Genomic DNA, 115,343 nt, shown 5'->3' with positions numbered 1-115,343 from the left:
AAATAAAAGCTCCATAAAAATTTGTTAAATGGACATAGCGATAATTTTTATACTGTTTTAATATTTTTTTTATTTGAATTTTGATACAACAAGGATCTCTTTTTAGTAAAAATATCCTTAAACATCTTTCACAAATAAATTTAAAAAATGCTTTTTCTAATAAATATGCGTTATATCTATTCTCCATTAATATTTTATCATTAAAACAATTTTTTAAAACATAAAACATACTCATTGAAGAATAATATTCTTTAGCTTCTTTAATATTTATATTAAAACTATCATAAATACTTTGCATATATCTTGGAATATGAATTTGTAGTTCACTATCACTTAAATTAATTGTACTATTAGATCTTATTCTATAAGTATGCATCGATGATGGAAAAATATAAATATATTTACATTTGGCAAATAATAACATGCCGAAGTGATGATCTTGATGAATAATATAATCAATAAATTTAAGCTTAATGTTTTTTAAATAAATAAAATCAATCATACCCGACCAAGTGAAATAAAAATTATAAATTTTCTTGTTTATACTATACTCCAACCAAACTTTAGACTTTATAACCCCCTCATGTAAATCATATAATTTTAACAAACTACTCCATTGTTTCTTAAATCCTTCTTCAAATATACTACAACTGTCAAACCAAACCACCTCAACCCCATCCATTCTAGGAACACATTCTTCTATGCAATTTAATTCCCAATAATCATCAGAATCTAAAAAGATAATATAATCAATATCAGGGGCTTTAAAATTTAAAAGCTCATCTTTGTTTTTAAAGAAATTTGAACTTTTATATATTTTATAAATATTATAAGGATTATCTTCATTGTCTAGTTTAAATTCTACTAAAGAGTTTTCTTTTAATTCTTGGGTAATGTTTTTAAAATCATATTCTTTACTAAAGAATTCTATGCCAACATTTCTTGCTGTACTTTGTCCCCCATTTTCCTTATCAAAAAGTATAAATCTTTCATCTTTTAAAGTATATTCTTTGGCTATATTAAGCGAGTTTTCATCTGTACTACCATCATTTACAAGTACAACTTGTAAATTTTTATAAGTTTGATTGACAACACTATCTAAACATTCTCTTAAATATTTTTCTACATTATAGATTGGGATAACTACACCTACAGTTTTCACAGTAATTTCCTAAATATCGGTATAAAATACATCTGCTGAAAAAACTTTATCTTTAATCTCTTTAAGCTTATCATCAAAACGATTGGCTATGATCAAATCAACTTTAGCTCCAAAAACATTAAAATCATTCTCTACTTTAATATTTAAAAATTTTTTCTCCTTAACCAAAGGTTCGTATATTATTAATTCAATATTACTATTATATTCTTGTAAATATTTTATAATATCTATAATCACAGAATTTCTAAAATTATCAGAATTTTGCTTCATAATTAATCTATAAATACCTAAAATGTTTGGTTTTTTTTCTAAAATAAGCTGGGTTATAAATTTTTTTCTTATCTCATTAGTTTCAACTATAGCTTTAATTAAACTATTAGGAATATTATAAAAATTTGCAAGCAACTGTTTTGTATCTTTAGGTAAACAATATCCACCATATCCAAAACTAGGGTTATTGTAATATTTTCCAATTCTATCATCAGCACTAATACCCTTAATTATATCCGCTGAATTTAAATTATGTTTTCTTGCATACGAATCAACTTCATTAAAAAATCCCACTCTCATTGCTAAGTAAGCATTAGAAAAAAGCTTAACGCTTTCTGCCTCATCCGAATCCATATAAAAAATATCAACATTTTTTTTCTCTATATTTTTTAAAAACAAATCTCCAATAGTTTTACCCAAAACACTTTTATCACCAATAATAATTCTACTGGGATATAGACTATCATATAAAGCACTTCCCTCCCGTAAAAATTCTGGAGAAAAAACAATATTAGACATATTAAATTTTTGTTTTATGGTTTTTGTATATCCTATAGGCACAGTGCTTTTAATAATAACATTGATCTTAGAATTTATATTTTTTATATCTTTTAAAACATTCTCTATACTTCTTGTATCAAAAAAATTAAGCTGTTCATCATAATCAGTTGGAGTAGCAATAACTGCAAAATCTGCATTAAAATAAGCCTCTTTGATATTTGAAGTAGCATGTAATTTACTTATATTTTGCACAAAGAACTTTTCAATTAATTTATCTTTAATAGGAGACTTATGATTATTAATACTTTGGATTTTATTTTCATCAATATCTAACAATACAACCTCATTTTCATTATTTTTTGAAAAGAGTATAGCATTTGCAAGCCCAACATAACCAATTCCAACAATGACTATTTTCATATTTTACCTTTCATTATTTTATAATTAAAATCCTCAAAAAATCCCTTAGGATTAAAAAACAATTTTCTTGCCAAGCGATAAAATTTAGTATGTGAAATCATAGCACCAAGATACTCTAAACCTAAAATTTTCATCAAAAATGAAAAAGGTCTTATACTCTTAAGCTCATGCAAATAAGGTTTATAAACAAAAGATCTTAAAGGATAAAAGCTTTTATCATGTTTTTGTGCCATCAGCATTTTTTCTTTATCAATGATGATTTGATAAAAAATCCCATCATGCTCAAAACTATAAAGCTCGTTAATCAAATAATAAAGCATTTTATACAAATCATACTTATCATCATTGTTTTGGCTTAAAAAATCCAAGATAACTTTTTTTTCATCCTCCTTTAAAGTTAAGAAATATTCTTTCACTTGATAAAGTTTTTGCTCGCTTAAATTTAAATCTTGTTTATAACCTAAATCTAATTTTTTTGCAAAAAACCAAGAATGAGGTAAAATTCCTTTTTGAAAATAAAAAATATCACAATAATCTATACCATTAAATTGTAGTTTTATACTTGCATCCAAAAATATTTTAGTGATTTTTTCTTGTTGTAAAAAATCCAACAAAAGTTCATATTTTAACTCTTTAGCTATAAAAAAATCACTTATATTTTTATAGATAATTTCTCCCACATAAACACTAATATCCTTAAAATCATAATTTTGATCTTTAAAAAGCATTAAAACTTTTTCACCTTTGGCTTTAAAAACTTGCAAAGGCTTTAAATCGTGTTTTTTGATGTTTTTTAAATGCTTATAAAAAAGCTGATGGTTCTTATCTTTATTTTGCATATAAGCGTTTTGATTGGGTTCTATATGATAAAAATGATATATATAAATTCCATAAAAACAAGCCTCATAACCAAGCAATGAAAACCAAGATCTAAAACCTTTAAAGTTAAAAAAATTCCAATTTCTAGCATCATAACTTAAATTAGTAGGCATTTTTTCAAAACTCACACAAGCTTTTAAAATTCTAGCAAAAAGATCAAAATCTTCATAACCATGTCCGATAAAATTTTCATCATTTCCGCCCAATCTTAAAAACTGATGTTTATTTATCACAATACTTGAAGTAGAACTTGGGGCAAAAAATTTTACCCAAGTATTTTTTGCTGTAAATAAATCCTCTTGTATCAAAATATCCCAAAATTTATCATCGTATTGCTTTAATTTTTCATTAGCTTCTTTATTAAGATACACTACGGGTAAAACTATCAAAGCATTGATATTTTGAGAAATATTTTTAATTTGAATTAGTTTTAAAATTTTTTCAAAATTATCCAAAGAAATATAACAATCCACATCCAAAAACAAAAGAACATTTGAATGCGCATAACTTGCTCCTAAATTCCTACATCTTCCTTGAGAAAAAGCTTTTTGATCCATATCTTTAAGATAAATATGATGGTTTGCTTGGATAAAATTTTTAAGCTCGTGATCTTTAGATGAATATCCTTCAACGAAAATAAATTCTATATTCTCATCGCTTTGAAAAAATTTAGCTTTTTGAAGAACTCTTTCTTCTATATAAGGACGTTCTTTACTTAATCCAAAAGGAATAATAACAGATAAAAGAGGCATTAAACATTTCCTATGACATAAAGCTGGATAATACCTACAACTTTTTCTTCTTTTCCTACTATAATTTCTTTGATTTTATGTTTTAACATGATCCCTTCTGCTTCACTTGCCATAGCATCAGCATCGACTACTTTAGGATTTATACTCATGATTTCTTTGGCCTTAAAATCAAACCTTGGTTTATCGCTTGCTTTTAAAGCACGACGCAAATCCCCGTCAGTGATAATACCCACTAATTTTTCATTTTCAAGCACCACACAAAGTCCTAGTTTTCCACTAGTCATCACATCAACAAGATCGTTAAATTCGGTATCAGGATGCACTATAGGAAGGTTACTTGAAACCATAAGATCTTTTACCTTGGTTAAAAGCTTACGTCCCAAACTTCCCCCTGGATGAAAAAGGGCAAAATCATCAGGCTTGAAATTTCTTACCTTCATCAAAGCAGCCGCTAAAGCATCCCCCATAACTAAAGTTGCTGTTGTCGAAGACATAGGAGCAAGCTGCAAAGGACAAGCTTCCTTTTCCACGGCTATATTTAAAAATATATCGCCTTGCTTTACAAGGGTAGAATTTTTTTTACCACACATTACTATAAGTGGAATTTCACGCTTTTTTATAGCAGGAATGATTTTTAAAATTTCTTCAGTTTCTCCTGAATTTGAAATAGCAATTAAAACATCTTCGGAAGTTAACATTCCAAGATCTCCATGCAAAGCCTCTCCTGGATGGATAAAAAAGCTTGGTGTTCCTGTGCTTGCTAAAGTAGCTGCTATCTTAGCGCCTATATGACCTGATTTACCCATACCACTAACTATGCAACGCCCTTTGGTATTTAACATCAAATTTACAGCTTGATTAAAATTTTCATCTAAATTTGTAGCCAAATCCAAAATAGCTTGCGCTTCTTTTTCAAAAACTTCTTTGGCTATTTCAAGAGTATTCATTATTTAAACCTTAAAGATTAAGCACAACATTGGTTGCGATAGCAATTTGATAAAGAATTTGAGTCAACATTGAAAAAATTTGTAAATTCTCACTATCCACTTTTGGCAATACCAACACAGAATCGCCTCGTTTCATATCTATACCACTATGATATTTTTCAGCTTTTCCATTGCTTCGTATCACCAAAACTTTTGAAGTATCCGCTCTTTCTCCATAACCTCCTGCAAGATTGATATAATATCTTAAATCTTTGCCCTTATCATACACAAAAGCTCCAGGTAAAGAAACCTCACCTTGAACTATGATGAGATTATTCTTACTTGGTACATTAATAGTATCACCATCTTCTAAAATAACCGAATTATAAGACTTTGGATTATCAATGACAATTTGACCCTTAGGCTCTACTTGCTTAGCTCTTTGGATAAATTCTAAAATCGTTTTTGCTTGTTGAGCTCTTATAGCTGCACCTTGAGCTGTAACAGAATCACTAGTTAAAGCTAGAGTTTCAAGCTCTTTAAGCTGAGCATTGATAAGTTCTTTTTGAGTTCTAGCTACACTTTTTCTAAACACTTGTAAAGCTTGCATGTTTGATTGTGGATTAGCTTTAATTAATTTAGAAATATCTTCTAAAGTCGTTCCTTTACCCACAACTAAAGTTTTTAAACCATTATGCTCGCCATTTACACTTATAGTTATATTTTCAGAAACATACTCAGGGTGAAATTCTACCTCATCTCCCGTTCTAAGTAAAACTTTTGAAAATTGCATTTTATTATAAGCACTGACATCAAGTTTATGATCTTCACCATAACTTTTTACGATAGCATTAGTTACGATAGGTTTAGCACCTGATACTCTAGCTAAGTCAGCTAAAGTTTTAATATCATTTGAAAGTTCAAAACGAAAAGGTCTTTGCACATCACCGTTAACAAAAGCGTAATTTTGAACATTTCCTACTAAAATAACATCTCCACTTCTAAAAGGAAAAAGATCCATTTGCCCCTTTAGTAAAAAATCATATAAATCAATATTTTTTATCACGCTGTTATTACGCAAAATTTGAATATCTCTAAAACTTCCATATTCTAAATTTATACCCCCTGCTTTATCAAGATACTGGATCACTGAATCCGAACTAAGTCCTTGATAAAGTCCTGGAGCATTAACGTTTCCTGTTACAAAAACACTGACATTTTGATAAGCATTCATATCTGCATAAACAAAAACATTGCTTTTATAGATTTTATTAACACGTGCTTTTATAACACTTACAAGGGCGCTATTTTTCACACCTAGTAAATTTACAGCTCCTACTTTAGGGATAAAAATATTTCCTTGAGAATCCACCACTAAAACTTGCGAAAACTCAACAGCTCCCCAAATTTTAAGACTGATTTGATCACCAACTGCAATCTTATAATCTGGGTTATAAACTCTTTGATTGTAATTTTTAAAATTTCCATTAAAAAGATGAGCGCCAAATACTAAAATTTGATGAATTTTTGTAAGATTATTTTCTTTATTTGCTATATCATAATTTGAGCTTAAATTTTGATCTATGCTAGTTGTAGCAGAACCTTGATCCTCTGCTGAAATGATTTGTGAAACATCCACAGCTCCAAAACATAAAATACAACTAAAAAGTAAAATTAATATTTTTTTCATTTTAATACTTATGCTCCTCTATTATCATTTTAATAAATTTAACAATCCCAAAAATCAAAGATAATACAATAAATGCTGTTAAAATATCATAAATTCTTTCAGGATATTTTGCGCTTTCTGGAATATCTGGACTTTGGATGATGACAAGTTGTTTTATTTTTCTTAATGCTTCTATTCTAGCACTTTCATAAGCTTTTAAAGCTGCTTCATAAGCTTTTTGCGCAAAAGTAGCTTCTATAGTTAAATCCTGAAATTTAGCAGCCAAATCGTTAAGCTTTTGAGAAGAATTGTTAGCTGAAATTTTAGATTTTTCCCTTAAAAGCTGTTTTTTAATCGCTTCAATTTCTGCTTTAAGTGCTACTACTTCAGGTGCTGCATCATTCATATAGCTTTGTAAAGTTAAAAGTTTAGCTTCTTTTTGAGCTAAATTAGCCTCAATTTGCGCAACTAAACTTGCTTTAGTTTCAGCTTGTTTTAAAGGATCAAAAACTCCATATTTATTTTGAAAAGCAATCAAATCATTTTGTGCTTTTTGATATCGTTCTTTGTATTTTTGTACTTCATTTTCAGCAAAAGCCATTTGTTCTCTAGCTGCTTTATGAGAGATTTCATTGATAAATTTTTCGCTTTCTTGCATAATAGTTTGAGCAATCAAATGAGCTGATTTAGGTGTAAAACCCTCTACTTCTACCTGTAAAAGCTTAGTGGTTTCATCTGTATACACCTTAACTCTTGCTTGGTAGTATTTAAGATAAGATTCTATCGAACTTGAATCCCAAATTTTAAAAGGCAAATCTATATGTTGTTCTTGATAAAGACTTTTAAGTTTGATTTTTTCATCCAAAATCTTTAGCATATCACTTGATTCTATATAACCTTTTAGATAATTTAAATCTTCGCTTGCCGTAGAAGTACTACTAAGCAAAGACAAAATTCCACTTGTTTGAGCGCTTTCTCCACTTGTTGATCTAACATCTAAAATCATCGTACTTACATATCTTGGCGCTGCAATTAATGTATAATAAATTACAACAAAAATCATTATAAACCAAACAATTTTAAAAGAATCAAATATGCTTAAATCTTTGATTTTTTCTAATAAAGTTTTATTTTCTTCCATTAAGCTTTTCCTTGATATACAGCTATTCCTTCATCTACATCATCATAAACCGTAATTTGTCCATTTTTCATATAAATTATTTTATCACACCATTCTTTAATTTCAGCTACATTATGAGATACCATAATCACTTTTGATTTGCTTAATCTTTCTCTATATAATTTCACACTTTTTTCCCTAAAAGCAGGATCTCCAACAGCTCCAGCCTCATCGATCAAATAATAATCAAAATCAAAAGCCATACTAAGTCCAAAAGCTATCCTAGCACTCATTCCCGAAGAATAAGTCTTCATAGGCTCATCAAAAAATTTCCCAAGTTCTGCAAAATCTTCCACAAATTTTACTTTTTCTTGGAGTTCTTTTCCTTTATAACCATATACTCTAGCTACAAATTTAGCATTATCTCTAGCTGTTAAAGAACCTTGAAAAGCCCCATTTAAACCCAATGGCCAAGATAATTTTTTATTAGTAATTATCTTACCACTATCAGGAAGTTCTGCCCCGCTTAAAAGACGCATAAGAGTAGATTTACCCGCTCCATTATACCCCATCAAACCTATGCTACAATTTTCAGGAAACTCAAAAGTAAAATTCTTAAAAACATAATGCCTTCCACCACTAAATAAAGGATAAGATTTAGTTAAATTAATTAGCTTTATCATTCTTTTTTTGCCGCCGTTAGAGCTTGTCTATTATAGTAGTAAATAAAAAGCGCTATAAATAAAACAAGTAAAATCCAAAATATAGCATAAAAATAACTATATTCATCTTGCAAAGGATAATTCTCAAAAAAATTAAATCTTAAAAGCTCCATTATGTGAAGTAAAGGATTATAATAAAATATATCAAGTAAAGGACGAGGAGTTAGCCAAGTAGGAAATATAATTCCCGAAGTCCAATAAAACACTATGCTAAAATAAGCTAATAAAGTTCTTAAAGGTTCTACAAAGTGCCAAACAATAGCAAAACAAATCCCCAAAGCAAAAGCTGAACATATAAGCAAAAAAATACAAAATAAAACGCCAAGCAAATGAATAGGAAATATATCAAGTCTAAAGAACCACCCTGCAAAAAAAAGCACAATGATAAAAATCACAAAATAAATACAAAACTCGAGCAAAGTTCTAGCAATAAATACATGTATAGGTTTTACAGGTTTATAAGCAAACAAAGATAAATTTGCCCCTATTCCATTCATAAGTTGAGTAACTATACTTCTAAACATAAAAAAAGGCATAATGCCTGAAATCAAAAACATAAAAATAGAAATTCCTTCAGGCATAACTTGATGATGATATTCCCTAATAACAGTTCCTATAATAGTCACCAAAAGCACAACACTCATAGGCTCTCCAACTACCCATATATATCCAAGATACCTATTTTTTCCAAATCTAGTTTTTAACTCTCTAAAAAATAAAGCGTGAATTACATTTAACATTTATTTTCTATACCTAACAATTTACATAAACTATAATCATAACTCATTTTTTTAAACAAAATCATAAAAATTTATTTTTTACAAAACTCAAGTTTTTTACTAAGTCCTAAAGCATTGTTAGTAAATTTAAGCCAAAAAAGCTCTAAGGCATAAATTTTTGCACTTTTATCAAGTTTAGCAAAGGGGAATTTAGAAAAATAAATTTTCATTTGCTCCTTGCTTGCCATTTTAAACTCGGCCTTAGCTTGCACACCTTTTAAAAAGGCTATTTTACTTTCTTTGGCTATATTAAGTGCTATACTTGAATTTTCACTGGCTAATCTTATATGCTTAGCATCTTCATGAGAAGCGATAATAAAAGCTAAATTCTTCTCATCAAAAACATAAAAAGCATTAGCTGTATAAACACCTTTTTCATCAATCATAGCCCAAGATAAAAGCTGCTCATTTTTTATAAATTCTAAAATTCTTTCATCCATATTGTAAAAATTATACTAAAATATTTTTAAAAATAACCGATTATAATTTTATAAACTATAAATATAAGGGGAAGAAATGCAAATTGATGCTAGCAAAAACCAAAGTTTTTCGATGGATTATACAACAAAAAGTGGCAAACATTTAGCCTTATCTATGTATGACAATCAAAGCGTAAGTTATGCAAATAATGAAGAAGGCAAGGCTCTTAATCTTAAGCGTCAGTATGGCTTTAGCTTTACTTTTGAGGGCTCTAAGCTCACACAAAATGATCTTGATGAGATTAAAAATGCTATGAAAGAAGTTGAACCTATGATCAAAGACTTTTTAGCAAATTCTAAAGTCGGAGAGTTAAAACCAAAAGAAATTATAGAATCAGCTATGCAAATGGCAAATGTTCTACCAACACCAAATGATGAAAACCATCAAAATGCTATTATGAATAATTTTACAAATAAACTCAGTGATTTACTAAAACAAAATCAAACAGATGATAAAGATATCAACACTTCTATGCTTGAAGATAGCAAAAAACTTCTTGATGAAGTTTTAGAACAAATGAAAAAACAACTTGAAAAACAACAAGAAAAAGCCAAGGAAAATCAAGATAAGACAGATGATAGTTTAAATCTTTACGCTTAAATCATATAATATTAAAAATTATCAAGGAGTTTTTAAATGACAAATATCGAAATTTTAGAAAATATGCTCAAACTCCAACAAAAACTCAACGATGAAACAAACGGCTTAAATTGGGAAAATGGCTACACCAAAGAAGGAAAACTGATCAGTTGGAGACGCTGTATTTATATGGAATGTGCAGAACTTATAGACTCTTTTGCATGGAAACATTGGAAAAACATTTCAAGTCCGACAAATTGGGAAAATGTGCGTATAGAAATTGTTGATATTTGGCATTTTATCTTAAGTCTTTTACTTGAAGAATATCGCGATAAAAACGGTAAAGATTTCAAAGCTATAGCTACAGAAGTCAATGCTGTAAGCGTGTTTCAAGATTTTTGCAAAGAAGAAGAACATCCTAATGAGAGTGATATTTATGGTATTTTAAATGATATAGAGCTTATTATCCACAAATGCAGTGGCTTTGGATTTAATCTTGGAGAATTGCTTTCAACCTATTTTACCCTAGCTATTAAATGCGGGCTAAATCTTGAAATTCTTTATAAAACCTACATAGGTAAAAATGTTTTAAATATTTTTAGACAAAACAATGGTTACAAAGACGGCAGCTATAAAAAAACTTGGAATGGCAAAGAAGACAATGAAGTTTTAGCTCAAATTTTAGAACAAGAGCTTGATTTTGATACTATTTATAAAAAACTAGAAGAATGCTATAAAAAGGCATAATTTGGATATTTTAAAACTTGCGATCAAAGATTTTTTAAGTCTTAAATTTTTAAAATTTGCCTTAATTCCTTTGATTTTTAGCCTTGTACTGATGCTTTTTTTAGGAGTACTTGGCTTTTCGGCCTTGCTGGATTATTTTAATTCTTTATTTAGCGTTGGAGAGGATTCGTTTTGGGCGTGGTTTTATGCCCTTCATTTTGTGCAAATTTTAATCACCATCATAAGTTTTTTATTTTCAGGTTTTATTGTTGTTTTTGCTTCGGTTTTTTTAGCCCTTTTTATCACTTCTTTTCTCACCCCTTTTATTGCTAAAGAAATCAACCAAAAATATTACCATTATGATAATACAAACGAAGTTTCAACCCTAAAAGTAATCTTTGAAATTTTTAAAATTTTTATAAAATTTATAGTAATTTTTTTACTTTGTACCTTGGCTTTATTTTTACCTTTTATTAATATTTTTGTATATTATCTTGCTTTTTATTATCTCTTTCACAAACTTTTAATGATTGATGTTACAAGCACGATTTTAGATAAAGAAAGTTTTAAAAATTTTCATTCTGATTTTTCGCCTTTAGAGTTTAAATTTAGCACTCTTTGTTTTTATCTACTCTCATCAGTGCCACTTTTAGGACTTTTTTTGCAAGTGTTTTTTGTGATTTTTCTCACACATTTAGGCTATCAAAGAATTTTAAAACTAGAGCTTAAGGCTTGAAATATCGATTTTATGATTATATAAATAAGCTCTTAAAAGTCTTGGAATTTTAGCTATTCTACACTCTTCTTTGAAATTTTTAGGTAATTTTTGACAAGTTTCGTACTCAAAAACAATAGCTTGTTCGTTTTTATATACAAGTGCTATTTTGCCACCTAAAACACAATCACCCTTTAAAAGCTCCTTTCTTTGTGCCGTGCTTAAAAGTAAACCTTTCATTTTCACCGCTCTAGCGATCAAGCTTTCATTTTTAGGGCAAATAAGAAGCCCTTGAATTTCTTTGATATTTTCAAAATTATAAAGTTTTTTCCTATCTTCACTAAGATAAGAAAAGCTTCTTTTTAAACCCTGATGAAATTCACTCACAAAGGCATTAGAGAAATTTTTTCTTATATAATTTCTAAAATATTTTTCATTTTCATTACTTTCATCATGGAAATAAAAAATATCTTTTTCTTTTAAAAAAGATGAAATTTCATCTTTACTTATAAAGAGCAAAGGGCGTAACAGTATATAATTTGAGCGTTTTTCACACTCTTGCATACCTAAAATTTCAGCCAAACCTACCCCCCGTGAAAGTTGCATCAAAAACCACTCAAACTGATCGTTTAAATGATGGGCTAAGATAAGATGATCATAATCTTGCTCAAGACAAATTTTTTCAAAAAAATCATAGCGAAAATCTCTAGCTTTTTTTTCAAAATTACTTTGAAATTTAGGAGCGTGTTTTATGAAAATTTTTTTATGAAATTTTAAAGCAAGCTCTTTGGCTTTTAACTCTTCTAAATCACTATTTTTTCTAGTTTTATAATTTATCATCACAAGATCAAAGTCGATCTTTTCTTGTATTAGAAGATAAAAAAGCGCACTAGAATCACTTCCATAAGAAAAAGCGAGTAAATTTTTACCCCTTTTTAAAAGGGCTAAAATTTCATCTTTAATTTGCATTTACTTTTCTTAAAGTCTTAGCAAGGAGCTTTTTATCAAGGTTTTGTAAAATTTCACATTCATAAATTTGCCCCATTTCTAAATTTCCACATTCACTTTCATTGATAAGGATTTCCCCATCAATCTCCCTATCCCATCTTAAATCTTTAGCTGCGATGAAAAACTCTCCCTCGCTACTTTCTCCCGTGCAAACCACCAAACGCTTTTGCCCTACCTCTTTTTCAAAACTTTTTTCTATCACTTCATCAACAATTTTTTCTATGATTTTAAGCCTTTTATTGATCACTTTAAAAGGCACTTGCTCCATATCAAAAGCAGCCGTATCTTCTTCCTTGGAATACGCAAAAACGCTTATTCTATCAAAACCAAAATCTTTAACAAACTCACAAAGCTCTTCAAAATCCGCCTCACTCTCACCTGGATGTCCTATGATAAAGCCCGTGCGTAAAAAACTATTTGGCGCACTTTTCATTAAATTTAACATTTCTTTAAGTCTTGTACTATTTGCCCCACGTTTCATGATTTTAAGCATATTATCACTTATGTGCTGCAAAGGCATATCAAAATAATTTACAAAAATTTCAGAAGCTATAATGCGTTTGATCAAAGCTTCACTCGCACTCGTAGGATAAAGATATAAAATTCTAGCCGCTCTTATGCCTTTGATTTTTTCTACCTCATCGATTAAGCGTATAAGCCCATCTTTTTCACCCTTATCAAACAAATAAGAACTCGTATCTTGTGCAATAAAAGAAAAATCCTTATAACCTCTAGCTACCAAATCTTTAAGCTCAGCTATAATGCTACTTATTTCACGAGATTTTAACTTGCCTTTAAAACTTGGGATGGCACAAAAAGAGCATTTTTGATTACAACCTTCGGCGATTTTTATAAAAGCATGAGAATTTGAACCTGTGATAATGCGTTTGGAATTTTCACTCTGCAAATAAGTCGAATTTGAAAATAAATTTGTTTTTTTGAGTATCATTTCATCGATTCTTTCATAATCACCCACACCTGTGAAAAGATCAACCTCAGGAAGTTCTTTCATAAGTTCTTCGCGGTAACGCTGCATCAAACAACCCGTAACCACCAAAAGAGAATCTTTTTTTCTTTGTTCGTGCAAATCCAAAATCGCATTAATGCTTTCTTTTTTTGCACTATCGATAAAACCACAGGTATTTACGATTAAAACATCGGCTTTGCTTGGTTCATCGCAAAGCTCATAAGCACTAAGGCGTCCTAGCATGATCTCACTATCGACTAAATTTTTATTACAACCTAAAGACATAAGATAAAGTTTTGACATTTTTCTCACTTTTTTATATTTTTTGATAAAATACTTTTTTAGAAATCATAGCAAAATAATAATTAGGAAAAATTTATGAATAAAAAATGTAGTTTTATTAGGTGAAAGTCATTTTGTATTTAAAAATGGAATAACTCAAGGAATTTTAGATGCAGGATATAACTGTTTCAATTTATCTTTAAGCGGGATTCCTAGTTTGCAAAATTTATATGAATTAACTAGAAATAAAAAACTTTTGGAAAATGCGGATTTAATTATTACAGGATCAAATACACATGATATTGCACAATATAATTCTTTGGATTTATTTCCAAAAAGTTATCAAGTAATTAACTGGCTTTATAAAGAACTTTATTTTTTAAATAAAAAAATAATCTGCTTTATTGCTCCAACACCTCAAGAATTTTTAAACAAAGACCGTTTAATTAATGTACATATGCTCCATATAAAATTAGCAATTAAATACGGATTTAATGTAATTAACATGAATGAAAGACATTTGAAATCTTCATATGCCTTAATATAAAGAGATGAAGCTCACGACTTTGATTTTATAATGAGAGAACTTGGGAAAAATATAGTAAATAATATTGAAAATTTTTCTTTTCCAAAAAAAAATAAATATTATAAATGATAATCCAAAATTTTATTTTTATCCGATTGAAAAAGCAATAAATTTAAATTTATCTAAATTTAATTTCAAGCAAAGTTGGCTATGTCGTGAAAAAGTTTATTGCTTAGGTAATAACTTTTGATAAAGATGCTTTTAATCTCAATTTGCTGGGGGTACATTTCTGGAATGAACCAGGCTTTTGTGAAATTCAAATCAAAAATTCAAAGGTTAATAATTTTAGAAAAAGTCTAGACTATAGTTTTGCATATTTTTGTGATATACATGAGAGAGAATTTAAAATTGATAACAATACTGAAATTTTTAATGAAGAAATGAATAGTTTTAATCTCATCTCTTTCTTCCTAGCTTCCCCTGAAGGGAATTACCATACAGAAGAAATAGATTTTGAAGCTTTAGCTAATGAAAATATAGAAATACCAGAAAAATATAACTTTAATCATTTAATCCCTCCTGTGGAATTGTATAAAGAAATTATAGATGAATATTGTTCCATAATGGATCCAGTTAAACTAGCTCCTTTGCAAAACCAAATTTCAATTTTAACTCAAGAAAAACAAGATTTACAAAATAAATTTCAAAACGAACTTAATTCTTTACCTATAAAAAAACAACGTTTAGAATTAGCCAATCTAGAACAAGATTTAATTATTAAAAAATTAGAAAGTAAAAAACTTGCTAAATCTTTGGGTATAAAAATGAGCATAATAAATCCTAAAATTACTTTTATTCAAGCTAATTCAGCTAAAGCTCGTATACAAAACCACTTATCTTATAAACTAGGACAAACTTTGATAGAAAATTCAAAAAGTATATTAGGATATATAAGAATGCCTTATGTGTTATCATATATAAAAGATAAACATAAATTTGAACAAAAAGCCTATGAAGAAAAAATAAAAGAAAATCCAAATTTAGCTTTACCTCCTTTAGAAACTTATCCTGATTATAATGAAGCTTTAAAAGAAAAAGAATGTTTTACTTATAAACTAGGCGAAGCTTTAATGCAGGCTAATAAAAATTGGTATGGGGGGGGGTATATCAAATTTATATTCAAAGATGTGCCTAGGTTGAAGAGGGAATTTCGGAATAGGTCAAATAAGAAATTTTCTTAAACATTCACAAAAGTAGCAATAGATTTTTTAATGTAAAATTTGCTAAAATAATACCTTAAAAATGAAGAAAGAAAATTTTTATGGATAATTACGAATTTAGCGAACTTTTAAAAACTTTAAAAAACAAAGTCGGCAACATAGCCTCCATCATCAAGCCTGAAAATATCCAAACAAGGCTTAAAGAAATCGAAGAACTTGAAAATTCTCCTTCTTTTTGGAGTGATGTCAAACAAGCAGGGATCATAGGCAAAGAAAAAACCAAAATCACCAATCTACTTAAAAACTATGAAAATGCTTTTAACGCTCTAAATGACGCAAGCGAACTTTTCGATCTAGCCAATAGTGAAAACGATACAGAAACGCTTGAAGCTTTATTTAACGACGCACCAAAACTTGAAGATACCATCACAAGTCTTGAAATTTCCATGCTTTTAAGTGGGGAAAATGATGGTAAAAATGCCATTGTTTCTATTCACCCAGGTGCAGGTGGAACGGAAAGTAATGACTGGGCAAGCATACTTTATAGAATGTATTTAAGATTTTGCGAAAGAGAAGGTTTTAAAGTCGAAACTTTAGACTTTCAAGAAGGCGAAGAAGCAGGACTTAAAGATGTGAGCTTTTTGGTTAAAGGCGAAAATGCTTATGGTTATTTGAAGGCTGAAAATGGTATCCATCGTTTGGTGAGAACTTCTCCTTTTGATAGTGCAGGACGCCGTCATACAAGCTTTTCAAGTGTTATGGTAAGCCCTGAACTTGATGATGATATAGAAATTGAAATCGAAGAAAAAGACATAAGAATAGATTATTACAGAGCAAGTGGTGCAGGCGGACAACATGTTAATAAAACAGAATCAGCCGTGAGAATCACACATTTTCCAACTGGTATAGTTGTACAATGCCAAAATGACAGAAGTCAGCACAAAAACAAAGCCACTGCTTTTAAAATGCTAAAATCTCGCCTTTATGAGCTTGAACTCATGAAACAACAAGATAGTGCTAATGCTGGAGAAAAAAGCGAGATAGGCTGGGGACATCAAATCCGCTCTTATGTACTTTTCCCTTATCAGCAAGTCAAAGACAATCGCAGCGGAGAAGCTTTTTCTCAAGTGGATAATATCCTTGATGGGGATATCAAAAAAATGATAGAAGGTGTTTTGATTGCTTTGAAAGCGGAGTAGTTATTTCCATAATTTTACACTTCTGTAATCATAAAAGAAAATATTTTTATCAGTGCTAAATGGCTTAATTTCTGATCTTTTTTCACAATCAGATATACCTAAAAAAAATATTTTTTATATTATGATTACTATTGATTGCCTCTCTAATATGTTCATCATTTTCTTTAAGCTTGGTTCCAAAAATAACTAAATTATCGCATTCAATGGTTTTTAATTGTTCTAAACAAAATTGAAGATACTTATTTTTTAAAATTTGCTCTAATTTTTTATTAGAATCTCCACCTAAAACACACACAGGGTAGTTTTTATTATCAATTTGTTCAATAATCTGTTCCAAGATAGCTTTATCTTTATTACGTATCTTTATAAGCTTATTATCGATTTCAAATAAATGGAGTGCTCCGTGAAGAAAAAAGAAATTTTTATCACAATAGTCTTCTTGAAATATTAAGCTTGAATCTTTTTTAAGAAAACCATCGCAGTATTTCTTTCTTTTATCATCTTTTGCTTGTTTATTATACTCCATTATTAACCAGTATAAAAGCAAATCATAATTAAGAGTAAAAATATTACCATAAGGCTCTATAAATTCAATAGCTGTAGAAGATTTTTCATCTAAAAATTTAGGATGTTTTTCTCTAATAATTTTAATAAATTCTTCTTTTAATTTAATTTTATATTCTTCTACAATACTTGATTTATCATTAAAATCAAAATCTTTGACTAATCTCCAAATGCTTCATAATTTCTTCAATATCATGAGAATTTGTTAATTCAAGTTTAGAAAAAAGATTATTTATAATATTGTCATTTTTATTCATATTATTTATCAAATTTTCAAAAGAAAAATTAGCTTCATAAGCTATACTAAATCCATTGCCTAAAAGTAAAACGTTATTTTTTTGAGACAACATTGTCATTTTTCTCTTTATATCTTCATATGTTAATAATTGATTTTTATCATTCATTTTAAAAAAAATCCTTTCGTAGTATTCTTCAGTGATATATTTACTTATTGTTTTAATCATTTCGTGGATTCAATGCAAAATTTCTTCCAAAACCACAGTAGCGTAAGAGCCTTTTTGTAAGAAAAACTCCATACAAAAATGAGCTTTTTCTTCGTCATAACGCCATTTTAACTCTTCTAAATATCCCCACATAAAGCGTCTTGAACCTTGCATTTTAGCCTTAAATTCCAAAGCATCTTTAAAAATTTCATTTTCTAAATTTAAGGCCAAACCTTCTCCTGTTTCATAAGCCTTAACACCGATTAAAAGTCCCATAGTGCTTATATCTCTTGCTCTAAAACGCCCAAGCTCAACGCTTAAATCTTCGCATAAAAAACATTTTCCAAAAGGATAATGCCCTAAAACCTCGCCTTTTAAAAGCTTAAAAAATTGCTCTTGTTTTTTAAGTTCCTTAGCTTCTTCTTTAGAAATTTTATAAATTTGAGCCAATTCTTTTTCGCTAAAATCATTTGCAAAATGTGATAATTCCACTCTTTTGCTCAAATAGCGATTAAAAAGCTCACTTTGAAAAGCCGAGATTAAAAACTCTTTCATTTTGACATTTTTCATCTTTTTGCCACGCAAAATTTCAAGCCCTTCTTTGTAATTATCCCCAAATTTTCCAAAACGCTGATAACCAAAATAATTCGCAAAACCTTGTTTATCCAAATTCATCAAAGCTTGCTCTAATTTTAAAGCATCGCTTGGCATTACTTTTTTTAAGCGTATGAAAAAGGAATTTCCTTTTAGATGCCCTATTCTTAGCTTGTTTTCATGGATAAAAGTCTCTAAAATTTTAAGTTTAGGATGAGAAAAATTTGATAAAAAACTCTCAAATTTTTTAGGCATAGAAAGGTATTGAAAGGTTGATCCTTGCTTGTCTTTAAGCCCTGCATAACCAAAATCTCTTATTTTAACCCCGCTTGTTTCGCTTAAAATTTTTAAAGCTTCATTTGTGGTTAAATCTTTTTTATTGATATGCAAAATAAGATGTTCACCCTTACCGCTAAATTCATACAAAGGCCTTTCACGCACTACAAAATCATCGCTATTTTTACTAAAATACGCATTAATAGGACTGTGTTTTAAACTATACAAAGGCTTAAAAATGGTGTTCTCTTCCTCTAAATTCATATTTTCCTTTCACTGCTTTTCCAAAGATATTTAATTTCACGCCGTGTTTTTTGGCTATTGTTTTTATATTTTGACGCTCTTTTTCATCAAAAGCAAACAAAATTTCATATTCTTCTCCGCTATAAAGCGTATAATCATCAAGTTTTTTAAACCAAGAAATACCGCATTTATTTAAGGCTAAAAGTCTTGATAAATCCTTGCTTAAACCATCTGAAATATCCATAGCACAAGAAATTAAAGGTGCGATTTCATAAAAAAAACTAGCTCTTAATTTTGGCTTTATAAATACATGGTTTGGTTTTAAAGTGCCCCCATTTTGTAAAATTTCAAGCCCTTTTAAACTTCGTCCTAATTTTCCCGTATAAGCAAGTAAATGTCCCTTTTTTAAACCTTTTCTAAAAACAGCTTTATCGTTAATCTTTGAAATGATAGTAAGACTAATGTCTATTTTATCATTGCTTATAGTATCACCGCCTATGATTTTTATATTAAATTTTCTAGCTGTTTTTAAAAAACCTTTTTGCAAGGCTTTGATCTCATTTTCGCTTAAATTTTTTGGTAAAGCAAGTCCTAAAAGTGCGTATTTTGGTACAGCATTCATTGAAATAGCATCTGAGATATTAACAAGCATTGCTTTTGTAGCAATTTGCTCTAAGCTAAACCACTCTCTTTTAAAATGCACATTTTCAAAAAACAAATCCTTACTAAAACACCAATCATCAATAATAGCTCCATCATCACCATTTTTTTCATTTAAAAAAGCTTTGATAATAAAATCTTCTTTGTTCATAATGCGTGATTTTATAAAATTTCCTTTTAAATTCTAGTGAATTTTAGAAAAATTTTATATAATATAAAAATATTTAAGGAAAAACCATGAAAAAATTAGAATTAAGAATTTTTAGATTTGATAAAACTAAGGATTATGAGGCTTATTATAAACCTTATATTTATGATAATTATGAAAATTTTGCAAGTTTTTATGATCTGCTTTTGCAAGTTCAAAATGATGATATTTATTTTGATTTTGATAAAGATGAAGATACTTACATAGTTGTAAATAAGCAAATCATACCACTTTTTACACCTTTAGAAAAAATAGCAAAAGAATTTGATTTTAGTCTTTGTATCGAGCCTTTAAACACAAAAAGAGCCATTAAAGATCTTATCATCGATAAAAATGATTTTTTAGACAAATACAAATATCTTGAAAAATTTGGTGATGAAGAGGATAAAAAACTTTATGCAAAATATGATTATTTATATTATGCAAGTGAAATTTTAGACTATCTTCCTGAATATATGGGCGATGGAGTGTTTTATTTGGCTTCAAAAATGATAGAAAAATATCCTGAAAAAAAGATAGAAATTTTAAAAACTCTAGCAGATAAAGAAAAGGGTATTTTTTATCATCTTGAAAGCAAAAATGAAATTTTAGAAACAACGATCAAAAACCTACAAAATGAAATTTTAAATTTAGGGCTTTTTGATAAAAATATTTTACACTTTGATTTACCTAAAACCAATGCTTTTGATAATGAGATCAAAGAACTTAAAGAAATTAAACATAATTTTAAAGATTTCAATATAGCTTTTTATGGTTTTAATGCTTGCGATACTTTAAAATCCAAACTTAAGGCTAAATTTATTTCCTATGAAAACAGTATAAAAAATAATGGCTTTAGCTTGCTTAATCTAAATCCTACGCTAAGCTATAAAATAGCCGCAGATATTGTTTTGGACGCTTATGATAGCGGGGCTGATTTTATGGTAGTAAAAGAAGAAAAAGATTTTTATCTTTTTGATACTTGTGCTAAAAAACTTATGCAAACAAGTGGAAGGGAATTTGAAGACTTTTATATTTTGAGCCGTTTTGAGTTTTTAGCCCTTATCGAAGGCATACAAGCTCCATCATTAAAAAATCACACTTTAAAGGTTAGTTTGATATGAAAATCTCTTTAGAATGCAAAGATCTCATCATAGAAAAAACTTTAGAACTTTTTTTAAAAGATCATTTGGTAATGAAAAAAAATTGTGATTTCATCATTAGCGATGAAAAAATTCATACCGCAAAACCCTTATTTATCATCTCTAAAAACTCTCCATTTTTAAGCATACCATTTAGCAAAGAAGCCTTGTTTGAGTCTTTAAATGAATTTGATAATGCCTTAAAAGCAGCAGCTTTGCAACTTGCACTTGAACAAAAAAGACTGCTTGAAGAAAAAATTGACGCTATTGCTTTGGAATTTAAAAAAGATTATGAAAATAAAATCGATCTTGCCATAAAAGATCTTAAAAACAAACTCGTAAAAGCACTTAATGATGAATGATGAATTTATAAGCGTTAAAGACTTTTTTAATCACAATGAAAAAAGAAAAAAATTTCTTCAAAAACAAGAAATTAAACCTCCCAAAGAAAAAACAAAAAAAACCAAAGAAACAAAGCTTTATACAAATATAGAAAGTGGTAAATACAAAGGGAAAAAACTACTTTTACCTAGTCTTACAACAACAAGAAGTACTAAAAGCATAGTCAAAAGTTGTGTTTTTAATGTAATAAGAGAAGATTTAAGAAGTAAAATTTTCATTGAAGCCTTTGGAGGAAGTGCTTTAATGGCGGCTGAAGCACTAAGTAATCATGCTTTAAAAGCTTATGCTATAGAACTTGATGCAAAAGCTTATAAAATTGCTTTAGAAAATGCTAAAAATATAGATCCAAATTTAGAAGTGATCCATGCAAATACTTTTGAAATTTTACCTAAACTCATAGAAAATTCAAAAAATGAAATCATCTTATATCTTGACCCACCTTTTGATATCAGAGAAGGTTTTAGTGATATTTATGAAAAAATTTATCATTTTTTAGAAAATTTAGATTTAAAGACTTTAAATTTAATCATTTTTGAATACCACTCAACCATAAAAACTCCCGAAAAAATCCAAAATTTTCAAAAAGTTAAAGAAAAGAAATTTGGATCAACTAGCTTAAGTTTTTACTCTTCTTAACTCACTTGGAACACTTTTTGCTTGATCTATCATCAACAATAGATTAAAGGAAGAATCCATGAGAGTTTTAACGATATTTTTACTCTTTATGACAAGCATTTTTGCAGTGCAAATCAAGGATGTAGCAAATACTGTAGGTGTAAGAGATAACCAACTTATAGGTTATGGACTTGTTGTAGGGCTTAATGGAAGCGGCGATGGAACAAGCTCTAAATTTACACTACAATCCATCTCAAACCTTTTGCAAGGTATGAATATCAAAGTAGATCCTAATGATATCAAATCAAAAAATACCGCAGCTGTTATGGTTACAGCCAAACTTCCAGCCTTTGCAAAAAGCGGAGATAAACTTGATATTACCGTTTCATCTATGGGTGATGCAAAATCTTTACAAGGTGGAACACTTTTACTGACTGCACTTCGTGGGATTGATGGTGAAATTTATGCTATAGCACAAGGCTCTATCTCAACAGGAGGTTTAACACCTAGACCAGGAGGAGCAGGTTCTCACTCAACTGCTGCAACTGTAATGGGCGGAGCTAATGTAGAAAGAGAAATTCCACAAAATTTTAGCCAAAACAATGATCTAACCTTAAGTTTAAAAGTAGCGGATTTTAAAACCGCAAACGATATAGAAAGAGTTTTAAATACTGTCTTTGGCGAAGAAGTAGCTAAAGCCATCGACTCTCGCACAGTAAAACTCAAAAAACCTGAAGATCTTTCAAATGTTGATTTTATGGCAAGAGTTTTAGAACAAGATATAGCTTATAAACCACAAAGCAAAGTTATCATCGATGAAAGAACAGGAACAGTGATTGCTGGAGTTGATGTGGAGGTAGAACCTGTTTTAATCACTCATAAAGATATCACTATAAAAATAGATCCAAACAATAACGCAGTAGCTAATCAAAATGAAATCGATATGAAAGATGGTGGTTTTGTAGATCCAAGTTCAAATACCTTAAGAATCAACAATGCAAAAAGCACAGTTGCAAATATAGCTAGAATGCTTAACAAACTTGGAGCAACCCCAAATGACATTATCACTATTATGGAAAATTTAAAGCGCGCAGGTGCAATTAACGCGGATTTGGAGATCATCTAATGAAAGTGGATAATTTTTTAAATACTTATAGTATGAATAGCGCTTTACTTGATCGTGCAGCCAAAGCAAGAAGTTTAGAATCAAGCATCAAAATAAATGACAATGATATAGTTACAAAGAGCAAAGAAGATGAAGCCTTAAAAGAACAAACGGATGCTTTTGAGGCATTTTTTTTAAAGCAAGTTTTAGATGTATCTTTAAAAAGTCAAAATTCACTCTTTGGAAAAGATGCCAGCGATGAAATATACTCTTCCATGTATAATGATACCATGAGTAAAGCTTTAAGTGGAGGTATGGGTTTTTCAAAATTATTATACGATTTTTTAAAAGAAAGGGGTTAAGTTTTTTAAATTTAGGTCGATATGGTTTGTAGAGGATTATAACTAAGATCAAGGAGGCAGAAATGATCAATCCTATACAACAAAGTTATGTGGCAAATACCGCATTAAATACAAATAGAATAGATAAAGAAACTAAAACAAACGATACTCAAAAAACGGAAAATGATAAAGCGAGTAAAATCGCAGAGCAGATTAAAAATGGTACTTATAAAATCGATACAAAAGCTACGGCTGCTGCGATTGCTGACTCTTTAATCTAAAAACTTTCATTCTCCTTTTTTTGAGAGAGAAAAGGAGAAAATATGCTTAAACAAAGACTTGATGAAGTAAATGCTATCTTAGCAAAACTTATTGCTTTAACCGAAGAAGATATAGAAAATATCAAAGTGGCTAAACATGAGAGTGTAACGCCAAGTGTAGAAGAAAAAAACAAACTTATCGCCGAATTTATTACAGCTAAAAAACAACTTGATGTTGCCTTGGTTGAGCTAAATAATAGCTCTACAAAAGGGCTTAGTGAACTCTTAGATGATGAAGATAAACAAAAACTAGATCTACTTAAAAAAAATCTTCAAAACCTTCATAGTAAAAACAAAGAGTATGCTAAATTTGTTCTTATTGTCAAAGATTTTCTTGATAGCTTAGTAAATAAAATGTTTGATATCAATGATGGAACAAATAATGCTTATGGAGATAAAAAGACAAATCCAGAGTCAATTTTCAAGATCAATGTATAAGGATTTATAATGGGTATTTTTGGAACATTATACACAGGTGTTACAGGCTTAAAGGCAAGCGAAGTTCAAATCGCAACAACTGGAAACAATATCTCAAATGCTAATGCAACTTTTTATACACGCCAAAGAGTAGTGCAAACTACAAATGGGTATATTACCACAGGTGGAGTTCAAGTAGGCACAGGAACTGCTATAGAAAGTATAGTGCGTTTGCATGATGAGTATTCTTACTATAAATTAAAAGGTGCATCAAACCAACTAGAATACACTAAATATATGGCTTCAACCTTACAAGAAATCGCTCAGCGTTTTCCAGACTTACAAAATACTGGAATTTTGAAAGATTTAGAAAATTATAACAAAGCTTGGAATGATTTTGCATCTAACCCCAATGAAAATGCCACAAAAATAGCCCTTGTAAAAGCTTCTCAAACCTTAACAGAAAGCGTTAATAACACTTTTGCAACCTTAGATAAAATCCAAAAAAAAGTGAATGATGATATTAAAAATACGGTTGATGAGATTAATAAAATCGGCGAAGAAATTGCTACTATAAATAAACAAATTTATGGGCAAGAAGCCTTACCAACAGAACACGCAAATGAGCTTAGGGATAGAAGAGATGAACTTGAACTCACTCTTTCAAAGCTAGTTAGTGCAGTTGCAAGCAAAAATGAAATCAATCAAGACAATCGCCTTGATACAACCATCACTGATCCAGGACATCAATACAATCTAAGTATAGAAGGTTTTAGTATAGTAGATGGGATAAATTTTCATCCTTTAAAGCTTGATTATGATGATAAAAATAAATCTTATAGCATTTATTATGAAACTCCTGATGAAAAAGTTCGCGATCTTACTGCAAAGATTAGCGGTGGACAGCTTGGTGCTCAACTTGACTTACGCGGTAGAAACTATAGCAAAAGCGAAGGAAAATATGAAGATGGAATTATCCAAGGTTATATGGATTCTTTAGATACTTTTGCTAAGACCATGATCAATGAAACTAACAATCTTTATGCAAGTTCTGCGAAAAGTTCTGTTACTTCTGATTATCTATCTGGACTTAAGGGAGATATTCCTTTAGTTAATTACGACAGAACCATACAACCAGGAAGTTTTGATATAGTCATTTATGATGATAAAGGCGATAAAAAACTTACCAAAACCATCACCATAGATGTAAATACAACCATGAATGATATCATGCGTCAAATCAATGCTAATACAGATGATAATGACAATAAAAATTCAAACGATGATGTTGATGATCATATCAATGCAAGTTTCAGCTACGATGCAAAAACTGGAGATGGTTTATTTCAAATCAATGCAAAATCAGGTTTTAAGGTAGCCATTGAAGATAAGGGCACAAATTTCGCAGGTGCGTTTAGCATAGGTGGTTTTTTCAGTGGAACTGATGCAAGTGACATGAAAGTAAAAGATTCTATCTTAAATGATCCAAGTACAGTAAGAGCAAGCTCAAATGGGGTTGATAGCGGCAATGACATGGCAAATAAAATCATCCAACTTCAATATAAAAAAGTTAATTTTTATAATAAAGATGGCACCATCGATAATCTTACCATGGAAGAATATTACCGCAAACTTACAGGTAAAATAGCCTCAGATGGTGAAAATAACAATGTTGTAAATTCAAGCAATGAAACTCTTTATAATTCTGTTTATAGCGAGTACCAATCTAAAAGTGGTGTAAATACAAATGAAGAATTAGCCGCTCTTATACAATATCAATCAAGTTACGGTGCTGCAGCAAAAATCGTCTCAACCGTAGATCAAATGCTTGATACCTTACTAGGGCTTAAATCTTAAGCTCTAGCAATATCAAGTGAAAAATTTTATCCATCTTAAAGCTAAGCTTGATTTTTTAGCCAATCAAAAAAATACCGATCATTCTCTTTTTGAAACTCCAGATCCTTTGCAAATTGCTAAAATTCACAATGATGAATTTATTGCCTTAATTTGTGCTTTATTTGCCTATGGAAATGCTAAAAATATAGTAAATTTTCTAAAGAAACTTGATTTTTCTTTATTAAACCTTCAAGAAAAACAAATAAAAAAAGAACTTAAAAATTTAAAATACCGCTTCCAAAATGAGAAAGATATACAAGAAATTTTTATCACTCTTTCAAGACTTAAAAATGAAATTTCACTCTACGAACTGTTTTATCAAGCCTATCAAAAAAGAGAAAATACCACAGATGCCATCTTAGCTTTTATGCAAAAAATCAAAACCTTAAATTCATATTCAAGTTATGGGTATGATTTTTTCTTTGGAAAAATTTGGCAAAACACCCCTACTTCACCTCTTAAACGCTATAATATGTATCTAAGATGGATGGTTAGAAAAGATGAACTTGATCTTGGACTTTTTACCAAAATTCACACCAAAGATCTTTTAATTCCACTTGATACACATACACATAAAATTTCCTTGACTTTAGGACTTCTAAAGCGTAAAATATATGATTATAAAAGTGTTTTAGAACTCACGCAAAATTTAAAAAAATTAGATGCAAATGATCCCATAAAATATGACTTTGCACTCTATCGTTTAGGGCAAAGTAAGGAAATTGACAAATTTAAGGAGTGAAAAATGGGCTTTGAGCACTTAGATACAATTTATTATTTCATACTTTTTTTTGTAGCTCTTTTTGCTGGTTTTATAGATTCTATTGTAGGTGGAGGAGGGCTTATTACTCTACCAGCACTCATAGCCTGTGGAATCCCTGCGCATTTATCCTTAGCAACAAACAAACTCCAAAGCGTCTTTGGTTCTTTTACGGCTACTTTAACTTATTTTAAATCCACCACTCTACCTCATCTTGCTTGGGGTGTTTTTTTTACAGCCTTAGGAGCAGCTATAGGAAGTTATAGCGTTCTTTTTGTAAAAGATGAACAATTAAAGCTTATTATCTTAATCTTTTTAACTCTTACTTTCTTATATACAGCCTTACGTCCTAACTTAGGCAAACACGAAAGTGAACCTAAAATAAAAAATATCAAAATTTTTCATTTAATTTGTGGCTTAACTTTAGGATTTTATGATGGATTTTTAGGGCCTGGAACAGGTTCATTTTGGATTTTTGCTTGTGTGATGCTACTAGGTTTTAATATGAGAAAAGCAAGCATTAATACTAAAATTTTAAATTTTACAAGCAATATTATTGCCCTTGCTATATTTTTATGGCAATACGAACTTTTATGGGCTGTAGGCTTGCTTATGGGCGTAGGACAAGTTTTAGGAGCTTATTTAGGCTCAAAACTTGTATTAAAAACTAATGGAAAGTTTATAAAAACTTTATTTTTAATCGTTGTAGGAGCTACTATCATTAAAGTAGCTTGGGATTATTTTAGTTAAAATTGACCCCTGAGCTAAGCTCCCACATAGGTAAAAATATACCTAAAGCCAAAAACAAAACTAAAAGCGCCACAAATAAAGTCATCATAGGCTCTAAAAAAACCAAAAATCTATCCATTAAATTTTCACTTTTTTGTTGATAATATTTGGCAATTTCTTCACTTAACACTTCAAGTCTTCCACTTTTCATCGCAACGCTAAGCATAGAAAATACCAAAGAATCAAAAATATCAATCTTTTTAAAAGCCTGACTTAACTCAAGACCAGAATCTATAAAACTAAAAAGTTTTTTATACTGAAAAATTAAAAATTTATTTTCAAGCCCTATAATAGCTAAATCAAAAGCTTTAGATATTGAAATTCCATTTTTTAAAAGCAAAGAAAAAACCATAAAAAAATAATAATTTTGATTATAAATAATCAAACGAGAAATCAAAGGTATTTTTAAAAATAAAAAATCGCAAGAAAAAGCAAAAGAATGAAAATTTTTATAAGCTAAAATAAGCATAACAATAAAAATAACAAACAAAAATATGCAAAAAATTCCATAGTCATCTAAAAAATTATAAATTTCTAACATTACATGCGTGATAAAAGGCAAACTCGTGCCTAAATTTTCAAATAAATCTTTAAAATTAGGCACTACAAAAAGCATTAAAAACAAAAATGCTCCGATAATACTTAAAAAAACCAAAGTAGGATATCTAAAAGCCTTTTTTAATTGTTTTTGACTCTCTAAGCTTTTTTCTCGAAGTTTAGAAATTTGACTAAACACTTCACTGATTTTTCCTGTCTTTTCAGCCGTTTTTATCAAGGCTAACTCCGCACGATTTAATCCAAAATTAGCATTTTCAAAAGCTTGATTTAGATTTTGAGCTAAAATTAAATTGTCTAATATTTTTTTCATAATCTTGCAAGAATGCATAAAATATAATTCTCTAATCGCTTCTTGAACACTTAATCCAACTTCACACAACAAAGCCAGCTCTTTAAAAAAGAGTATAAAATTTTCATCTTTTAATCTCTGAAAATTAGATTTTTGAATTTCTTTTATATCAATGATTTTCCAATTCTTTGATAAGGCTTTTGCTTGTGCTGTATTTAAATTTTCAGCTTTTATAGTTTTTGTATAATTTTGATTGTTTTTAAGAAATTCTACTTCATAAAATTTCATCTTACAACCCTTAAAAGCTCATCTATACTTGTAAGACCTTCTTTGGCTTTTTTTAAACCTTGTTCAAACATAGTTTGAAAACCATATTTTTTTGCAAGCTCCATTAAAATCGTTTTATCTTGATTTTCCCTAATTGCACAAGCTAAATCTTCATTGATCTCTAAGCACTCAGCGATTAATTCTCTGCCAAAAAATCCACTATGATGACAACGCTCACATCCTTTTGGTTCAAAAAATTCACCTTCAAATTCAATATAATGTTTTTTGCTTTTTTGCTTACACCAAGGACAAAGTTTTCTAACCAAACGCTGCGCTATAACAAGACTCAAAGCTGATGCTATCAAGTAACTTTTTGCTTGCATATCCAAAAGCCTATCAATGGTACTAAGAGCATCATTAGTATGCAAGGTGCTTAAAAGCAAATGACCTGTTAAAGAAGCTTTAAGTGCAATATCTAAACTTTCTTCATCGCGAATTTCTCCTATCATGATAATATCAGGATCTTGCCTTAAAATTGCTCTTAAAACACTATTAAACTCGACTCCAACTTTTGAATTGAGCAAAATTTGCTGCACTAAAGGAATTTTATACTCTATAGGATCTTCTGCGGAGATAATCTTTTTTTCAATACTTTTCAACTCATTTAAACACGCGTATAAAGTTGTGCTTTTACCACTACCTGTAGGGCCGGTTAATAAAATCATTCCATTGGGACGATGTAAAATCTTTTTTAAAATTTCTAAATTTTTATTTCCAAGATTTAGTTTATACAAATCCAAAATTTCTTTATCATGTTTTAAAATTCTTATAACAACACTTTCGCCATAAATCAAAGGCAAACATGAAACACGAAAATCATATCTTTCATTTTCAAAATCTAATTCAAAACTTCCATCTTGCGTTTTTCTTGATTCAGCTAAATTCAAACAAGCTAAAAATTTGACATGAAAAACCAAAGCTTCATAAATATCCTTCTCAAAAATAGCAAATTCACGCAAAATTCCATCAACCCTAAACCTAATCAAAGCGTCATCATTCCTTGCTTCTATATGAATATCACTCGCATGAAAAGATAAAATTTCATGTAATAAAAAATCAAAAATTTGACTGATGCAACTTTGATCATCTCTTTTTTGATTTTCTTGCCATTCAAGTCTAAGCTTAATGCTTAATCTTTTAATCTCCTCTTGAATGCGAATTTGATTTAAAATTTTAGCTATCTTTAATTCATCGGCAATTGCAGTGTCGATTTTTTCACAAATCATAAAAGTCTTAACTTGCTCTAAAAGCTCTAAAGAACAAGGTTTGGATCTAATAATCATAAAGCCGTCATTGTTTTTAATAAGCAGAAATTTAAATTTTAAAAGTAAAGAAAAAGGTATACCTTCATAAATAAAATCATTATCTTCATCTAAATCAACAAAATGTAAATTACAAAAATTTGCTAATTTTTTAAAAAAATCCCAAGAAGTGATATTAAATTTAGTGCAAATTTCATCAAGACTTATTTCATTATCAATATAAGCTTGAAAAATTTTATCCATTCTACTTTCCATCTAATTCCATTAAACCATAATAATTTATATAAGCATCTAAAGCACTTTGAGCTTCTTTTTCTTCACCTAAAGCTCTTTTAGCCTGAGCAAAAATCAGCCAAGAATCTTGTTTTTGCTTGTCAAGTTCATTGGCTTTTAAAGCCCAAAATATTGTCTTTTGATAAGCTTTAATATCAAAATACTTCTTAGCTAAATTTAAAGCCTTTTCATAGCTTGGATTTTGATAAAAAGATTTTTTTAAATCAGAAATATTTAAAATTTTAGAATCAATTTCTATCTTACTAATATGTGTATTTTCCTGCACCGCTTTAACTTCTTCTAGTTCTTTATATAACTTTTCCCTAGAAATCTTATTTTTTTCTTGTAAAATTTGCGCTTGAAGAATCTTTTGCTCTAAATGCTTTTTATGTTCAATAGCTTGCAAATAAATATTTTTTTGCTTATTATATTTTTGCATTAGCACAAAAAAACAAAATGCTATAACTGATATTAAAATAACTAACAATAAATATTTTAAATATTTTTTAAGTAAAAAGTATTTATACCTAAGCTCAAGCTCTTTAATTCTTTCTTGCATATCTTACCTTAATAAGCCATTCTCTAAAGCACTAAGCTTTAAAATATACTCTTGACTTTTATTTTTATCAAAAAAACTATTTATCTCATAAAAACTTTTTAAAGTTTTATCAATATATCTTAAATTTCCTTGAGAAATTTTTTGTAAAAACTTAAGACATTTATTTGAAAAATTCATTCCGAATTTCAATTTAATATAATCATCAAGCTCTAAAAGACTAATATTTTTCAATTCAAAACAAGCACTTAAACGACTTTTAAAATGCTCTTTTTTAAGTATATTTAACTTTTTATGAGAACTTAAAACAAAACTTATAGAATCACTATAAATCCTAATGCTTTCTAGCATTGCATAATCATACATTCCTACTTCATCAAGAATGATTAAACTCTGACCTTGTGAAATCAAAAACTCAATTTTTTCTTTTAAGAAACTCTGATCTTTAAAATTTTCATTAATAAAATCAACATTATATTTTTTTGCCAATCTTTGCAACAATACACTTTTACCGCTACCACTTTTTCCCCATAAAAAAATAAAAGCTTTTTGGCTTTCTAAAATTTGATTGATTTGATGAAAAATTTCTTCTCTAAATGGAATAATTTTACTCATAATGCTTAAATCCTAGATCTTTAAGACTTGGAGCGTTTACACTATCTACTATACTTGGAGTGATAATAAAAACAATTTCGGTTGCTTTAGAATTTAAAACTTCTCCTTTAAACAAAGAACCTAGGATTGGAATTTTTGATAGAAAATTGATAGAATTTTTCTCATTAGATTTATCGTGAGAAATCAATCCACCTAAAATTAAAGTTTGATTATTCTCTACTTGCACAACACTAGAAAGCTTTTTTTGTATGGTATCAGGAGCAATAGTTCTTGGTTCTTTTTGTCGTTTATTATCTTCTGGATACTTAAAATCACTTAAGCTTGGATTAATCCTAAGCATTATTTTTCCATCATCAGAAATTTCAGGCAAGATATTGAGTAAAATGCCTACAAAAATAGAATAATTGTTATAACTTTCACTAACAGTAGTCCCATTTTCAGTGCCTTTAGAACTTTCTTTAACTTGATAATTTATAGTATCGCCTACAGAAATAATGGCTTGTTGGTTATTTAAAGCCATAAGCTTTGGATTAGAAAGCACGCTAGTTTTTCCATTTTGAGAAAGAAAGTTAATAATAGAATCAAAATTTAAATTCGCCCTTAAACCCAAATTCTTAACAAAACCTTGCCCATTTTGAAACTGAATAAAAGAATTTTCATTATTTACTTGCGAATTTAAACCTATATTAAAATTTTGCCAATTAATCCCACTAGAATGGCTTTCATTTAAACTCACAGCAAGTATGCTAACATCGATAATAACTTGTTTTTTAAGACGATTTTCTAGTTTTTGCAAATAATTTTTCACACTTTTTAACTGAGAATTTGTTCCAGTTACTATAATAAGACCTGCATTGGGATTTATAATGGGAGTTTTAGCCTCATAATCTTCATGAGAATTTTTTAATAATACAATAATCTCTTTTTCTATATTTTGCCAAAAATCAAATTTTTCCATACTTTTAATCATATTGTCTTCTGCGTCATCAAAACTACCGCTATATTCACTTTGCCTTGGTTTAGCGTCTACAGACGCTTTAGTTATGCTTTGTCCTTCTCTGATAGAAGTGATATAACTTATCTTAAAAATCTTCGTATTAATGCCTGAAATTCTTAAAATTTTACCATCAAAATCATAGCTAAGATCATGCTCTTTGATAAAAAAATTAAAAATTTCGTCCAAACTCATTTGATGAATATTGACAGAGTTTTGCAATGTCTCTAATTTTTCTTTGGCAATTTTATCTTTAACAATAATACTAAAAGAACAATATTTTGCAAGCTCATCAAGACTTTCTTGTATGCTTAATTTTTCATTAATACTGATATCAAAAAGACGCTTTTGACAATCTAAAGCATAAAGATAATGGCAAAAAAGAATGTTAATTAATATTAATCTTATCATTTTTATTTATTTGGATTGCAATTTCTAAATTATCATATTGGAATTTAATCTCTTTAGTATTTATTTCATGTATTATAGCATCATCAATCATATCACCTTTTTTATACCATCGATCATAAATTTTTACTTTATCAAGCATAATTGCAGTAATTTTAATATGTCTTAATTTTTCAAAAGTAGGATTCACAAATGGGTTTTGAAGAGTATTAAAATTTATGCGATTTTCTTTATCTATAAGTTTAAAATACTCTTCAAAATTATCTTGTGCAAACAAAGTGCTAAAACACAATGTTGCACTAAAAATATATTTTATCAGCTTTCAACCTCATTGCTATAATCAGCCATAGCGATACGCTTAAGCTGTCTATAGCGACGTTGAGCATCTTTTTTATTGCGTTCAAAAAGCTCAGCAGCATGTTCAGGATTTGCTTTTTTAAGTGAATTATAACGCACTTCATTCATTAAAAATTGCTCATATAAATCCCAATCAGGCTCTTTTCCTGTTAGAGTTAAAGGATTTTTTCCTTGTTCTTCTAAACGAGGATCAAAAGTATAAAGTGGCCAATAACCACATTTTGTAGCAAGTTCACCTTGCTCTCCTGAGTAACCCAGCCCACCTTTAATACCATGAGCTATACAAGGAGAATAACAAATCACCAAAGATGGTCCATCATAGGCCTCAGCTGCAGTGATAGCTTTGATAAGATGAGTATAATTTGCCGTTGAATTTACTTGTGCTACAAAAATATAACCATAAGTCATAGCAATTTGACCCAAGTCTTTTTTCTGTATAGGTTTGCCTGCTGCTGCAAACTGTGCTACAGCTCCTGTTCTAGAAGATTTTGAACTTTGACCGCCTGTATTAGAATAAACTTCTGTATCAAGCACTAAAATATTTACATTTTCTCCACTTGCTAAAACATGATCAAGTCCGCCATAGCCTATATCATAAGCCCAACCATCACCACCAAAAATCCAGTGAGATTTTTTACTTAAATACTGTTTAAGCTCCAATATATCTTGCACCGCTTTAATATTTTTATTTTGCTCTAAAATAGGGATCATTTTATCTTTAATTTCCACAGACATAGCACCATTGTCTTTATTTGCAATCCAATCTTTAAAAAGGGCTGATAAAGCATTTGGAACTTCTTGCATACTTTCATTCATGATATGTTCAATGCGGTGTCTTGTGTTTTCAGTTGCAATTTTCATACCCAAACCAAACTCAGCATTGTCTTCAAAAAGTGAATTTCCCCAAGCAGGACCGTGTCCATTTTTCACACTTTTTCTATAAGGAGTTGATGGAGCTGAACCCCCATAAATAGAACTACAACCTGTCGCATTAGCCACAATCATTCTTTCACCGAACAATCTTGTAATTAAAGTAATATAAGGAGTTTCTCCACATCCAGGACATGCCCCATGGAATTCAAATAAAGGTTGGGCAAATTGCGCTCCTTTTGTGGTTTCTTTATTTAAAATATCATCTTTATAAGTAATTTCTTTAAATAAATAATCCGCATTTTCTTGCTCACCAAAATCCATCTCTTCTTGAAGTGGTACCATAACCAAAGATTTTTCTTTAGTAGGACACTCATGAACACAAAGCTCACAGCCTGTACAATCAAGTGGAGAAACTTGGATTTTAAAGCTTAATTTTTCTCCTTTGGTTCCTTTAGCTTCTAAAGCATGATCTTTTACTCCACGAGGTGCATTTGCCATTTCTTCATCATTAATCAAAAATGGTCTGATAACAGCATGTGGACAAACTGAAGCGCATTGATTACATTGAATACAATTTGCCTCTATCCATCTTGGTACCATAACCCCAACACCGCGTTTTTCGTATTCGGTTGTGCCGTGTTCAAAACTTCCATCTTCATAACCTAAAAAGGCTGAAACAGGTAAATCATCACCCTTAGCTGCGTTCATAGGTTTTACGATTTTTTCAACAAATTCAGTGCCTTTATAGGCATTGGTTTGTTCTTTTTCTTTAAGCTCTAAATTTTTCCAATTTGGATCCACTTCAACTTTTACAAGTCCATCAGCCCCCACATCAATAGCTTTGTAATTCATTTCTACAATAGCATCGCCTTTTTTACTATAAGATTTATACGCAAGCTCTTTCATGTATTTTTGTGCGTCTTCATAAGGAATGATTTTTGCAAGTTTGAAAAAGGCTGATTGCATAATGGTATTTGTACGATTTCCCAAACCTATATCACGAGCTAGTTTGGTTGCATTGATGATATAAAAATTTACTTCTTTTTCAGCTAAAGTTTTCTTTACTGCATCTGGAAGTTGTCTTATGGTTTCTTCAGCATTCCAAATACTATTTAAAAGGAAAGTTCCTCCTTTGCGAATTCCTGCTAAAACATCATAAATTTCCAAATAAGCCGCTACCGAACAAGCGATAAAATGCGGAGTTGAAACAAGATAAGTTGAACGGATAGGTTTTTTAGAAAATCTCAAATGGCTTCTTGTATAACCCCCTGATTTTTTAGAATCATAAGCAAAATAAGCTTGAGCATAAAAATCCGTTTTATCTCCGATGATTTTAATCGAGTTTTTATTTGCGCCCACAGTTCCATCAGCACCAAGTCCGTAAAATAAACATTCAATCGTACTTTCATCTCCAAGTGAAATTTTCTCTCCTGTACTCAGTGAAGTATGAGTTACATCATCAACTATACCTACAGTAAAGCCATCTTTTGGATTATCAAGTTTAAGATTTTCAAATACTGCTATCATTTGAGCAGGATCAACATCCTTTGAAGAAAGTCCGTATCTTCCACCTACTATAACAGGAGCATTTTCTCTTCCATAGAAAGCTGATTTTACATCAAGATAAAGTGGCTCCCCAAGACTTCCTGGTTCTTTGGTTCTATCTAAAACTGCGATTTTTTTCACTGATTTTGGCATAACATCAAAGAAATATTTTAAACTAAATGGGCGATAAAGATAAACTTTTAAAATCCCTACTTTTTCACCCTTAGCATTAAGATAGTCCACTACCTCTTCAAGTGCTTGAGTTGCAGAACCCATAGCAACAATCACACGCTCTGGTTCTTTGTGTCCATAATAAGTAAATGGTTTATATTCTCTACCTGTGATTTTTGAAATTTCTTGCATATATTCATTAACAACATCAGGCAAAGCATCATAAAAACGATTGCTTACTTCTCTAGTTTGAAAATAAATATCATCATTTTGTGCCGTTCCGCGTGTTTTTGGATTTTCTGGATTTAAAGCATTATTTCTAAATTCAAGCAAAGCTTCTCTATCCAATAATCTATCAAAATGCGCATAATCCATCACTTCAATTTTTTGAATTTCATGGCTTGTTCTAAAACCATCAAAAAAATGTAAAAATGGCACTCTTCCCTTAATCGCAGCTAAATGTGCTACACCAGCTAAGTCCATGGTTTCTTGCACAGAATGCGAACAAAGCATAGCAAAACCAATTTGTCTTGCTGCATAAATATCTTGATGATCACCAAAGATAGACAAAGCTTGAGCAGCCAAAGAACGCGCTGCTACGTGGATTACACAGGGGAGTAATTGACCTGCTATTTTATACATATTTGGAATTTTAAGGAGTAATCCTTGAGAAGCTGTATAAGTTGTAGTCAAAGCCCCAGCCTGTAAAGATCCATGCACACTACCTGCAGCTCCTGCTTCACTTTGCATTTCTACGATTTTTACAGGAACTCCAAAAAGATTTTTTTTGCCTGCAGCTGCCCACATATCGGTGTAATCAGCCATAGGAGAACTAGGTGTAATAGGATAAATTCCAGCAACTTCAGTAAAAGCATACGCAGCGTATGCAGCAGCCTCATTTCCGTCCATAGTTTTCATAATTTTACCCATTGAGACCTTCCTTTATATTGATAATTTTTATAATTTTTTAGCTATCAATTTACTATAAATTCTCTTAAAAGGCGTTTAACGAAAACTTGAAATTAGTTTAATCTAGCTATATAATTAACAGCCTCATATGCATTTAAAAATACCATAGAATAGGCTTTTAATTCATTTTCATTGCCATAGCCACAAGCTAAGGCCAAAGGAGTGATATTAGCAGAAATTGCAGCTTGAATATCTAGTATTGTATCGCCTATCATATAGGCATTTTCTTGAGTTTTATTGAGTCTTTTTAAGGCTAAAATTATAGGTTCGGAACTTGGCTTTGGATTTGTGACATCTTCAAGAGTAATTAAAGTTTTAAAGAATTTTTTAACTCCCAAATAATCAAGTAAAATCGGAGTAAATTTACCTCCTTTTGTTGTAACTATACCAAGATCTGCAATTTCGCTTCCAAGTTCTAATGCTTCTTTTGCTTTAGGCAAAAGAGTAGTTTGTTCTAAATAAATTTGTGCATAAATTTCACGATAAGCTAATACAAATTCTTTACTTAAATTTACTTTATCTGGATAAAGCATTCTAAACATTTGCTCTAAAGGATAACCTATGAGATTTTTGATTTCTTCATTATTTTTAGAAGTTAATCCAAGGGCTTTAAAAGCTCCTTGGAAAGAATTTAAAATAGCATCAGTAGAATCAATTAAAGTACCATCTAAATCAAATAAAATAGTTTTATTCATTATCTTAAAATAAATTTAGCATCCACTCTTCTATTATCCGCTCTACCTTCTTTAGTGTCATTGCTTGAGCGAGGATTATCTTGACCATAACCTACTGTTTTGATGCGATTTTTTTCTACACCATATTTTTCAAGTTCATTAGCAACACTTTTAGCACGTCTTTCAGAAAGCTTTTGATTATAAGCTCTTGAACCGATATTATCTGTATGTCCTTCAAGAATAGTATCATATCTTTCATTTTCATCTAAAACTTTTGCAATTTCTTTGATTTTTTCTTGAAAAGTTGGATTTATAGTAGTTTTATCAAAACCAAAATGACCTTCCAAAGAAATAGTTTTTTCGCAACCATTTTCATCTAACAAAGCACCTTCTCTTGGTTCAACAGGACATTTTGCTTGTGGAGTTGCACGAGTATCAGCAACTTCTTCTACAGCTTTTTCCTTTTTGCCACCAAAACCAAAACTAATACCTAAAGTTGAAACCCAATTATGGTTTGCATGATTGAAATTAATTTGATCTCTAGTTTCAAGTCTTAAAGCCAAAGAATCACTAAGACGGAATTTTACACCCGCGCCATAATGTCCAAATCCACCGCTTTTATTATCATAAGCAGCATTTGAAAAATCCTCATATCCTCCACCTGCTAAACCATAGAAATAAAATTTCTCACCTACATCAATACCTTTAATAGCACTCAAATAAGTTCTTGTAATATCTGTAGTTTTATTTGTATTTGTATATTTAACATCAGAATAATGCTCTAACCCAAATTCTAATTGATCAAGCCAAAAATCGTCAAAATGATAACCAAGTCTAATCCCTGGTGCATAACGATTATCCATATCTAAATTACCCTCAAAGTAATTATAGTTTAAAGTTGGAGTGATTTCAAATTTTACATTGTTATCAGCACCGAATAAAACACTTGCCAAACCTAAACATAAGAATATTTTTTTCATAGAAAAAACCTTTCATTGTGTTATAAAATAAAAATTTAAATTTTGCAATTATATCATAAATGATAGAAAAAAGGATGAGTTTTATAAAAAATTGTAGAAAGGTGGGAAAATCCCACCAAAAAATATTAACGTTTAGAGAATTGTGGGCTTCTTCTTGCTTTGCGACGTCCGTATTTTTTACGCTCAACAGTTCTACTATCTCTAGTAAGAAGTCCTTTAGGTTTTAATAAAGCTCTAAAATCAGCATCCATAGCTGCTAAAGCTCTTGAAATTCCATGTCTTAAAGCTTCAGCTTGAGCGCTATAGCCCCCGCCTAAAGTAGTTGCTTTAATATCCATTGAAGTTTCTTGTTTAGTCACAAGTAAAGGTTGAACCACTTTAAGCTTAATTGCCTCGTGCCCACCAAGCCAAGTGTTTAAATCAACACCATTAACACTAATTTTACCACTACCTGGTTTTACCCATACCTTTGCGATAGCAGTTTTTCTCTTACCTGTTGCGTATGTTGTTGCCATGATTATTTTCCTTCTTTAGCAATTTGTGCAGTGTGTGGGTGCTCACTACCCGCATAGATTTTTAATTTTTTAAGCATAGCTCTGCCCAAATTTGTTTTAGGAAGCATACCTCTAACTGCTAATTTATATAATTTTGCAGGATTTTTTTCAAGTAAATCACCAAATTTTTCGCTTTTTACACTTCCAAAATATCCTGAATGTCTATGATAAAGCTTATCTTCTGCTTTATTAGCACCTGTAAATACAGCTTTTGAAGCATTGATGATAATTACATAATCACCACAATCAACATTTGGAGTAAAGCAAGGCTTGTTTTTACCTCTCAAAATTGTTGCTACTTCAGTTAAAAGACGACCAAAGCGTTTGCCTTCTGCGTCTAAAACAATCCATTCTCGTTTTACTTCGTTTGGCTTTGTTATCTTTGTCATAATTTTTACCTTTGCCAAAAATTTAAAATGTGATTGTATAAAAAATAATATTAATTTTTACTTAATTTAAGTAAAAATAAAGTTTATATTTCCAAAATTTGAATTTCATTTTCCAAACAATAAACTATAAAAGCACGCACTTTATCTTTTTTCAAAATTTCACTAATGGCGATCTTATAAGTTCTTACCTGCTCTTTATGTTTATCTTGCATAGCAAGACCTGTTTTATAATCAATTATGAAAGCTTCTTCATCTTTTAAGGCAAGCAAGTCTAATTGTTTAATTTCTCCATTAAAACTCAAAGCTTGTTCTTTTAAAAGCTTTCCATCACCAATCAAATTTTGAAATTGAGTATTTTTAAGCAAAATTTCAATTCTTTTAAAAAGCTTTTCAAAATCACTCTCATCCAAAAAATGTCTAAATTTGCTCTTGCATCTTTGAGTAAGTATTTGAAAATTTTCACCCTTAGGAAGTTTTAAATTTTGCATAAAAAAGTGAAAAGCATTTCCAAAATATAGTTCTTTACTATCAAGCTTTTCTTCGCTTTGAATTTCTTGCGAGGTAATTTTTTCAAATTTTTGCAAAGTTTGAATACTTTCTTTTTTAACACTTAAAATTTGTTCTTTGCTTTCTAAAAAACCTCTCTCTTGAGAGTGTATATTTAAAAATCCTCCCTTAAAATAACTTGGATAATTTCCATTTACACTTTCTTCATTTCTTTTTACGATGATCAAACTTTCCTTAGCTCTTGTAAAAGCCACATAGAGTTTATTGATATCATCTTCATAATTTGCTCTTGTAATATTTTCTTTAAAAAGGGTGTAAATAGGCTCTTTAGTAAGCTCTCGAATTTTATCTTTAATATGGAGTTGCCAACCTTGATTGATATCATATTCAAGCATGATATCTTCATTGTTTGAATTGTTTTTAGATAAGCTATCAAGCAAAATCACATGATCAAATTCCAAACCCTTAGATTTATGCACACTCATAATGCTAATACCCATATTTTGTTCGCTTACTATTTTCAAAGCGCAAGGCTCAAATAAAAGTTTTAAAAAATTTTCCTTAGTTTTAGCATATTCGATAAATTGTATTAAAGCGATATCATTTAAATCAAGTGTTAATTCCTTTATTAAAAAAAGTACATTTTCCATAGTATTTTTTGAAAAATCAAGGGTGATTTTTCTCGGCTCAAAACCTAAAAGTTCTTTTAAAAATACCAAGTAAAATTCATCGCCAAAAATACAATATTTAGCATATTCTAAAACAAGTCTTACGCTTGCTTTATTTTCAAGTAAAACATTACTTTGAGTAAATGCAGGAATTTTTTGCTCTCTTAAAAAATCCAAAACCATATCTGCGTCGCTATTTTTCCAACACAAAATACAAATATCATCATAAGAAATATTTTTAGATCTTAAAAAATTAATTTGCTTAAATAAAGTTTCTAAAGTCTTTTCCTTGATTTCTTGGGCTTGGTTTTTAACCTTTTGTTCTTTAGATTCCACAATACGCACAAAACCGCCTTTTTTACCTTCTAAGGCAAATTGTTCTTTATAATCTTTGATTTTTTCTTTAAAAGTTTCATTAACAAAATCAACCAAAAGCTCTTTAGAACGATAATTAGTATTTAAACTATCACTTTTAATTTGACTAAATTCTTGTTTTAACAAATCAAATAATTCTTTTTTTCCTTTACGAAAGCGATAAATACTTTGTTTTTTATCTCCTACATAAAAAAAAGTGCGATTTTTCTTAACCCCTTCTCCTGAAACAAGCTCAGCGATCAAAGGGCGTAAAATTTGATATTGGATCACGCTTGTATCTTGAAATTCATCAATAAGCAAATGCGAAATAAAACCATCTAAACGAAAATAAATCATATCCTTAAATTCACTGGTTATTAACTCATAAACTTTTTTACTCACATCTTGGAAATTTAAGGTATTTTTATCTTTATGAAATATATTTTTAGCTTCACTATAATGATTTAAAAGATTCATTAAATTAGCAATTTTATAATTTTCAAGCTCTATAGCATAAGTATTTAAAGCATTTATAAGCTCCATTCTTTTTGCGCTAAAATACAAGTTAGTGCTTTCTAAATCTTGCAAATATTTTGTACTTTCAAATTTTGTCATAAAGCTTGATTGCATAAACACGGATAAATCTAAAACTTCGCTTTTAAAATTGTCACACAAATTTTTATAATTTTTTACATGAGTAAGACCCAAACAATAACTTCTTAACTCACTATAAGCTTTATTGATATAAGCTTTAGATGGATTTGGAATTTTAGGACGATTTTGAAAATAAGCATTCTCATAAAATTTTTCAAGCTCGTTAAAAAAATTTTCTTTCTCATCAACTAAATTAATATAATAAGCCAAATCTTTTAATTCATCTTTTTTAAGAAGTTTTAAAAAAATCTCTCTTACATCAAGCTTCTCTTCACTCATTGTAAAATCACTACTTAAGCCCAAATTTAAAGCAAAAACACGCAAAATTTTTCCGAAAAGAGCATCAAAAGTACTGATTTTTAACTCTGTTCTTAAAAATTCTTCTTTTTTAGCATCTCTTAAAGAAATAAGCTCTTCTTTATCTTTACCTAAAAGCTTGCAAAGTTCATTACATTCACTGGTTTTATTTTCTTTTTCTAAATTTAAAAAAGTCTCAATAATTCTTTTTTGCATTTCATTAGCAGCTTTTTTGGTAAAAGTCAAAGCTAAAATTTCATTAATCCTAGCCCCTTTTAAAATAAGCGCTACAAAACGCACACTCAAAGCAAAGGTTTTTCCACTTCCCGCACTCGCTTCTAATGCCAAAAAAGACTCAAATTGACTCATTTTAATTCCTTTTTATAAATGAGTTTATAAGGACAGTACTCATCTTGTTCATTTTCAAACTCTATTTCTTCCTTGCTCATAAGAACTAAGTCTTTAAGTCTTTCTCTTAGCTCATCTAAACTTTTAGCTTTTTGATGCAATATTTGCATACTATTTAAATCATAAAAACCCACGCTTGCATTTTCATCATATAAAGCTTGGTAAAAAGCAAGTTGATAAGAATTGCTTGGTACTTTTCCACTTTTATAATCAATGATCAAATTACCTTCTTTTGAACTATCGATACGATCTATAGTGCCCTTAAGTTTTATACTATCTACTCCAAGCTTTAAAATATTGTTTAACTCAAGCTCTGTATGTGCGACATAAAAGCCTTTTGAAAAATGCTCTTTTTCATTTTTAGCAAATTGTATAAATTTTAATTTAAATACTTCAAGTTCAAGTTCGCTAATATTGTATTTTTGATATTCTTTATCCAATAAATTTGTAAAAACTTTTATATCAAAATCATTATTTGCATAATTTTTATAATAAATTTCAAGCATTTTATGGATGAAATTTCCTTGATTTTTCGCTTTGCTTTCCTCGCTTAAAACCCTAGGTTCTACTAAATTTAAAATATAACGATAATAATAAGTTCTTTTTTGATTTTCCAATAAATTAAAACGACTAAAAGAAAGCGGAAACTCGAAAGGATTATGCTTTAAAATAGGAGCTTTTATAGGAGTTAGATTAGGTTTTATACCCTCATAGTCTAATTTTAAAGCATTAAGATAAGCTTTTTGATGGATATGAGTTTCATAAAAAAAGTCAAAATCAAGTTCATCTAAAAAACGTGATTTGCTTTTTTCTTCATTTTCCACAAAGCAAATACTTACTTCTAAAGCATTTTTCATCAAGCTTTCATAATAAAATCTTTGTAAATTTTCTCTTCTATCATAGCTAATCAATCCTGCTTTTTTACGCACTTCATTGTTTAAAAAAAGCTCATTAACACTTCTTTTAGGAATAAACTCTTCATTAAAATCAACCAAAATCACCCCATCAAAACAAAGCCCACGACTTTCTAAAAGTCCCATTACCGTAACCTTACCTCCACCTACATCACTAAGGGAAAGTTGCGAAATTTGCATGAAAAAAATATGGATCAACTCTTTAAGAGTTAAAGACTGATTTTTCAATAAATCTTTAATAAAATAAAGTTCTTTTCGTATCAAATAAATAAGCTCTTGTTTTTCATTTTCTAAAAATAAAGCAAATAATTTTTCAAAATATTCAAAATCACATTTCTCATCAAAATACTTTTTAAACTCTATAAAATCAAGCTTTAAAGAATGTAAAAGCGTATTATGATAATCAAAAATCATCTGCGTGTCTTCAAAATAATCCTCTTGATTTTTATAAACAAAAGAAGCACTACTAGCACTTTCATAAAGTGCTTGAAATTTTTGATAAAACAAACTTTCTTTAATACTAATCCCACTTGCAAAATTAAGCATATTGTCTTTATCAAAAAGTCTTAAAAACTCACAAAAACTTTCATCTGGAGTTATAACTACAATATTTTCAGGCTTTAAACCTTTGCGTACAAAATGTGAAATTTCATCCATAACAAAGGCGCATTGTAAAGCCCTTAATTCAAAAGATTTGAGTTTAATTTTTGAATTTTTTGTTTTAAAAATTTCTTCTTTTAAAATCTCTTGTTTTGAAAGATTGATTTCATAATGAGTGTTTATTTTTAAATCAAATGTTTTTAAAAAATCAAGTTTTAAAAGATATTCAAGATTAAATTTACTTGTTTTAAAACTTAAAACCACTTCTTTAATCTGAGAAATTTCACTTAATAAATTTTCTTCAAATTTACTCAAAAAACCTTGCAAATCATAAACTATAGCTTCATACTCATCTAAAAAATCTTTATTAAGAGTGTAATTTTTAGGCAAAGAAAGATCATCATAAAAAGAATTCTTTTCAAGCAAAGCAAGATAATTCTTATATACCTCATCTAAAATTTCCAAATGTTCATTATAGGTAGCATAATAATCATTGTTTTTAAGATCTTCTATGCTTTTTTTTTCTAAACTCAGTTCTTTAAAAAAAGAAAAAAGATATTCGTTATTTTTCAAAAAAGCAAAAAATTCTACCGAAATTCCTAGTTTTTTTTCTAAATCCTTACTTTTTAGACAAGCTTCTTGCATTAAAAGCAAACTTTCATAAGAACTTGCTTTATGAAAATTGCTCAAACAAACTTTATCTAAAAATTCACCTATATGAATAGCACTATCTAATAAAGCATTTTGCTGTTTTTTTTGATTATAATATTCTCTAATTTGCCTTGAAGAGCTAAAAATTCTTAATTTCATTGAGCATTTAATTCGTAGCTAAAAAAACCCACTGTTTCTTGATTTGCATAAAACTTTAGCTTAAGCTCCCATCTACCTTTATCTAATTTAGGTAAAGCGATACTTAAAATTCCATTTTTAACTTGTCCTTCTAACTTTTGATCAAAATTTTTAGTGAATGGTCTTGTAAGAAGAACTTGAACTTTTAAATCATTAGAATTTATATTTTGTAATGCAGAAATTTTAAAATTTGCAACATAGGAATTTTGATCCACTTCATAACTAGGAATTTTTCTTTTACCTATAAAAGTGATTTTATCATTTTGAAAATTTACTTTAAAAAATTTATCAAAATTTACTTGTTGTTTTTGTATTTGATTGTAATTATTTTCAACATTTTGATAAGAGTCAAAATAAAAATCATCCTCATACACAGGATGGTGACTTGCTATAAAAATCGTTACAATACAAGCAATAATTATAGCCAAAAGTGAAAGCAAAATACCATAAGGCCAAAAACTTTTTTTAGTTTCTAACATTTTTTTTCCTCTTTATTCTTCTTTGTGCATAGTATAACAATGCAAAGCAAATAAATCCATAGATAAGTATTCTTAAGATATTGATAGTATCACGATTTGCATTGCCTATAGAATGTTCTAATTGTAATCCCAAGGATTTTGCCACACGATCTACAATATCTGCATAACCATTAAGTATAGCAGCATTATAAATATCACCTTTATTTGTAGCTAATATCGGCAAAATAGATCCTGTTCCAGGATAAGGACTAAGCACAGCTTCTTTATCAATCAAAGCTAAAGCACCTTTTGAGCCCACTATATCAACTTTGTGAGAATTTTTTGACAAAAGAAGCAATATATAAGATTGAGGAAGTTCTTTTTGTTTATTTAATAAAGTTTCAATTTCAGTTTTATCACCAACCATAACGCCGATAAAAATATTACTTTTTTGGTAAAGCTCTTTTCCTATAAGATTAATCTCGTTACTTACTTTTTGACTTAAAATATTTTCATTAAAAAGTACAGCATCAAGAGCAAAAACCCTAGAAGGCAATAAAACAAAGAAGAAGATAGCTAAAAAAAAGCCATCTTGTAATATTTTTTTCATCCTATATGAAGATGATTTACGGTCAAAACCGACCAAGCGGTGATTGCAGCAGCAACAACTAAACCAATAACAATTAAATATTCCAAAGCCTTACTCATTGTGCTTCCTTTATACTTCTATGATCTTGTTCTTTTGAACCAAACATCTTTACACTTTGTACATCTTTAAGACTATATGGCTTTTGCATCACTTCTTGCTGAGCTTTAAGACCCCAAATAGTTAAAACTGCTAAGATAGCAAGCAACAAAACCGTAGCAATTAACATACCTGTAACACCTGAAAGAGAAAACACACATCTATTATTATTTTCCATCATTCACCCCTTGAAAGAGAAATTACATACTCGCCAACAGCTTCTTTTTGAATATCATTAAGTGTTGGAAAACTCGGCATTGTTCCTATAAAACCAGCCTTACCACTATGTAAAACATCTACTACAAAAGCTGCAGAACCGTATTTTGTAAGATCTGGGAACATTCCATCTTGACCTTTTCCATCTTCTCCATGGCATGCTGCACAAGTTGCATAAGCTTCTTTACCTTTTGCTACTAAATTTTCATTTGCAGTTTTCTTAATAGCTGAAAGATCTTTTGCTACATAAGCAGCAATAGCAGGGATATCTTCTTCTGCTACACCTAAATCAGCAGCACCAAGCATTTCTCCACCTGGAAAATTCATACCTTTTGAACCATGTTTAATTACATTGATTATACCTTCTTCACTACCCCAAATATTTAAATTTTGAGCTTTACCATTGATACCATCTCCTGTAATTCCATGACAAGCCGAACACTGAACTAAAAAGATATTTTGACCCATTGCTATTTTATCTTCAGGAGATAAATTTTTAAATTTTTCTTCAAATTTTGTATTATGAGTTGCTACTTCTTCATTATATTGACCTATACTTGAAAAAGAATTTAAAGGATATCCCCATAGAAAATACCAAATAGCCCAAACAATAGTCAGGAAAAATACCACAGCCCAACCAGTAGGAACAGCATTTTTATACTCTCCTATTCCATCCCAACTATGTTCACTAAGCTCTGACTCGCCTTTCTTTTCTTTCATTTGCTTAAACATTCTACCCACAATAACCAGTGTGATTAAAATGATAAGAATAGCTCCAATTAAAGATAAGAGATTAACATTATCTTCTAAATTTAACCATTGCATTAAGCACTCCTTTTACTTTCTAATACACTATCATCAATATCATCTTTTAAGGCAAGGTTTGCATAATTTTCATAATTTCTCTCGCCTTTTTTTTCTGTTCTATATAAATGATACAAATACGCATATAATACTATTGACAAAAACATCACGAGTGCAAAAAAACCATAACCTTGGAAAATCTCCCACTCATGTTTTTGAACTGTTGCTAAATCAAATGTGATTAAATTTTTAATCACATCAAAAACTATTGATAAATGTTCCATCATCTTACTTTAAACTATTTAAATAAGCGATCAAAGCAACTATTTCTTTGATTTCACCTTTAGCAAAAGCATCTTTTACTTCTTGATTTTTCATTTGATCAACTATAGCCTGAGCTTCAGCTTTTACTTCAGCTTGTGCATCCTCCCAAGAACCAAGTTTTGTTCCATTTTCTGCATCATAAGGAACATTGAAAACTTTTTTCACAGTTAAAGCCTCAGCATAAGCAGTTTCAATATCTGCATTATTTTTAAACATATGCTTATATGAAGGCATAATAGAATCTGGAACAACAGAAGTAGGATCCCACATATGATTTTCATGCCAATCAGCCGTTCTATAATTTCCTACACGAGCAAGATCAGGTCCTGTTCTTTTTGAACCCCAAAGAAAAGGTCTATCATAAGCAAATTCACCACTTACAGAATACATACCATAACGGTCTGTTTCTGATTTAAATGGACGAATAAGCTGTGAATGACAAGCATTACAACTATCTTTAATATATACTGCACGCCCTGCAAGTTGTAAAACCGTATAAGGTTTTTTACCTTCAATTGGTCTTGCATTTTCTGCAAAATTTGGTAAAACTTCAACTATGCCTGCATAAGCAATCACTACAAAAACAGCTACAGCAAAAAAGAATGGATTTTTTTCTAACCAACTAAACATATTTTCTCCTTTTTATGCTGCCATAGGCGAAGCGCTTTTTGGTTCTTTATCAAGCACTCTTCCACAAGCAATTGTTTTGTAAATATTATAAGTAAACATAAAGAAACCGATAAGATACAACAATCCACCAATCGCTCTAATCCAATAATAAGGAACAATAGCCACAACGGTATCAATAAAGCTATAAAGCAAGTTACCATACTCATCTGTCGCTCTCCACATCATACCTTGAGTAATACCTGCAATCCACATTGAAGCAAAATAAAGAACTATACCTGTAGTTTGGATCCAAAATTGAGCTTCCATTAAAGATTTGCTATAAAGCTCTCTTTTGAAAACTCTAGGAGTCATATGATAAAGCGCAGCCATAGTCATAAATCCTACCCAACCTAATGTTCCATCATGAACATGTCCTGGAATCCAATCTGTAAAGTGTGCTAAAGCATTAACAGATTTAATTGAAAGAATTGGCCCTTCAAGTGTTGAGAACATATAGAAAGTTGATGCCAAAATCATAAATTTAATCAATGGACTCTCGCGAAGCTGACTCCACTCACCTTTCATAGTAAGCAAGATATTAATCGCTGAACCCCAAGAAGGTAAAATCAATACTACAGAGAAAACCGAACCCATAGTTTGCATCCAATCAGGTACAGTTGAATAAATCAAATGGTGACCACCTGCCCAAAGATAAACAAACATTAAGCCCCAAAATGCAAATAAAGAGAGTTTATAAGAGAAAATCGGCTGACCACTTTCTTTTGGCAAGAAGTAATAAATTTGAGCAATAATACCCACAGTAAATACAAATGCCACAGCATTATGTCCATACCACCATTGTACTAAAGCATCATTTGTTCCTGCATACATTGATACACTATGCCACCATTTACCCATTCCAGTAACAAAATAGGTTGGTACTTCCATGTTGTTAAAAAGATAAAGCATAGCTATACCTAAAAATGTAGCTATATAATACCATAGAGAAATATAAAGGGTTTTTTCACGGCGAATTCCAATAAGTCCAAAAATACTTACACCCCATAAAACCCAAACAAGAACAACAAGAATATCTAAAGGCCACTCAAGCTCTGCATATTCTTTAGATGTAGTCACACCCATAAACAAAGATATAACAGCTAAAACCATAGTAAGCATATAAAGCCAAAAATGAAACTTACCAACAGCCATTAAAAATCTTGACTCAGCCATACTCACTTTAAGAACACGCTGACCTATATAATACCAAGTTGCCCAAATCCCTGAAAGCATAAAACCAAAAATCACACCTGAAGTATGAAGTGGTCTAAGTCTTGAAAAAGTGGCATATTCTCCTGCTAAATAATTTAAATTAGGATATGCCATTTGAAAAGCTATAAGAGTTCCTATAGCCATACCAACAATGCCGAACAATATGGTCGCAAACATAAAATATCTTGCAACCGTATAGTCGTAATTTAATACATTACCTGGATGCATCGACTTTCTCCTTAAAATTTTTGATAACAAGAGAATATTATAGAATATTAATTATACATTTTTTCTTAAAAATGATAATTTTGTTAATCATTTGTTATGCTTTATATTTTAAGGCTAAATCAGTCTTATTTATTGATATTTATCTTATAACCTAAACTTGGCACATTTTTTATAAAATCTTCACCCACTTTATCTCTTACTCTTTTTATAAATGTTCGAACAGCAGTATCGCTCACATTCTTACCTATCCAAACATTTTTCTTAATATCTTCATGCAAAACCAAAACCCCAGGTTGTTTTAAAAGCAAAGAAATAAAAGCCAATTCTTTTTTAGTTAAAACAATCTCTTTACCATTATGAATCAAAGTTCGTTTAGTTTTGTTAAATTGATATTCTTCGGAAATTTTTATAAGCATGTTTGCTTCAATTTTTTCACCTACTAAACAATCTAAGACTTTGAATAATTCTTCTATATCAACAGGTTTAATTAAATATTTATCTATACCGATATCAATGGAACGCAAAAGTCTCTCTTTCTCTGAATACGCACTAAGAACAACAATTGGGACATCATCTGAAATTTCTTTAATCTCTCTTGCCATATCCAGTCCATCCATAATAGACATAGCAATATCTGTGATAACTAAATCCGGTTTAAATTTTTTAAATTTTTTAAGCCCTTCATCTCCATTTTGAGCTCCGATTACTTTACTAAAGCGTTCGCTTAATACATTAATCAATGATTCTCTAGTCTTAATTTCATCTTCAACTACTAATATTATCAATTCTTTACCTTCTTGTGACATTTTTACTCTACCCTATCTTTTAGCTTTAAAAATACTTCAAAACAAGCCCCATCTTTTCCATTCTTAACTTTTATTTTTCCTTGGAAACTTTCGATAATTTGTCTACTTATATAAAGTCCTATTCCTATACCCTGACTAGGATGTTTTGTTGTAAAATAAGGTTGAAAAATTTTATCTAAGTTTTCTTTATCAATCCCACCAGCATTATCTTTTATTGTAATTTTCAGATAATTTTTTCCAAATTTTGAAAAAGTTATTGTTATGATTTTTCTTTTTTTGTTTTTAAATGCTTCTATTGAATTTAAAATCAAGTTAAGAAAAACTCTTATTAAACCATTCTCATATGCCAAAACTTCATAATCACTTTTCGAAACAATATTGATATTTACATAATTTTTTTCTATAGTTTCAAAAGCAATTTCTAAGGCTTTATTTAAAGTCTCTTTTATAAATACACACTGTTCTACCCCCTTATTAAACAAAGTTCTAAACACATCAATTGTTTCTGACATATTTTTAATCATATCTTTTGATTGTGAATAAATCTCAGCAAATCCTTTTTCATCTTTAAGATTTTGTTTCATTTGAAACATAGCAATACCAAGCTCATTTAACGGTTGCCTCCATTGATGAGCTATATCACTAATCATTTGCTCTAATGAAGATTTCAAAATCTCTTCATAGACTATTTTAATATCTTTTTCATTTTTTTTCAAGGCAATTTGCATTTTTTTCTCAAATTTTTTACCTAACTGTATAAATTCCTGTTGGTGATTTTTAACTGTATTTTCAAGATTAATACTTAATTCTCTTAATTTAGCGTGATTTAGAGCAAGCTCTTCATTAAGCTTAAAAGAATTACTAACATCATGAGAGAATGCTACTATTTCTATTAATTCATTATTTTTATCCAATATGGGGATTAATAAAGTTTCAAGATAGAAAGTTTTGCCTAATTTATCAATATTTTTAAAAATAACTTGATAAGGTTTTTTATATGAAAGTTTTTTTAAAAGTTCTTCAATATAACATTCCTCAACATCTGGATGTTTAAATATTGAATGTTTTTTTCCTATAAGCTCTTTTTTACTATATCCACTTATTTGACAAAGCTTATCACTGACAAAAATTAAATTTCCTTGAACATCAGCTCTTGAAAAAATTGTATTTTTTTCAAGAGCTTTAAAAAACTGATCTTTAAAAAAATCTTTCATTGAAAAGCCTTAAAACCTATATAGGCAAGATTTATACCGTAACAAACAATAACGCCATACGATAAATAATTAAACAAATTTTTCAAAAAATCACTAAAAAACTGTGAAATTTTAGAAAAAAATAACATCGCAGGTAAAGTTGATATTCCAAAAATCATCATTACCAAAATACCTTCAAAAATATTTTGCTTACTCATTGCATTGGCTATAAAAAAATACACCAATCCACAAGGAACAAAACCATTTGAAAATCCTAAAAATATGGCTGATTTTAATCCTTTAAAATTTTTAGATTTTTTAATAATTTTCTTTATAAAACTATCAAAAAAAACATTATTTTCAATAAAAGATAACATATTGCCTCTAAAAATAAGAGCAAAACCCAAAATCATCATAAATATACCAAGAATAAAAAATGACAAACTTTGAACCTTAGCATTGATTGCTAAGATATTCCCAAAAGTTCCAAAAATTATCCCTAAAGCAATATAAGCAAAAATTCTAAACAAATGATAAATAAAAGTTAATAAAAATAAATTATTGCTTTTTGAATTCAAATTTATAAAAAGTAAATTAAAACCACCACACATAGAATAGCAGTGTCCAAAACTAGATAAAAAAGCAACGCTGATAATAGCTAAAAAATCTATACTCACATCAAATTCATAAATTCTTTAAAAATATACTTACTTTCATGAGGACCTGAAGAACTTTCTGGGTGATGTTGCACTGAAATAATAGGATAGTCTTTATATCTTACTCCTTCAACATTGTCGCCAAATAAATTTCTATGAGTGATATGAGCCACTTGAGCTAATTCTTCTGGAACATTATAATTATGATTTTGTGCGGTAATTTCTACCGTTTTTGTATCAAGATTGATCACAGGATGATTTGCTCCATGTTGTCCAAATTTCATTTTATAAGTTGCATATCCAAAAGCATTACTTAAAAGCTGGTGACCTAAGCAAATTCCAAGCATAGGAATTTTAGCTTCTGCAAGTTTTTTAATCTCTGCAATCTCTTGTTTTAAAATCCTTGGCTCACCTGGACCATTAGAAAGAAACACACCTTGAATTTCACCTTTTTTATACAGAGTAATCAACTCATCTGCTTTAACATTATATGGATAAACTTCTACTTCAAAACCTACTTCTACAAGTTCATTTAGGATATTTGTTTTAACACCATAGTCTATAACAGCAACTTTTTTCTCACTTCTTTTAGCATCATTAAATTTTTGAAAACTAGCGTTCCAAACACCTTGTTTATGAGAATAATTTTTCTTAGTGCTAACTTCTTTTACAAAATTTACTTCATCAATTTTTGCTGATTTTTCTAAGGCGATTTTTAAATCTTCTTTATTTGAAATTTCAGTTGAAATTACAGCTCTTAAATTGCCATTATTTCTTATCATTTTTACTAGATATCTCGTATCAAGTTCATAAATTCCTATTTTTCCATGTTTTTCAAGATAATCTTGCAGACTTTCTTTAGCGCGAAAATTTGAAAAACTGGAACTTAATTCACGCATTAAAACACCACTTGCAAAAATTTCCTTGCTTTCATTATCATTTTCATTGGTTCCCACTATACCAATTTCTGGCATGGAAAATACGATAAATTGCCCTGCATAAGAAGGATCTGAAATAATTTCTTGATACCCTGTTAAAGAAGTGTTAAATACAAGCTCTCCAAAAAAAGTACCGCTCTTTCCAAAAGCCTTAGCACTTAAAAAAATATCATTTTCTAAATAAATATAAGCCTTCATTAAAACATACCTTTTTTTCTAAGCTCTTCTTGATAGAGTTTTTCAAAGATAAGATCGTATTCTTCGCTACCTGGAATAGGTTTTGTTTTATAATTGCTAATTTTCTCATAAACCTCATCTTCAAGTTTTTCATAAATTTTAAGATAAGACTCTATGCTTGAAAAGATTAAATTTTTAACTCTATTTTCACTCACTATAAAATTAATATAATCATTCTCTACAAGTTCTTCCAAAATTTGATGCGCTAGATGATTATGTCTATCTTCAGAATCTAAAATCACATTAAATTCAGGAGCTAACTTTTTCTTCACAAGCCAAAACATATTTTTACGATCTACTTGCATAAGCTCCATTTCATCTTCTTGTTGCTCTAAAAGCTCTTTTACTCTTTCATCTAATTTTCTTTCATTTAGAATATCTTTCTCTAAAACTTCTATTATACATACCTTAAGCTTTTCTAATTGATCTTTAATTTCTACAAAAGAAGAATTAGCTATATCTAACATCATTTTATTTGCGATATAAGGAATATGTGGTAATTTTATACGCATCTTGAAAACCTTTTATTTAATAATGTTTGAAATAATAGCTTATTTTTGGTAAAAGAATGTTAAAAATGAAAAATTTTCATTCTTTTAATCACCTAATTACTAGCATTATTATCTAAATTTTTCAAAAGCAAAGTAAGCTCGCTAGCTTTTTTTGGATCCATTTTAGATAAAACACCTGAAATTTTACGCGATTCCAAAGAAAGCATTATTTTACTTGCATCCTCTGCATCCATTTGACTTAAAACATCTGCAATGGCTGCATCTTTCATTTGGGAATAAATTTCTTTAACCCTACCTTGAGTTTTATCATTGATTAAATTTAAAATCTTTTGTTGTTCTTCTACAAGCCTTGCGTTTTCAAGCTTTAATTCTTCAATTTTTGCCAAAGTTGCATTAACCTCAGCCTCTTTTTTTTCTAAATTTTCAAGCCTTTCTTTTTGCAAAGCTTCAAAAGAGGCTTTATAAGCTTCTAAAGATTGTCTTGCTTCATCAAATTCTCTAGTTTGCAATTCAATTTGAGCTTTTCTAGCTTCAAAATATTGTTCACAATCTTGTTCAGCTCCAAAAACTACACTTGAAATAAAAACTAACAATATAAATTTTTTAATCATCTTTTTCCCCTTTGAAAAAACGACTGATTGCAATTTCATCTAAAAATTTTTCTTCAGCCTTCGCAAGTTCTTTTTGTTTTTGTTTAATTTCTTCAGTTTCCAAAGCCTTCATTTTTTCATAATCTAAATGCGCTTTTTGATATAAAAACTGATAATGGTTCATTTCTTTTTTAGAAAGTTCTACTTTCTCCTTAGCTCTTGCCAAAGCCTCGCGTCCTACTTGCGCCATACTTAAATTTGATCTTAACTCTGCTATAGATCCTGATTTTGGCAATACGCCTAAACTTTCACACTCTTGGCGTGAAAGTTCATAAGCTTTTTCATGTTCAAGCTGTCTTTGTTTGGCTTGATTAAGATTTGATTCTGCTTTATCAAGTTGTTGTTTTCTTACTTTTACAACAGAATTATATTTACTTTTCATAAGATGATAGTATCATCTCTTTCAGGGCTAGTGGAAATATACTTTACTTTAACCCCTGCAAGCTCTTCAAGTCTTGCTATATATTTTTTAGCATTTTCTGGCAATAAATCATAATCTTTTATACCAAAAACTTTATCCCAACCATCCATTTCTTCATAAATAGGTTGAACATTTTCTAAATCACTTGGTATATAGTCGATTTCCATACCCTTATATTCATAAGCACGACAAATTTTTATCTTTTCAAAACCATCTAAAACATCAAGCTTCATCAAAGATAAAGCATCAAGACCATTAAGCCTTGCTGTATATCTTACAGCAACCGCATCAAACCATCCACAGCGTCTTTTACGTCCCGTGCTTACGCCAATTTCTTTTCCAATTTGTGCAATTTTTTCTCCATCTTCGCCCTTATCCTCAGTAGGAAAAGCTCCATTTCCCACACGCGTTGCATAAGCTTTTACAATACCTATAATATTTCCCGCTTCTTTAGGATTTAATCCAAGTCCTGTTAAAGCGCCTGCTGAAATAGTACTTGAACTTGTAACATAAGGATAAGTTCCATGATCAATATCAAGCATAGAGCCCTGAGCTCCTTCTAAAAGTACTCTTTTATCTTCATCTAAAGCCTTCCAAAGCATTCTTGTAGTATCTGTAATATAAGGAGTTAAAATTTCATTAAAGCGTTTTAAATCAGCAAGCAATTCTTCAGCACTTGGAATTTCAATTTCAAGCATTTCAAAAAAAGTTTTATTAGCTTCAAAATCTTTCATCAAAGCCTCACAAAGTCTTTGTGGTTCTAAAAGCTCACCAACTCTATGTCCTGTACGATTAATCTTATCTGCATAAGAAGGTCCTATACCCTTACCTGTTGTTCCTATGGCATTTTTGCCTTTGAGTTTTTCTTTTGCAATGTCTATTAAAGAATGATGTTTTAAATTTAAATGAGCTCTATCACTGATATATAATCTACCTTTTAAATTTTCAAATTGAGCCATTTCAGCAATCAATACTTCAGGAGAAACCACAACTCCATTTCCGATAATATTAATACATCTTGGATGCAAAACTCCACTTGGCATAAGATGAAGCGCATATCTTACACCATTTACCCAAATCGTATGTCCTGCATTGTGTCCACCTGCACTTCTGCAAACAAAATCATAATTTTCACATAATTTATCAACTACCTTACCTTTTCCTTCATCGCCCCATTGAATGCCGACAATAATATCTGCTTTGCTCATAAAAATTTCCTTGATTTTACTTAATATTGGCGAGAAGATGAGAGAATCGAACTCCCCAAAGAATAGTCAACTATCCTTTCATCTGATTTGAAGTCAGTGGCGATCACCAGATACGCTAATCTTCCAAAGTGATAATTATAGCGATTTTTAATGAAAAACAAAATAAATTTATCAATATTCTTTTTGACTTCACATTAAATTTAAGCTATAATCTCACTCTTTTTTAGCATCAAGTTTTGATGATTACATTTTTAGGATCTTTCTTTGAATTCTTTTAAACAAAAATATTTAATCAATTTTTGGGACAATTCCCGCTCTATGATTGCACTTGGAATTTTAAGTGCAGTGTATTTTGGGATTTTTGGTGGCGTTTGGGCTGTTACTGGAGAAATGACACGTTGGGGTGGCGAGTTTTTAGAGCTTTTAGGTATGAATTTAGATGGATATTCTTATTACCAAAAGCAAAATTTAGATGGAACCCCTTTAGCAAGAACTGATGGTATTATGCTCATAGGTATGTTTATAGGTTGTTTAGTAGCCGCACTTTTAGCTAACAAAGTCAAATTTCGTCTACCTGCTAGCAATATAAGAATTTTTCAAGCAATAGTAGGTGGAATTCTTTCAGGATATGGAGCAAGACTTGCATTTGGATGTAATTTAGCTAATTTTTTTACAGGTTTACCTTATTTTTCTTTACACACTTGGCTTTTTACTGTTTTTATGGTTTTAGGAATTTATCTAGGAGTGAAAATTTGCAACACTTCCTTTTTTAAACCTAAAGCTAAATTAGAACGGGTAAATAAAGAAAACTTGCCGCTAAACAAGCAAAGTTTGCGTACAAAACTATATTTTAACTTAGGCATATTGCTTTTCATAGCCTTTTTAGTTTGGGTGTTTTATCTTATTTTTACAAATGGCAATATCAGCATACAAAACAAACAAAGTCTTCTAGCTTTAGCACTGATTTTTGGCTTTGTTTTTGGCTTTGTTATTTCTAGAGGACAAATTTGTTTTACTTCTTGCTTTAGAGATTTGTTTTTATTTGGTAGAGACAATGCTATAAAAGGCGCATTAATTGGCATGATTATCGCTTCTTTAATCGCTTTTGCCTTTATCTTGCAAGGTCATACTAGCAAACTCATAGAACTTTCTCCTGCTGTAGCTGTGGGAGCATTTTTGTTTGGTTTTGGTATAGTTTTTGCCGGAGGTTGTGAGTGTGGTTGGGCTTATCGTGCCTTTGAAGGACAAAGTCATTTTATGATAGTAGGAATTGCAAATATAATAGGAACTATGATTTTAGCTTTAAGTTATGACTTTTTACCAAAGGCTTTTAAAGAAGGTATAAAAATCAATCTTTTAACCGAATTTGGCAATTTAAATGGATTTTTTATCAATCTTATTTTATTCATCTTAATGTTTGTTTTTGTAGTATTTTACAAAAAACACTTCTTTAAAAATCAACTTAAAGGATAAACAGTGAAAATTACTTATAGTTTAAATTTACAAGGTGAAGCTTGTCCTTATCCTGCTATAGCAACACTTGATGTCTTACCTAAGCTTCAAAGCGGAGAAATTTTGGAAGTGCTTTGTGATTGCCCACAAAGTATCAATTCCATACCTCAAGATGCAAAAAACCGTGGTTTTAAAGTGCTTGAAATCAATCAAAGTGGACCCACACTAAGATTTTTAATCCAAAAGCCTTAAAAAAGGCTTTTGTTCTCAAAGCTCTTTTAACATCTTTTCATAAGCTGCCTTAGTTCCAGATCTTACATTTGTAAATAAACTTGCAATAATAATCACCACCGAAGCTGCTAAAAACCCTGGAACTATTTCATAAAGACCCGAATTTGCAAAATTCTTCCAAAGTACCACAGTAGCAGCTCCTGTTATCATACCTAAGATTGCTCCTACTCTTGTCATCCTACTCCAAAATAAAGAAAAAAGCATTACAGAACCAAAAGAAGCTCCAAATCCAGCCCATGCATAAGAAACTATACTCAAAACACTTGAGTTTTTATCAGTAGAAATCAAAAACGCTATTACAGCTACTAGTAAAACACCTAATTTACCTAAATTTAATACAACATGACTCGGCGCATCTTCTCTAAAAATCTTTTTATAAAAATCTTCCGCTATAGTAGAACTTGAAACCAACAATTGTGAACTTGCCGTACTCATAATAGCCGCTAAAATAGCACTGAGTAAAATACCTGCTATCCAAGGATTAAATAAAAGCTGCGACATCACGATGAAAATCTTTTCAGGATCTTGCAAACTCAATTCAAATTTATGCACATAAGCTATACCCAAAATACCTATCATACAAGCACTTAAAAGACAAACCGCCATCCAAGCAATACCTATAAAAGTGGCCATAGGAATATCTTTAGTAGAACGAATCGACATAAAACGCACTAAAATATGTGGTTGACCAAAATAACCCAAACCCCAAGCAAGTGCAGATATAATGCTTATAACTCCCACTCCTTCGCCCATAGATAAAGCTTGTGGCTTTATTTCTCTTACTATATTCATCGCTTCACCAAAGCCACCTAAATGATAAAGCATAACCAAAGGCACAATGATTAAAGCCATCATCATTAAAAGCCCTTGTATCATATCCGTCCAACAAACTGCCTTATATCCACCTAAAAAAGTATAAGCAACAATAATAATCGTTCCAGTAGTTAAAGCATAATCATATCTGATACCAAAAGTACTTTCAAAAAGTTTTGCTCCACTTACAAGCCCTGATGAAACATAAAAGGTAAAAAATATCAAAATTACCACCGCACATACGATGCGTAGTATGTGTTTATCATCATCAAAACGAGTTTCAAAATAATCAGGAATAGTCAAAGAATTTGCAATCACACTGGTATAAATTCTAAGTCTTTTTGCCACAAAAATCCAATTTAAACTAGCTCCTATAGTAAGTCCAATTGCAATATAAGAATCTATAAAGCCACTTACATATAAAGCTCCTGGTAATCCCATTAAAAGCCAACCACTCATATCAGAAGCCCCTGCGCTAAGTGCAGATATCACAGGCCCCATAGTACGCCCGCCTAAAAAATAATCTTCTGAATTTTTATTTTGCTTATAAAAATAAAAACCTATATAAAGCATCAATAAGGCATAAACTACAAACATCACTGCTATTGGGGTATTAATTTGAACTACTTCCATCAATCTCTCCTTGATCATTAAGATATTGCTCTAATGCCTAAATTTCCATAGCGATGAAAAGATATACTTAAAGCTTTTTCATTAAAATAATTTAAAAGTTCAAAACGACCATTTAACAATGGCTTTTCTCTTATGATGATTTTAGCAAGCTTTGCAGCCTCTTTATAAATCTCATCATTTACATCTGGCTTTGCCAAATAACGCACTCTTTCATATTCTTTAATACTCTTGATAAAATTTTCTTTATTTTCTTTTAAAAATAATACTTTTGCTCCTATGCTTTGAACAATTTGCTCTATCATACTAATATCTTGTTCATCATAACTGATACTTAGATCAATATTTGCAATATTTGCACCTAAAACCACCCCTAAAACATCTTTTAAGCTTTCATTTCCACAAAGTCTTAAAACCATATTCTTTATTTTAGTATAAGAAAAAAGATTATCTTCTCCACGTATATTGACATAATCTTTTGAAACACTAAACTCATTTTTATAATGATAAGCATAAGATTGAGACATTTTAATTAAATCGTTCATAAAATCTTGTGCTTCTTTTAAATCTATTTGTGCTAATTTTTTTGAAAATTTATCTTCAATTAAATGATCATCAAAATCTTCTTGCTTAATCTCTAAAAATTGAGTGATATAATTATAAATTCCCACTTTTCTACCCAAACCTATAGCTGATTTTTTAACCCCTCCAAAAGGTTGACGCAGCACTATAGCCCCTGTGGTTGGTTTGTTGATATAAATATTTCCTGCTTCTATATGAGTGTGAAAATACTCCCATTCTCTTTCATCTAAGCTTTCAAAACCTGCAGTTAAACCATAGCCTGTAGAATTTACTATATCTATAGCTTCTTTTAAGTCTTTAGCCTTCATCACACTTAAAATCGGTACAAAAAGTTCATTCATATGAGTGAAATCGCCCTTTTTGGTGCCGTATTTTATGCCTGGAGTCATCAAATAAGGATTATTGTTTAAAAATTTAGGTTTTAATGCCCATTCTTCATAAGGTTGTAATTCATCTAAGGCCTTTTGAACTTTAGAACTTGGCTTATCAGCTAAAGCACCCAATTTATTTTTAAATTCAAAAGGATTGCCCACTGCCATAGAACTTGCAGCATCTACTAAAGTCTTTTTAAATTCTTCATCATGATAAACCTCTTCTTCTAAGACTAGCAAAGAAGTAGCCGAACATTTTTGACCGCTATTGCTAAAAGCAGAATGAATGATATTTTTAATCGCACTATCACGATCAGCAAATTTAGAAACTATAGTCGCATTCTTTCCGCCCGTTTCAGCACTTAAAAGCAAGGTTGGATTAGCTTTTAACATAACATAAGCAGTATCCTCTCCTCCTGTAAGAATTGAAAATTTAATCACTTCATCAACAAGTAAATATTTAGAAATATCACTTCCTTTTGAAGGTAAGAAAATCAAAGCGTCTTTTGGAATACCTGCATCCCAAAAACACTTACAAAGCATATAACCTGTTAGAGTTGAAAGTGAAGAAGGTTTGTAAATCACCACATTACCTGCAGCTAGTGGTGCAGCTATAGTGCCTACTGAAATCCCCACAGGAAAATTCCAAGGAGCTATGGTAACTCCTATACCTTTAGGTGTGAATATAACTTTTGGATTTTGTTTTTTAAGCTCTTCTAAAGAATGTGGGTAAAATTCTATAAAATCAATAGCCTCACTTACTTCAGGATCGATCTCTAAAAAGGTTTTGCCCACTTCTAAAGCTGCCAAACCTATCAAATCCCCTCTTCTTTCTCTCATAAGTTTTGCACTTTTGGCTAAAATTTGATAAATTTCATCATGACTTTTTTGTGTAAAAGTAGAATTTTTAGCTACTTCTAAAGCTTGTTTGATTTCTTTTTCTCCAGCTAAATAAGCCTTTCCTATCACTCTATCTTCAATCTTATCTTTAACTTCTAAAACATTTAAATTTTCTGCTTTAAAATCAAGCTCACCTATAACAGGATAAACATCATAATCTTTTAAATTTTCATATTTAGCTTTAATTTCTTTAGCCCATGCTCTATTTTGCGCTAAAATAAAATCCGTATCACTTTCGTTGCTAAATTTTTTACTTTCATAAGAACTTATGATATTTGATTCTTTATTTCTATCTTGCTTACGATGTGTAGTATTATCAAGCGTTTTTATGCCTTCTAAAGATTTTAAAAAAAGTTCTTTTTGAGCCTTCCAATTTTCATCTCCTACTTTAAGATTGAAAAAATAACGCATAAAATTATCTTCACTTGTATTTTCATCAAGGCGTCTTACAAGATAAGCAATGGCATTGTTAAAATATGCTTCATCGCAAACTGGAGCATAAAGGATTAAATCATGCATTTTAGATAATTCATAAGAACATTGCAAACTCATACCTTCAAGCATTTCAAAAGTAAAAGAATCTAAAGCATTCGCTTCACTTATGCGTGTATAAGCATAAGCAATCTCAAAGATATTATGACTTGCAATTCCTATGTTGATGTATTTATGATTATCTCCTTCAAGAATAAAATCAAGCATTTTATTATAATTGCTATCAGTATCTATTTTTTTATAAAAAGTAGGAAGTTCCCAGCCTTTTTGAGATGCAATGGTTTCTTCACTTTCCATATTAGCACCCTTAACAAAACGGATCTTAATAGGCTTCATACCTTTTAAAACCCTCTCTTTTGAAAAAGCAAAAAGTTTTTTAAGATACTCGTAAGAATCAGGAATATAAGCTTGCAAAACAATCCCAGCTTTAATATCAAATTTAGCCACACTTTCCATAAAAGCTGCAACGGTGAGTTCCAAATCTCTAAATTCTTCCATATCCAGATTGATAAATTTAGATACACCTTGTTTTTTCTCTTCTTCTAAGGCTAAAGCATAAAGATAATCTAGTCTTTTTACTACCTCTTCTTTAGAATAATCAAAATCTATAATATTAATTTGTGAAAAAATCGTAGTAATTTTTATGGAAATATAAGTGATATAACTTGATTTTAAAGCCTCTTCATATTTTTGCATACGATATTTACTCTCAGCTTCACCTAAAACCTCTTCGCCGATTAAATTCACATTTAAGGTAATTTTATCTTGCTCTTTTCTTTTCTTAATATGCGGTTCTAAAACACTAGGGTTTGCATCTAGAACCATAGTTTTAGTATCTTCTCTTAAATGTTTGACAAAAAAAGGTACACTTAAATTAGGAGCAAATTTGCCAAAATTTAAAAAACTAAAAAGTAGGAATTTTTCAAAAGTGCTAAAAAAATCCGCTATGCCATATTTACTCAAAGTATATTCTATAAGCTCAAAACTTGCATTTTTATCTTTACATCTAAAAGAACGATCTAAAAGTTCTATAAGCATAACTTTATTTTTGGGATTATTAAGAAGTTTTTGCATTTTAGCATGAAATTCTTTTTCAGAATTTGAAATATTGGCTTCTATTTGTCCTTGCAATTCTTCAGCTAAGGCTAAAGCTTTTTGTATCATTTCGTATCTCCTAAGATAAAATAAATTTTAATAAATAATATATAAATAAGATAAAAATAATATTTTAAATCATAGAAAATGTATAAAAAATGATAAAAAAAATTTTAATGGGTATATAAGTAACAAAAATTAAGAAATGATAATATCATTTTCTTGCTTATTTACAACCTTAGCAATAATTTTAGCTTGAATATTTTCATCTTCTAGTTTTTTTAAACATTCTAAGGATTCTTTTTCACTTATAGAAATTAAAAGTCCTCCTGAAGTTTGCGGATCACAAAGTAATAATTTTTCTTCATTTAAATCAGGGATAAGTTCTTTTATAAATTCTAAATTTTTATAAGCTTCAGCAGGAATTAAACCCATATTAAAATACTCTTTTACTCCATCTAAAAAAGGAAGTTCACTTTCAAAAATTTCAAAAGAAATATTTTTATTTAGCATTTCTTTTAAATGTCCTAAAAGTCCAAAACCTGTGACATCACTCATGGCACTTGGATGAAATTTAAGAGCAATTTGACTGGCTTTATAATTTAACTCCATCATACTTTTAAGCATTATATCTAAATGTTTTTGATTTAACATTTGTGCCTTTAAAGCCGTACTTAAAATTCCTGTTCCTAAAGGCTTGGTTAAAATGATACAATCTCCAACTTTAGCCGTATTATTAGCAATAAATTTACTAGGATGTACTTTTCCTGTAACACTAAGTCCAAAAAAAAGCTCAGTGCTTTCTATAGTATGGCCACCCACAACTAAAGCATTACATTCTTGCACCTTATCATTTGCACCTTCTAAAAGCTCTTTTAAGATATTTAAATCATGATTACAAGTATCAAAACCTACTATATTTAAGGCATTAATCACCTCTGCACCCATAGCAAAAACATCGCTTAAAGCATTTGCTGCGGCAATAGCACCAAAATGATAAGCACTATCTACTATAGGAGTGATAAAATCAAGCGTTTGCACCAAAGCTAAATCAGAATTGATTTGATATACGCTTGCATCTTCATTATTTCCGATATCACTAAGTAAAGCAGGAGTTTTTTGCATGAAATTTAAAATTGTTTTAAGACCACCCGGGCTTAATTTCGCTGCTCAACCTGCTGCTTTAACAAAATGGGTTAAATTTTGATTTTTATATTGCAGTGTTTTTCCTTATAGAGTAATGATTTTTGCTTTACCAAAAAGCTCGTTTAAAATTTCATAAGCATTGCCTATATTTCCTATTTTAAGTTCTTTGCTTTTATTGAAAAATTCCAAACAAGCTCCGCAACTTATGATCTCAATACCTAAATTTTCAAGTTCTTTCATAGCTAAATGTGCTTTATGATTTTCATCAACATTGATTAAAACACTTTCATTTACGCAAAGAATTTTACTTGGAGTATGATCTAAATTTTTTAAGGTACTTAAAAATCCTACAAGTAAATTTTGTCCCAATTCACCCTCACCCACTTTGTCGGTTTTTAAAAATAAAACATTATAATCGTGAATATTTACTTCACTAGAATTAAAATTCTTTTTTTGTACTTTGATGCAAAACTCTTGTGCATTTTCATCTACAACAGGGTTTAAATTTAAAGAGTTAAGAAATTTTACAACATTATTTTTTGAAATAATAGAATTTAAAACAATTTCTAAAATTTCATTTTCTTGAAGTTTTTCAAGAGCGTTTTTTGTTTCAACTATAGGCTGAGGACAAGAAAGATTGCGACAATCAATTTTCATTATTTTTCCTTGATATTAGCTTTGAAAAATAATATTATTTTATTACTTGTTTTATGTTTAAAAATTTTAAATAATATAGAAAAAATTTAAAAGCTCAAAAATGAGCTTTTTTTAAAATCTTTTTTTATCCACATCTTCAAGAATTGCCGCAGCAATTTGATTAACTTCATTTGTTATACTATTAGTAGCATTTGCAACTTCAACATTTTCCTTAGTAACACTTTCAAGTTGCGCTATAGCATCATTAATCTGTGTAATGCCGGTTGTTTGCTCTTTTACGGATTCTGCTACTTCATTTACACTTTGAACAAGTATATTAATATTTGCTTCGATTTCTAATAAAGACTTTCCTGTTCTTTCTGCAAGCTGTCTTACTTCATCTGCTACAACTGCAAAGCCTCTACCATGTTCTCCAGCACGCGCAGCTTCAATAGCGGCATTTAAAGCTAAAAGATTAGTTTGTTCGGCAATATCTTTAATCACATTAACAATATTTTTAATATCATCAGCTTGCGAAGCAACCTCAACTGTTTTGCCACTTACATTTTGCATGGAAGAATTAATTTCTTCTACAGCTGCAGCTGATTGTTCTAAAGAACTCGCTTGTGCATTAGAGCCATCAGCAAGTTTTTGCATAGAATTTTTTAACTCTTCTGACTGATTAGCTAAGTCTTTAGCAAAATTTGAAGAAGCTACAAGCATTTTTTTAATTTCTTTGCCTAAAATATTAGTTGTAATTTCAACTTCGCCTTTAGCATCAAACACTTCCGTGCTAAAATCAAGAGCCTTATAACTATCAAAAACTCTATTAATTTCATTCATATTAGAACCAATTTTATTTTGCAAAACATCAAGCATTTTATTAAGTACATTTTTAAGCTCTACTAACTGAGGATTTATAGGATTTTTAGTAATTCTTGCTGTTAAATTACCTTTTTCAATTTCCTTAGCAGTTTGTACCGATTCATCTACAGCACTTTGATCCTGCTCTAAAGATAATTGAATTTTTTTGATATTTTCATTAATAATATTTCCCATTGCGCCTAATTCATCGTTAGCGCGAATTTTAATAGGCTTTAATTCAATCTTTTCATGATTTAAAAAACGGAAGAAAGATTCTAAAGAGTTAAGAATGATTGGCAATCTTGCTGCAACTATCTTTCTTACACAATAATACACAACGCCTAAAACAACAATAATGAAAATTAAAGAAGCACTGATAATAATCATTTGAAGTTTTTTTAAAGGTTCAAAAACCGAATATTTAGGGGCGGTTACCAAAACGGTCCAAGAGCTATCTTGTACTTTAAAAGTATTTATTGCTGCATAAGAATCATCACCATCAGAAGTTATATAATCAAAAACTCCATTTTTTCCTTCACTCATAGCCTTATAAGTTTCTTGCGCACCTTTATTAGGATTAACATCTTTTAAATTTTTTAAAACCAGACTTTTATTTGGATGTATCGCCATAAAACCATCTGAATTCAAAAGAACTCTTAATTCGCCATCGTATTTTTGACTCTTAGGATCCAAAAGATAAGTTGCAATATCTGAAAAATCCAAGGTCATACCAATAACACCTACAACTTGATTTTTTCGATCAAAAATAGGCATAGCAAGATTTACAGCATCAAAATCTTGACCTTCTAAATTCATCTTAATAGGGCGACCTATATATACTTTATTATCTCCATATTTTGCATTTTTTAATACATCTTGCACAACTTGTAAATTAGCTATTTCATCACTAGCTTGTATTGCTTTTATTCCACCTTTATTATTCTTTTCCTCATCAGCATAAAGCATAACAAATTTTCCACTTTGAGTATTAAAAAATTTACTCTCTTCTTTAAAGTATTCTGGTGGATCAATAAGATACAAATAGGTAAAATTAGAATAAGCACTATTATCAAAAGTATTAGTTATGATATTTGTTATATTGTCTATATCTAAATCTTCTTTAGAAGTTGATCTAAACATTTCTGTCAAAGTACCTGAAATACTTTTATTTAAAGCGATCATCTCCCCAAAAATTCCTTGAGTTTGAGTAGCATATTCTTTCGTGATAGAAGCAAGAATATCTTCTGTATTTTTGGTAATATTTTGACTTACTTGTTTTGTGATTAATGAAATTAAAATAACAAGCCCAATAACAACAACAGTTGCTACAGAAAAAATAAGCTTTAAACCTATATTTAAAGATTTAAACATCTTATAACTCCTAAAATAAAAAAATTTAGATTCTAATTTTAACATATTTTTAAAAAAAATAATATTAATTAATTATAAAAATATTATGTATTAGTATTTTTTGATAGAAGATTTATTTTTTTCCTTTTAAAAACAGTTCTTTAAAGCGTTTATTAGCGTATTCTTCTATGTCTTTTTGCAAAATAGAATAATTTTCCATCAATTCTATAGCTCTAGGGGTAAGTTTAGTTCCTGATTCTTTAGAACGTCCTTGCCTTGTACTAACTAGAATTTCTTGAGAATTTTTTTGTAAAATTTGTAAATGCATCCATGCTTTTTTATAATTAATCCCCATAAGCTTAGAAGCATGTAGCAAACTACCTGTTTGTCCGATAAGCTCTAAAAGTTCAGTTTTTCCTTTTCCAAAAAGCAAATCTCCATCTGCATTTTCAATCCAAGTTTTTGTTCTTACTATAAATTGCTTACCTTTTTTCTCTTTAAAGCAACCAAGTTGACAATACTTTACATCAACCTTATAAGCTTTTAAAGCTGAACGCATACTTTTAAGTCCGCAACCTTCTTTAGCAATATCTCTTGCATCTTTACAAAAAATTCTACGCTTTTCATCTAAGCTAGGTTCTATTTTTTTAAGCACTTCAATTTTTGCTTTTTCAAAATCTAAATGTCCAAATTGCCCCAACTCGCAATTATCAATTCTCATGTGATTTTCATCGGCCAATTGTCCGATTTTTTCTATATTTACATTAAATTTCTTTGCAATTTTAAAAGCCGTACCACAATCTAACTTTTCATTACTATTTAACAATTCTCTCATATATGAGACGATTTCTTTTTCTTGATTTTTATCCATAAATTCTAAATTCTCCACTATAAATATTAATCTTATTTTCTCTAGCAAAACCACAAAGCGTTAAATCAAATTTTCTTGCTATCATAACTCCTAAACAAGTAGGAGCCGTGCGTGAAACAAGCACTGGAATTTTATGCATAACTGCTTTAGCTACCATTTCAGAACTTAGCCTTCCACTAACCATTAAAAAACATTGACTTAAATCAACCCCAGCTAAACGTGCTTTTCCTAAAGCTTTATCTATGGTATTATGCTGAGCTATATCTTCACCTATAAAAAAAGTTTTCTCATCTACAAAAAGCTTAGCCGTATGTACACAGCCTGTTTTCTCATAAAGTTCGCATTGAGTATAAAAAGTACTCATTTGTTTTAAAATTTCATCTTTGCTAAATTTTGCATCAGAACTAATTTTACTCGCTTCAATAGCTTCTGGATCGATATTGGCAGTATGTGCTCTACCGCAACCACTTATAACTACACCTTCAGCATTAAGCTTTGCTAAATTTTCTTTATCAATCTTTGCTTTAATATGCACACTCATACCATCATCTTTTGTTTCTATGCTCTCAATATCACTTACTTTCGCAATGATATTTTCACTCATTAAATATCCTATTGCTAATGCCTGTTCATCTACAGGAGTTGCCATTAAAGCACCTACTCTTTCATCATTAATAAAAATTTCAAGCTTAATTTCACGCACTAAAGTATCATCACATGTAAAAGAATTATTACCTTTATATTTTAAAATTTGAGTTGTAAATAACGGATCCATACCTTATCCTTTAAATATCTTTAAATAATATTATATCAAAAAAACATAAATAACAAATTTATATATGGAAAAATAGATTTTAGATTCAACTTGTAAAATAAAATTCGTTCTATTTATTTCAAAAAAGCTTAAAACTACCGCTATGCAATAACATAGCGGTTAAAGATTAAATTTTTACATTAGGATCATAAGAAAAACTAGGTTCAATTTGCTTTTTATTGCTTAATTCTTTATACCAATAAGAATGTAAAATATAAACCTCTTCTTCTTCTTTATAACCACTAATCATAGAATGGATACTGCCTTTGATTGCAAATACTGCCATATAAATATGCACGCCAAAAAACACTGCACACACTATGCCTAAGAAATTATGCACTATAGCTGAAATTCTTAAAAGTTCAATTTGAGTTAAACCAAAAAGACCTTGAATTGCCGTGGAATTAAAATCAAGAAAATACATAAATCCGCCTGTAATTATCATCAAAAATCCACCAAATACAGCTATATAATACCAAGATTTTTGACCAAAATTAAACTTACCTGCAGGTACAGGACGTTTTACTTTGCTTAAATAACCACCTACTATCATCATCCATCTGATATCATAACTTGCAGGAAGCATTCTTTTAATCCACCATAAAAACATAGGGATTATAGAGATGATAAATAAAACCGTTGCAAAAGCATGTAAATTTTTACAAACCCTTACAAAAAGTCCGCCTCCAAAAGTCGCCCCAAACATCATCACAAAACCAGTTGGCACTAAAATCACCCAAGAAATTGCCGCGATAAAATGAAAAAGTCTTTCAAATAATGTAAAAGCATAAATTTTCTTTCCATCGTGTGAAAATTGCTTAGGTCCTATAACCATATAATGCAAAGCAAATGCAGATAATACCGCAATAACAGCGATTAAAGCTATAGTAGCTATATATTCACCTTGCAAAGTTGTCCAAAGTTTGCCAAAAGTATCATAATTTGGGATATTTGTAATACGATGAAAATCCCAAATTTGAGTATCTTGTCCCATTCTCTCGCTACCATAAGCAAATAAACTTACCACGCTTAACAAAAGCGTTACAAATACTTTTCTCATAAGCGTTCCTTTCCTGTGTAAGCAATCTTCCATTCCAAACTTTCCGAAGGATTTGGAATGCCATAATTTCTATTCATAAGTCTATTATGATAAATCTCTTCTATTTTAGAACTTTCACCTACTAAAAGTGCTTTTGTCGAACACATCGCAGCACATACAGGAACTTTTCCTTCTGCGATACGATTTTGACCATAAAGTTCTCTTTCTTTTTCTGAATTCGTTGCTTCAGGGCCACCTGCACACATAGTACATTTATCCATAATTCCTTTATTTCCAAAAACACTATCTTTTGGAAATTGTGGTGCACCAAAAGGACAAGCATAAAGACAATATCCACAACCTATGCAAATTTCTTTATCATGCAAAACAATACCATCAGCACGGATGTAAAAACAATCCACAGGACAAACGATAGAACAAGGAGCATCATCACAATGCATACAAGAAATAGAAGTTGAAACTTCTTTTCCTTGAATTCCTTCATTTAAAGTAATCACACGGCGGCGGCGAATATGAATAGGAAGCTCATGTGCTTCATCACAAGCTACCGCACAACCATTACAATCAATACAACGCTCATTATCACAAAAGAATTTCAAGCGTTCTTTTTCTAAATTTGCAAAATTTACCTTACTCATTTTCCATCCTTACTGATTCTACAAAGCCCACCTTTAGTCTCTGGAATCTGACACATGATATCATAACCATAATTTGTTACCGTATTAGCACTTTCTCCACTTGCATAAGGTTTTGTTCCTTTAGGGAAATTGTGCGTTAAATCCACGCCTTGCATAACTCCTGTAAAATGGAAAGGCAAGAAAATCATATCTTTTGCTACACCTGGATTAACCTTCACTCTTACATGAATTTTAGTACCTTCTGGAGAATGTACCCAAATCATATCTCCTGCTTTAATGTCTTGCTCTTTTGCTAATTCAGGATTGATCTCACAAAACATTTCAGGTGTTAAACGCGTTAGATACATAGATGCTCTATTTTCCATACCTGCACCATTTAAATTCACAAGTCTTGCAGTAACAAGATTAAGCGGGAATTCTTTAGAATAATCCTTAGCTTGTTGCACAGACACAAATTTAGTATCCACGCGGTAAAGCGCTTTTTGATCTTCAAAACTTGGATATTTTTGCACCAAATCGTTTCTTGGAGAATGTAAAGGCTCACGGTGGAGTGGAATTTTATCTTTAAAAGTCCAAACTACAGCTCTAGCTTTAGCATTTCCATAAGGAACTATGCCTTTTTCTATACATTTAGTTGCTATGATATTGCTATCATCATAAGACCAAGTTGATCCCATTTTTTCTTTTTCTTGGGCACTTAAAGTAATACCTAAAACTTTTTCTATATTATCTTTAGTAATTTGTGGATAACCTGTATCAATAGGTGAATTTAAAGGCGCATTTTTAGCAAGTAAACTCTCTCCTTCATACTCAAGTCCAAAATTATTTCTAAAGCCCATACCACCTTTTGCGACTTCAATGTCGGTATTATAAAGTACAGGAGAACCTGGGTGCTTATCACTCCAACAAGGCCAAGGAAGCCCGTAATACTCACCAGCAACTTCATCTTTTCCTTCTAAAGTTACCTCATCAAATTTATCCCAGTATAAAGTATGCTTTTTAAGCCTTTCAGGACTCCAACCATTAAGCCCTATACTTCTAACTGCTTTTGCAATTTCTCTTGTTGCATTTTCAGGCCAAACAATCTCACCTTTTTCATCGCGTAAAGTCTTGGTAAAGTCTTCATAAAAACCTAATTTTTTAGCAAGCTCAAATAAAATTTCTTGATCTTCCATGCTTTCATAAAGTGGATCTACAACTTTAAATCTCCATTGTCCGCTACGATTTGTTGCTGTTACACTTCCGCTTGTTTCAAACTGTGTTGCTGCAGGTAAAAGATAAATTCCATCTTTTCTTTCTGCAATAATGCCTGCTTCATTTACAAAAGGATCGGCTAAAACTAAAAGCTCTAAAGCTTCCAAACCTTCTTTAACTTTTACTTGCTGTGCAGTCGAAGTGATACCATTTCCCATAACTACTAAAGCTTTTAAAGGCGTTCCTGCGTTATCGATAGCATCATTTCCATCTTTTCCATTTAAAGCCGCTGCCCACCATCTAGCAAGTGAAAGCCCAGTTTTATGCATCCAATCTTTGCTTACAAAATTTCCTAAAAGCCACTCATAATCCACACCCCAAATTTTGGCATAGTATCTCCAAGTCGCTTCATTTAAAGGATAATAACCTGGTAAATTTTCGCTCAAACAAGCCATATCTGAAGCACCTTGAACATTATCATGTCCGCGTAAGATATTAACTCCACCACCAAATTTACCTATATTTCCAAGTACCATTTGCACAATAGGTGCTAAACGTGTATTTGAAGTTCCTACAGTGTGTTGAGTTAAACCCATAGCCCAAATAAGCGTAGTTGGTTTGTTTTTAGCTACTTCGTGAGTGATTTGCACCAAAAGTTCTTTAGAGATCCCTGTAACATTTTCTACTTCTTCAGCTGTCCATTTTGCTGCTTCTTCACGAATTTTATCAATTCCAAAAACTCTTTCATCAAGATATTTTGTATCTTCTAAGCCTTCATCAAAGATGATTTTTAGCATTCCATACATGAAAGCAATGTCAGTTCCTGGACGAATTCTTGCATAAATATCCGCTTTTGCCGCACTTTTTGTAAATCTAGGATCTACAACGATAAGCTTTGCACCTTTTTCTTTTGCTTTTAAGAAATGTCTAAAACCCACAGGATGATTTACCGCTGGATTTGCCCCAATGATAATGATACATTTACTTCTTTGAATGTCTCCAAGATGGTTTGTCATAGCGCCATAACCAAATGTATTCGCCACACCGGCGACTGTTGCGCTGTGTCAAATTCTAGCTTGATGATCTACATTGTTTGTTCCAAAAAACGCTGCAAATTTACGCACATAATAAGCTTGTTCATTGCTCATTTTTGCAGAACCTAAAAACATAACACTTTCAGGATTTTCTTTACGATAAGCAGCTAGTTTTTCTCCGATCTCACTTAAAGCTTGCTCATAACTTATGCGTTTCCATTCTCCATTTTCTTTTTTCATAGGATATTTTAAACGCACATGTGAACGCACCATATCGATCATATCAGATCCCTTGCAGCAATGTCCACCTGAACTCACAGGATGATCTTGAGCGATTTCTTGACGCACCCAAACACCATTTTGCACTTCTGCGATAATCCCACAGCCTACAGAACAGGCTGTACAAACTGTTTTTACTTTTTTACTACCTTCATAAGCTTCTTTAAGCTCATCAGCACTCGCTTCTCTTAAAGTTTCACTTCTAGCAAGCAACGGTGTTGCTAGGCTTGAAAGTGCTGCCATTTTAAGAAAAGAACGACGCGTAAGCTTGATATTTTCACCTACACTTGACATTACTCAGCCTTTATATAATAATTTTCCCAATTAGCACTTCTTTGAAAAAGCACTTCTTTTTTCTTACTTTTACCTTTAACCAAATCTTTTCTTTCTTTATCTTTAGCTAGAGCTAAAGTCGTGCTACCAAGCACTCCAGCAGCCCCTAAGGCAAAAGCGGATTTTTTAAGAAATTCCCTGCGATTTTTCACGAGTCCTCCTTTGTTTATTTGCTTCTCTTCTTAAAAATTCTGAACGCGATAGATCGTTTTGCACTTTTTTAGAATTTATTTTTGCAGGTTTTTCCACTTCAAAGCAAAGTCTTTCAAATTCCATAAAAGCCGATGCAATACTTGCAATTTCCTTATATAAATTCGCATTTTTATTCATGAAAACATCGCCTAAAAACTCATCAATGCTTTTATTGATCACTTTTTCAAAAAGCTCTTTGGCTAAATCATCTTCATTTTGCCTTAAAAATTCACTCATCAACAATAAACAAAATCCAACACTATCTTCACTTTCTTTAAAGAATTTTTCATTGCGTCTTATTTTGCTTTTGACTAAAATTTGACGCACGCAAAGTAAAGGATTTGAATTTTCAAAACCTTCTTCTATGTAAGAAAAAGTCGTTGGAATGCTGTTTTTAAGACTTAAAAAAAGCAAATCGTATTCTTTAAAAAATGCTTGTATAGAATTTTCATCATCTAAATGCTTAAGCAAGATATCAAAATTTGATTTTAAATTTTCATCAAATAAACATTCTTGCATTGTCTTTAAATACTCTTGTAATTTTGACAATCTTTCTTCAGAAAATGAAAAAACAAAAAGCTCTCCTAGACATTGATAATAAAGACTTCTAGCTAATCTTAATTTTTCCAAATCCATTAAAGCCTCCATGCATTCAAAATTTTCAAAAATAGCTTTAAATTTTGCTTGAATGAATATTATGCAAAATATACCTAATATTCATTTTAAAGCCGATTTTTAAATCGATTTATCTTAATACTATTTGATTTAAAAATCACTGAATTTCAATAAAATTCCACAAGGATTTAAAATCTTAAAAAATCATATCAAAGTATTGAAAATTAGATATTTGAGTTGATTTTATATTTGAAAAAATAAAATACTTTGCATAAAATTTATATCTTTGATTCTCTTCCGGGTAAAATTAACATTTTATGCAAATTATAAATAATACTAATTTCTTAAAGAATAATCCTTATAAGAAAATTCTCTTATCATTTGAAGTTCATTTTTATGGTCTAAAAGCATGAGATTTGGAAGTCTTATGCCATTAAAAGTTGTGTTTTTCACAATGGTATAATGAATTTGATCTAAAAAAATAATTTTATCGCCGATTTTAAGCTTTTTATCAAAAGCGTATTCTCCCATTACATCGCCCGCTAAACAAGTATTTCCAGTAAGTAAATAGGCAAATTCGTTTTCTTTTAAGTCTGAAATTTTTTCATTTTCTCTTGTGGCTAAAATTCTAGCATTTAAAACTTCACTTGTATAAGGCATGATGATAGTATCTGGCATATGTGCTTCGCTTGAAGTATCTAAAATAGCAATTTGTTTTTCATTTTCTATGATATCTACTACACTAGCCACCAAATTTCCTGTTTGCCAACCCACCGCTTCACCTGGTTCAAGATAAACTTGCACACCGTATTTATCACTGAAATTTTTACACAAAGCAATAAGTTTTTCAACATCATAGCCTTTTTTAGTGATGTGATGTCCTCCTCCAAAATTCACCCATTTCATTTGCCCTATCCATTTACCAAATTTCTCTTCAAAAACCTTTAAAACAGCCTCTAAAGCATCAGCACTTTCTTCGCAAAGCGCGTGAAAATGAAGTCCTTCTATGGTACTTAAATCCACATTTTCAAAATCTTTAGCACGAATTCCAAGTCTTGAGTATCTTCCACAAGGATTGTAAAGTTCTTTTGGGGCTAGAGAAAATTCAACATTACAACGAAGACCTAAGGAATTTTTTTGTGTTTTGCTTTGAAATTTATGAAATTGAGCCAAAGAGTTAAACACTATATGATGAGATAAACTGGCTATTTCACCTATTTCATCTTCTTTAAAAGCAGGTGAATAAGTATGAATTTCTTTATCCATGTATTCTTTAGCAAATTTTGCTTCCCAAAGTCCGCTACAAGTACAACCTTTTAGGTATTCTCCAACAATTTTCATTGCTCCTGAAAAAGCAAAACCTTTTAAAGCTAAAAGCACTTTAGCACCACTCTTTTCGCCAATACTTGCTAAAAGCTCACAATTTTTTCTTAACTTATCTTCTTCTAAAATATAAGCTGGAGTTTGAATTTTTTCATAAAACATTATTTTTCCTTGATTAAATTGCTAAAATCATAACAAAATTAAACCAAATTTTCAAAATAAATATTTACTAAAACTAAAAAAATAATGACTATAATACAAAAAATCAAGCAAAAAAGGAAAAACTAATGAATAGAAGAAATTTTTTAAAATTTAATGCACTCACTTTAGCAAGTATGGGTGTAGCCTATGCAAATCCTATGCACGATATGCACTCCATGCATAAAAATCATTCTATAAATCATGACTTAGATACTTCTTTTATAAACTTTGCTCCAAAAAATTTAAAGCTTTTAGATCCAAAACAATTCCCCCAAGGAGAAATTTTAAAAGCCTTGCCTTTACTCAAAAATGAAAGTAAAGAAAAAAATATTTTTCGTGCTACCCTAGAAATCAAAGAAAATCATATAGAGCTTATCAAAGGTAAAAAAACCTTATTTTACACTTACAATGGCCTCGTGCCTGCTCCAAAAATAGAAGTTTTTGAAGGAGATAAACTTGAAATTTTAGTCAAAAACAAACTCAAAGAAGCTACAACTATACATTGGCATGGCGTTCCTGTGCCACCTGATCAAGATGGAAGCCCACATGATCCTATCTTAGCAGGAGAAGAAAGAATATATCGTTTTGAAATTCCTCAAGATAGCGCAGGAACTTACTGGTATCATCCACATCCTCATTATACGGCTTCTAAACAAGTTTTTATGGGTTTAGCAGGGGCTTTTGTGATCAAAGCAAAAAAAGATGCTTTAAGTCATTTAAAAGAAAAAGATTTGATGATTAGCGATTTGCGTCTTGATGAAAACGCTCAAATTCCAAACAATAACCTAAATGATTGGCTAAATGGTAGAGAAGGAGAATTTGTACTCATCAATGGACAATTTAAACCTCAAATCAAACTCGCCACAAACGAACGCATACGCATTTATAATGCTACTGCAGCAAGATATTTAAATTTACGCATACAAGGAGCTAAGTTTATACTTGTTGGTACTGATGGTGGACTTATAGAAAAAGCTATTTATAAAGAAGAACTTTTCTTAAGTCCTGCTTCTCGTGTAGAAGTTTTAATCGACGCTCCAAAAGATGGGGAATTTAAGCTAGAAAGTTCTTATTATGATAGGGATAAAATGATGGTAAAAGAAGAACCTAATACCCTATTTCTAGCCAATATTAACCTAAAAAAAGAAAATGTAGAACTTCCAAAAAATTTAAAAATTTTCAAACCTTCAGAAGAACCTAAGGAATTTAAAGAAATAATCATGAGTGAAGATCATATGCAAATGCATGGTATGATGGGAAAAAGTGAAAGCGAATTAAAAATCGCTCTTGCGTCTATGTTTTTAATCAATGGCAAAAGCTATGATTTAAAACGCATTGATTTAAGCTCCAAACTTGGAGTAGTTGAAGACTGGATAGTGATAAACAAATCTCACATGGATCATCCTTTCCACATACACGGCACGCAATTTGAACTCATCTCATCAAAACTCAATGGCAAAGTTCAAAAAGCCGAATTTAGAGCCTTAAGAGATACTATAAATGTGCGTCCTAATGAAGAATTAAGACTTAGAATGAAACAAGATTTTAAAGGGCTTAGAATGTATCATTGTCATATTTTAGAACATGAAGATTTAGGAATGATGGGAAATTTAGAAGTAAAGGAATAAAATGGTAAAAGTGGAATTTTTAGGCCCCATAAATAAAGAAAATTTAGAACTTGAGGTAAAAAATTTAAAAGAATTAAAAGAAATTTTGCAAAAAGATGAGAGTTTAAAAGAATGGCTAGAACTTTGTGCCGTATCTTTAAATGATGAAATCATTTTTGATGAAAACACTAAGTTAAAAGATGGTGATAAAATAGCACTTTTACCACCAGTTTGTGGGGGTTAAATGAAACATTTTACACTCTATCAAGGTTCTTTAGATATTCCTAAAATTTATAGCCAATGGTATGAATTTGCCAAGGATAAAAACTGCGGTGCTTTGCTGACTTTTTGTGGTATTGTGCGTGAAGAAGGAGGCATTGAGGCACTTAGTTTTGATATTTATGAACCGCTTTTAAAAAAATGGTTTGATGAGTGGCAAAAAAGAGTAGATTTTGATGGTATTAGCTTGCTTTTTGCTCACTCTATAGGCGATGTGGCGGTTCATGAAAGCTCTTATTTTGCAGGAATTTTAAGCAAACAAAGAAAATTAGGACTTAAACTTCTTAATAAATTTGTTGAAGATTTTAAAGCAAGTGCACCTATTTGGAAGTATGATGTGATAAACAAAGAAAGAATTTATGCCAAAGAAAGATCAACCAAACTTTGCGGTGCAGGACTTTTAAAAGGATAAAAAATGTTAATGTCTTATGAAGAAAGTTTAAAAATTTTACACTCTCATATCAAAACCTATGAAAAGATCGAAAAAATAGCTCTTACAGAGTGTTTAGGACGCATTTTAGCTCAAGACATAAAAGCCCCTAAAAATCAGCCTGAATTTCCAACCTCGGCTATGGATGGTTATGCGATCAAATTTGAAGATCAAGATAAACCTTTAAAAATTTTAGGCCTCACACCTGCGGGCACTATGCCACATTTTAGCGTGCAAAATGGCACTTGTGTAAAAACCTTTACAGGCTCACTCATGAGCGAAGGAAGCGATACTTTAGTCCCTGTTGAAAATGTACGCGTAGAAAATGATACTCTTTTTATAGAAAAAAAAGTTCCCCAAGCTTTTGCCGTGCGTGCGGTAGGAGAAAACTATAAAAAAGATGAAATTTTACTCAAAAAAGGCACAAAGTTAAATTATAGCGAGATAGCTCTTTTGGCTGAACTTGGATTTTTTCACATTAGTGTGTTTATAAAGCCTATTGTAGGGGTTTTAAGTAGTGGAAGTGAGATCAAAGATCTAGGAGAAGCCTTGGAAAATCCTGCTCAAATCCGCTCTTCAAATCATATCGCCATAGCTAATTTAGCTAAAAATTTAAATTGCGATACAAGGGTTTTTCCACTTTTAAAAGATGATGAAAAAGCCACTTTTTCTACCCTTGAAAGTGCTTTGCAAAGTTGTGATATTTTGATTACAACAGGCGGAGTTTCTATGGGGGATTTTGATTTTTTAAAAAAAGCTGTAAAAGAATACGAAATCATCATCGATAAAGCCGACATAAAACCAGGTAGACATATCAAAATAGCTAAGGCTGATGAAAAATTCATTATCGCCTTACCAGGTTTTCCTTACTCGGCTATGGTAATGTTTAATCTTTACGCAAGAGAGATTTTAAACTCTTGGTTACTTCAGCCTAAAGACTATATTTGCAAGGCCTTTTTACAAGGAAGTTACAAGAAAAAAACACCTTATTTGGAATTTGTTGCTTGCAATATAGAGTTTAAAAATGGACGCATTTTAGCCAATCTTGAAGGCAAGAAAGAAGGCTCTAGTGCGATTATAAACAATCTTAACAATAAAGCTGCTCTTATGGTGGTGCCAAAAGAATGTGAAATGTTAGAAAATGAAAGTTTAGTGGATATTATCTTTATGCCTTAAAATTATTTAAATAATTTTATTTCGATTTTAATCAACCCTAAATTTCAATAAGTTTCAAATTTGCAACCTCCTTTTAGTGGAGTAATTAGCCCTAGCAGAGTTTCAATCCACTAGGGTTTTTTAGTCCCTTTTTAAATTTCTTTATGGTAAAATGTTTCTACTTGACTTGCACCACATAGATATGTTTTAATCCCTTTTTAAATTTCTTTATGGTAAAATAGATATTTACCAGATAATGAAAATTTCGGGGTTTTTTGATGAAAAATAGCAAAAATTATGCTATAATCTCATAAGAAATTTAAAAAGGGATTAAAATAAAGAGTTTGCGGGACTCTGCGGGGTTACAATCCCCTAAAACCGCTCTTAAAATTCAAATAAATTTTGCTGATGATATTTTTCTTGTTTTTTGTTTATTTGAATTTCTTCATTATTTGAATTTTTATATTTAAATTCTCCATGACTATCTATATCAAAAAGCGTTAAATTGGTTTCGTTATTAACTTTTTCGTTAAAAACTATGCCACCAAGCAAAAGCTCCATTTTATCAAACTGCTTTTCAGTGATGATTAAAGCTCTTACATTTCCATAAGGTGGCAAAATCTTTTTTACATTTTCAATAGAACTTTTTGCAGAACTTAAACCCTTGCAAATACGCATATAAACGCTAAATTGCAACATAAAATAACCTAATTTTATAAGATTGTTTCTAAATTTACTTGCTAGTTTTTGCTCTTTTTTACTTTTAGTAGGTACATCAAACATCAAAAGCACGCGCATAAATTTATCTTCAATCATCAAATTTTACTATCTTTAGTTCATCTTCATACAATAAAGCATTTTTAAAATTCGCCACATAATGATTTATCGCTCTATTTAAAGGATAATTTTGCCCATCAAAATTGATTTTGCTTTGTAAATTGCCAATCCATCTTTGCTTAAAAACTCACTTTCACCCTTAAGCTTTAAAACACAATCATCAACACTAGCCCTAAACACTTCTATCAAATCATCGCAAAGCGCAAAAGAATTATAAATATTATCGTGCTTTATGCCAAGCCAAGGCAAAAGCCCACTTATACAAACTGCTCTAATAATACAAGCCCTAATGATTGCATAGCCATAATTTAAAGCAGAATTTTCAAAGCAAAGCTCATCTCTTGAAAAAGAAACACCAAACAAAGTTTTAAAATAAAGCGCCGCCGCAACAGCTTCAATATTTTTACTATCATTTAAGCTTACTTTTTTAGCCAAATTTATAAGCTCATTGCTTTGCTCTATTTTATTGTGTTTTTTCAAAACAAAGGCTTGATTTAGGATTTTATTTTTAATGATTTTTTGCCATAAAATAGCCTTTTTTTGAGCACTTACATTCATTTGCTCTTTTGAGATTTTTGCACTTTGAAAATGCCCTAAAAAAGGAGTAAAAACACCATTTATACTATGAGTTTCATCGCAGGTTAGCAAGATGATTTTATGCTTTGCAAAGGCATTAAAAAGTGCGGAACTAAGGCTTACTTGTAAGCTTTCTAAAACGATGATGTTTATATCCTTTAAAAACAATTTGGCTATATTTTCATCTTGTTTAATCACAAGATGATTTAGCTCTAAATTTAGCTTGGCATTAGAGCTAATAAGCAGTGTTTTAAAAGCTTCATCGTAACTCATTTTTTAAAATCTTCTCTTTGTCTAAACTCAGCCTTTGTAACTTCCCCAAGTGCTGAAACTATGTATTTTTCAAATACTTTTAGATTTTGAATTCCTATGCTTTTTGCGATTACTTCTTTTTCATTTGCATTTTTAAACAATATTTTTTGATTTTTGCTTAGCGTTTCAAATTTATTATCGTGTTTTGAAACAACCAAACTAACAGTAGAGCTTGTAAAAGCATTAAAATAAACAAGTTCTGGCTCTTGCATATCTTTAGTTTGAATTAAAATCAAACTATCTTTGTATAAAGAAAAGCAAAACTCATAATTTTCATCCATTAAAATCCAGTCTTTTATCTCACCTTTTTTACTTCGTGCTACAGCTTTATTTGGTAATACTTTTAAAGCAAAATCCATAGTATAAATTGGCACAGCATAAAATTTATTTGTCTTTTTGTGTTTAAAAATATCCACTCTAAACATATCGCCATTTTTAACTATTTTACCATTTACTTTGCGGATTTTACCAAGCTCTAGGGCTTTTAAAACTCCTTCTTTTCCGCCGTATGATTGATAGAATTCTTCTTCTTTTCTAAATGTTTCTTCATGTAAAGCTCCACTTGGCTTTTTTCTCTCAGGTTTTGAGACAAAAATTTCATCAATTTTATCTAAAACCTTTTGCCTAAAACCACTAAAAGGCTCAAAAAACTTCCTTTTGTTTTTATAATCTAATTCACTAATTTTTTTTGCATAAAGTTCTGCACTGTTGCTTTCTTGCTCTTTTTTAAAATCTGAAAAAGCCTTTACGATAGAGTTGTTTGCATAAGCAATAATTGCTGCATCGATGGCGTGATGAAGATGATTATTTCTATCCTTAGTGCTAAAGCCCCAAGTGTGTCTTAAAGCCGATGTTAGCATACCGCTTTTTGCTTCTACATGCACTTTTGAGCCTTTTTGCGTATCGTTTAATTTTGTATTTTCATCATCGCTTAAAGGTAAAAAATCTAAATAATCTTTAGTGTAGTTTAAAACAAGCCTTGCGATGTAGCGAGTATCGTTTAGATTTCTATCTTTAAAGTCTTTTTGCTCTTTGTCTTTGTAATTTTTATCTAAAATTCTTTTTTGCTTTTTTTCAGGTAAATTTTTTGCCAAAACTTCAATTTTCTGCCATTTTACACCATCATTGCCAAAGGCTTCAAAGGGGGTTTTATTAAGCTTTTCTTGATTTTGCTTAGTAAAAACTAAAACTTTATTCATATAAGAATCATCAAAACTTCTAGAATAAGGGTAAATATGGTCAATTTCAAGCATTTTTTCATCTTGCAAATCACTAATTTTAATCTTTTCTCCACTATAAGCACAAAATTCTTTTTGTTCTTTAAATAATCTTAATTTTAAAATATTTTTGCTATTTATTTTTAAGCCTAGTTTTTCACATTCAATTTCGGCGTCTTTTTTGGCCTTGTAGTTTTCGTTTTGCTCTTTTTCTATTTTAGCTCTTTGGCTGTGATTTTTACCTACTTCTCTTGCTAATTCAATGTTTATTTTATGCACTTTACCGTATTTTTTAAGTAAGGCATTTAAGATTTTTCTATATTCTTTAATCGCCCTTAAAACCACAGGATTAGTTACCTCATCTTTATAATAAGTTTCATTAAATGCGGGTAAAAAATCTTTTTTATCTTCATTGATTGCTACTTTTAAATTAAGCTCATTACAAGCTTCATCGTATTTTTTACCTTCAAGCATTAAAGGAGTGATAAGTTTTAAGGCTTTAAAACTTATATTTAAATGGTCTTTAAATTCCAATTTGCTTAAGCTATCAATTTGATTTTGATTTAAATCGTATTTTGCTAAAGCCTTTTTAAGTTTAATCTCATCTTTTATAAGAGTAATATCTTTTGCTATTTCATTTAAATCATCTTGGCTTAAACTATGTTCATCTAAGGCTTTTATAAATTCTTTGTATTTTTTAAACTCAATAAAATAAGTTCCTTTTTCTCCTTTAAATTCATAATCATCGCTTAAACCCAAAAGCTTTTTTGTTTGTTTATAAGTTAGAGTGCCGTTTTTTAAAACTTCATTTAAAAGAGCGTTTAAATCATCTTTTGTATATAAATTTTTAAGATTGTTTAAAAGATTGATAATTCTTGTAAGTGCTACAAACATAAAAGCTAAAGGCGAATTTTTTGGCGCTCTTTTTTCATCAGTAAAAAAACTACAATTTCCCACTAAATGAGAAAAATCTTTTAAAGCCCTTTTATAAAATGCTACACTAAGCACTTCTTCTTCAAATTTCTTTGAAAAAGAAAAGCCAAATTCTCTTTGTTTTTGAAAAATAAGCTTTAATTCATCTTTTAAAAAACTTTGCGTTATGCAGCGTTCATAACTTTCTTTTTTATTTCTAACATTTATAAATTCTTTGGAATTTTCTTTGAATTTTTGAAAATACTCTTTATAAAGATACTCTCCCACACTTTGATAATTTACTAGTTTTTCTTCATTTTGCTTGATAGCTTTTAAAATCTCGCTCTTTTCTTCATCACCATTATTTTTAATATCATCATAGCCACGCCTTTTTGCAATATGTAAAATCACTCTTGCAAAATCTTGCTTACTTAAAAGCTCGTTTAAAGCTCTAAATCTTAACTCATAAGGGCTAATTAAAGAGCCTTTATAAGCCTTAGCTAAACTTTCATCAAAGCTTTGATAATCTTCGTAATTTAACTTAAATTCATTTGCGATTAAATGTTTTAAGTGATTTAGCCTTGCTTTGCGTCTAGCAAGGCGTTTTCTGGCACTTCTTGCAAGGCGTCTTGGTAAGGCTAGGGATTCTCCTGTTTTAGGATTTTCAGCCTTTGTAAAAATCCTAACTCCGCAATCTTTTAACTCATCATTTTCGCTAAATGCCCAGCCAATAGAGCTTATTCCTATATCAAATGCCAAAATTCTTGCCACACTAGATCCTTTTTGATATTTATAATTTGTTTATAATTATAATATAAAAATCATTTTTTATACAAACATAAACTTTTCAGTAACCAAACTATACATATTATTAATTTTATAATGCAAAAAATAAGTAAAATTTTAAATGAAAAATATTTATTAGTTAAATTTTAGCTAAAATAAAATAAAAGCTAATAATAACTTTAGGAGAAATCATGCCAATTTTTATGATATGTTCTACACTTTTAGCGGTAATTGTCGTTGCTTATTATATACTTAAAAAATACAATCCTATTTTTGTATTTTTTCTTTCAGGTATTATCTTGCTTATTTTTGCTTTTTACATCACAGGAACACCTATACCAAAAGCCCCGAGCAGAGAACATGCAAGCTTTTTGAATGTTTTACTTGATAGTTATGCTTTTATCACAGCGACTTTTAAAAGTCAGCTTTCTGGAGTAGGACTTATTATCATGAGTGTGGCAGGTTTTGCTGCTTATATGAAACATATCAATGCTTCAGCAAAACTTGCTTTTTTAGCAAATAAACCCTTAGGAAAAATCAAAAATAAATACTTGATTTTAAGTGGAACTTTTGTTGTTGGAATGGCTTTAAAAATCGTCATTTCTAGCTATGCTGGATTGCTTTTGCTTTTGTTAGCATGTATTTATCCTGTTTTAATCTCACTTAAAATCCGTCCTATTACAGCTGTATGTGTGCTTTCTTTAATTGCGCTTGATTATGGTCCAAAAGATGGAAATTCAATCAATATGGCAGATATGGTAGGACAAAGTGATAATGTCGTAGGGCTTTTTTTAAATTACCAAATTTATAGTGTGATTGCCTATGTTGTAGTTATTGCCATCTTGATTCCTTTTTATTTTGCTTGGATTGATAAAAGAGATAAAGAAAAAGGTGTTTTAAATGATGAAGTTGAAATTCCGCAAATCATTGATCCTAAATGCCCTACTTTTTACATACTCTTTCCTTGATTACCTGTTGTATTTTTATTTACAGCGTATTTTTTTACTATCAAGCTCGATGTTGTAACAGCAAATTTTGTAAGCATTTCTTTAGTTTTTCTTGTTGAATTTGCAAGACACAGAAATGCTAGAAAATTAGGCGAAGATATGATGGTGATTTTAAAAGCTATGGCTGAAATTTTTATCTCAGTCGTAAGCATAATCATCGCTGCTGGAGTATTTGCTGAAGGCATTAAAGCACTTGGTGGAGTTAATATCCTTGCCAACGCGGTTTCAAATCTTGGAACAGGAAATTTTGCATGGTTTGAAATTCTTTTGAGTATAGCTATTTTAAGCTTTTTAGTTTATTTTGCCACAGTGATTATGGGAAGTGGAATTGCTGCTTTTAATGCTTTTGGAAAACTAGCTCCTGATATAGCTACAAAATTAGGCGTTGCACCTATTACTCTAGTTTTACCTATAGAAATTGCATCTTGTTTAGGTCGTGCAGCTTCACCAATAGCAGGCGGAATCATAGCTTTAGCTGGATTTGCAAAAGTAGCTCCAATGGATATTATAAAACGAACCACTCCTCTTTTACTTATCGCTATGCTTGTAAATGTGCTTGTAGCCTTTTATCTAGCACAAACCAATCCTTTGCCAAAAGAACAAAACACTACAAAAATAGAACTTAAAATACAAAAATAAAGCGTATTGACGCTTTATTTTCACTCTAAAACAATACCTTCATTAATGCAAATTTCGCCGATAATAAAGGCATCTGAATTTTCTAAAACCTTACTTACATTAGAAGGATCTACAACCATTACTAAACCCACTCCCATGTTAAAGCTTCTATACATTTCGCTTTCTTCTACAGCCTGTCCTATAGTATAAAAAATTTCAGGAGTTTTAAGATGATGTTTGCGTATAGTTGCACCCATACCACGAGGTAAAACGCGTGGTAAATTTTCTACTAAACCACCCCCTGTAATATGAGCTAGAGCACTGATGTAAGGCTTTAGTGTAAGAAAATCACGCACATAAATCCTTGTAGGTTCTAATAAAATATCAATTAAATTTTTACCCTCTATCTTGTCATCAAATTTTAATTTTAAACTTTCAAAAAGTACTTTTCTAGCTAAAGAATAGCCATTTGAATGAAGTCCTGAACTAGGAAGTGCCAATAAAATATCACCATTTTTAACAAATTTACTTCTATCGATCTCATCTTCTTCAGCCATACCCACTGCAAAACCCGCAAGATCAAAATCATCTTTTGCATACATTCCAGGCATTTCAGCAGTTTCTCCGCCGATTAATGCACAATTTGCCATCTTACATCCCTTGGCAATGCCTGATACAACAGCCTTTACTACTTCTACTTCAAGCTTGGCTGTAGCATAATAATCTAGGAAAAACAAAGGCGTAGCAAAATTACAAATCAAATCATTCACACACATTGCTACTAAATCTTGCCCTATGGTATCATATTTTTTAGCATCAATTGCCAAGCGAAGCTTGGTACCAACCCCATCTGTTGCACCTAAAATCACAGGCTTTTTAAAACCACTTGGCATTCTAAAAGCACCAGCAAAAGAACCAATTCCACCTACAACATTATCATTAAAAGTTTCTTTAACCAAAGGTTTTATAGCCTCTACAAAGGCATTTCCATTATCTATACTTACACCTGCATCTTCATATGAAATTTTCATTTATTTTCCTTTAAGAACTAAAAAGGTATTTTAACGAAAAAAGTTTTAATAAGGCATAAGATGAAAAATGCTTTTTTTGTAACCGCTTCAATTGCTTGTGGTAAAAGCACCTTTATAGAAATAGCGAATTCTTTAGGCTTTAAAAGCATTAGTGCAGATAAAATCGCTCATAAAATTTTAGATGAAAATGCTTTAGAACTTGAAAAGATTTTTTCTCCCTTTAGCTTAAAAAATTTACTCACAAAAGAAAATAAAATCGATAGAAAAATCCTTGGAGAAATTGTTTTTAACAACAAAGAAGCTAAAAAAACCTTAGAAAATTTCACTCATCCTAAAATTCGAGCTAAAATTTTAGAACAAATGCAAATTCTAGATAAGGAAAATAAAGCTTTTTTTGTAGAAATTCCTCTTTTTTTTGAAAGCGGTGCTTATGAAAATTTAGGCAAAGTCATTGTAATTTACACACCTAAAGAATTAAGCCTTAAAAGAATCATGCAAAGAGATAAGCTCAGCTTAGAAGCTGCAAAAGCAAGACTTGATTCTCAAATAGATATTGAAGAAAAACTTAAAAAAGCAGATTTTATCATTAAAAATACTAATTCTTATGCCGATTTTAGGCAAGAATGTGTTAAAGTAATACAAGAAATTTCTAAAGGAAAAATGTGAAATTTTATAAATATTGTGCAAGTGGGAATGATTTTGTCATAACAAATGCTGATAGAAAAGAAGATAGAAGTGCTTTAGCTAAAGAACTTTGTAATCGTTATGAGGGTATAGGTGCGGATGGCTTTATCGTGATATTGCCTCATGAAAAATACGACTTTGAATGGGAATTTTATAATAACGATGGCTCAAGGGCTGCTATGTGTGGCAATGGCTCAAGGGCTGCGGCACATTTTGCACATCATATTAACAAAATAAATCCTAACATGAGTTTTTTAACCGGTGCAGGAGTAATAAAAGCAAAGGTAAATCAAGATAAAGTTGAAGTATCTTTAGGCAAAATAAAAAGCGTGCAAAATACTTTTGAAGAATTAGGAAAAACTTGGCAACTTTGCAACACTGGAGTTCCACATCTAGTACATTTTTGTCAAAATTTAGATGAATTTAATACAATGCTTTGTCAAAAAATGAGACAAAAATATAATGCCAATGTTAATTTTGTAAAAATTTTAGATGAAAATCATTTAAAAGTTCGCACCTATGAACGCGGAGTTGAAGATGAAACCTTAGCTTGCGGCACAGGAATGGGGGCTTGTTTTTATCTGGCATTTTTAAATAAAAAAGTACAAAATAAAGTTAAAATAACTCCTAAAAGTGGTGAAGAGGTGGGGTTTACATATAAAAATGAAGAATTGTTTTTTGAGGGAAAGGTAAAGTATTGTTTTGAAGCCAATTATAATTTTTCTTAGTCTTTTTCTAATCCCACTTTTTGCTGATGATCTAAAGAATGGATTTGGAGAGGAATATTACAAACTTGATATAGATCAAAAAAGACAAATTTTTTTTATAAAAATGAATGAAATGTTTGATCAAAGCTTTAAAAAAATTGAACAAGAAAGAGCCTTTATCGAAGCCTTTTTTAAAGATGCTTACAAAACAGGCTTTAGGACTTCAAACCAAATAAATCTTGAAAAACTTATCACGATAAAAAACAAATATCGCATTGAAAATCTTTATGATTTTGCAGAATATAAAAAACGTATTCAAAAAATTCCAAAATCCATGGGTATAGCCCAAGCTTTAGTTGAAAGTGCTACAGGTACCAGTCGCTTCGCAAGAGAAGCAAACAATCTTTTTGGAGAATGGACTTGGGGTGAGAAAGGTTTAATTCCTGATTTAAGACATCCAGATAAAAAACACAAAATTAAAATTTTTGATAGTCTGCAAGATAGTGTTGACTCTTATGTTTTAAATTTAAATCGTCATTTTGCTTATGAAAAGTTTCGCGATGCAAGAGCTAAATTTGAAAGCGAAGGCAAAGAGATAACAGGGCTAGAGGCTATTAAAACTTTAGATTCTTATTCTGAACGCAAGGGATATTATATCAATCTTATTACAAAAATCATCAAACGATACAACCTTGAAAAATACGATACAAACTCAAACAACACCTAAAATCCAAGTGAAAATTTATCAAAAGATATGACTTCAAATTTAACCCCTTGCTCAAAAAAACTATCCTCGCTTGAAAGAGTGATAAAAATCACATGAAAAATTCCAAGTTCTAAAGCCTTTGGTAAAATTTTCTTAGCACGTAATTTAATCAAATCAATATCTAAAGTTGGACTTGAAATATAAGCAATTTTAGATATTTGGCTATAAAAGTTAAAGTATTTGTTATAAAAAAATTCTTCTTTAAATTTAAACAACTCGCTTAAAACTAAATTTTCAAATAAATGTGAAAAATCCTTTGAAATACAAAGATTATTTCTTAGGCCAAAATCTTTAAAATAAATCTTTTGAAGTTTTTTTTCATCATGTTTTAAAGTATAGATCACATAAGTATTTTCTAATTTTTTTATAGCCTGATAAACACTATCTTTTGAAGTTTTTAATCTTTTTTTGAGTTCTATAAATATCTTAGAAATACTGATTTGCTGACCCAAATTTAAAGCTAAATACTTTAAAATTTCTAATTCTAAAAGAGTGAAGCTTTGTCTTAGAAGTATGTTTTTTTCTCCAAATTTACTGCGTCCACTTTGTAAAAAAAGACCTACTAAATTATTTATAGGTAAATTTTTCTTACTTACACTAATAAATTCTTCAAAATCAAAATAATCAAGTTCAAGCTCTTCAAACCCATTTATATTTAAATCTTTTATATTTGTACTTAAGATGATGGGAATTTTAATTTTTTCTAAATTAGGGATAAAATCCAAATTATAAAGGCAAAGAATTTTAATTTGTAAATTTTCATTCAGAAAATCAGCAAGTCTTTCTAAACTTTGTTTTTCAAAGCGTGTATCATATAAATCTAAAAACAAAATTTCACTTGCTTTAAATTGAGATAAAAAATTAAAAATAAGTGTTTTTTTACCACAAAATCGTGGGCCTTTTATGATAATATTTGGTTTTGAAATTTGATTTTTTCTTTCATAACTTACTTCAAATTTAGGGTGATTTTCATAAAAAAAATTAAGTACTTTCAATTTTATCCTTTAAAAAAGGATATTATAACCTAGTTTGTATAATTGGGGCATAAAGCCCCTTAAATTACATTTTGCAAGTACCCTGTAAAGTAGCACCTATCATCCAAAGACTTTTTTCATATTTTGCGATATTTTCTTGCGCAAAAGCAGCTGTTGTGGTATCACTTTCTTTTTCTGCTGCTTCATTGAGTTTTTTAAATTCTGCTAAAAGATATTCATAATCTTGTTTGATCAGTTCTATGACTTCAAGCGGAGTAAAGCAATCTTTTGCAACTTTTGGACTTTTTGCATTTTCCATTAAAACTTTTTGGCAAGTGATAGCTTTTTCGCCAAGTTGTAAAACTCTTTCAGCACAACTATCAAAAAGTTCTGCCATTTCTTCATAAGCTTTTTCTGTGTACTCGTGTATAGAAAAAAATTGCAAACCTTTTACATTCCAGTGATAATTATGAAATTTAACCCATAGATGATGAGCATCTGCTTGCATTTGTAATAATTGTTTTGTAACTGACATGATTGACTCCTTTTTTTTAATTTTTAAAATTATAACATAAAATTCTTAAATAATAATTATTATTAATTAAAAATTTTTATGATAATTCTAACTTAAAATCATTATACTCTTTTTTAATGAATTTTGATTAAGAATTTAATATATTTTTTAAGATCAATTTTCCAACTTCCACACCAGGTTGATCATAAGTGTTAATCCCTAGCATAACACCGCAAGTTGAAGTAAAAAGTTCATAATAATACATCAAATATCCCGCATGCCAAGCGTCAAGTTTTTCAAGTTCTATCACATCAACACTCAAATTTTCAGCGATTAAAGCGTGCATAGTTGCATCACATTGAGCGTTTAAAAGTTCGTGAAGATTGACTTTATTACTTAAAGAATCTAAAAATTTAAAATGAATATCAGGGATAATAGGTGCTTTTTGAGCGTCTTTGATTTTTAAAAAAGTTACAGTTTTATTTTTAGGTCCATCCATGATGAGTTGTAAAAAACTATGCTGATCTCTTGCTCCAATGAGTGCAATAGGAGTTAAACCTATGCGTTTATAGCCTTGCTTTTTACCTAAACTTTCAGCAATAAGCTGGATATACCATTCATTAAAGCCTTTAAAAGCATCACTATATGAAAAAAGTACATTGATATTGGCATTTTTGTGTGTACAATAATGATAGGCTTTTTGTAAAATTTCATCTTTTTTGTGAGTAAAAAAATCTTCAAAACAAGCTTTAGCTCCTTCTAAAAGAGCTTTGGCATTATAGCCACAAAAACAAAGCGGAACTATACCTACAGCTGAAAGTATGCTAAAACGACCTCCTACATTTGCAGGGATAAAAAAGCATTTAATACCTAAATTTTCACCTTCTTGATGAAGTTTTGAATCCTTATCGGTAATAAAAACAAAGTATTTTTTTAATTCTTGCATATCAAGTTTAAAATGTTCAATAAGAAGTTTAAAAAGCGATACAACTTCTATAGTGCTACCTGTTTTACTGATGATTAAAAACAAACTTTCTTCAAGCTTGATTTTTTCTAAAGTCTTATTAAAAGAATGTGAACTTGTGTTATCGAGTATAAAAAGTTCTCTTTGATTACTTTTTTCATTAAAAAGCATATCACGCAAGGCTTTTACACCGCAACTTGAACCACCCATTCCCACTAAAACAATATTTTTTATGTGTTCTTTGTCTTTGATAAAAGCCAAACTCTCATCAATCAGGCTTAAGCTCGTGTCAATAAGATGATAATACCCTATATCTCCACTTTTTACCTCATCATTAATACGATTTGCATAAGAGCTTATAGTGTGAATTTCACTTTGTTTAAAAAAAAGTGTATTGTTTAACATTTACTTTTCTCGTAAAAATAATTTGTAGCCTCTACAAAGCCTTCTACACTTCCACAATCAAAGCGTTTTCCTTGAAATTTATAAGCTAAAACCATACCATTGGTTGCTTGAGTTAAAAGCGCGTCGGTAAGTTGAATTTCGCCATTTTTTCCTGCTTTAGTATTTTCTAAAATTCCAAAAATATCAGGAGTTAAAATATATCTTCCTATGATAGCAAGATTACTTGGAGCTTCATCAGGACTTGGTTTTTCTATCATAGAATTAACCATGATAAGATTTTCTTCTACAAAATTTCCAGAAATTACTCCATAGTTTGAAACTTGTTCTTTTGGTACTTCCATCACAGCTATGATGGTGCAGCGATATTTTTCATAAATTTTTACCATTTGAGCCATAACATTTAAGCCTTCTTCATTGACACACAAATCATCAGCCAAAATTACGCCAAAAGCTTCATCGCCAACCAAAGGTTTACCTTTTAAAACCGCATCACCTAAGCCTTTCATTTGATTTTGTCTTGTAAAAGTAAAGGTGCAACGATTGATCAAAGAGCGAATTTCATCAAGTAAGTATTCTTTTTTTGTACCTGAAATTTGATGCTCAAGTTCATAAGAAATATCAAAATAATCCTCCAAAGCTCTTTTTCCACGCCCTGTGACAAAGCCCATATTTTCCATTCCTGCTTCCAAAGCTTCATCAACCCCATAATGAATCAAAGGCTTAGTTAAGATAGGCAACATCTCTTTAGGTAAAGTTTTTGTTGCAGGTAAAAATCTTGTCCCATAACCTGCCGCAGGGAAAATACAAGTTTGAAGCATAAAAATTTCCTTTTATTTTTTTATCATTATAGCTTATTTTTATGAATTTTCATGCAACAAGGCAAAGTTCTTTTTGCCTTGTTATTCAAACTCTGCCTTAGCTAATTTAACAATGATTTCTACTACTCCAGAATCTTCGAGTGTTGAAATATCCTGTTTGATTTCTTCACCTCTTGCTATAGTTCTTAAAATTCTTCTCATTATTTTACCACTTCTAGTTTTTGGCAAACCTGGAGTATAAAGAATTTTTTCTATTTTAGCTATAGGTCCTATTTCTACTCTTAAAATGTCATTAAGTTCTTTTAAAGTTTCTATAGCTCCGCCAAGATCACAACTGGATGCAGGACTTAAAACCACAAAAGCAAACAATGACTCACCCTTAATCGCATCCAAAATACTCACTACAGCTGATTCTGCTACACTTGGATGTTTAGCAATAGCGCTTTCAATTTCAGCCGTTCCTATACGATGTCCTGCAACATTAACCACATCATCTGTTCTTCCTGTGATAGTTATATAACCATTTTTATCATAAAAAGCACCATCGCCACTAAAATATACAGCTTTTCCATCTTTTTTAGCTTGAGAAAAATAACTTTCTATATAGCGTTCATCATTACACCAAATTCCACGAATCATCGAAGGCCAAGGTTTGGTTATACAAAGCAATCCATCTTCACCTTCATCTTTTTTATTGCCTTCTTCATCAATAACTTCTGCAAAAATTCCTGGCAAAGGCAAGGTAGCACAACCTGGTTTTAAAGGAGTAGCGCCTGGTAAAGGCGTGATCATATGCCCACCTGTTTCTGTTTGCCACCAAGTATCGACTATAGGACTTTTAGTTCCCCCTATTTCATCATAAAACCACTTCCAAGCACTAGGATTGATAGGCTCTCCAACCGTTCCAAGCACTTCAAGCGTACTTAAATCATATTTTCTTGGCTCATCAGGTGCATCAGCATGAAGCATTCTTATGGCAGTTGGCGAAGTGTAGAATTTGCTTATTTGATACTCTTCTATCATTCTCCACCAACGCCCAGAATTTGGATAAGTAGGAGTTCCTTCATGCATTATAGTCGTTGCTCCACATGCTAAAGGCCCATAAACTACATAAGTATGTCCTGTAATCCAACCCACATCAGCACTACACCAATAATTATCATAATCTTTAATATCAAAAACCCATTCCATAGTCATTTGTGCCCAAAGTATATATCCTGCACTTGCATGCATAACTCCTTTTGGCTTGCCCGTTGATCCTGAAGTGTAAAGTAAAAACAACAAATCCTCGCTATCCATAATTTCGGGTTCACACTTATAAGATTCATTTTTCACAAGTTCGTTATAAACATAGTCCCTTCCTTTAATATATTCTATAGGCTCATTATTGCGTATAACTATAAGTACTTTTTCTACACTTTCACACCCTTCACTTAAAGCCTTATCTACTGCAGGTTTTAACATATAAGGTTTGCCACGACGAAAAGCACCATCAGCCGTTACTACAAGTTTAGCTCCTGCATCTATAATTCTATCTCTTAAGGCTTCAGGAGAAAACCCACCAAATACCACACTATGAATAGCCCCAATCCTTGCACAAGCTAACATTACTATAGCTGTTTCTGGAATCATAGGCATATAAATTACAACCCTATCGCCTTTTTTTACTCCGAATTTTTAAGCAAATTGGCCGCCTTGCAAGTTTCATGCAATAATCTTCTATAAGTATAAACTTCATAATCCCCCATTTCACCTTCAAAAATCAAAGCAGCTTTATTGCGTCTTGTTTTCATATGACGATCAAGACATTGATAACTTACATTTAAAGTTCCACCTTCAAACCATTTATAAAATGGAGCTTTATCCTCATTTAACACTCTTGAAAAAGGCGAAAACCACTCGATCTTCTCAAGTGCTTGTCTTTTCCAAAAACCTTCAAAATCTTCCTTGGCTTCATCGCATAAATCATAGTATTCACATAAATTTTTTATACGAGCATTACGAGAAAATTCTTTACTTGGCTTAAAAAGCTCTTGATTATTTTGATTAAGCATAAAAACTCCTTTATGGTTATTTTTAAACATTATATAAGAGTTTATTTGTATTAAATACAAATTTAAAAAATAATTAAGATAAATTTTATAAAAAATGGGAATATTTGTAATATTTTATTTAAAATTTATAATGTATGTTAATTTAAGAAACATATTGCATCTTCATAAAAATAAAGACTGAGTTCTTCGTATAATTTTAAATCGAATTTTAAAAATTCTTGTTTTTCTAAGGCAAATTCTAAAATTTTATCCATACAACTTACCCTTATAAAAACATCACTTTTCCTGCTTCTAAGTGCTATAATATAACATTTTTCTAAAATAAACTCATAATTATTTTTTGGGATATTTTTAGAATTAAAAAAAGAAATTTTATAAGGATCAATCGCAATTTTACTTGGAGGTTTTTTAAAATCTTTATATTTTTTACAATTACTAAAATCTATAAAATTACAAAATTTCACACCTTGATTTTCTAGTTCAAAAACATTAGTATTTTCAAATTCTAAAATTTCTCCACTGTGTAAATAAAGTTTTTTTTGAGCCAAAGAATCTAAAAAATGTTTATCATGGCTTGCGATTAAAAAACCTGTATTGAAATTTTCATGCATTTTAAGAATAGCTTTTTTAAATAAAAGCGTAGTATTTTTATCCAAAAAAGCACTCGGTTCATCAAGTAAATAATACTTCGCTCTTACGCTTAAAGCTATGGCAAAAGCTATTTTTTGACTTTGTCCTGATGAAAGTTCATTAGGATATTTACTTAAAAGACTTTCATCTAAATTTAAACGCATTAAACTTTCTTTTATGCGCTCTTCAATGTCTTCTTTAATCCCATAAGTTTTTAAAGTAAATAAAAAATTTGCCCTTACGCTACGATTTAACAAAATAGGCTCTGGAAAAAGCAAATAAATTTCACGCTTTTGTTTATTATTAAGTTTAAAATTTCCAAAATAAGAAATATTTTTTGAAAAATCTCCTTCTAAAAATTTTAATATTCTTAAAAATGTAGATTTTCCACTTCCATTCGCTCCCATTAAGATGCTAATTTTACTCGTATCAAGTTTTAAATTTTTGATTTTTAAAACTTCTTTGTTTTGATAGTTGAAAAAAAGATTAGAAATTTCTATCATTTTATGTTCTTTTGAGTTTGTGTGTGATGAAATTTAAACAAAAGGCAATGAGAATTAAAACCAAAGCCAAAGCTATACCGCTAGCAAATTCGCCTTTGTTGGTTTCAAGTGAAATAGCTGTGGTTATGGTTCTAGTGTCGTATTTGATATTTCCACCTACTATCATCGCTACTCCTACTTCTGCTACAATGCGTCCATAAACTAGTGCAACGACGCTAATTAAGGCAAAGCGTAATTCATAAATCATCATTAAAACAAGTTTTAAAGGACTTAGGTGAAAAGATTTTATAAGTAAAAAATGTTTTTTATTCATATTTTCTATCAAATTTGAAAAAAGTGCGATCACTATAGGAAGCGCTAAGATAAACTGCCCTAAAATTAAAGCCTTTATAGTAAAAAGTAGTCCAAATTCTCCCAAAGGTCCTCGACTTGAAATCAGTGCATAAAGTATAAGTCCTACTGCAACTGTTGGAAAAGAAAGGCTAGTATCTATGATAAGTTTTATAAAGCGTTTGAATTTAAAATCAAAAAAGCCTAAGATAAATCCCAAAGGAAAACCTATAAGCAAAGCCAAAACTATAGAAATACTTGAGCTTAAAAGTGTAGTTTTTATAGCTGAAATTACGCTTTCATCGGCATTGAAAAGTAAAAATAAAGCTTGTTTAAAACCATCAAAAATATAATCCAAAAATATCCTTTTTAAAATAAGTAATTTTAGCATAATTATGCTAAAATATTTTTTTATGTAAATTTATAAGGAGAAAAAATGAAAAAAATCATTTCTTTAGCCCTCGCTTTAGCTTTAAGTGCAAGTGCAGCAGAACTTAAAATGGCAACCACAACAAGTACTGATAATACAGGACTTTTAGATGCCCTAAAGCCTCTTTATGAAAAAGAAAGTGGCAATACCTTAAAATGGGTTGCGGTAGGAACAGGTGCGGCTTTAAAAATGGGTGAAGATTGCAATGCTGATGTGCTTTTTGTGCATTCTCCAAAGGCTGAAAAAGAATTTATGAAAAAAGGCTTTGGCGTAGATAGAACGCCTGTGATGTATAATGATTTTATCATCATCGCAGATAAATCTTTAGCTTCTAAATTTAAAGGTAAAAATTTAAAAGAAAGCTTAGAACTTATCAAAAATGAAAAGCTTACTTTCATCTCAAGAGGCGATAAATCAGGCACTGATAATAAAGAAAAAAGCCTTTGGAAAGATCTTGGTGGTGTGCCTGAAAAACAAAGCTGGTATCAACAAAGCGGACAAGGTATGCTAGCAAGCATTAAAATCGCTGAAGAAAAAAAAGGTGTGATTTTAACTGATCGTGGTACCTATATCAAATATGAAGCCAATGAAAAAGGAAATCCAAATTTAGTCATTGTAAATGAAGGCGATGATAGTCTTAAAAATTTTTATTCTGTTATAGCAACAAATCCTAAGCATTGTAAAAATGTAAATTATACAGAAGCTAGCAAATTTATCAAATGGGTAACAAGTGATAAGACTTTAAATTTCATTGCTGATTTTAAACTTCTTGATAAACCTTTATTTGTAATTGATGCAAAAACGAGAAAAGACTAAAAATTAAGCAGGTTTTAACCTGCTTAAAATATCATTTTTACTTATTGTAACTTTTTTATTTATTTTTCAAAACTTTTAGCTTATTTAAAATTCTTCTTTAGATATAATAAAATCAATAATTAAATATACAAGGTCAAATAATGTTCAAAGTGGATTTAAATAGTGATTTAGGGGAAAGTTTTGGCGCCTATAAAATGGGAATGGATGAAGAAATTTTAAAATTTGTAAGCTCAGTAAATGTCGCTTGTGGCTTTCATGCGGGTGATCCTTGTGTGATGGATAAAACCTTAAATTTAGCCAAGCAAAATGGTGTTTGTATAGGAGCACACCCATCTTATCCTGATCTTTTGGGTTTTGGAAGACGCAATATGCAAATAAGCTTTGAAGAGGCTAAAAACTATGCCTTGTATCAACTAGGAGCTTTATTTGGCTTTGCTAAGGCAAAAGGTATGAAAATACAGCATTTTAAAGCCCATGGTGCACTTTATAATATGGCTGCTCTTGATAAAAATTTAGCCTTAGCACTTTGTGAGGCAGTAGCGAGTTTTGATGAAAATATTATTTTTCTAGGGCTTAGTAATTCTGCTATGAATGAAGCAGCTAAGAAAAAAGGCTTAAAATATGCTAATGAAGTTTTTGCGGATCGTGCTTATAATGATGATGGCACTTTAGTTTCAAGAAAATTAGAAGGGGCGTTAATACACGATGAAAATTTAGCCATCAAACGCGTGATAAAAATGATAAAAGAAAGCAAAGTTACAAGCATAAATGGCAAAGAAATTGATTTAAAAGCGGATAGCATTTGTGTTCATGGGGATAATGCAAAAGCTTTAGAATTTGTTAAAAAAATCAAAGAAAATTTAGAAAAAGAGCAAATTCAAATTTGTGCTTTGGAAAATTTTATATAGGTTTTAGCAATGTTTAGTGTGCATTTTAGCGGAAGCAAAGCTTTGCTTTTACGTTTTGAGCAAGAAATTTCACCTCAAATCAATGCTTATGTTTTAAGTACAGAACAAAGGATACAAAAAGCCCTAAAAGAAGGTGAAATTTATGGGATTGATGAGTTAGTAAGTGCTTATGCAAGTTTGCTTATATATTTTAATCCTTGTATGCTTTCTTTAAATTCTTTGCTTGATTTTTTAGAAAAAATTAAAAAGGATATTAAACTTACGGAGCAAAACTCAAGTCTTTGTATAGAAGTTCCACTTTGTTATGATGAAGAATTTGGACTGGATTTAGAATTTGTGTGCAAACACAATCAAATTTCAAAAGAAGAGCTTATATCTCTTCACACTAAGCCTTATTATCTTGTTTTTATGCTAGGTTTTATGGCAGGTTTTCCTTATCTTGGAGGTTTGGACGAAAGACTTTTTACCCCACGCCTTTCAAGCCCTAGAGCAAAAATAGAAGCTGGAAGTGTAGGCATAGCTGATAAGCAAACAGGAGTTTATCCTATATCAAGCCCAGGGGGTTGGCAAATCATTGCTAGAACACCTTTGGAATTTTTTGATAAAGAAGATGAAAAAAATCCCACTCTTTTAAAAGCGGGTATGTTTTTAAAATTTAAAGCCATTTCCAAAGATCAATTTTTCGATATCCAAGAGCAAGTTGCTAAAAAAGTCTATCAAAAGGAAATTTATGAGTATAAAAATCATTGAAGCGTCTATAAATTCAAGTTTGCAAGACTTTGGTAGAAAAAAATTTGCTAAATTTGGCATAGCAAGAAGTGGAGCTATGGATGAAGATGCTTTAAGAATGGCAAATATCTTACTTGGAAACAAACAAGATGAAGCAGGGGTTGAGCTTTGTTTAAAGGGTGGAAAATACGAATTTTTAGATGAGAATTATTTTGTTTTAAGCGGGGCTGAATTTGAGGCAAAGTTTAATAATGAAAAAATCAAAACTTATAAAGTATATAAAGCAAATAAAGGCGATATTTTAGAACTTGGTTTAGCAAAAATAGGTTTTCGTGGGTATTTATGCGTAGCAGGTGGCTTTGAAGTAAAAAGCTTTTTAAACTCTAAATCCAGCGATGCTAAAATGGGAGTTGGAATTTTTGAAGGAAGAGCTTTGCAAAAAGATGATATTTTAAATACTCATGATACTTTTATACCTTTTAATTTAGAAGCTAGAGAATGTGAAAATCCTCTTTTTAAAAGTCCTAAAGAGCCTATTATACGCGTTATTTTAGGAACAAATGAAGATGCTTTTACCCAAAAAGGCATAGAAATTTTTTTAAATACTACTTATAAAGTAGGTTCAAAAAGCGATAGAATGGCAATTTATGCAGAATCTAGTGAAAGTATAGAGCATAAAAACTCAGCAGATATCATCTCAGATCCTGCAGTTTTTGGAAGCATACAAGTGCCAAAAAGTGGTATTCCTATCATTTTAATGGCAGGAAGACAAAGCACAGGAGGTTATACAAAAATAGCCACAGTTATAGAAAATGATCTAAGCTTACTCGCACAAGCTAAGTTAGGTTCTAACTTTAAATTTCAAAGCATTAGTATGCAAGAAGCTTTAGAGCTTTATAAACAAAGAGAAATAAAATTTAAAGCCATGGATCAAAAAATCAATCTTGATTTTGAAAATTTGATCTAAGCTTTTTTGCCATAAATATTGATAAAATATATAGTACCTATAGCCAAGGCACAACCTAACAAGGTAAGTGCATTTGGCACCTCATCTAGTATAAAATAACTACAAATTAAAGCACTAGCAGGAGTGATTAAAACAAAAGAATTTGCCTTAACGCTCCCTAAAATGTGAATCCCATAATAATAAATACTAGTACCTATAATAGTTGATAAAAAAGCAACAACAAACATACTAATCCAAAATTTAAATTCAAAATGAAAAATTTCATAACTTTTTACATCAAACAATACCCAAGAAAACATTAAAACAGAAGTGAGATTAATATAAAAGTTAATCGCCAAAGGGTGAGCTCCTTTGGCTTTATGATTAAACACTGCTATCAAAGCCCAAATAAAAGAACAAGTTAAAAATAAAATATTAAATTTACCAAATAAATCTTCTAAACTCCCTAAATTTAACAAACAAAATCCAGATAATAAACCTAAAAATAAGCCTAGAATTTCACTCTTTGTGATCTTGTGAGTTGATTTTTTATCTTTTTGAAATAATATCGCTATCATAAATATCAAATAAGAAAAAATAGGAATCATAGTTGTAACCAAAACACCGCCTTTTCCAGTTAAACCATGTTTAATGGCAATAAAAAATACAAAAGTATAAAGCCCATTTAAAATTCCTGCTATCAGCACCCATTTTAAAATGGATTTTTCAAGGCTTAAAGGAATTCTTAAAAAGCCTAATACCATCAAAGAACCTAGCAAAACAAAGAAAAAACGCCAAAAAGTAATCACAGAAGTATCAGCATAAGCTGATAAAATCTTAGAAGTAGGCCAAGATGAGCCCCATAAAAACATAGCTAAAACAAGCAAGATATACAAATACTTTGTTCGAGTCAATGTTACACCTTGAAATTTTTAAGTCAAATTTTTTAAAAAATTTTTTTCAAGTGTAGTTCATACTCGTTTAGATATTTTTCCACTTGAGGATTTTTTACCACATCATTACACATAAAAGTTGGTAAAGCTTTCATACCTATAAATTCATGAGCCTTATGCAAATGCCAATACACCATATCCACACCCTTTCCTTCAAAAAATTCATTTTTATCATTAAAGGCTTCAAGAGGTGCATTCCAAGTGAGAGAAAACATGTATTTTTTACCATGATCTAAACCACCTTTTCCGTAGTTTTTACTAGGATTTTCATGAGTTCTTCCATCATTTTTAAAAAGCACTCCAGCACCCAAACCAAACACTTCATCGATATATTTTTTAACTATCCAAGGCTCGCCCATCCACCAAGCTGGCATTTGATAGATCACAGCATCAGCTTTTATAAATTTTTGTATCTCTTCTTTAGGATCATATCCTTGATCTATGTGAGTTTGATCTACTTCATATCCTAGTGTTTTTAAAATTTCTAAAGCATGATTATGCAATGTCAAATTAAGCTGTCCTTTTGAACTTCCAAATTCTTTAGCACCATTAAGCAAGAGTATATTTTTCATTTTTATCCTTTTTTAAATTTATGATACAATTATAACTTAACATGATGTCATTTTCAATACAGGAAATAAAGTAAGATACTATACTAAAGGAATGTTAAATGACTAAAGAGAATTCTCAGTGCAATTTCGAAGAATGTGGATTTAACTATACTCTAGCATTAATTAATGGAAAATATAAAATGAATATTTTATACTGCTTATTTCGCTATGAAATCGTGCGTTATAATGAACTCAAACGCTTTTTAAGCTCCATATCTTTAAAACTTTAACCAATACCTTAAGAGAACTAGAAAACGATGGTTTAATTATCAGAAAAGAATACGCTCAAATTCCACCCAAGGTAGAATATAGCTTATCCAAACGCGGACAAAGTTTAATTCCTATCTTACAAGCAATGTGCGATTGGGAAGAAGAAAATAAAAAATTACAAGGAAAATAAATGATAAAAACTATAAAAATTTTAGCATTTTTAGCCATTTTTGCATTTGCTTTAAGTATTGCTTTATGCTTTTATTTATTTTTTGATTATTTTATAGAAGAAAGAAATATTATTATTTTGACATTGATTTTTATAAGTATGATTTGTGGAATTTTACTCTATTTTTTAAGTATTATTTTGCTTTCTTTCAAACTTAAAAGCATAAGCTTTGCTTTAATTTTTTTAGGATTTTTATTTTGTGTTTTAGCAAGTTTTGGTTTTTATCAATGTTATATAGAATATAATAATTTTTATTTTCACAAACAAAAGGAAAATTAGCATTTTATTTTTGTGCATTTTTTACCATTCTTGCTTTTATTTTAGGCTATTTTCATTTTAAAATAATGGCTAAAATTAGTTCTTGGAACGAGTTTTTATTTGTATATAAATTTTTTATGGTGGCTTTGATTGTAAGTTATTTTAACGCCTTTTTTGGCTTTTTTATGTTGGGCGCTAGTGCGATTTTGCTTTTCATTTCTTGGTATAAATTCAAGACTCTTAAAGAGTCTTGAATTTACTCATCTCTCATATCAATGACATAGCGAAATTTAGCCTTTCCTGAGGTTAAATTTTCATAAGCCTTATCGATTTCTTGTGGAGTGATAAGTTCGGTTTCTGGATAAATTTCGTGTTTTAAAGAAAAATCAAGCATTTCTTGAGTTTCAGCAATACCGCCAATTAGCGAGCCATAAATCTTCTTACCTGCCTTATGTACAAGCTCGTTTATGCCTATATTTACCTTATCTTCCACAGGAGGTAAGCCAACTATAGCCATTTCGCCACCAAATTTAAGTAAATCCAAATAAACAGCAGGATTATAAGGCGTTGGAATGGTTGAGATGATTAAATCAAAGCGTTCTTTTACGGCGTTTTTATCGCAGCTTGTGTAAAATGAATTTACACCCATAGCCAAAGCATCGGCTTTTTTGTTTTCATTTCTAGCAAAAACGCTAACCTTTGCACCCATTTTAACAGCGTATTTTACAGCCATCATACCAAGTCCGCCAAAGCCTGCTATAGCAACGCTTGAGCCTTCTTTTATCTTAGAAAATTTTAAAGGCGAGTAAGTGGTAATGCCCGCACAAAGCAAAGGTGCAACCTTATCCATCGGTACATTTTTTGGCACACAAATGGCAAATTTTTCACTTACAACTATGTTGTTTGAGTAGCCTCCATAAGTGTTTTCATTGCCGTGAAATACATCGCAACTATTGTAAGTAAAGATGGTTTTGCCATTTTCGCAAAACTGCTCTTGTGAGCGTTTGCAAGCATCGCACTCACCACATGAATTTACCATACAACCAACCCCTGCGTAATCTCCTACTTTAAATTTACTCACATTTTTACCCACAGCGATAACTTCTCCTGCTATCTCATGCCCAGGCACGCAAGGATAAGTAGCTTCTCCCCACTCGCTTCTTGCGGTGTGAATATCGCTATGACAAATGCCTGCATATAGGATTTTAATCAAAATATCATTATCGCCAATAGCGTGGCGGCTAAATTCAAAGGGTGTGAATTTCGCATCCTTGCTAAGCATTGCATAGCCTTTACTTGCAATGCGATTGTTTTCTAAAATTTTGTATTGCATTTTTGCTCCTTTTTTGATTTTTTATAATTATAAAACATTAGAGTAGCTATAAGTCAAGAGTGAAAATAATTTTTTTAAAAAACTAGTATAAATGCTATAATTTTTCACTTTGGGGTAAAAATGCAAAATTTGTATTCAGAAGATGATACTAGAGTAAAATTTATAGATGCAAAGCTTTATAATAGTTCTTGGTATGAAGAAAATATAAAAAGAAATTATTATTTTACAGATGGTAGAAAGCTTTTAGGTGGTAAAAGAGCACAAAGAAAATTTGCAGATTATTTGCTTAGATATGAAGGAAACAACCTTGCTATAATAGAAGCTAAAAAATTTAGTAAAGATCCTTTAGATGGTTTATCTCAAGGCATAGAATATGCAAAAATTTTAAATGTGCCTTTTGTATATAGTAGCAATGGAGAAAAAATTTATGAATACGATATAAGAAGTCATAGTGGTAAATATATAGATAAATTCCCAAGTCCTAAAGAGCTTTTTGATAGGATTTATGGCAATGTCAAAGAATGGCAATACAGGCTTTTAACCCAAAATGTTATGTATATTCCGCAAAAAGAATTAAGATATTATCAAAAAATAGCAATAGATAAAGTCATAGAAGCTATTATAAATAACAAAAATAGAATTTTACTCACTCTTGCTACAGGTACAGGAAAAACAACCATAGCTTTTAATTTGTGCTATCGTTTGTTAGAGGCAAGATGGAATAAAGAAAACAAAGATCAAAAGCCTAAAATACTATTTTTATGTGATAGAGTGAGCTTAAGAGATCAAGCCTTAGGAGAATTTAATCCTATAGAAAGTGATTGTAAGGCAATTAGTGCCGAAGAAATAAAGAAAAATGATGGAAAAATCATAACAAATGCAAATATTTTCTTTGGAATTTATCAAAGCTTAGCCGCAAATTCAAAAGAACAAGAAAACATCCAAGAAGAACAAGAGAGCAAATTTTATCTTCAATACCCAAAAGATTTTTTTGATCTTATCATCATAGATGAGTGCCACAGAGGTGGAGCAAACGAAGAAGGAAGCTGGAGAGCTGTGCTTGAGTATTTTTCTTATGCGACTCAGCTTGGTTTAACCGCTACTCCAAAAAAAGAAGAAAATATAGACACTTATGAGTATTTTGGTGAGAGTGTTTATGATTATAGTCTTAAAAGTGGTATTGAAGATGGATTTTTAACCCCTTATAAAGTCAAACTCATAAAAACAACTTTGAGTGATGGTTATACCTATAATCCTGATGATTTGATACAAGGTGAGCTTGAAAAAGGCTTTTATAAACAAAGTGAATTTGAAAGAAATATCTTTTTACCAAACTATAATGACTTTATCGCTAAGAAAATTTTAGAGCTTATAAATCCTATGGATAAAACCATAATTTTTTGTGCAAATCAAGCTCATGCAAATGAAGTAAAAAGGGCTATAGATAAATATAAAAGCGTTAAAAGAGATGATTATTGTGTAAGAGTTACGAGTGATGAAGGTAAAATAGGGCTTGATTATTTAAAATTGTTTCAAGATAATGATAAAAGCTATCCTGTCATACTTACTAGCTCTAAAATGCTCACAACTGGAGTGGATGCAAAAAATGTGCGAAATATAGTATTGCTAGCAAATATAGGTTCTATGGTGGAATTTAAGCAAATCATCGGGCGTGGCACTAGGGTTTATGAAGGCAAAGACTTTTTTACCATACTTGATTTTGTCGGTGCGACTAAGCTTTTTTATGATCCAAAATGGGATGGTGAAAAAATAGAAGAATTAAAAGAGCAAGATGAAAAAGAAAAAATCACTAAAGAGCATATAAAACAAACAAAAGAAGAAAGCAAAGAAAAAAAGAGCGTAACCATACACTTAAAAGGTACAAAACTTAAGATTTTAGATATCACAACTACTTATGTAGGAGCACAAGGTAAGCCACTTAGCACTAAGGAGTTTTTGGAATTTTTGATAGGAAAGCTTGGTGAGTATTATGATGATGAAGCAAAATTGCGTGAAATTTGGAGTGATCAAAAAAATAGAGAAAGATTTTTAAAAGCCCTTGCAAATGATGGAGTAGATGAAGATGCTTTAAAAGATCTAAGAGAAATTTTTCAAAAAGATTGTGATATATACGATGTTTTAGCGCATTTAAGCTTTAATGCCGAGATAAAAACAAGGCAAGAGCGTGTTTTACAAGTAGAAAATGGTGAGTTTTTAAAACGCTTTCAAAAAGAAAAGGCTATAAAATTTATAGAATTTTTACTCGGTAGATATCAGCAATACGGCATAAAAGACTTTGATGATGGCTTAAAACCACTTATAGAACTTAGTTCTTTGGGTAATGTAAGAGAATTGGCCGATGAATTTGGTGGCTTAGAAATTCTAAAACAAAGTTTTGATGATTTACAAAAGGAGATTTATGCGAGGTAAAAAATGAAAATTTTAAAATTTAATGAAATAAATTTTGGCTCTTATAAAAATTTTAAATGGGGTAATAATCTTGAAGAATTTAAAACAATTAATATTTTTTATGGTAGAAATTATTCAGGTAAAACTACACTTTCAAGGATAGCTAGAAGTTTTGAGCTTAAAAAACATAATGAAGATTTTTTGGATGGAAATTTTAAAATAAAATTAGAAGATGGTAATTTTTTAACCCAAAATGATGTTATAAAATCTAATCTAGATATTAGGGTTTATAATAGTGATTTTGTAAAGGAAAACTTAAATTATTTATATGATAAAAAAGGAAATATAAAAGGTTTTAAAAGCATAGGGGAGGAGCAAAAAAATATAAAAGAAATAATTGAAAAAAGAGAAGAAATTTTAGCAAAAAGAAATGAGAAGTTAAAAAACATACAAATAAATCAAGATGATATTTCTAAAAAACAACAAGATAAAATAAAAACTTTAAATGAAAATCTTACAAATAAAGCTAAAGTTATAAAAAGTAGTTCAAATTTGACAAAACAAGGTAATGACTATAATAAGAAAAATTTAGAAAAAGATTTAATTGTAATTAAAAATGATGTAAATATCTATATTCTTAACGATGAAACACAAAATAAACTTGTAAAAATCTTAGAAGACAAAGAAAAGCAAAATATAAATTTTACAATTAATTTTAATAAAAATAATTTTCAAAATATTTTAAAACATTCATCAGAAATTCTTGAAAAAAAAATTATCATTAAAGAAAATTTAACAAGCGAATTAAGACAATGGCTAGAAGAAGGTTTAAAATTTCATAAAGAGCATTCATCTACACAGCAATGTAAATTTTGCAACAACCCATTAACACTAGAAAGAATAGTTTGGATTGAAAATAACATAAAAGATGATAGTGGAGAAAAAGAAAAAATTGAAAAAGAATTAAAATATTTATTAGATAATTTTGAAAATTATAAATTAGAATTAAAAAATTTATTACAAGATGTTAAAAATGAAAATTTTTATTCTAATTATAAAGATAGTTTTATTGCCCTAAAAGAACAACTAGGAGTAAGTATTGCGAATTATAATAAAGAGATATTGAAAATAGAGAAAAAAATAAAAGAAAAACAAAAAGATGTTTTTACTCCCATAAAGTTAGAAAATATTAATGATTTTTCAAATGAGATATTTTTAACATTAAACCAAATTGAAAATTTATGCAAAGAAAATGATGAATACACAGAAAAATTATTAGCAAATCAAAATGAAGCAAGAGAAAGATTAAGACTGAATGAAGTAGCAAAGTTTGCTAAAGATAGCGATTATCTTGCCAAACAAGATGAAGTTGAAATTCTACAACAAAATATAAATATTTTAGAGGAAAGTATTAAAACACAAGACAACAAAATAAACCTTTTAAATAAAAGAATAGAAAATTATAAGACAAAGCTTAGTAATCTAGAAACTTCTACAAGCAATATAAATAAATATTTAAAATCATATTTTGGACACAATTTATTAGAATTAAAAGCAAAAAAAGATGATAATGGGCAATTAAATGGAGAATTTGAAATTTTAAGAAATGGCAAACAAGCTAAAAATTTAAGTGAGGGTGAGTGTAGTTTGGTAGCCTTTTGCTATTTTGTGGCAAGTTTGGAAGATGCAAAAACTAAAGATAAAAATCCTATAATATGGATAGACGACCCTATCTCTAGCCTAGATAACAATCATATATTTTTTATATTTTCTGTGATAGAGAATGAAATAGTAAGAAAAAATTCTTTTGAGCAATTTTTTATATCTACGCATAATTTAGATTTTTTAAAATATATAAAAAGATTAAAGAAAAGCAAATCCAAACAAAGCAAAAATGATGAAAAAGAGTATGATTTTCCACAATACTATTTTATTGAAAAAAGTGTCAAAGAAAGTATGGAAACAAGTGAAGTTAAAAAATTACCTAAATGTTTAGAGAAATATACAACAGAATTTAATTATCTTTTTGAACAAATTTATAATTTTAAAAATATTGATGATATAGATAATGAAGATTTAAAAACTTCTCTTGTTTATAATTTTGGAAATAATTTAAGAAAATTTCTTGAGATTTATTTATTTTTTAAATATCCAAATAATTTTGAGAGTTTAGATAAAGAATTAATCGAAAGATTTTTTAATGATACATATCAAAGTGATAAAATTGATGAAAATCATCAAAAAATGGTAGCAAGTATTATAAATAGGTATCAAAATGAATACTCACATTTAAGAGAGATACTTAGCAGAGGAATGCAACCTATTGATATAGAAGAAAGCAAAAAAATAGCTAAATTTATTTTAGAAACAATAAAACAAAATGATAAACAACAATATAAAGCGTTAGTTAAAAGTATAGGTAAATAAATAGAAAAAGGCAATAAAATGACAAATTTACCGCAGGGTTGGGAAGTCAAAAAGCTTGGTGAGATAGGTTTTTTTATAAGGGGCGTTTCTTACAAAAAAGAGCAATTATTATCCATAAAAGATGAAAAGTCCGTGTATTTATTGAGAGCAAATAATATTCAAAATGAATTAATTTTAGATGATTTGCAAATAATCCCCAAAGAATTAGCGGTTGATAAGATTATTCAAAACAATGATATATTATTTGCGATGAGTAGCGGAAGTAAACATATTGTTGGAAAAAATATACTTTTAAATGATTTAAATGACTTTACCTTCGGAGTTTTTTGTGGATTATTTAGAATTAATAATTTAAATATTTCTCATAAATTTTTAGCTTTTTATTTAAAAAGTAGTTTTTATAAAAATTATATTTTGAATATTTCTAAAGGTTCTAATATAAATAATTTAAGATTTGCTGATTTAGAAAATTTACAAATCCCCTTACCACCACTAGAAGAGCAAGAAAGGATAGTGGGGATTTTGGATTTTGCTTTTAGTAAGATTGATGAAAATATCAAAAAAGCAAAAGAAAATTTAGCAAATATTGATGAGCTTATGCAAAGTGCTTTGCAAAAAGTCTTTAATCCACTTAACGATAATACTAAAGAAAATTATCAACTCCCGCAATTTTGGGAATGGAAAAGCCTAAATTCTGTTGTTTTAAAAACTTCAAATGTTAATCCTTGTGATTTTAATGATGATAAATTTTATTATATAGACATATCTTCTATTGATAATAAAAATTTTTGTATTTGTAGTATAAAAAATATCGACAAGCAATATGCACCTAGTAGAGCAAGGAAAGATGTATTATATGGAGATATTTTATATGCCACTACAAGACCTAATTTAAAAAATATAGCTATAAATTATTATAACTTTAATAATATCGTAGGTTCAACTGGATTTTGTGTTTTAAGGGCTAATGAAAATTTAAATAATAAATATTTATTTTTCTTTTTACTAAGTGATATTTTTGATAATTATATAAGCAAATTTATTAGAGGAGCACAATATCCATCTGTTTCTGATAAAGATATTTTTAATTCTAAAATCCCGCTACCACCACTCAAAGAGCAAGAGCAAATCGCAAAGCATTTAGATTTTGTCTTTGAAAAGGCAAAGGCTTTAAAAGAGCTTTACACCAAAGAGCTAAAAGATTATGAAGAGCTTAAGCAATCCTTACTTGATAAGGCTTTTAAGGGAGAATTATAATGTTAAAAAAATTTGCCAAATTTTAACACATTGGCTTGATATGTTAAAAATTTTTGATTTTTTTAACATATTGCAGTTCAAAAACAAAAATAAAAAATAAAACTAGACTTTGATAAAACTATTTTAAAAGCTTTAAAGGGAGAAAATGCAAAACAAAATCGATAAAATCACAGATATTTTAAGAAGAGATGATGGTATAAGCGGTGCTATGCACTATACAGAGCAGATTGGCTGGATACTTTTTTTAAAATTTTTAGATGATTATGAGACAAATTTAAAAGATTTAGCGTTTTTAGATGGCAAAGATTATAAAAGCATTTTGCAAGAAAAATTTAGCTGGAGTGTTTGGGCAGCGCCTAAAAAAGATGGCAAACTTGATGTAAAAAATGCTTTAAGTGGATCGGATTTGCTTGAATTTGTAAATAAAGAGCTTTTCCCTTATCTTAAAAATTTTAAAAATAATGATGATTTTAAAAGTATAGAGTATAAAATCGGTGGAATTTTTGAATTTATAGACAATCGCATAGCAAATGGACATACTTTAAGAGAAGTGATAAATATCATTGATGAGATTAGTTTTAATAAAGAAGATGAAGTATTTGCCTTAGGTGAAGTTTATGAAAAACTTTTAAAAGATATGGGTAGCGATGGTGGAAATAGTGGAGAATTTTATACTCCGCGTCCTTTGATAAAGGCTATGGTGGAAGTAATAAATCCTAAACCAAAAGAAAGAATTTATGATCCTTCTTGTGGTAGTTGTGGATTTTTAGTTGAGAGTTTTTTACATATTTTATATAAAGACAGAACCAAAGGCAAAAAAGCAAATTTAAGCGTAGAAGAGCTTGAATTTTTAAAAAATGATGCTCTTTTTGGTAAAGAAAAAACTCCGCTTAGCTATGCAATGGGCGTTATGAATATGATATTACATGAAATTTCAAGTCCAAATATCATAAAAACAAATACTTTAAGTAAAAAAATAACAGATATAACAGAAAAAGATAAATACGAAGTAATACTTGCAAATCCACCTTTTGGTGGCAAAGAAAAAGAACAAATTCAAGAAAATTTTCCTATAAAATCAAATGCTACTGAACTTTTATTTTTACAGCACATTTTAAAATCTTTAAAAAACAACGGAAGATGTGCGATCATCGTGCCTGAAGGTGTGCTTTTTCAAAATTCAAATGCCTTTGTGAGTGTAAAAAAAGATTTACTAGATGATTTTAATTTAGAATGCGTTTTGAGTTTGCCAAGTGGGGTATTTTTGCCTTATAGTGCTGTTAAGACTAATGTGCTTTTTTTCTCTAAAGGTAAAAAATGTATTTGTGAAGGCGATGGAGTTTATTACTACGAGCTTATACCACCTTACAAACTTACTAAAAATAAGCCTTTAGAATACGCACATTTTAAAGAATTTCTAAAGTGCTACAAAGAAAGAAAAATCACTGCTAATTCTTGGCTTGTTAGCAAAAAAGAGCTTGAAGAAAGAAATTATGATTTAAGTGCTAAAAATCCAAATGTAAAAGAAGAAAAAATCCTAAGAACTAGTGAAGAGATTTTAAATTCTTTAGAAGAAAATCTAAAAATACAACAAGAATATCTAAATGAGCTTAAAAGCATACTAAAATGATTGCAAGTTTTTTGATAAAAACTAATTTACAAATAACTTCTAACTCAATTGACAATAAATATTTATTGCTTGCATTCTACTTTTTAATATCATCAAGCAAATTTAGGACATTTAAAGCCTTTGGATAACCGATATATGGAATAAGAGCTGCAATGATATTTAGCAAATCTTTTCTACTTTGCCCCATGTTAAGATTGCCTTGTATGTGGGCTTTTACTTGATTGTCTAGCCCACCAAGTGAGATAAGATATACAAGGGTTAAAAGCTCCCTAGTTTTTAGATCAAGTCCTGTGCGTGTATAGTAGTCTCCAAAACAATTCGCACTCAAAAAATCATTTATAAAAACTTTATCTTCTGGGGTAGATTCTATCATTTTAGTGATATTGGCTTCACCAAAAATAGCATTTTGTATTTCCCTGCCTTTTATTTTGCGATTTTCTTGCGTAGTAGTGCCTTGTGGAGTTAAAACTAAGGCGATATTTAGTTTTTTAAATACTTTATTACAAAGACTTAAAAAATCACATACCCTAGCAAAACCCACATAAGGCGTAGCTTGATAAATCACTTCTTTGATGGCAATAGGACTTATATCGTTCTTGATTGCACCTTGAAGTAAAGCTTTAAATTCCATTTTTCCACCCACTGCTAAAGTAGAAGCAAGGGTGATTAAAAAATATTTTTGTGTATCCAAATTTGCTTTTACAAAACTCTCTCCAAAAGTAAAATTTATGTGATTGATAAAATACTCTTTATCACTTGCAAAAAGTTGATCCTTTTTTACTCCTAAGAGTTTTTCAAAAATTTCTCTTGCTTTTTGTCTTAATTGCATGGTTTTATCCTTTGTAGTTTTTAAAGTTTATAAAAAAAGAGCATTTAAAATACTCCAAAAACATAAAAGTTTTTGTTTTATTTACAAATTTCTTTTACTCTCTTGCTTCTTTTAAGGCATTTTCATATTCTTCATCGCTTACAAGCTCAAGCCATTCTACATTTTTACCCTCTTTTTCGCCTGTAAGTGCTATGTGTGCTCCACTACTTGTATTAGTTGCACCATGAAAATGCTTTACTCCTATAGGACAGCTTATCACATCGCCTTTTTTAGCTATAAAGGCTTTTTGGCCTGGAACTTTTGTGATGATTTCACCCTCTGTTACGATTAAGGTTTGTCCTTGAGGATGAGTATGCCACGCACTTCTAGCACTGGCTTCAAATTCAACCAAAGCCCCACTAAAATTTCTCCACTCATTTGATTTAAACATCATAGAAACTTTTACATTTTTGCTAAAAAATTTACTATCGCCTTTAAAACTTCCATGAATTCCTGCTTTTTCTAATTCTTGCATTTTACCTCCTTTTTTAGTATTATAAAACATGAGAGCTACTCTAAGTCAATAAAAATTTAAAATCTTAATTTCATTTTTTCTATCCTACTTCTTACAAAAATCATGATAATTCCTAAAATCAACAAAACAATAGTATTTACGATAATATAACGCGTATCACTTAAAGAGATCACAAGCCCACAAATAGCAGTTCCTATACTAAGACCTATATTTGCAACGCTAATAAAAAGCCCATTGGTAAAATCTTTGGCTTTAGGGAAAGGATGGCTTATTAAAAAATGAGTTCCATTATTCATCACGCCGCCTAAAACACCTAAAATAAAAGCTAGAATCATTAAAATAGTATTTTTGGAATAAAAATTAAAAATCAACACATAAAACGCTATCATAAACAAAAGTGTAAAAATCAAATTAAATTTGACATTTTTTATAAGCAATTTTGGTGCAAGATTATTACCTATGATATTTGCAAAGCCATAAACAGCAAGGATAATGCTGATTAAATCAAAATCTATTTTCGCAATACTTAACAAAAAATCTTAAAAATAAGAATAAAATCCCCAAATTCCAGCATTAATACAAACAACACAAAGCACACTTATCCATAAAAGCGGATATCTTAAAATGAGTAGTTGTTTGCCTATTTTGACTTTATTTTCTTTTTTGAAATTTGGTACTAAAAATAAAGTGGCTACAAAGGATAAAAGATTTAAAAACACGAACAATAGCATTGAAATTTCAAAACCAAATTTTCCGCCTAAATAACTAGTTAGCGGCACTCCTAAAACCATACCTGCACTCACAGCTACAAAAATTTTACCTACATTTTTTGGAATATCTTTTTTATCTAGGGCTAAATTTGCAGCCATACTTAAAACTAAGGCTATATAAATAGGGTGAAAAAATGCAGGAATAGCTCTAAAAACTAAAAGTTGCCAAAACTCATTCACAAAAGCACCAACTAAGGAGCTTAAAATAAATACTAAAAGACAAATAAGCATAAGTTTTTTAGGATTAAAATTTGCACAAAGCAATGGAACAATAGGAGCACAAAAAGTAATTACTAATGCAAAAACACTCACGCTCCAACCCGCATCTGAAATACTTACACTGAAATTTTGAGAAACAATAGGAATTATACCCATCATCCCTAGTTCTGTGCTCAAAATCCCAAATACCCCTAAACAAAATACTAGAATAATTTGAGCATTTGAAGCTTTATTTAAATTTTTCATTTTATCCTTTCAATTAATATTTTTAAAAGTATAAAAGATGAGAGTAGGTCTAAGTCAATAACCTAAAATAAAAATATTTATCTATATTAAATAAAATCTTTCATAAAAGTGGTGAATTTAAAATCTTTAGAAAAATTTGAAACTTCAAAATAAGCATTTAAAAGAAATAAAAGATACCTTAAAAGCATAAGGCATCTTTATTTATAGGCTTATTACTCCAATGCGTGTGTTTTCATAGCAAGAATTAAGCACTATGTCTATCATAGCACTAGCATAATCACTGCAGCTTATTTTACTCAAACAAATGTTTAAAATAAAAATTTTTATTTTTATTTGTTATGATTATTTTAGGCACGGCTACATCTTTTGGAATTTTTATTAATTTAATTTAAGGAAATAAAATGCAAAAATTTTTAACCATTATTTCAGCAATCAATGATGAAAGTAGGGTTTTGATTTTGTATCATCTTTTAAGATACAAAGAACTTTGTGTTTGTGATTTACAAGAGCTTTTAAACATGGGCCAATCAAGACTTTCAAGACATTTAAAAATTTTAAAAGATGCGGTTTTATATGTAAGGCGTCAAGGAACTTGGGCGTATTATGGGATTAATAATGAGTTTTTAAACTGCATTTAGATCTTTTTGAAAATATCAAAAATTTAGAACTTAAAAATGCTATTAAAAAAATAAAAATATTATTACCCAAATTTGTCCTTAATATAAAATCAACCCTTAAACTTATGCAATTTATCACAAGGTTGATAGTCCTTGCTTTCTGGGTTAAACCCATCGACTTCATTTGCAAGCATTTCTTCATAAATTTTTATCTTTTTGCTTAAAACTTTTTCACTTTCTTTTAATGTTTTAATCTGGTTTTGTAATTTTTTCTTTGTTTGTTTTAACATCTCTTGTCTTTCTTTGGCAGTTTTTATACCCAAAGAGCAAAGTTTTATATAATGTTTGATTTGTTCTATTGGCATACCTGAAATTCTAAGCCATTCTATCCATTTTGCCCATTCTATATCGCTTTTTGAAAAATATTTCACACTATTTTCATCTTTTTGAACAAAAGGAAACAAACCCTTTTTAGCCCAAAATCTTAAAGTATGAGCACTAATTTTTGTTTCTTTTTCTACCTCTTTTATAGTATAAGCCATATTTTCTCTTTTTTAAGATAAAAATAAAAATTTATTTTATTTTTTTGTGATAAAATAATAGCCAAATTATTAGTTTTATGCTAAAAATAACAAAGATTAAAAGGAAAATAATGAATAGTATTAAAATCAAACTTTCCCTCATTGCAAATTTAATTGCAATTTTTGCCTTAATTGTTCTAGGTATTGTAAGTTTTTATTTTACAAAAACCTCACTACATGAAAGCACTCTTAAAAATCAAACTGATCTACTTAAAGTCACACAATCTACCGTTGAAAATTTCCGTTCCACAAATCAATCTTTTGCTAGAGCTTTAGAAAAAGATATCGCGAACTTACCTTATCAATCTTTAGTCACTGAAGAAAATATTATTAACAATGTTGGTCCGATATTGAAATATTATCGTCATAGCATAAATGCACTAAATGTTTATTTAGGTTTAAACAATGGAAAAGTTTTACTTAGTCAAGAGTCTAATGATGCAAAAATGCCTGAATTGCATGATGATTTAGATATAAAGACAAAAGATTGGTATCAAGAAGCTTTAAAAACAAATGATATTTTTGTTACACCAGCATATTTAGATACAATTTTAAAACAATATGTAATAACATATTCTAAAGCTATTTATAAAGATGGCAAAATCATAGGAGTACTGGGTATCGATATACCATCAGAAGATTTGCAAAATTTAGTTGCAAAAACTCCTGGAAATACTTTTTTATTTGATCAAAAAAATAAAATATTTGCAGCAACCAATAAAGAATTATTAAACCCATCCATTGATCATTCTCCTGTTCTAAATGCATATAAAACACATGGAGACTATAACTTTTTTACTTATGGATTAGACGGCAAAGAAAGACTTGGAACTTGTGCTAAAGTCTTTGCTTATACAGCTTGTATTACCGAAAGTGCTGATATTATAAATAAACCTATTCATAAAGCTGCATTTATTCAAGCCATTGTTGTCATTATTGTAGTAGTATTTAGCGTAATCCTCCTTTATTTCATCGTATCAAAATACCTCTCCCCACTTGCAGCTATCCAAACAGGTTTAAATTCATTCTTTGATTTTATCAATCATAAAACAAAAAATATTTCTACTATAGAAGTAAAAAGCAATGATGAATTTGGGCAAATCTCAAATGCTATCAATGAAAACATCCTTGCTACTAAAAAAGGTTTAGAA

General features: G+C 30.0%; 107 protein-coding genes, 1 tRNA gene and 8 pseudogenes (1 of these 116 running past the window's edge). 39 read left to right on the top strand and 77 right to left on the bottom strand.

Annotated elements, in window-relative coordinates; genetic code table 11:
* The 9 genes from ELQ04_RS06425 to ELQ04_RS06385 all read right to left on the bottom strand — a co-directional run.
* A protein-coding gene (locus ELQ04_RS06425) for a glycosyltransferase family 2 protein (RefSeq protein ID WP_002858426.1) crosses the window boundary here: on the bottom strand, positions 1-1,162 show its 5' portion. The gene continues 62 nt to the left of window position 1, outside the view; the window shows 1,162 of its 1,224 coding nt (coding positions 1-1,162); its start codon is at positions 1,160-1,162; the stop codon falls past the left edge of the window.
* Between the two features lie 9 nt (positions 1,163-1,171).
* The gene (locus ELQ04_RS06420) at positions 1,172-2,353 is read right to left on the bottom strand and encodes a UDP-glucose/GDP-mannose dehydrogenase family protein (protein WP_044778171.1); all 1,182 of its coding nucleotides are present in this window, start codon (positions 2,351-2,353) and stop codon (positions 1,172-1,174) included.
* Positions 2,350-3,984 carry a galactosyltransferase-related protein gene (locus ELQ04_RS06415; protein ID WP_044778172.1) on the bottom strand — a complete coding sequence of 545 codons (1,635 nt, stop codon included), beginning with the start codon at positions 3,982-3,984 and terminating at the stop codon, positions 2,350-2,352. The genes ELQ04_RS06420 and ELQ04_RS06415 overlap by 4 nt, the downstream gene beginning before the upstream one ends.
* Entirely contained in the window at positions 3,984-4,931 is a 948-nt protein-coding gene (locus ELQ04_RS06410) for a KpsF/GutQ family sugar-phosphate isomerase (RefSeq protein ID WP_070313286.1), read from the bottom strand. The genes ELQ04_RS06415 and ELQ04_RS06410 overlap by 1 nt, the downstream gene beginning before the upstream one ends.
* Before the next feature lie 10 nt (positions 4,932-4,941).
* On the bottom strand, positions 4,942-6,600 hold the full coding sequence (locus ELQ04_RS06405) for a polysaccharide biosynthesis/export family protein (protein WP_044778173.1): 1,659 nt from the start codon (positions 6,598-6,600) through the stop codon (positions 4,942-4,944).
* A gap of 1 nt (position 6,601) precedes the next feature.
* Positions 6,602-7,720: a capsule polysaccharide transporter gene (locus ELQ04_RS06400; protein WP_002936462.1), complete on the bottom strand. Its 1,119-nt coding sequence runs from the start codon at positions 7,718-7,720 to the stop codon at positions 6,602-6,604.
* Positions 7,720-8,382 (bottom strand): ABC transporter ATP-binding protein, encoded by a 663-nt coding sequence (locus tag ELQ04_RS06395; RefSeq protein WP_002880422.1) that lies wholly within the window; start codon positions 8,380-8,382, stop codon positions 7,720-7,722. Before ELQ04_RS06395 ends, ELQ04_RS06400 begins: the two co-directional genes overlap by 1 nt.
* Positions 8,379-9,161 (bottom strand): capsule polysaccharide transporter KpsM, encoded by a 783-nt coding sequence (kpsM, locus tag ELQ04_RS06390; protein ID WP_044778174.1) that lies wholly within the window; start codon positions 9,159-9,161, stop codon positions 8,379-8,381. The genes ELQ04_RS06395 and kpsM overlap by 4 nt, the downstream gene beginning before the upstream one ends.
* A 71-nt stretch (positions 9,162-9,232) precedes the next feature.
* The gene (locus ELQ04_RS06385; protein ID WP_002936464.1) at positions 9,233-9,640 is read right to left on the bottom strand and encodes a hypothetical protein; all 408 of its coding nucleotides are present in this window, start codon (positions 9,638-9,640) and stop codon (positions 9,233-9,235) included.
* Between the two features lie 76 nt (positions 9,641-9,716).
* Here ELQ04_RS06385 and ciaI point away from each other — a divergent pair, with 76 nt between their 5' ends.
* Genes ciaI through ELQ04_RS06370 form a run of 3 tightly spaced genes read left to right on the top strand, consistent with a single transcriptional unit; the run spans position 9,717 to position 11,721 of the window.
* Positions 9,717-10,280: an intracellular survival protein CiaI gene (gene ciaI / locus ELQ04_RS06380; protein ID WP_002936465.1), complete on the top strand. Its 564-nt coding sequence runs from the start codon at positions 9,717-9,719 to the stop codon at positions 10,278-10,280.
* 36 nt (positions 10,281-10,316) lie between these two features.
* Positions 10,317-11,006, top strand: a complete 690-nt coding sequence (gene dut / locus ELQ04_RS06375) for a dUTPase (RefSeq protein ID WP_002936466.1) — start codon at positions 10,317-10,319, stop codon at positions 11,004-11,006.
* A 1-nt stretch (position 11,007) separates the two neighbouring features.
* A complete protein-coding gene (locus ELQ04_RS06370) occupies positions 11,008-11,721 on the top strand; it encodes an EI24 domain-containing protein (protein ID WP_044778175.1) in 714 nt (237 codons plus the stop codon).
* Here the strand turns inward: ELQ04_RS06370 and tilS are convergent.
* Positions 11,704-12,669, bottom strand: coding sequence for a tRNA lysidine(34) synthetase TilS (gene tilS, locus ELQ04_RS06365; RefSeq protein WP_002936468.1), 966 nt, complete (start codon positions 12,667-12,669; stop codon positions 11,704-11,706). The genes ELQ04_RS06370 and tilS overlap by 18 nt on opposite strands.
* On the bottom strand, positions 12,659-13,978 hold the full coding sequence (gene rimO, locus ELQ04_RS06360; RefSeq protein WP_002936469.1) for a 30S ribosomal protein S12 methylthiotransferase RimO: 1,320 nt from the start codon (positions 13,976-13,978) through the stop codon (positions 12,659-12,661). Before rimO ends, tilS begins: the two co-directional genes overlap by 11 nt.
* Before the next feature lie 196 nt (positions 13,979-14,174).
* Between rimO and ELQ04_RS08775 the strand changes: the two genes are divergently transcribed.
* The 3 genes from ELQ04_RS08775 (at position 14,175) to prfB (ending at position 16,902) form a co-directional block, all read left to right on the top strand.
* Positions 14,175-14,504 carry a hypothetical protein gene (locus ELQ04_RS08775; RefSeq protein ID WP_002936470.1) on the top strand — a complete coding sequence of 110 codons (330 nt, stop codon included), beginning with the start codon at positions 14,175-14,177 and terminating at the stop codon, positions 14,502-14,504.
* A 251-nt stretch (positions 14,505-14,755) separates the two neighbouring features.
* Positions 14,756-15,724, top strand: a complete 969-nt coding sequence (locus ELQ04_RS08880) for a hypothetical protein (RefSeq protein WP_002936471.1) — start codon at positions 14,756-14,758, stop codon at positions 15,722-15,724.
* Between the two features lie 80 nt (positions 15,725-15,804).
* Positions 15,805-16,902 (top strand): peptide chain release factor 2, encoded by a 1,098-nt coding sequence (prfB, locus tag ELQ04_RS06350; protein ID WP_002867022.1) that lies wholly within the window; start codon positions 15,805-15,807, stop codon positions 16,900-16,902.
* A gap of 88 nt (positions 16,903-16,990) precedes the next feature.
* On the opposite strand, the gene ELQ04_RS06345 is transcribed toward prfB, so the two are convergent.
* The 4 genes from ELQ04_RS06345 to ELQ04_RS06330 form a co-directional block, all read right to left on the bottom strand.
* Positions 16,991-17,593, bottom strand: a complete 603-nt coding sequence (locus tag ELQ04_RS06345; protein ID WP_279586391.1) for a DUF4917 family protein — start codon at positions 17,591-17,593, stop codon at positions 16,991-16,993.
* Positions 17,594-17,612: 19 nt separating this feature from the next.
* Positions 17,613-17,870 carry a hypothetical protein gene (locus tag ELQ04_RS06340; RefSeq protein ID WP_002936478.1) on the bottom strand — a complete coding sequence of 86 codons (258 nt, stop codon included), beginning with the start codon at positions 17,868-17,870 and terminating at the stop codon, positions 17,613-17,615.
* Between the two features lie 69 nt (positions 17,871-17,939).
* On the bottom strand, positions 17,940-19,043 hold the full coding sequence (gene truD / locus ELQ04_RS06335) for a tRNA pseudouridine(13) synthase TruD (RefSeq protein WP_044778177.1): 1,104 nt from the start codon (positions 19,041-19,043) through the stop codon (positions 17,940-17,942).
* Positions 19,012-19,833, bottom strand: a complete 822-nt coding sequence (locus ELQ04_RS06330) for a thiamine-phosphate kinase (RefSeq protein WP_002867254.1) — start codon at positions 19,831-19,833, stop codon at positions 19,012-19,014. The genes truD and ELQ04_RS06330 overlap by 32 nt, the downstream gene beginning before the upstream one ends.
* A gap of 86 nt (positions 19,834-19,919) precedes the next feature.
* On the opposite strand from ELQ04_RS06330, the gene ELQ04_RS06325 reads away from it, so the two are divergent.
* The 10 genes from ELQ04_RS06325 (at position 19,920) to ELQ04_RS06280 (ending at position 27,617) form a co-directional block, all read left to right on the top strand.
* Positions 19,920-20,993 carry a DUF5644 domain-containing protein gene (locus tag ELQ04_RS06325; protein WP_002874145.1) on the top strand — a complete coding sequence of 358 codons (1,074 nt, stop codon included), beginning with the start codon at positions 19,920-19,922 and terminating at the stop codon, positions 20,991-20,993.
* Positions 20,990-21,373, top strand: coding sequence for a hypothetical protein (locus ELQ04_RS06320; protein WP_002826012.1), 384 nt, complete (start codon positions 20,990-20,992; stop codon positions 21,371-21,373). Before ELQ04_RS06325 ends, ELQ04_RS06320 begins: the two co-directional genes overlap by 4 nt.
* The gene (rsmD, locus tag ELQ04_RS06315; protein ID WP_002874144.1) at positions 21,366-22,049 is read left to right on the top strand and encodes a 16S rRNA (guanine(966)-N(2))-methyltransferase RsmD; all 684 of its coding nucleotides are present in this window, start codon (positions 21,366-21,368) and stop codon (positions 22,047-22,049) included. The genes ELQ04_RS06320 and rsmD overlap by 8 nt, the downstream gene beginning before the upstream one ends.
* A gap of 58 nt (positions 22,050-22,107) precedes the next feature.
* Positions 22,108-23,154: a flagellar basal body P-ring protein FlgI gene (locus tag ELQ04_RS06310; protein ID WP_004304563.1), complete on the top strand. Its 1,047-nt coding sequence runs from the start codon at positions 22,108-22,110 to the stop codon at positions 23,152-23,154.
* Positions 23,154-23,495, top strand: coding sequence for a hypothetical protein (locus tag ELQ04_RS06305; protein WP_002784057.1), 342 nt, complete (start codon positions 23,154-23,156; stop codon positions 23,493-23,495). The genes ELQ04_RS06310 and ELQ04_RS06305 overlap by 1 nt, the downstream gene beginning before the upstream one ends.
* Positions 23,496-23,557: 62 nt before the next feature.
* Positions 23,558-23,755, top strand: a complete 198-nt coding sequence (gene flgM / locus ELQ04_RS06300) for a flagellar biosynthesis anti-sigma factor FlgM (protein WP_002779262.1) — start codon at positions 23,558-23,560, stop codon at positions 23,753-23,755.
* Positions 23,756-23,797: 42 nt separating this feature from the next.
* A complete protein-coding gene (locus tag ELQ04_RS06295) occupies positions 23,798-24,232 on the top strand; it encodes a flagellar protein FlgN (RefSeq protein WP_002856482.1) in 435 nt (144 codons plus the stop codon).
* A gap of 9 nt (positions 24,233-24,241) precedes the next feature.
* Positions 24,242-26,068, top strand: a complete 1,827-nt coding sequence (gene flgK / locus ELQ04_RS06290) for a flagellar hook-associated protein FlgK (protein WP_002936485.1) — start codon at positions 24,242-24,244, stop codon at positions 26,066-26,068.
* A 16-nt stretch (positions 26,069-26,084) separates the two neighbouring features.
* Positions 26,085-26,849: a TIGR02757 family protein gene (locus ELQ04_RS06285; RefSeq protein ID WP_002936487.1), complete on the top strand. Its 765-nt coding sequence runs from the start codon at positions 26,085-26,087 to the stop codon at positions 26,847-26,849.
* A 3-nt stretch (positions 26,850-26,852) separates the two neighbouring features.
* Positions 26,853-27,617: a TSUP family transporter gene (locus ELQ04_RS06280; protein ID WP_002855301.1), complete on the top strand. Its 765-nt coding sequence runs from the start codon at positions 26,853-26,855 to the stop codon at positions 27,615-27,617.
* On the opposite strand, the gene ELQ04_RS06275 is transcribed toward ELQ04_RS06280, so the two are convergent.
* From ELQ04_RS06275 to ELQ04_RS06130, 30 genes are all read right to left on the bottom strand, one after another.
* Positions 27,610-28,791 (bottom strand): type II secretion system F family protein, encoded by a 1,182-nt coding sequence (locus ELQ04_RS06275; RefSeq protein WP_002936488.1) that lies wholly within the window; start codon positions 28,789-28,791, stop codon positions 27,610-27,612. The genes ELQ04_RS06280 and ELQ04_RS06275 overlap by 8 nt on opposite strands.
* On the bottom strand, positions 28,788-30,347 hold the full coding sequence (locus ELQ04_RS06270) for a GspE/PulE family protein (RefSeq protein WP_032595054.1): 1,560 nt from the start codon (positions 30,345-30,347) through the stop codon (positions 28,788-28,790). The genes ELQ04_RS06275 and ELQ04_RS06270 overlap by 4 nt, the downstream gene beginning before the upstream one ends.
* Positions 30,337-30,924, bottom strand: a complete 588-nt coding sequence (locus ELQ04_RS06265) for a hypothetical protein (RefSeq protein ID WP_002936491.1) — start codon at positions 30,922-30,924, stop codon at positions 30,337-30,339. Before ELQ04_RS06265 ends, ELQ04_RS06270 begins: the two co-directional genes overlap by 11 nt.
* Before the next feature lie 3 nt (positions 30,925-30,927).
* Positions 30,928-31,536, bottom strand: a complete 609-nt coding sequence (locus tag ELQ04_RS06260; protein WP_002862129.1) for an ATP-binding protein — start codon at positions 31,534-31,536, stop codon at positions 30,928-30,930.
* Positions 31,529-32,941 (bottom strand): pilus (MSHA type) biogenesis protein MshL, encoded by a 1,413-nt coding sequence (gene mshL, locus ELQ04_RS06255; RefSeq protein WP_002862130.1) that lies wholly within the window; start codon positions 32,939-32,941, stop codon positions 31,529-31,531. The genes ELQ04_RS06260 and mshL overlap by 8 nt, the downstream gene beginning before the upstream one ends.
* Positions 32,919-33,230, bottom strand: coding sequence for a hypothetical protein (locus tag ELQ04_RS06250; protein ID WP_002862131.1), 312 nt, complete (start codon positions 33,228-33,230; stop codon positions 32,919-32,921). The genes mshL and ELQ04_RS06250 overlap by 23 nt, the downstream gene beginning before the upstream one ends.
* A 23-nt stretch (positions 33,231-33,253) precedes the next feature.
* Entirely contained in the window at positions 33,254-36,814 is a 3,561-nt protein-coding gene (gene nifJ / locus ELQ04_RS06245; RefSeq protein WP_002936499.1) for a pyruvate:ferredoxin (flavodoxin) oxidoreductase, read from the bottom strand.
* Between the two features lie 92 nt (positions 36,815-36,906).
* Positions 36,907-37,548, bottom strand: a complete 642-nt coding sequence (locus ELQ04_RS06240) for an HAD family hydrolase (RefSeq protein WP_002867040.1) — start codon at positions 37,546-37,548, stop codon at positions 36,907-36,909.
* Positions 37,548-38,507 (bottom strand): fibronectin-binding outer membrane protein CadF, encoded by a 960-nt coding sequence (gene cadF / locus ELQ04_RS06235; RefSeq protein ID WP_002936503.1) that lies wholly within the window; start codon positions 38,505-38,507, stop codon positions 37,548-37,550. The genes ELQ04_RS06240 and cadF overlap by 1 nt, the downstream gene beginning before the upstream one ends.
* 125 nt (positions 38,508-38,632) lie before the next feature.
* The gene (gene rpsI / locus ELQ04_RS06230) at positions 38,633-39,022 is read right to left on the bottom strand and encodes a 30S ribosomal protein S9 (protein ID WP_002851459.1); all 390 of its coding nucleotides are present in this window, start codon (positions 39,020-39,022) and stop codon (positions 38,633-38,635) included.
* A gap of 2 nt (positions 39,023-39,024) precedes the next feature.
* Positions 39,025-39,450 (bottom strand): 50S ribosomal protein L13, encoded by a 426-nt coding sequence (gene rplM, locus ELQ04_RS06225; RefSeq protein ID WP_002779321.1) that lies wholly within the window; start codon positions 39,448-39,450, stop codon positions 39,025-39,027.
* An 83-nt stretch (positions 39,451-39,533) separates the two neighbouring features.
* Positions 39,534-42,299: a RecB-like helicase gene (locus ELQ04_RS06220; protein WP_044778180.1), complete on the bottom strand. Its 2,766-nt coding sequence runs from the start codon at positions 42,297-42,299 to the stop codon at positions 39,534-39,536.
* Positions 42,296-44,662, bottom strand: coding sequence for a PD-(D/E)XK nuclease family protein (locus tag ELQ04_RS06215; RefSeq protein ID WP_044778181.1), 2,367 nt, complete (start codon positions 44,660-44,662; stop codon positions 42,296-42,298). The genes ELQ04_RS06220 and ELQ04_RS06215 overlap by 4 nt, the downstream gene beginning before the upstream one ends.
* Positions 44,659-45,180 carry a FixH family protein gene (locus ELQ04_RS06210; RefSeq protein WP_002851150.1) on the bottom strand — a complete coding sequence of 174 codons (522 nt, stop codon included), beginning with the start codon at positions 45,178-45,180 and terminating at the stop codon, positions 44,659-44,661. The genes ELQ04_RS06215 and ELQ04_RS06210 overlap by 4 nt, the downstream gene beginning before the upstream one ends.
* A complete protein-coding gene (locus ELQ04_RS06205) occupies positions 45,167-45,769 on the bottom strand; it encodes a hypothetical protein (RefSeq protein ID WP_002851454.1) in 603 nt (200 codons plus the stop codon). The genes ELQ04_RS06210 and ELQ04_RS06205 overlap by 14 nt, the downstream gene beginning before the upstream one ends.
* Complete coding sequence (locus ELQ04_RS06200; RefSeq protein ID WP_002858872.1) at positions 45,766-45,867, bottom strand: hypothetical protein; 102 nt, start codon at positions 45,865-45,867, stop codon at positions 45,766-45,768. Before ELQ04_RS06200 ends, ELQ04_RS06205 begins: the two co-directional genes overlap by 4 nt.
* On the bottom strand, positions 45,864-46,085 hold the full coding sequence (locus ELQ04_RS06195; RefSeq protein ID WP_002858873.1) for a DUF4006 family protein: 222 nt from the start codon (positions 46,083-46,085) through the stop codon (positions 45,864-45,866). The genes ELQ04_RS06200 and ELQ04_RS06195 overlap by 4 nt, the downstream gene beginning before the upstream one ends.
* Entirely contained in the window at positions 46,082-46,945 is an 864-nt protein-coding gene (locus ELQ04_RS06190) for a cbb3-type cytochrome c oxidase N-terminal domain-containing protein (protein ID WP_002851306.1), read from the bottom strand. Before ELQ04_RS06190 ends, ELQ04_RS06195 begins: the two co-directional genes overlap by 4 nt.
* Positions 46,945-47,208 carry a cytochrome c oxidase, cbb3-type, CcoQ subunit gene (locus ELQ04_RS06185; protein WP_002804842.1) on the bottom strand — a complete coding sequence of 88 codons (264 nt, stop codon included), beginning with the start codon at positions 47,206-47,208 and terminating at the stop codon, positions 46,945-46,947. Before ELQ04_RS06185 ends, ELQ04_RS06190 begins: the two co-directional genes overlap by 1 nt.
* Positions 47,209-47,212: 4 nt before the next feature.
* Positions 47,213-47,878, bottom strand: a complete 666-nt coding sequence (ccoO, locus tag ELQ04_RS06180; protein WP_002851187.1) for a cytochrome-c oxidase, cbb3-type subunit II — start codon at positions 47,876-47,878, stop codon at positions 47,213-47,215.
* Positions 47,879-47,890: 12 nt separating this feature from the next.
* On the bottom strand, positions 47,891-49,357 hold the full coding sequence (ccoN, locus tag ELQ04_RS06175) for a cytochrome-c oxidase, cbb3-type subunit I (RefSeq protein ID WP_002876038.1): 1,467 nt from the start codon (positions 49,355-49,357) through the stop codon (positions 47,891-47,893).
* Positions 49,358-49,482: 125 nt separating this feature from the next.
* Positions 49,483-50,163 carry a butyrate response regulator transcription factor BumR gene (gene bumR / locus ELQ04_RS06170; protein WP_134224476.1) on the bottom strand — a complete coding sequence of 227 codons (681 nt, stop codon included), beginning with the start codon at positions 50,161-50,163 and terminating at the stop codon, positions 49,483-49,485.
* Positions 50,164-50,165: 2 nt separating this feature from the next.
* Positions 50,166-51,377 (bottom strand): butyrate sensor histidiine kinase-like phosphatase BumS, encoded by a 1,212-nt coding sequence (gene bumS, locus ELQ04_RS06165; RefSeq protein ID WP_044778183.1) that lies wholly within the window; start codon positions 51,375-51,377, stop codon positions 50,166-50,168.
* The gene (locus tag ELQ04_RS06160) at positions 51,374-52,033 is read right to left on the bottom strand and encodes a sulfite exporter TauE/SafE family protein (protein ID WP_002936513.1); all 660 of its coding nucleotides are present in this window, start codon (positions 52,031-52,033) and stop codon (positions 51,374-51,376) included. The genes bumS and ELQ04_RS06160 overlap by 4 nt, the downstream gene beginning before the upstream one ends.
* Positions 52,030-53,148, bottom strand: a complete 1,119-nt coding sequence (gene carA / locus ELQ04_RS06155) for a glutamine-hydrolyzing carbamoyl-phosphate synthase small subunit (protein WP_002867048.1) — start codon at positions 53,146-53,148, stop codon at positions 52,030-52,032. Before carA ends, ELQ04_RS06160 begins: the two co-directional genes overlap by 4 nt.
* A complete protein-coding gene (locus tag ELQ04_RS06150; RefSeq protein WP_002851269.1) occupies positions 53,148-53,699 on the bottom strand; it encodes a DUF507 family protein in 552 nt (183 codons plus the stop codon). Before ELQ04_RS06150 ends, carA begins: the two co-directional genes overlap by 1 nt.
* A gap of 92 nt (positions 53,700-53,791) precedes the next feature.
* Positions 53,792-54,310 (bottom strand): MotE family protein, encoded by a 519-nt coding sequence (locus ELQ04_RS06145; RefSeq protein WP_002936514.1) that lies wholly within the window; start codon positions 54,308-54,310, stop codon positions 53,792-53,794.
* Positions 54,303-54,731, bottom strand: a complete 429-nt coding sequence (locus ELQ04_RS06140; RefSeq protein ID WP_002880459.1) for a flagellar export protein FliJ — start codon at positions 54,729-54,731, stop codon at positions 54,303-54,305. The genes ELQ04_RS06145 and ELQ04_RS06140 overlap by 8 nt, the downstream gene beginning before the upstream one ends.
* On the bottom strand, positions 54,728-55,978 hold the full coding sequence (locus ELQ04_RS06135) for an adenylosuccinate synthase (protein WP_002862151.1): 1,251 nt from the start codon (positions 55,976-55,978) through the stop codon (positions 54,728-54,730). Before ELQ04_RS06135 ends, ELQ04_RS06140 begins: the two co-directional genes overlap by 4 nt.
* Before the next feature lie 27 nt (positions 55,979-56,005).
* Positions 56,006-56,103, bottom strand: a tRNA-Sec gene (locus ELQ04_RS06130).
* Between the two features lie 139 nt (positions 56,104-56,242).
* On the opposite strand from ELQ04_RS06130, the gene yedE reads away from it, so the two are divergent.
* Both yedE and yedF (ELQ04_RS06120) read left to right on the top strand, forming a co-directional pair.
* Positions 56,243-57,451 (top strand): selenium metabolism membrane protein YedE/FdhT, encoded by a 1,209-nt coding sequence (yedE, locus tag ELQ04_RS06125; RefSeq protein WP_002936515.1) that lies wholly within the window; start codon positions 56,243-56,245, stop codon positions 57,449-57,451.
* A gap of 3 nt (positions 57,452-57,454) precedes the next feature.
* Positions 57,455-57,682 carry a sulfurtransferase-like selenium metabolism protein YedF gene (yedF, locus tag ELQ04_RS06120; RefSeq protein ID WP_002873591.1) on the top strand — a complete coding sequence of 76 codons (228 nt, stop codon included), beginning with the start codon at positions 57,455-57,457 and terminating at the stop codon, positions 57,680-57,682.
* Positions 57,683-57,697: 15 nt separating this feature from the next.
* Here the strand turns inward: yedF (ELQ04_RS06120) and putP are convergent, their stop codons facing one another.
* The 13 genes from putP to nspC form a co-directional block, all read right to left on the bottom strand.
* Positions 57,698-59,167: a sodium/proline symporter PutP gene (gene putP / locus ELQ04_RS06115; RefSeq protein ID WP_044778184.1), complete on the bottom strand. Its 1,470-nt coding sequence runs from the start codon at positions 59,165-59,167 to the stop codon at positions 57,698-57,700.
* A 17-nt stretch (positions 59,168-59,184) separates the two neighbouring features.
* Positions 59,185-62,673: a proline dehydrogenase family protein gene (locus ELQ04_RS06110; protein ID WP_044778185.1), complete on the bottom strand. Its 3,489-nt coding sequence runs from the start codon at positions 62,671-62,673 to the stop codon at positions 59,185-59,187.
* A 129-nt stretch (positions 62,674-62,802) separates the two neighbouring features.
* Positions 62,803-63,825 carry a selenide, water dikinase SelD gene (selD, locus tag ELQ04_RS06105; RefSeq protein ID WP_079396639.1) on the bottom strand — a complete coding sequence of 341 codons (1,023 nt, stop codon included), beginning with the start codon at positions 63,823-63,825 and terminating at the stop codon, positions 62,803-62,805.
* 9 nt (positions 63,826-63,834) lie between these two features.
* The gene (yedF, locus tag ELQ04_RS06100) at positions 63,835-64,407 is read right to left on the bottom strand and encodes a sulfurtransferase-like selenium metabolism protein YedF (RefSeq protein WP_002920020.1); all 573 of its coding nucleotides are present in this window, start codon (positions 64,405-64,407) and stop codon (positions 63,835-63,837) included.
* Between the two features lie 111 nt (positions 64,408-64,518).
* Entirely contained in the window at positions 64,519-66,621 is a 2,103-nt protein-coding gene (locus tag ELQ04_RS06095; protein ID WP_044778187.1) for a methyl-accepting chemotaxis protein, read from the bottom strand.
* A 112-nt stretch (positions 66,622-66,733) separates the two neighbouring features.
* Entirely contained in the window at positions 66,734-67,471 is a 738-nt protein-coding gene (locus tag ELQ04_RS06090) for a winged helix-turn-helix domain-containing protein (protein WP_002936754.1), read from the bottom strand.
* Positions 67,464-68,246, bottom strand: coding sequence for a formate dehydrogenase accessory sulfurtransferase FdhD (gene fdhD / locus ELQ04_RS06085; RefSeq protein ID WP_002936757.1), 783 nt, complete (start codon positions 68,244-68,246; stop codon positions 67,464-67,466). Before fdhD ends, ELQ04_RS06090 begins: the two co-directional genes overlap by 8 nt.
* A 166-nt stretch (positions 68,247-68,412) precedes the next feature.
* Complete coding sequence (locus ELQ04_RS06080; RefSeq protein WP_002867229.1) at positions 68,413-69,345, bottom strand: formate dehydrogenase subunit gamma; 933 nt, start codon at positions 69,343-69,345, stop codon at positions 68,413-68,415.
* The gene (gene fdh3B, locus ELQ04_RS06075; protein WP_002851264.1) at positions 69,342-69,983 is read right to left on the bottom strand and encodes a formate dehydrogenase FDH3 subunit beta; all 642 of its coding nucleotides are present in this window, start codon (positions 69,981-69,983) and stop codon (positions 69,342-69,344) included. Before fdh3B ends, ELQ04_RS06080 begins: the two co-directional genes overlap by 4 nt.
* A complete protein-coding gene (locus tag ELQ04_RS06070; RefSeq protein WP_022552433.1) occupies positions 69,980-72,784 on the bottom strand; it encodes a formate dehydrogenase subunit alpha in 2,805 nt (934 codons plus the stop codon). The genes fdh3B and ELQ04_RS06070 overlap by 4 nt, the downstream gene beginning before the upstream one ends.
* Complete coding sequence (locus ELQ04_RS06060; protein WP_002862162.1) at positions 72,784-72,975, bottom strand: twin-arginine translocation signal domain-containing protein; 192 nt, start codon at positions 72,973-72,975, stop codon at positions 72,784-72,786. The genes ELQ04_RS06070 and ELQ04_RS06060 overlap by 1 nt, the downstream gene beginning before the upstream one ends.
* The gene (locus ELQ04_RS06055) at positions 72,950-73,663 is read right to left on the bottom strand and encodes a molecular chaperone TorD family protein (protein WP_079005335.1); all 714 of its coding nucleotides are present in this window, start codon (positions 73,661-73,663) and stop codon (positions 72,950-72,952) included. Before ELQ04_RS06055 ends, ELQ04_RS06060 begins: the two co-directional genes overlap by 26 nt.
* 303 nt (positions 73,664-73,966) lie before the next feature.
* Positions 73,967-75,115, bottom strand: coding sequence for a carboxynorspermidine decarboxylase (nspC, locus tag ELQ04_RS06050; protein ID WP_044306274.1), 1,149 nt, complete (start codon positions 75,113-75,115; stop codon positions 73,967-73,969).
* A 125-nt stretch (positions 75,116-75,240) separates the two neighbouring features.
* On the opposite strand from nspC, the gene cueO reads away from it, so the two are divergent.
* Genes cueO through ELQ04_RS06030 form a run of 4 tightly spaced genes read left to right on the top strand, consistent with a single transcriptional unit; the run spans position 75,241 to position 78,646 of the window.
* Positions 75,241-76,782 carry a multicopper oxidase CueO gene (gene cueO, locus ELQ04_RS06045; RefSeq protein ID WP_002936772.1) on the top strand — a complete coding sequence of 514 codons (1,542 nt, stop codon included), beginning with the start codon at positions 75,241-75,243 and terminating at the stop codon, positions 76,780-76,782.
* A 1-nt stretch (position 76,783) separates the two neighbouring features.
* Positions 76,784-77,005, top strand: coding sequence for a MoaD/ThiS family protein (locus ELQ04_RS06040; RefSeq protein WP_002779488.1), 222 nt, complete (start codon positions 76,784-76,786; stop codon positions 77,003-77,005).
* Complete coding sequence (locus ELQ04_RS06035) at positions 77,006-77,452, top strand: molybdenum cofactor biosynthesis protein MoaE (protein ID WP_002936775.1); 447 nt, start codon at positions 77,006-77,008, stop codon at positions 77,450-77,452. It begins immediately after the preceding gene.
* A 3-nt stretch (positions 77,453-77,455) separates the two neighbouring features.
* Positions 77,456-78,646, top strand: coding sequence for a molybdopterin molybdotransferase MoeA (locus tag ELQ04_RS06030; RefSeq protein WP_002936778.1), 1,191 nt, complete (start codon positions 77,456-77,458; stop codon positions 78,644-78,646).
* 363 nt (positions 78,647-79,009) lie between these two features.
* Here ELQ04_RS06030 and cas2 read toward each other — a convergent pair whose 3' ends face one another.
* The 3 genes and pseudogenes from cas2 to cas9 all read right to left on the bottom strand — a co-directional run bounded on the left by cas2 (position 79,010) and on the right by cas9 (position 83,250).
* Positions 79,010-79,441 carry a CRISPR-associated endonuclease Cas2 gene (cas2, locus tag ELQ04_RS06025; protein ID WP_002797817.1) on the bottom strand — a complete coding sequence of 144 codons (432 nt, stop codon included), beginning with the start codon at positions 79,439-79,441 and terminating at the stop codon, positions 79,010-79,012.
* Positions 79,434-80,311: pseudogene (gene cas1, locus ELQ04_RS06020) on the bottom strand (type II CRISPR-associated endonuclease Cas1). Before cas1 ends, cas2 begins: the two are co-directional and overlap by 8 nt.
* Entirely contained in the window at positions 80,308-83,250 is a 2,943-nt protein-coding gene (gene cas9 / locus ELQ04_RS06015; protein ID WP_044778188.1) for a type II CRISPR RNA-guided endonuclease Cas9, read from the bottom strand. The pseudogene cas1 and the gene cas9 overlap by 4 nt, the downstream one beginning before the upstream one ends.
* 206 nt (positions 83,251-83,456) lie before the next feature.
* On the opposite strand from cas9, the pseudogene dcuC reads away from it, so the two are divergent.
* Positions 83,457-84,911: pseudogene (gene dcuC / locus ELQ04_RS06010) on the top strand (C4-dicarboxylate transporter DcuC).
* Positions 84,912-84,931: 20 nt separating this feature from the next.
* On the opposite strand, the gene purM reads toward dcuC, so the two are convergent.
* Positions 84,932-85,921, bottom strand: a complete 990-nt coding sequence (gene purM, locus ELQ04_RS06005) for a phosphoribosylformylglycinamidine cyclo-ligase (protein ID WP_002936788.1) — start codon at positions 85,919-85,921, stop codon at positions 84,932-84,934.
* Between the two features lie 60 nt (positions 85,922-85,981).
* Between purM and coaE the strand changes: the two genes are divergently transcribed.
* Genes coaE through ELQ04_RS05990 form a run of 3 tightly spaced genes read left to right on the top strand, consistent with a single transcriptional unit; the run spans position 85,982 to position 88,039 of the window.
* Positions 85,982-86,587 carry a dephospho-CoA kinase gene (gene coaE / locus ELQ04_RS06000; protein WP_002936789.1) on the top strand — a complete coding sequence of 202 codons (606 nt, stop codon included), beginning with the start codon at positions 85,982-85,984 and terminating at the stop codon, positions 86,585-86,587.
* Complete coding sequence (gene dapF / locus ELQ04_RS05995) at positions 86,584-87,333, top strand: diaminopimelate epimerase (RefSeq protein WP_002936798.1); 750 nt, start codon at positions 86,584-86,586, stop codon at positions 87,331-87,333. The genes coaE and dapF overlap by 4 nt, the downstream gene beginning before the upstream one ends.
* Positions 87,308-88,039: a glucosaminidase domain-containing protein gene (locus ELQ04_RS05990; protein ID WP_002872140.1), complete on the top strand. Its 732-nt coding sequence runs from the start codon at positions 87,308-87,310 to the stop codon at positions 88,037-88,039. The genes dapF and ELQ04_RS05990 overlap by 26 nt, the downstream gene beginning before the upstream one ends.
* On the opposite strand, the gene ELQ04_RS05985 is transcribed toward ELQ04_RS05990, so the two are convergent.
* The 7 genes and pseudogenes from ELQ04_RS05985 to tupB form a co-directional block, all read right to left on the bottom strand.
* Positions 88,036-89,073, bottom strand: a complete 1,038-nt coding sequence (locus ELQ04_RS05985; RefSeq protein WP_002892926.1) for an ATP-binding protein — start codon at positions 89,071-89,073, stop codon at positions 88,036-88,038. The two genes, ELQ04_RS05990 and ELQ04_RS05985, sit on opposite strands and share 4 nt — an antisense overlap.
* Before the next feature lie 64 nt (positions 89,074-89,137).
* A complete protein-coding gene (locus ELQ04_RS05980; protein WP_002936802.1) occupies positions 89,138-89,587 on the bottom strand; it encodes a Dps family protein in 450 nt (149 codons plus the stop codon).
* Positions 89,588-89,714: 127 nt separating this feature from the next.
* Positions 89,715-90,935 (bottom strand): glucose-6-phosphate isomerase, encoded by a 1,221-nt coding sequence (locus ELQ04_RS05975; protein ID WP_002867077.1) that lies wholly within the window; start codon positions 90,933-90,935, stop codon positions 89,715-89,717.
* Positions 90,929-91,753, bottom strand: coding sequence for a UTP--glucose-1-phosphate uridylyltransferase GalU (galU, locus tag ELQ04_RS05970; protein ID WP_002871129.1), 825 nt, complete (start codon positions 91,751-91,753; stop codon positions 90,929-90,931). Before galU ends, ELQ04_RS05975 begins: the two co-directional genes overlap by 7 nt.
* A gap of 81 nt (positions 91,754-91,834) precedes the next feature.
* A pseudogene (acs, locus tag ELQ04_RS05965) lies at positions 91,835-93,807 on the bottom strand (acetate--CoA ligase).
* Positions 93,808-93,944: 137 nt separating this feature from the next.
* Positions 93,945-94,940, bottom strand: a complete 996-nt coding sequence (tupC, locus tag ELQ04_RS05960; protein ID WP_002936805.1) for a tungstate ABC transporter ATP-binding protein TupC — start codon at positions 94,938-94,940, stop codon at positions 93,945-93,947.
* 1 nt (position 94,941) lies between these two features.
* The gene (gene tupB / locus ELQ04_RS05955; RefSeq protein WP_002936806.1) at positions 94,942-95,628 is read right to left on the bottom strand and encodes a tungstate ABC transporter permease TupB; all 687 of its coding nucleotides are present in this window, start codon (positions 95,626-95,628) and stop codon (positions 94,942-94,944) included.
* A 78-nt stretch (positions 95,629-95,706) separates the two neighbouring features.
* Here tupB and tupA point away from each other — a divergent pair, with 78 nt between their 5' ends.
* From tupA to ELQ04_RS05935, 4 genes are all read left to right on the top strand, one after another.
* Entirely contained in the window at positions 95,707-96,516 is an 810-nt protein-coding gene (gene tupA / locus ELQ04_RS05950) for a tungstate ABC transporter substrate-binding protein TupA (RefSeq protein ID WP_002936808.1), read from the top strand.
* A 140-nt stretch (positions 96,517-96,656) separates the two neighbouring features.
* Positions 96,657-97,424, top strand: a complete 768-nt coding sequence (locus tag ELQ04_RS05945; RefSeq protein WP_002936810.1) for a LamB/YcsF family protein — start codon at positions 96,657-96,659, stop codon at positions 97,422-97,424.
* A gap of 9 nt (positions 97,425-97,433) precedes the next feature.
* Complete coding sequence (gene pxpB / locus ELQ04_RS05940) at positions 97,434-98,174, top strand: 5-oxoprolinase subunit PxpB (protein WP_002936812.1); 741 nt, start codon at positions 97,434-97,436, stop codon at positions 98,172-98,174.
* Positions 98,155-99,120 (top strand): biotin-dependent carboxyltransferase family protein, encoded by a 966-nt coding sequence (locus ELQ04_RS05935; protein ID WP_002936814.1) that lies wholly within the window; start codon positions 98,155-98,157, stop codon positions 99,118-99,120. Before pxpB ends, ELQ04_RS05935 begins: the two co-directional genes overlap by 20 nt.
* Here ELQ04_RS05935 and ELQ04_RS05930 read toward each other — a convergent pair.
* Both ELQ04_RS05930 and ELQ04_RS05925 read right to left on the bottom strand, forming a co-directional pair.
* Positions 99,117-100,013 carry a DMT family transporter gene (locus tag ELQ04_RS05930; RefSeq protein WP_044778268.1) on the bottom strand — a complete coding sequence of 299 codons (897 nt, stop codon included), beginning with the start codon at positions 100,011-100,013 and terminating at the stop codon, positions 99,117-99,119. The two genes, ELQ04_RS05935 and ELQ04_RS05930, sit on opposite strands and share 4 nt — an antisense overlap.
* 32 nt (positions 100,014-100,045) lie before the next feature.
* Complete coding sequence (locus tag ELQ04_RS05925; protein WP_002867872.1) at positions 100,046-100,624, bottom strand: NAD(P)H-dependent oxidoreductase; 579 nt, start codon at positions 100,622-100,624, stop codon at positions 100,046-100,048.
* Between the two features lie 98 nt (positions 100,625-100,722).
* Here ELQ04_RS05925 and ELQ04_RS05920 point away from each other — a divergent pair.
* Positions 100,723-101,063: pseudogene (locus tag ELQ04_RS05920) on the top strand (helix-turn-helix domain-containing protein).
* Positions 101,064-101,381, top strand: coding sequence for a hypothetical protein (locus ELQ04_RS08765; protein WP_173405421.1), 318 nt, complete (start codon positions 101,064-101,066; stop codon positions 101,379-101,381).
* A 235-nt stretch (positions 101,382-101,616) separates the two neighbouring features.
* Here the strand turns inward: ELQ04_RS08765 and ELQ04_RS05910 are convergent, their stop codons facing one another.
* Complete coding sequence (locus ELQ04_RS05910) at positions 101,617-102,693, bottom strand: NAD(P)-dependent alcohol dehydrogenase (protein WP_044778267.1); 1,077 nt, start codon at positions 102,691-102,693, stop codon at positions 101,617-101,619.
* Positions 102,694-102,813: 120 nt separating this feature from the next.
* Between ELQ04_RS05910 and ELQ04_RS05905 the strand changes: the two genes are divergently transcribed.
* The 4 genes from ELQ04_RS05905 to ELQ04_RS05890 all read left to right on the top strand — a co-directional run bounded on the left by ELQ04_RS05905 (position 102,814) and on the right by ELQ04_RS05890 (position 110,416).
* Positions 102,814-105,123, top strand: coding sequence for a type I restriction endonuclease subunit R (locus ELQ04_RS05905; protein WP_044778266.1), 2,310 nt, complete (start codon positions 102,814-102,816; stop codon positions 105,121-105,123).
* A gap of 3 nt (positions 105,124-105,126) precedes the next feature.
* A complete protein-coding gene (locus ELQ04_RS05900) occupies positions 105,127-107,529 on the top strand; it encodes an AAA family ATPase (protein ID WP_044778265.1) in 2,403 nt (800 codons plus the stop codon).
* An 18-nt stretch (positions 107,530-107,547) separates the two neighbouring features.
* Complete coding sequence (locus ELQ04_RS05895) at positions 107,548-108,786, top strand: restriction endonuclease subunit S (protein ID WP_044778264.1); 1,239 nt, start codon at positions 107,548-107,550, stop codon at positions 108,784-108,786.
* A 145-nt stretch (positions 108,787-108,931) separates the two neighbouring features.
* Positions 108,932-110,416 (top strand): class I SAM-dependent DNA methyltransferase, encoded by a 1,485-nt coding sequence (locus tag ELQ04_RS05890; protein ID WP_044778263.1) that lies wholly within the window; start codon positions 108,932-108,934, stop codon positions 110,414-110,416.
* 76 nt (positions 110,417-110,492) lie between these two features.
* Here the strand turns inward: ELQ04_RS05890 and ELQ04_RS05885 are convergent, their stop codons facing one another.
* The 4 genes and pseudogenes from ELQ04_RS05885 to ELQ04_RS05870 all read right to left on the bottom strand — a co-directional run.
* On the bottom strand, positions 110,493-111,245 hold the full coding sequence (locus tag ELQ04_RS05885) for a carboxymuconolactone decarboxylase family protein (RefSeq protein WP_044778262.1): 753 nt from the start codon (positions 111,243-111,245) through the stop codon (positions 110,493-110,495).
* A 94-nt stretch (positions 111,246-111,339) separates the two neighbouring features.
* Entirely contained in the window at positions 111,340-111,759 is a 420-nt protein-coding gene (locus ELQ04_RS05880; protein WP_002855515.1) for a cupin domain-containing protein, read from the bottom strand.
* Between the two features lie 56 nt (positions 111,760-111,815).
* Positions 111,816-112,994 (bottom strand): annotated as a pseudogene (locus tag ELQ04_RS05875) (MFS transporter).
* Between the two features lie 201 nt (positions 112,995-113,195).
* Positions 113,196-113,291, bottom strand: a pseudogene (locus tag ELQ04_RS05870) (NAD(P)-dependent oxidoreductase); the annotation flags it as partial.
* Between ELQ04_RS05870 and ELQ04_RS05865 the strand changes: the two are divergent.
* A pseudogene (locus ELQ04_RS05865) lies at positions 113,272-113,386 on the top strand (permease); the annotation flags it as partial. The pseudogenes ELQ04_RS05870 and ELQ04_RS05865 overlap by 20 nt on opposite strands.
* Before the next feature lie 9 nt (positions 113,387-113,395).
* A pseudogene (locus tag ELQ04_RS05860) lies at positions 113,396-113,664 on the top strand (metalloregulator ArsR/SmtB family transcription factor); the annotation flags it as partial.
* A gap of 57 nt (positions 113,665-113,721) precedes the next feature.
* Here the strand turns inward: ELQ04_RS05860 and ELQ04_RS05855 are convergent.
* A complete protein-coding gene (locus tag ELQ04_RS05855; RefSeq protein WP_002936848.1) occupies positions 113,722-114,153 on the bottom strand; it encodes a MerR family transcriptional regulator in 432 nt (143 codons plus the stop codon).
* 77 nt (positions 114,154-114,230) lie between these two features.
* Here ELQ04_RS05855 and ELQ04_RS05850 point away from each other — a divergent pair.
* A partial coding sequence (locus ELQ04_RS05850; RefSeq protein WP_208359023.1) for a cache domain-containing protein occupies positions 114,231-115,343 on the top strand: 1,113 nt, incomplete at its 3' end.

The organism is Campylobacter sp. CH278 (assembly GCF_004378845.1).
Lineage (GTDB): Bacteria > Campylobacterota > Campylobacteria > Campylobacterales > Campylobacteraceae > Campylobacter_D > Campylobacter_D jejuni.
The sequence above is the reverse complement of the archived record's forward strand: the minus strand, read 5'-3'. Positions and strand labels throughout refer to the sequence as shown.

Bases quoted from the DNA above. Each gene is read 5' to 3' on its own strand.
- ELQ04_RS06420 (WP_044778171.1), bottom strand. From the start codon at position 2,353: ATGAAAATAGTCATTGTTGGAATTGGTTATGTTGGGCTTGCAAATGCT.
- ELQ04_RS06415 (WP_044778172.1), bottom strand. From the start codon at position 3,984: ATGCCTCTTTTATCTGTTATTATTCCTTTTGGATTAAGTAAAGAACGT.
- ELQ04_RS06410 (WP_070313286.1), bottom strand. From the start codon at position 4,931: ATGAATACTCTTGAAATAGCCAAAGAAGTTTTTGAAAAAGAAGCGCAA.
- ELQ04_RS06405 (WP_044778173.1), bottom strand. From the start codon at position 6,600: ATGAAAAAAATATTAATTTTACTTTTTAGTTGTATTTTATGTTTTGGA.
- ELQ04_RS06400 (WP_002936462.1), bottom strand. From the start codon at position 7,720: ATGGAAGAAAATAAAACTTTATTAGAAAAAATCAAAGATTTAAGCATA.
- ELQ04_RS06395 (WP_002880422.1), bottom strand. From the start codon at position 8,382: ATGATAAAGCTAATTAATTTAACTAAATCTTATCCTTTATTTAGTGGT.
- kpsM (WP_044778174.1), bottom strand. From the start codon at position 9,161: ATGTTAAATGTAATTCACGCTTTATTTTTTAGAGAGTTAAAAACTAGA.
- ELQ04_RS06385 (WP_002936464.1), bottom strand. From the start codon at position 9,640: ATGGATGAAAGAATTTTAGAATTTATAAAAAATGAGCAGCTTTTATCT.
- ciaI (WP_002936465.1), top strand. From the start codon at position 9,717: ATGCAAATTGATGCTAGCAAAAACCAAAGTTTTTCGATGGATTATACA.
- dut (WP_002936466.1), top strand. From the start codon at position 10,317: ATGACAAATATCGAAATTTTAGAAAATATGCTCAAACTCCAACAAAAA.
- tilS (WP_002936468.1), bottom strand. From the start codon at position 12,669: ATGCAAATTAAAGATGAAATTTTAGCCCTTTTAAAAAGGGGTAAAAAT.
- rimO (WP_002936469.1), bottom strand. From the start codon at position 13,978: ATGTCAAAACTTTATCTTATGTCTTTAGGTTGTAATAAAAATTTAGTC.
- prfB (WP_002867022.1), top strand. From the start codon at position 15,805: ATGGATAATTACGAATTTAGCGAACTTTTAAAAACTTTAAAAAACAAA.
- ELQ04_RS06340 (WP_002936478.1), bottom strand. From the start codon at position 17,870: ATGAATGATAAAAATCAATTATTAACATATGAAGATATAAAGAGAAAA.
- truD (WP_044778177.1), bottom strand. From the start codon at position 19,043: ATGAATTTAGAGGAAGAGAACACCATTTTTAAGCCTTTGTATAGTTTA.
- ELQ04_RS06330 (WP_002867254.1), bottom strand. From the start codon at position 19,833: ATGAACAAAGAAGATTTTATTATCAAAGCTTTTTTAAATGAAAAAAAT.
- ELQ04_RS06325 (WP_002874145.1), top strand. From the start codon at position 19,920: ATGAAAAAATTAGAATTAAGAATTTTTAGATTTGATAAAACTAAGGAT.
- ELQ04_RS06320 (WP_002826012.1), top strand. From the start codon at position 20,990: ATGAAAATCTCTTTAGAATGCAAAGATCTCATCATAGAAAAAACTTTA.
- rsmD (WP_002874144.1), top strand. From the start codon at position 21,366: ATGAATGATGAATTTATAAGCGTTAAAGACTTTTTTAATCACAATGAA.
- ELQ04_RS06310 (WP_004304563.1), top strand. From the start codon at position 22,108: ATGAGAGTTTTAACGATATTTTTACTCTTTATGACAAGCATTTTTGCA.
- ELQ04_RS06305 (WP_002784057.1), top strand. From the start codon at position 23,154: ATGAAAGTGGATAATTTTTTAAATACTTATAGTATGAATAGCGCTTTA.
- flgM (WP_002779262.1), top strand. From the start codon at position 23,558: ATGATCAATCCTATACAACAAAGTTATGTGGCAAATACCGCATTAAAT.
- ELQ04_RS06295 (WP_002856482.1), top strand. From the start codon at position 23,798: ATGCTTAAACAAAGACTTGATGAAGTAAATGCTATCTTAGCAAAACTT.
- flgK (WP_002936485.1), top strand. From the start codon at position 24,242: ATGGGTATTTTTGGAACATTATACACAGGTGTTACAGGCTTAAAGGCA.
- ELQ04_RS06280 (WP_002855301.1), top strand. From the start codon at position 26,853: ATGGGCTTTGAGCACTTAGATACAATTTATTATTTCATACTTTTTTTT.
- ELQ04_RS06275 (WP_002936488.1), bottom strand. From the start codon at position 28,791: ATGAAATTTTATGAAGTAGAATTTCTTAAAAACAATCAAAATTATACA.
- ELQ04_RS06270 (WP_032595054.1), bottom strand. From the start codon at position 30,347: ATGGAAAGTAGAATGGATAAAATTTTTCAAGCTTATATTGATAATGAA.
- ELQ04_RS06265 (WP_002936491.1), bottom strand. From the start codon at position 30,924: ATGCAAGAAAGAATTAAAGAGCTTGAGCTTAGGTATAAATACTTTTTA.
- ELQ04_RS06260 (WP_002862129.1), bottom strand. From the start codon at position 31,536: ATGAGTAAAATTATTCCATTTAGAGAAGAAATTTTTCATCAAATCAAT.
- mshL (WP_002862130.1), bottom strand. From the start codon at position 32,941: ATGATAAGATTAATATTAATTAACATTCTTTTTTGCCATTATCTTTAT.
- nifJ (WP_002936499.1), bottom strand. From the start codon at position 36,814: ATGGGTAAAATTATGAAAACTATGGACGGAAATGAGGCTGCTGCATAC.
- ELQ04_RS06240 (WP_002867040.1), bottom strand. From the start codon at position 37,548: ATGAATAAAACTATTTTATTTGATTTAGATGGTACTTTAATTGATTCT.
- cadF (WP_002936503.1), bottom strand. From the start codon at position 38,507: ATGAAAAAAATATTCTTATGTTTAGGTTTGGCAAGTGTTTTATTCGGT.
- rpsI (WP_002851459.1), bottom strand. From the start codon at position 39,022: ATGGCAACAACATACGCAACAGGTAAGAGAAAAACTGCTATCGCAAAG.
- rplM (WP_002779321.1), bottom strand. From the start codon at position 39,450: ATGACAAAGATAACAAAGCCAAACGAAGTAAAACGAGAATGGATTGTT.
- ELQ04_RS06220 (WP_044778180.1), bottom strand. From the start codon at position 42,299: ATGAGTCAATTTGAGTCTTTTTTGGCATTAGAAGCGAGTGCGGGAAGT.
- ELQ04_RS06215 (WP_044778181.1), bottom strand. From the start codon at position 44,662: ATGAAATTAAGAATTTTTAGCTCTTCAAGGCAAATTAGAGAATATTAT.
- ELQ04_RS06210 (WP_002851150.1), bottom strand. From the start codon at position 45,180: ATGTTAGAAACTAAAAAAAGTTTTTGGCCTTATGGTATTTTGCTTTCA.
- ELQ04_RS06205 (WP_002851454.1), bottom strand. From the start codon at position 45,769: ATGAAAAAAATATTACAAGATGGCTTTTTTTTAGCTATCTTCTTCTTT.
- ELQ04_RS06200 (WP_002858872.1), bottom strand. From the start codon at position 45,867: ATGAGTAAGGCTTTGGAATATTTAATTGTTATTGGTTTAGTTGTTGCT.
- ELQ04_RS06195 (WP_002858873.1), bottom strand. From the start codon at position 46,085: ATGATGGAAAATAATAATAGATGTGTGTTTTCTCTTTCAGGTGTTACA.
- ELQ04_RS06190 (WP_002851306.1), bottom strand. From the start codon at position 46,945: ATGCAATGGTTAAATTTAGAAGATAATGTTAATCTCTTATCTTTAATT.
- ELQ04_RS06185 (WP_002804842.1), bottom strand. From the start codon at position 47,208: ATGGAACATTTATCAATAGTTTTTGATGTGATTAAAAATTTAATCACA.
- ccoO (WP_002851187.1), bottom strand. From the start codon at position 47,878: ATGTTTAGTTGGTTAGAAAAAAATCCATTCTTTTTTGCTGTAGCTGTT.
- ccoN (WP_002876038.1), bottom strand. From the start codon at position 49,357: ATGCATCCAGGTAATGTATTAAATTACGACTATACGGTTGCAAGATAT.
- bumR (WP_134224476.1), bottom strand. From the start codon at position 50,163: ATGTCACAAGAAGGTAAAGAATTGATAATATTAGTAGTTGAAGATGAA.
- bumS (WP_044778183.1), bottom strand. From the start codon at position 51,377: ATGAAAGATTTTTTTAAAGATCAGTTTTTTAAAGCTCTTGAAAAAAAT.
- carA (WP_002867048.1), bottom strand. From the start codon at position 53,148: ATGAAGGCTTATATTTATTTAGAAAATGATATTTTTTTAAGTGCTAAG.
- ELQ04_RS06150 (WP_002851269.1), bottom strand. From the start codon at position 53,699: ATGCGTATAAAATTACCACATATTCCTTATATCGCAAATAAAATGATG.
- ELQ04_RS06145 (WP_002936514.1), bottom strand. From the start codon at position 54,310: ATGATTAAAAAATTTATATTGTTAGTTTTTATTTCAAGTGTAGTTTTT.
- ELQ04_RS06140 (WP_002880459.1), bottom strand. From the start codon at position 54,731: ATGAAAAGTAAATATAATTCTGTTGTAAAAGTAAGAAAACAACAACTT.
- ELQ04_RS06135 (WP_002862151.1), bottom strand. From the start codon at position 55,978: ATGAGCAAAGCAGATATTATTGTCGGCATTCAATGGGGCGATGAAGGA.
- putP (WP_044778184.1), bottom strand. From the start codon at position 59,167: ATGGAAGTAGTTCAAATTAATACCCCAATAGCAGTGATGTTTGTAGTT.
- ELQ04_RS06110 (WP_044778185.1), bottom strand. From the start codon at position 62,673: ATGATACAAAAAGCTTTAGCCTTAGCTGAAGAATTGCAAGGACAAATA.
- yedF (WP_002920020.1), bottom strand. From the start codon at position 64,407: ATGAAAATTGATTGTCGCAATCTTTCTTGTCCTCAGCCTATAGTTGAA.
- ELQ04_RS06095 (WP_044778187.1), bottom strand. From the start codon at position 66,621: ATGTTTAAATCTTTAAATATAGGTTTAAAGCTTATTTTTTCTGTAGCA.
- ELQ04_RS06090 (WP_002936754.1), bottom strand. From the start codon at position 67,471: ATGGATAAAAATCAAGAAAAAGAAATCGTCTCATATATGAGAGAATTG.
- fdhD (WP_002936757.1), bottom strand. From the start codon at position 68,246: ATGGATCCGTTATTTACAACTCAAATTTTAAAATATAAAGGTAATAAT.
- ELQ04_RS06080 (WP_002867229.1), bottom strand. From the start codon at position 69,345: ATGAGAAAAGTATTTGTAACGCTTTTGTTAAGCGTGGTAAGTTTATTT.
- fdh3B (WP_002851264.1), bottom strand. From the start codon at position 69,983: ATGAGTAAGGTAAATTTTGCAAATTTAGAAAAAGAACGCTTGAAATTC.
- ELQ04_RS06055 (WP_079005335.1), bottom strand. From the start codon at position 73,663: ATGGAGGCTTTAATGGATTTGGAAAAATTAAGATTAGCTAGAAGTCTT.
- nspC (WP_044306274.1), bottom strand. From the start codon at position 75,115: ATGTTTTATGAAAAAATTCAAACTCCAGCTTATATTTTAGAAGAAGAT.
- cueO (WP_002936772.1), top strand. From the start codon at position 75,241: ATGAATAGAAGAAATTTTTTAAAATTTAATGCACTCACTTTAGCAAGT.
- ELQ04_RS06040 (WP_002779488.1), top strand. From the start codon at position 76,784: ATGGTAAAAGTGGAATTTTTAGGCCCCATAAATAAAGAAAATTTAGAA.
- ELQ04_RS06035 (WP_002936775.1), top strand. From the start codon at position 77,006: ATGAAACATTTTACACTCTATCAAGGTTCTTTAGATATTCCTAAAATT.
- ELQ04_RS06030 (WP_002936778.1), top strand. From the start codon at position 77,456: ATGTTAATGTCTTATGAAGAAAGTTTAAAAATTTTACACTCTCATATC.
- cas2 (WP_002797817.1), bottom strand. From the start codon at position 79,441: ATGATTGAAGATAAATTTATGCGCGTGCTTTTGATGTTTGATGTACCT.
- purM (WP_002936788.1), bottom strand. From the start codon at position 85,921: ATGAAAATTTCATATGAAGATGCAGGTGTAAGTATAGATAATGGAAAT.
- coaE (WP_002936789.1), top strand. From the start codon at position 85,982: ATGAAAAATGCTTTTTTTGTAACCGCTTCAATTGCTTGTGGTAAAAGC.
- ELQ04_RS05980 (WP_002936802.1), bottom strand. From the start codon at position 89,587: ATGTCAGTTACAAAACAATTATTACAAATGCAAGCAGATGCTCATCAT.
- ELQ04_RS05975 (WP_002867077.1), bottom strand. From the start codon at position 90,935: ATGTTAAACAATACACTTTTTTTTAAACAAAGTGAAATTCACACTATA.
- galU (WP_002871129.1), bottom strand. From the start codon at position 91,753: ATGCTTCAAACTTGTATTTTCCCTGCGGCAGGTTATGGGACAAGATTT.
- tupC (WP_002936805.1), bottom strand. From the start codon at position 94,940: ATGATAGAAATTTCTAATCTTTTTTTCAACTATCAAAACAAAGAAGTT.
- tupA (WP_002936808.1), top strand. From the start codon at position 95,707: ATGAAAAAAATCATTTCTTTAGCCCTCGCTTTAGCTTTAAGTGCAAGT.
- ELQ04_RS05945 (WP_002936810.1), top strand. From the start codon at position 96,657: ATGTTCAAAGTGGATTTAAATAGTGATTTAGGGGAAAGTTTTGGCGCC.
- pxpB (WP_002936812.1), top strand. From the start codon at position 97,434: ATGTTTAGTGTGCATTTTAGCGGAAGCAAAGCTTTGCTTTTACGTTTT.
- ELQ04_RS05935 (WP_002936814.1), top strand. From the start codon at position 98,155: ATGAGTATAAAAATCATTGAAGCGTCTATAAATTCAAGTTTGCAAGAC.
- ELQ04_RS05925 (WP_002867872.1), bottom strand. From the start codon at position 100,624: ATGAAAAATATACTCTTGCTTAATGGTGCTAAAGAATTTGGAAGTTCA.
- ELQ04_RS08765 (WP_173405421.1), top strand. From the start codon at position 101,064: ATGATAAAAACTATAAAAATTTTAGCATTTTTAGCCATTTTTGCATTT.
- ELQ04_RS05910 (WP_044778267.1), bottom strand. From the start codon at position 102,693: ATGCAATACAAAATTTTAGAAAACAATCGCATTGCAAGTAAAGGCTAT.
- ELQ04_RS05905 (WP_044778266.1), top strand. From the start codon at position 102,814: ATGCAAAATTTGTATTCAGAAGATGATACTAGAGTAAAATTTATAGAT.
- ELQ04_RS05900 (WP_044778265.1), top strand. From the start codon at position 105,127: ATGAAAATTTTAAAATTTAATGAAATAAATTTTGGCTCTTATAAAAAT.
- ELQ04_RS05895 (WP_044778264.1), top strand. From the start codon at position 107,548: ATGACAAATTTACCGCAGGGTTGGGAAGTCAAAAAGCTTGGTGAGATA.
- ELQ04_RS05890 (WP_044778263.1), top strand. From the start codon at position 108,932: ATGCAAAACAAAATCGATAAAATCACAGATATTTTAAGAAGAGATGAT.
- ELQ04_RS05885 (WP_044778262.1), bottom strand. From the start codon at position 111,245: ATGCAATTAAGACAAAAAGCAAGAGAAATTTTTGAAAAACTCTTAGGA.
- ELQ04_RS05880 (WP_002855515.1), bottom strand. From the start codon at position 111,759: ATGCAAGAATTAGAAAAAGCAGGAATTCATGGAAGTTTTAAAGGCGAT.
- ELQ04_RS05855 (WP_002936848.1), bottom strand. From the start codon at position 114,153: ATGGCTTATACTATAAAAGAGGTAGAAAAAGAAACAAAAATTAGTGCT.